Here is a 115343-nt window from a genome sequence, read left to right on the forward strand (position 1 = left end):
AATTTCAGTAAATAATATTATTATAAACGACTCTTTTTTAGTTTTTAACGAAACCCATATTCCATTTCATCGAATTTTAGAAATTAAAAATTTAAAAACAGGCGAAATACTGTATAAAAAGGTAGATATCGATGGTTTACGTTGAAGAGTACATGACAAAAAAAGTTAATTCGCTAGACCCTAGTTCAACAGTTTTGGATATTATTGAACTTGTTAAAAAAACAACTCACGACACATTTCCAGTTGTAGTTAATTCAAAGGTTAAAGGAATCATTTCAGTTCATGATATTATTGGAAAATTAGAATCCGAACAAGTAAAAGACTTAATGACCAATCGTGATGACATGATAGTTACAAAACCGAAAACAAACATAATGGATGCTGGAAGAATAATGTTTAGAACTGGTTTTTCAAAACTTCCCGTAGTTGATGAAGAAAATAATATTCTTGGAATAATTACAAATACGGATGTTATACGGTCTCAAATTGAAAAAACTACTCCTAAAAAGCTTGAAAAAATTATAAACTCCTATAAAAATCTTGGCTATGAATTAACAACCAAACGTGAAACGATTCCAATTAATGAATTAATTCCAACGCAGTCAAAAGTGTACGAGGATGAACTTTACGGGCGAGCCTATGAATTGAAAAGAGGCCTCGCAGAACCGATAATCGTGATAAAAACAAATATTGGTAGAAAATATATTCTAGTTGATGGGCATCACAGGGCAGTTGCAGCTTACCTTTCATGTATTAATGAGTTAGAGGCTCATGTTTTAGAAATTGATACTGATAAAAAGATGGGAATTGAAAAAACTGCTGAAAAACAAGGTTTAGTGTCTTTAAAAGATGTTAAAATAATTGATGAAGATAAAAGTAATTGCAGTAGCACATATAAACTTAAGTCAAGCATACTTGAGATTTAATTTAAAAATTTTTTTTAAATCCGTTAAAAAGTTAAAATAATTATCTAAATCTACTGTATTTATAAAATATCCTGCAAGTTCCTTCATCAGAAACCATGCAACTTCCAACCGGATTTAAAGGGTCACAAGTCTTTCCAAAAAGTTTGCAGTCATTTGGAAGTTTTTCCCCCCTTAATATTTCACTGCATATACAGGCCTTATTTATTACCTCTTTAATTTCTGGAATATCGATATTTTCAGAAACATCGTACTTTTTAAATTCTTCTCTTAATTTCATTCCGCCATCTTTAATCACCGGAAACCCCCTCCAAGCAACGTCTGAAGGTTCAAACACCTTATTCATAATTTTTTGTGCAATAACGTTTCCTTCTTCCTTCACTGCTCTTTTATATTCATTTTCAACTTTAGCTTCGCCCTTTACAAGCTGTTTTAGTATCATTACAAGGGAGGCCATAACATCAATTGGTTCAAACCCTGCAACAACCATCGGAGCTTTATATGTTTCACATGGCCCATAATATGGTTTTAAACCAGTAATTGTTGAAACGTGACCTGGACATATAAAACCGTTTAACTTCAATTCCGTTCCACCACTAAGTAAAAAGCCCATTACTGGCGGAGTTTGCCTATGTGAATTTAATATGTAGAAATTTTCAGGTTTTGATAGGAGTTCAGCAGCTGTTGTTGGTGCAGTAGTTTCAAAACCAATTGCAACAAAAATTACCTTTTCATCCTGCTTTTTTGCCAATTTTACTGCGTCTGGAATTCCGTAAACAATTCTAACATCCGCTCCTTCAGATTGAAGCTCCATTAGCGACTTTTTGCTTCCTGGAACCCTATACATATCACCTAAAGTTGCAATCGTGTATCCTTGTTCTGCTAAATACATTGCTTCATCAATTTCTTTTTGGGTTGTAACACATACTGGGCATCCGGGTCCTGGTACTACAGTAATATTTTCAGGTAAAACATCTCTAATTCCATATTTACAAATTGTATGTTCATGTGAACCACAAACGTGCATTATTTTTACGTCATCCAACTTTTCAGAGAGTTTCTGGATTGTTTGGATTGATTTTTTAATTAATTCCTTATCATTAATATTCATAATGTCATTATCCATTTTTTCCCTCTTAAATTACACTAAAATTACACTAATGAACTAAATGGTAAAATAATATATAAAAATATTAGAGTGGACTTTGTAAAATATCGGTTTTAAAAAAAGGATATATTATTAATAATTATATTTTAATCTATTTTGGTAATTTCTATTCTAATATATTTTTATAGAATGCGTTTAAATTATATATATCTTAAATATTATCAAAAAGGTTATAGAGGTGTTTTCATGTTCCCAGGCGGAAAAATGAATCCAAGAATGATGAAACAAATGCAAAAAATGATGAAAGATTTTGGAATGGATAGTGAAGACTTAAAAGCAGTAAAGGTTACTATCGAACTTGAAGATAAAATTATGGTATTTGATAAGCCAAAAGTCCAAGTAATGGATATGATGGGTACAAAAACGTATACTATTTCTGGAAGGTCTAAAAATACGTCGAAAACTGCGGAAAAAATAGAAGACACTGAAGTTAAGGTAGAAGTAACTGAAGAGGATATTGAAATGGTTGCAACACAATGTAACGTTTCAAAAGAGGAAGCTAAAACCGCTTTAGAAGATGTAAACGGGGATTTGGCTGAAGCAATTTTAAAACTTGGAAACTAAACCATATTAGTTTTCTATTTTATTTTTAGGCCGGTGAAAAGAATGGATATAGAAGGTTATGTAAGAAGATGTCTTAAAAAAGGCATTTCTGAAGATAAAATTATTGAAGACGGTTTTAAGCGAGTAGTTGAAATAAAGGAAACTGATGATGAATGGGCAAAACGATTTTTAGGAGCAGTTTTAGAAGAAGTTAAAACGACTGAAAAATACCATGATTCAAAGGACAATGCTTTGAAATATATATTAGACTGCCCTAATTCTGGAATTACAATGGGTAAAATGGGCGTTGGAAGTAGGGGGCAGGGGGATTTTTTTGTACACCGCGAAATTGCGAGAATTATTGAAAGTACTAAACAAAAAACCGAAGTTGATAGTACTGATCAAGACGACGCAGGAGTAGTTAGGGCAAAAGCAGAACACGTTGTAGTTGCAATTGACGGCACACACTCAAGACTCAGTGATTTTCCGTTTTTAGCAGGTTTTCACGTTGCAAGAGCTGCTTTAAGGGATGTTTATGTTATGGGTGCAGATGCAGTTGCATTAATTAGTGATATTCACCTTGCAGATGATGGGGATGTTTCAAAGATATTTGATTATACTTCGGGTATTTGCGCAGTCTCTGAAGCTGTTTCCGTTCCGCTAGTTGCAGGAAGTACATTAAGGGTTGGAGGAGACATGGTACTAGGGGATAGAATGGTAAGTGCAGTTGGTGCAATAGGTGTAATTGAAAAAGGGGAGCCTACAGCAAGAAAAAGAGCAGAGGTTGGGGACGTAATTTTAATGACAGAAGGGAGCGGTGGAGGAACCATTTCAACAACGGCACTTTACTATGGAATGTTTGACGTTATAGGGGAAACAATAAACGTTGATTTTTTAAAAGCGTGTAAAAGTTTAATTGAAAATGACCTTTTAAAATACGTTCACGTAATGACAGATGTTACAAACGGCGGTTTAAGGGGAGATGCATACGAAATATCAAATACTGCAAAAGTTTCCCTTGAAATTATTAAAGAAGATGTTTATAGCCTTATAAATCCAAAAGTGCTTAAAATGCTTGAAGAGTTAAATATTGACCCCTTAGGAGTTTCAATAGATAGTCTTTTAATAATAGCTCCAAACGAAAATTCTGCCGAAATTATGGAAAAAACTGGGGCAAAAAAAATTGGAATAGTAAAAGAAGGAAATACCAGTTATTTAATTACAAAAGAAGGAAAAACTGAACCATTAATTCCAAAGTTTAGGGAGGCTGCATATACTCCTGTTAAAAAAATCATAGGGGAACAAAAACCAGATGATTTTGAAGAAATGAAAGAAAAAGTTAAAAAAACGTGCGATATGGCAATAGAAAAGAAAAATTATATCGTAAATGATATTATTAAAAAAGATTAGAATTATGGTTTATTTATATTTAGTTCTTTTATTAATTTTCCAATTTTTGAAGGTTCTACAATATTAATATCGATATTTTTATTCTTTATGGAAATTTCAACTGTTTTTTTACTTTCAACAGACAGTTGCAGTCCAACTCCTTTTTTTTCAAGAGTATCTATTAATCCAAGTATTACATCCATATCCAAATTAAACCACCCTAATTTATTATTTTACTTCATATTCCCGTTATATATTTTTAAAGCTTCTTCAACAGATTTATCTTCAATAGTTATTGCATAAATTGCATTACACATATTTACTGCTTCATTTAATGGTTTTTGATGTATATTACGGCCAGTAGCATTTCCAAACGCTCCTGAAACATGGATTTGGTTATAAAGCTCCTTTAAAAATTCTTCAGGACTTTTACTTCCTCCACCTGCACATACTACTTTTGTTCTTCCTGAGGCCATAACTACTTCTTTAAATAATATTTCAGGATTTTCCCCTTTAGGATAATTTACCTTTACAAAATCTGCTCCAAGGCATGAAGCAACTCCTGCGGCCCCTGCAATTAAATGGGGGTCTTTTTCATTTTTAACGGCTTTTCCCCTTGGATAAACCCAGAGTACAACTACAAAGCCATTTTTATGGGCTTCGTATATTATTTTTGAAGCTTCAGAAAGCATTATTGACTCGAATTCACTTCCAAGGTATATTGTATACCCTATTCCAAGTATATTCAGTCCAGAATTCTGTTTAAACTCTAAAACATCGGCTACACTTAATAAAGCACAGCTTAAAGGGTCTTTTTGCTCAGTTTCTACGATATTAGTTTTAGAATTTAATTTAACAAGATAGTTTACACCACTGTAATCTCTTCCATAGCGAGATATTAATCCAAGCTGTGCTGCAAATACTCCGATTTTAGAATTAGCTGCAATTTTGAATAAATGCTCAGGGTCTGAATCATCTATTGAAATATTTTCGCCGTAAAAATCGTCATTAAGGTGCTCAATTTTTTGGTCTCCCGCAAAAAGCATTAATTTACCGGTATTTTTGGTAATTTCAAGGTAATTTTTTATATATTCGTCATACATGGATTTTGGGGTTTCCAAGGGAACTATTATATCCGTATTTTTTAATTTCTTAATCATGAAAATTCCCTCCCTATTTTTGAATGCTAACTATATTATCTGTTCTGGTTTAAACTTCTTTATATTTATTTTAAAAACTTAAATAAAAATTATTATATATGTTACTAACATAAGAAGGCATACATATTAAAAATGGGGTAGGTGAATAACATGTTTCGTGGGGGCGAACATGGAAATATTTTAAAATGGGAATTTATTATAGGAAAAAGTATAGATTCGAGTCCCAATTTCGATGAAAAGGGGACTGTATACGTTGGTTCAAGCGATAAATGTCTTTACGCAGTAAATCCTGATGGAACAATACACTGGTCATTTAAATCTGGTGAAGTAATAGAATGTAAACCGTTAATTGGAAAAGATGGTACAATCTATTTTGGTTCAGATAAGGTTTATGCAGTAAGTCCAAAAGGGGCTAAAAAATGGATTTTTAAAACTGAAAAAGCAATTTTGTCGGATTTTACAATATTTAACAATGTTTTATATGTATCATCTCTTGATGGTAATTTATATGCCATAAATCCTGACGGAACAGAAAAATGGAGATTTAAAACGGGAAAGTCGATTTATTCAACTCCAGTTGTATATAACGATGGTACAATCTATTTTGGTTCAAATGACGAACATTTATATGCCATAAATCCTGACGGAACAGAAAAATGGAGATTTAAAACAAATGACTCCGTAGTGTCCCAAGTTACTATTGGAAAAGATGGTACAATCTATTTTGGTTCAGATAAGGTTTATGCAGTAAATCCTGACGGAACAGAAAAATGGAACTTTTATGCGGGGTACTGGGTAGTTTCAAAACCTGCTATTTCAAATGATGAATCAATATATGTAACATCTCTTGATGGTAATTTATATGCCATAAATCCTGACGGAACAGAAAAATGGAGATTTAGTACAAAAAAGCGAATTGAATCTTCTCCCGCAATTGGAAAAGATGGTACAATCTATTTTGGTTCATATGATGGTAATTTATATGCCATAAATCCTGACGGAACTAAAAAATGGAATTTTGATACTGAAAACTGGATAGTATCTTCCCCAGTAATTGATGAAGATGGAACTATATACTTCGGTTCTAGAAACGGGAAGCTTTACGCTCTTTTAAATGGTTTATAATTATGTTATAATATCTATTTTATTAGAAATATTTCATAATTTTTTAATATTTATAAAACTAAGCTTTTTTATATGTATTTTACTTAAAGGTTTACGATTAATATTATTAAGAGTATTTGGTGGTATCATGAAAAAAGTAAAAGTATGCGCTCCTGGAACGTCTGCAAATTTAGGCCCGGGTTACGATATTTTTGGAATTGCCCTTTCAAAACCTTATGACATAGTTACTATTGAAAAAGTAGACGAATTTGGAATTAAAATCACATTAGAGGGAGAAAAAGCAGAAGAAATTCCAACAAATGTTGAAGAGAATACTGCAGGAGTAGTTGCCAAAAAAATGATTGAAGATTTTAAAATAGAATCAGGAATTCATATTCATATAGTAAAGGGAATAAAACCCGGAAGTGGCCTTGGAAGTAGTTCTGCATCGTGTGCCGGAGTTGCTTTTGGATTAAATGAACTTTTTGAACTTAAACTATCAAAATTAGACCTTGTGAAATACGCTTCTCTTGGTGAAGCTGTTGCAGCAGGTGCACCTCATGCAGATAATGTTGCTCCAGCAATATTTGGGGGATTTACCCTTACTACTAACTATGAACCTTTAGAAGTATTGCATATACCTGTAGAAATTGATGTAATTGTTGCACTACCAAATATACAAGTAAGTACAAAATCTGCAAGAGAAATTCTTCCAAAGGAGGTTCCAATGAAAAGCATGGTAAATAACGTTGGAAAAGCCGCAGGAATGATTTATGCATTATATAATAACGATTTAGACTTGTTTGGACAATACATGTCAAAAGATGCAGTAGTTGAGCCTTGTAGGGCCCAATTAATTACCGGTTATTTAGAAATAAAAGAAAAGTTAAAAGATTTAGTATACGGGGTAACGATTAGTGGTTCAGGACCTGCAATTATTGCAATACCTAAAAAAGAACACGTAATTGATATAAAAAATATATTTAAGGAAGTGTATAACTGCCCAGTTTACTATACTAGAGTTGGCCTTGGATGTTACATTGAAGAAATAGAATAACATCATAAAATCTTTATTTTTATTTTTTCCTTATTTTTATTTTTTAAAGTTAATTTAAAACCTGTAAAACCCTATTTATCTCTTCATTTTTAAATATTCGAATTTTATCTCCTTCGATAACATTTTCAAGATTATTATCATATTCATAAATCTCATAATTTAAATCATCCATTGCAATAATAACTTCTGAACTTACGGAAATTACAGTTGCAGTATCGCAGTCAGTAGCTTTTTTAATCAGTTTTACTTCTTTTTCGACATCATTCCAAGTTAAAGAGATTTTATCGCCTGATTCAATAGGGTTTAAATAAACTTTAACCTCATTAACCGAAGAAACAACATATAATTTTTTGGCATATTCTAAAATATCTCCAAGCTTAAATTCTGGAATTCTAACTGCAACAGTAATTCTATACTGGTCTTTTCCAGTATCTTTTTCAACACCAACGAGTTTTGCAGTTTCAATTGATTTTCCGCCGTATTGTGCCTTTATAGCTCCAGCAATGTTTCTAATTGCACCCATTGAACCCATTTGGTAATCTAAACCTTCTTTTTGAGATATAAATTTTGATATAAATGCCATTCTATCTTTATTTAATCTTCTTTCAGCTTCATCCCTTACAAACAAGTCGAGTTCTTTTTTTTCTTCTTCATTTAAGAATCTATTCATTGCACGGACTTGTAGCGTTCCTTCATAATAATTTGACATACATCTTGAGCATCTTGGACATTGAACCATATCTAAATAAACTGTAACTTTTTTTTCTTCTTCCCTTTCATTATCCTCACCAACAAGCTTTCCTTGAGCGAATACAACTACAGGAATTTCAACCCTTGACCGTTTTCCGCCCGGAAGCTGTTTTGGCTCTTGAACTATTATATCAACTTCAATACTCTTATTTGATTTTTTTAAATTATCCTTTGTTCCAAAATAAGCAATTTCCTCTAAAACTTCGTAAGTTTCTTTTTTTTGAGGGTCTTGCCAAAGTCTTCTTTTATATGAGCCACACATATGGCATACTTCAACATGAACCTCCTCATTTATCTCCATAAGTGGATTTACATGAGTATAGCAAATCTTACATAGTCCTTCTAAAAGTTCGTCTTCATGACCGCAACGGTAACAGAGTCCTTTCATAATAATCACCAAATAAAATTAGTCTTTAAAATAATAAAAAACTAGGGTAATGTAAAATTCAGGTTAAAAAGAAAAAGAGTTTTATAATGATTTCAATGGTTTCATTGCACCGCAAGCAGTACACTTTAAGAAGTGTATTCTTCCTTCTTTGATAATTTTTGTGTCGGGTTTTCCGCATTCTGGACACAAAACATACTCGTTTACATAGTTTTGGATTTTTTCATTTACCATTCTCCATCCAAACTTACCTTGTAGTATTAACCTGTTTCCTTCCATGTCTCCAGCAGTACCAAGTTCTTTCATTACGAATTTTGCAAACTCGTGAGTATCCCGCTCCATGAATTTTGCAATATCCTTGAAATTTTTAATAATGGTTCTATTTCCTTCCACAAAACTGTCTGCGGATGGAATTTCAAACCTTACATCACTGAATACTACTTCTGGAAGTTGTGATCTCGCTCTTTTTAATAATTCTTTGTAATCGAAGTAATCGACCATGTTTTCACCAAATTTAAGTTACAAAATAGACAATTGTAAAAAAGTAAACAATTTGTAAATGTGTTTTCTAGTCCATTATTTATATACTTGCCGTTAAATTAATATAGTTGTCCTGATACATAATGTTAAGCTAGGTTATACTAGCAGGTTAGTGACGGGTGTATTCCCGTAGGGCGTGTAGCGATTTAGCTGAACCCATAAACAGTAAAGACAAACAAAACTTAAGTGATAACATGAGCATGTATACTTATGTAAAAGAAGCATGGAAAGTACCTGCTAATTCATACGTTAAGGAATTATTGTGGGCAAGAATGCAAACATGGAGAAAAGAACCTTCAGTTGTAAGAATTGAGAGACCTACAAGAATTGATAGAGCAAGAAACTTAGGATACAAGGCAAAACAAGGAGTTGTCGTTGTAAGAGTAAGTGTTAGAAGAGGAGGTTTAAGAAAACCAAGACCACAACACTCCAAAAAACCTTCAACACTCGGTGTTAATAAAATTACAATGGCTAAATCAATCCAAAGAATTGCTGAAGAAAGAGCTGCAAAAAAATACCCTAACATGGAAGCTTTAAACTCATACTGGGTAGGGCAAGATGGAAAACAAAAATGGTACGAAGTTATCTTAATTGACCCATGCCACCCATCAATCAAAAACGACAAAACCTATGCATGGCTTTCAAATGGAAATCAGAAAGGAAGAGCAAACAGAGGTTTAACTTCTGCAGGTAAGAAGGGAAGAGGATTGATGTATAAAGGTAAGGGTGCTGAAAAAGCAAGGCCAAGTGTAAGAGCTAACGGCAAAAAGACAAAATAATTATTATTTAATAATACATAATATCTCTTTTTTATTCGTTTTAATTTTTCAATACTTTCAAAGTTATTTAAACCAGTTTTTGCAATATTTATTTTAATTGATTTTTTAATAATTAAAGAATTATTAAAATAGATATTAACTATTTAAAACTAATTTTCTTTCTTCTTCTGTAAGTTCGTACAAATCAAAGACCATTTTATCTATTTCTGAATCGGTTTTATTGATTTTATCTTGTAAATTATTTAATTCTTTTCTGTATTCTTCAAATATTTCGCTGTATTCTGGAATGTCTTTTTTAGGAATAGTTATTTTCTGTTTTTTAAGTTCTTTTACAAAGTCATTAAATTCTATTTCGTTAAATGAATCTAATTTTTTAGAAATTTCATTTAAATTTAGACTTACTTTTAGAATTTTAAAAAAATCTTTCTTTTTCTTTTGGAATTCTTTGTTTAAATTTAACATTAAATCAGCTTTTTCAATAAATGGTGCCTGCTTTTCGGGTGATATTTTTGGTATTGGAATTCTTGAAGTGACGGGATTATCAAACTGCATTGTACGAATTGCTTTTGCAAAAATAAATCGATATGCATACCAATTTATTAATTTTGAATTTAATAATAACCAAATTAATTTATTGGATACTTCGGGTTTTACAACAATTTGATTTATTGTATCAACGATTCTATAATCGCACCCCTTAGGGATACATGCCGTAATTTTTATATGATCCATTGGTTTTGTAATATGTGCAACAATTCTTTGAACTAAAACACTATTTTCATAAATAATAGATTTTTCATCATTTTCAACGTATTTTTTTCCAACTGTTCCTTTAATTCCAACAATACCGTGTCTTTGAATTTCGGCCCCGCCTAATACTCGGTAGTCGCCAGTTTCAGATATGTATTTTTGAAATAGTCCTCCCCTACTGTTACGTGAGATATCATTTAAGAAATGATCAAAACTATTCATTCTGTCCGCAATATTTAATTCTTGATTTGAAACGTTATTCAAAAAAAATCCATATTTTTCAAAAGTTGATTTATCAATGACTCCAATCTTATTTATTATAGGTTTATTCAGTACTGAAGTATGGTATGATCTAGTTTCGGAATTCTTTTTCAACTCAACAATGCATTGTTCTAATTTTACTTCGTCCCATACTTTTTTACAATCTACAATTTCAAAAATGTCTTCTTTTAAATATGAACGAATACTTTGATAATTGGATGAAAATATAAACGATTTTGGAATAATAAATCCGAGATATCCTCCATTTTTTATAGTGCCGTATGAAAATTTTAAAAAAGAGATGACAGTTTCACCACCTCCTTGAATATACTTATTTATCAGATAATTTTGTTCTACCGTACTTAATTTAGCACCATAAGGCGGGTTACCTATAACAACGTCAAAACCACCGTTTTCAATGATTTCTTTAAATTCTTCTTCCCATTTAAACGCTTTATCTCCTGCAACATTCATATCATCAATTAAAGAGTTTCCACATTTGATATTATTATCAAGTGCGGTTAATTTTTCCCCCTTTTCAACGGAATTAAGCCATAAAGAAAGTTTTGTAATTTCGACAGATTCGGCATTTAAATCTACACCGTAAAGGTTATTTCTTAAAATATCCGCTTTTAAGTTAAATAATGCAGTAGTTCCCCCCTGTAAATAAGATATAATCTTATTAACTTGATTTCCTTCTTTTACAAGATAATTTAAAGCTTGAATTAAGAAAGCTCCAGAACCACATGCAGGGTCAAGTATTTTTATATTTTTTAGAATTTCTTTATATTCTTGCCATGCTTTAAGGGAATAATTCGATTGAGTGTTAGTTCCAAGGTGAATACCATCTTTTAAACGATCTTTTTGCAACTGTTCGGTAGATACGTCGGTAAAATATTCTTTTGGTTTCCAAGTTTTAGATTTTCCGTCTTTAGTATTCTTGTTTTCTATTTTTTTAGCAATTTCTTCATTTATTTTGTTTTCAATCTCTTTTTTCCTATCTTCAAGCCAACCGCCAATAGCTTGTTCTACAATATATCTTGTTATATATTCTGGCGTATAATATACACCGTCTTTTTTTCTTTTACCTTTCGTTTTATCGAATTCTTCCCCGCTAACTGATGCCTTTATTTCTTCAAGGTCTGAAATAGACTGTTCAAATATATGTCCCAATATATTTACGTTCAAATCTCCCTCATAATCGTGAGTGGATAGCTTAACAATTTCTTTAAAAATATCATCTGAAACATTTAAACTGTCTAATTCTGCGTCTTTCTTAAATAGTCCCCCATTGTATGCAAAAATTCCGTTATTTTCATGACCTGAGTCTATGTTATCAAAGAGGAATTTATACAATTGCCAACGTGGCATTGAAAATTCAGTTTTAGCAGTTTTTTCCACCCTATCGATGATATCCGAAGGCAAAATTCCTTTACCTCTTGCAAAAAATACGAATAAAAATCTATCGAGGAGTTTTTGCGTTTTTTCGAGTAAAAATATTTCATCTTTTTCGGGATTATTGGCTTTTAACGTTTCGAATAACTTTAATCTAATGATTTTATATTCCGTATAAAACTTCTTAGTAATTGCTTCTTGATGCAATACTGTTTCAGAACACAGTTTTTCAGTTTTAGAGTCGCCAGTTTTAGAAATTAAGTTTTCAAAATTTAATAAATAGTAAAATTCCTTAAATTTATCATCATTTTTAAGTTCTGCAATGTCAAATAAATGATATTCTTCCATTCTAGTATTTACATAATTATAGAGCCTGATTTCCTTAAAGTTAGAAACTATTACCCATTTACAATTTTTTCCAGATTTTGCGGCATAATCAAAAGCCTGTTCTATCGGGGTTCTTTTGTCATCTTTCCTATTTTGTTTTAAGTCTAAATTGGTTTTTCCATCTTTTAGTTCTATTACTGCGTGAATGTCTCCTCCCCCTACTTCACTTTCAAAAAACCCTAAAGCACCATCTGCTTTTTTGCTGTCTACTTTTGTTTTTTGTTCATATTCTAAATTCCATTCTGTATTTCCTATTCTTGAAATATAGTTTAAAACCGTTCCAAAAATTTCCCCTAAAAATAAGCCCTGTAAGGCTTCCTCTTTAATAGTTTCTATCCCTTTATCTTCTATTTCAGTTATCCATTTGTTTAAAATCGTTCTTTTTTCGTTTAAATTTAAAATATCAGATAATTCAAATTTTTCTAATTTTTCTTTTAAAACATTCTTGTTAATTAGGATATGTTCCATCAAAAACCCCTCGTTAATTAGAAATTGATTTAATTTGAGTTTAAAATATGGATTAAATTATATTAAAATACAGCCGGTTAATTTTTATAACCTAGATTAATTTCTTTAAATGTTAAATTTTAAAGTACACATTTCGATGATTTTAAATTTTTTATCAATTTGAAAATTTGATGAATCCACTGAAAACTATTAAATCCTAGTTCCTTAGATTCTTTATTGTAGAGTTTTAATTTTTCTTCATTTTAGAGGTAAATTTCAGTTCTTGATAAAGTTACTGCCTACGGTATATTTTTAATATATTTTGTTTATATAGTAATGGTAAATGTCGATTTATACGGATTTAACACAAAAAGGTGTTTATGAAATGGTAAATAATGTAACAATATCTACGATTCAAAATGCGACAGAAGATGAAGAAAAGGTTTTAGATACTTTATCCTTTTTTTTACCCGAAATAATTAATGAAACTGATATTATTGCGGAAACAGTAGAAACAGAGGGCAATTTTGGAAATCCTATTGAAATACACACTATAACTGTTGAAGGAAAAAAAGCAAGACTTGTTTTTGAATACGTAATTGACCTTTTAAAAACTGATGAAAGAAATATTAATAAAATAAAAGATGACTTGGATTTAAGGATAGAAAAAAATAAACTTTATTTAAGATTCGATAAACAAAAAGCGTGTTTAGGTGAATGTAAGCTATTAGATGGCGATGACACGGTTAGAATAGTTGTAAATTTCAAAATTTTTACGCCTTCTGGAAAAGAAGAAAAAGTAAGGCAGGAAGTTTTAAAAAGACTTGAAAATAGGGGTGTATTTTAATGCACGAACTTTCCTATGCAACATCAATTTTAAATTCAATACTTGAAGTTTTAAAAGAACAGGAATCTCTTGGAAAAAAGGTCACAGGAGTTTCAGAAATTAATCTTGAAATTGGCGATTTAACCTTGATAAGTTTTGAACAGTTAAAATTTGCATTTGAAGTTATTGCTGAAAATACGCTTTGTAAAAATGCAGTTTTAAATACTGAAATGATAAAACCGAAAATTTCGTGTTTAAATTGCGGGTTTTTAGGAATTTTGGAAGTAACTGATGAATTAGAGGCAAAATGTCCAAAATGCGGAAGTATGAATGTTAGAATTAAAGGTGGAAAAGAATTCAATATTAAAAATGCAATAATCGAATTTGACGACTGATTTTATATTAAAAAAATTAAATTATTTTTTTTGGACAAATGCGTCCTTTTTAGCGCCACAAAGTGGACATTTCCAGTCGTCAGGGAGTTCAGAAAATTTTTTACCCTCTTTTTCTTCATTATACTCATAACCACAAATCGTACATTTCCATATTGCCATAAAAATCCCTCCATTTAATTAAATGTAATTTAAAATTCAAAGAAATATTGTATTTTATACCTTATATATTTACTATGTCATTAAATATCGACAAGTTTAAATACCAATTCTGACTTTTTCCCAAAAGTATTTAAAAGGCTTTTATTATCAAAATTTCTTCCTAATGCGGGCCATATTATCGAATCTAGGTGTAATGGGGGTATATTGGACTCTTTTGAAATTTTCCCCCAAAAAACTACAGGGTCTTCATCTGTAAGTTTTTTAGTGTAATTTTCAATTCTGGAGTCTTTTGGTATTTGTATTTCCATTGGATAGGGTATAAATTTATTAAAAACTATTCTTCCAGCGTATCCAAACATTTTAACGGCAAAAACTATCGTTTTAGACTCTTTTTTAGAGTTTAATTCTTTTGAAATTTTTAAGAGCAAATATTCCATATTTTGATAGTAATCTTCAAAGTTTTGAATAGTTAATCCGTTTAAAAACGGGAAAATCTTTTCAATTCGTTTTGTTTTAGTATCTAAAAGTCTTTTATTACCTTTAGACCCTCTTAAAAATTTAATATATTCTTTTAAAAGGTTTGATGGTTCAAAATCATGTTTTGACCAATAATCTGAAAATTCCTTCCACCATAGTTCGCCTGTTGTACCTAATTGGTAACTAACAAGTGAGTTTATTAAAATAAGCTTTATAAAAATTTCGTCACTTTTTATCGATTTTTTCAAATTTTTAAGTACAAAATACTGTAAATCAACGTTTTCTTCCATTTCACGTGCGAAATTTACATCAAGACTATTAAATACTTCTTTGATTTTTCTTATTTTTTCTAAATTTTCCATAATTTCAACTAAATGATTTTTATCTTAACAAATTAAGTATTTGGGAGGGATTCGTTTCAGGATTTAAGCAAGAGTCTTTTTTACAAATGTAAACAACAGGGTCTTTTGACGTTGGATATTCCTTTACAAAACTTGCTATTTTCTCAAGTTTTTTTAACCGTTCTGAATCGGAAGGTATGAATAATAGTGACATATTTGGCCGGTATACTCTATTTATTTCGTCAATAATTTCTTTAGTCGTCTTATTTTCTAAATCGCCAACAATCGATACATCAGTTGGGTCATTATCAAAATTATATGCCGAGAGCATTTGTAAATACGTAAATGGCGATTTTGAAATTTTTTCAGCAGAATTTTCAAATAATTCATATACTTTTTCATGGTATTTATCAATTCTTAAAATATGCGACAACTTTAAAAGATTTAATGCCATTATAGAAGTTCCAGACGGAATTGCGCCATCATAAATGTTTCTTACTTTAAAAATATTGTCGTTAACTTCTTTTGAAGCAAAATTAAATCCTCCGTCCTCCCAAAATAGTTCCAAAGTCTTTTCAGCAAAATCCCGGGCTTTTTTTAGGTATTCTATATTAAATGTTGCAAAATAAAGTTCAATTAATCCCCAAGTAATAAATGCATAATCATCAAGAAAACCTGGAACTTTTAACTCGTTTTCAATGTAGCTATGGTACAATTTTTCATTTATAACCATTTTTGAGAGTAAAAATGACATAGCATCTTCTGAAGCTTTGATATACTCTTCATTTTTAAAAATCCGGCCCGCTTTTGAAAGTGAAGCAATCATGAGTCCATTCCAGTCTGCAAGTATTTTATAATCTTTTGAAGGTCTCTTCCTATTTTCAAGCGCATCTAAAAGCTTTTTTCTTGCTTTTTCAAGTATTTGGTCAACTTCTTCGGGCCACATCTCCATTTCTGATGCAATTTCTTGGATTGAACGTTCCATGTAAAGAATATTGGTTCCGTTTGTAGCTTCAGTTGATTCTCCAAGGTAATTACCTTCAGGTTTGATATTATATACTTTTTTAAAAATATTATTTTCAGAATTTCTTAAAATCTGGTCTATTTCGGTAATGTTCCACGTGTAGAATTTTCCTTCAATCCCTTCACTTTCTGCATTCTCAGCAGAGTAAAAGGCTTTTTCAGGGGATTTTAATACTTTTAAAACATATTCAAATACTTCTGACACTATTTTTTTATGTTCTTCATTTCTGGTTGCACGGTAGCTTTCAAGGTATGCCATAGAAATAAGCGCTTGATCATAGAGCATTTTTTCAAAGTGCGGAAGTTTCCACATTTCGTCAACAGCATATCTGTGAAACCCGTAACTTATATGGTCATAAATTCCGCCCATTTTCATTTTATCAAGCGTTTTTATTGCCATTTCAAGTGCTTCATCGTTTCCAGTCTTTTTCCAGTACTTTATAAGAAATATTATTAAATGGGCAGTTGGAAATTTTGGAACGCCAAAACCCCCGTAATTTTTATCGTATATTTCTTTAAGCTGTAAAAATGCTTTTTCAAGTAATTTTTCATCTAATTTTCCTTTAGAAGTTGTTTTTGAAATATTTTCTAAATGAATTAATATTTCATCTGATCTTTTAACGATTTCATCATGTTTGATTGCCCATAATTCTGAAATTCCTTCTAAAAGGTCTATAATTCCGGGAGATCCAAAACGGGGCTCTTTTGAAATAAAAGTTGCTGCAAAAAATGGTTTTTTATCCGGAGTCATGATTATTGTAAGTGGCCACCCTCCACTTCCAGTCATTAGCTGACATGTTTTCAGGTATATGTCGTCAAGATCGGGCCTTTCTTCCCTATCGACCTTAATTGAGATAAAATTTTTATTTAATGTATCTGCAACATCAAAATCTTCAAAAGAATCTTTGGCCATTACATGGCACCAGTGACACGTAGAATAGCCTATGGATAAAAATATTGGTTTATTTTCTAATTTAGCTTTTTTAAAAGCTTCTTCGCCCCAAGGATACCAGTCAACGGGGTTTTTTGCGTGCTGTTTTAAATAAGGTGATTTTTCATTGATAAGACGGTTTTTAACCATATAACTCCCCCATTAAAAATTTATCAAATAAAAATCTGTTTTTAACTTGCTATATACTTAACTCTCGAAAAAAATTAAAAGAAATTATTTATTAATAAGGAGTTATTTATTAAAGAAATTATTTATTAGTCTTATCTTATACTTTTTTAGAATTGATTATTTTATCAATATTTTCAACTACAGGCTCCCTATTCCATATTGGAGTTTTATTTTTTTCGTATGCTGGTAATTTTTCTTCAAATATGGGTTTTTTACAAATATAAAATACTCCAAGAGGATATTTTTCGTTTTCAAGTGCCCTATTAAACGCTTCTTTTCTATTTTGTGGGTCGTGGTCATACATAAAATAAGTATTTTCTTGATACCATGATACCGTATTTACTTTGTTAAATGAGGGGCAGTTATGAAAAATATCCACAATTGAAAGACCTTTATGGCTAATTGCTTGTTTAATTATTTCTTTAGTTTCTTCAACATATCCCGAAAAGGTACGGGCAACAAAAGATGCATTTAAAGAGATTGCAAGTGCTATCGGGTTTAAAGGTTCTTCAAATACTCCAAAAGGCTGTGTTGGAGTTTTTGTATTTATAAGTGTGGTGGGGGAAGCTTGTCCTTTGGTAAGCCCATATATCTGGTTATTATGTATCAATACTGTAATATCGGGATTTCTTCTTATTGCATGAATTAGATGATTTCCTCCTTCTGCATACATATCTCCATCCCCTCCTTCTGCAATAACGGTAAGATTTGGATTAACTGCTTTTACCGCAGTTGCAGTTGGAATTGCTCGACCGTGAAGTGCATGAAATCCATTAACTAAGATATGGTGGGGCATTTTTCCAGCTTGCCCTATCCCCGAAATTAATGCCGTATTAGTTGGTTTTAACGATAGTTCAGATAGTGCCTTTGTAAGCGAATTTCTTATGGCAAAGTTCCCACAACCGGGGCACCATGAAATGTCTATTTTTCCAATTCTATCAAATGATTCACTATTCATTAATTATCCCCTCAAAATTTCTTCTAATTTTTTTGAAAGGTCTTCAACAGAAAAAGTTCTTCCGTCGTACTTTAATACGTTTGAATGAATGTTTATTCCAAAAAATTGTTTTAAAAGTTGTCCAAACTGTCCCGAATAATTCAATTCAACATTTATAATTTTTTCTGCATTTTTAAAATATTTTTCAGATTCTTTTGGTAACGGATAAACTTGATTGAAGTGTAAAAGTGCGGTATCCTTTAAATCTAGTTTTAAAAGTGCATCTCTTACGGGATAATACGTTGAACCCCATGTAACAATTAAATTTTTGTAGTTATCGCTTCCAAAAAATTTTGGCATTATAGAATCTTTTTCAATTAAGTTTATCTTATTATTTCGTTTTTCTGCCATTTTAGTTATGAGTTTTGGATCTTCCGTGACATCGCCAAATTCATCATGTTCGTTACCGCACAAAAGTACGATTCCATCCCCATATCCGGGAATTCCTCTTTTTGATATTGGACTATCGCTTAATCTGTACCGTTTATAATCTTTTTCGGTTTTGGTGATGTAATTTTCCTTTTTAATATGTTTAAGTTCTAAATCCGAAATATTGTAGTATGTATCTGATAAATATTGGTCAGAAAGAACAAAAACTGGAACTTGATATTTATCTGCCATATTAAATGCAAGTTGACTTGTAAAATAAGCTTCTTCAATACTTCCGGGTGCATAAATTATTCTTGGAAATTCACCCTGGCCAGAATAAAGTGCTAAATTCAAATCACCCTGTGCAGTTCTTGTTGGAAGTCCCGTTGAGGGGCCAGGCCGTTGTCCAAGATAAATAACGACTGGAGATTCAGTCATTCCAGAAAGGCTTACGGCTTCACACATCAGCGAAAAACCGCCCCCTGAAGTCGTTACAAGGCCACGTCCACCAGCATACCACGAACCAATTGCCATATTAATTGCAGATATTTCATCTTCAACCTGTTCTACAATTATTCCTAAATCTTTAGCATGGTTTGCGAGAAATACTGAAACACCTGTTGAAGGAGTCATGGGGTAAAATGATACGAAATTACACCCTGATCTTGCAAAACCTAACGCAAAAGCTTCAGTACCACTTAGCAACACTTCGTTTTTAACCTCACTATTTTTTTTAATGGTAATTTGGATATCATGATCAATTAAAATTTTTTTTCCAAGAGTATATCCTTTAAGAGCAGCTTTTAAGTTACTATCTATGACTCCCGCTCCTTTTTTTGAAAACTTTTCAGTTATGTATTTATTAAAAATTTCCAAATCTCCGTCAAAAAGGCCAAGAATAATTCCTGAACCAACAGTATTTGAAAATAATTCTCCACCAACACTTTTACTAATTTCTGTAATCGGGACATCGATAATGTTTTTATTATTTACGTATTCATCGTCAATATTTTTAATTTCGCCCAAAATTATAGTTTTTTCATCAAGTCTATCATTAAGATGGTTTAAAACACCTTTTTCAAAAGTTACAAGTAAATCTACCTTTTTAAAATACGAACGATTTTTTTTAGAGGAAACAACGATTTCAGTAGTGTTTATACCGCCTCTTACTCTAGACATATACTCTTTTGTAGCAAAAACGTTGTAACCAGATAATTTGAGCACCTTCGTTAGTGACTCTTCAATTATATGAATGCCTTGTCCTGCAGCACCGCCAAGAACTATTGAAACTTCGTTTTCAAGATTCATATTTCCCCTCCATTAAATATACATATAAATTTTGAATTTTAATATATTTATTATTGTTTGATTTAGTGATTACTATGAATGTTGAAATTTACGATGAAATGATAAGAGAACGCGGAAGAGAGTATTTTTTAAAAAATATGGTAGAATATTGTATTAAAAGAAATAATATACTTTATGGTAAAGTATATGGGGGGGAACCTTATTTTATAACGATTAATTTAAATGACATGACTGGAATATGTACTTGCCCTTACCAATATAATTGTAAACACTCCTATGCACTTTTAGAAGCTTATAAATGTAATAAATTTGAAGATGGAGATTTTTTATTTTCAAAATTGAAAGACATGGATAAAAATGAGATTTTGACTCTTTTTGAAGAGATTATTATAAAACATAAGTTATGGGATGAATTTATAGCACGTGAAAAAAATTTACTGGATACTGCAAAAAACATGCTAGTTCTTACAACAATTGAGAAAAAAAACATATTTACATTTATTTCCTTTTTAAGAAATCATTTTTTAAGAAATTCTAAAAACGAGGAACTTATACTTTTAATTCCTGAAGCGATTAAAACCATTCCAGATTCTAAAAAATTGGAAGAAATACTATTTTTAATTGTCGAAGAGATTTTTAAACGTGGAAAAATTGATAAAAACATTCTTAAAGAACTTGTTTTACTTTCAAAAAAGTATCGGGAACTATGGATGGTAAAAGACAGTATTATTGAATACGAATATTTTGAACTTTTAGAATATTAGATAATATATATTGATAGTATATATTAGATTATTTAATAAATATATTTATATAATGTTTTTAAAAATATAAACTACGACAATAAAGTCCATGCCATAATAAAAATTATATCTGAAAAATATATTAAGTTATCTAATAATAAAAAGGTGCTAAAATGGAAATAGATGTTACAGGAACAGTATGTCCAATGCCAGTTTTAAAAACAAAAAAATCTTTAGATTCAATAAATTTTGGGGAGGAATTAACAGTAACTGGGGATTACAAACCTGCTCTTCAAAATATCCGGAGATTTGTTGAAGAAAGGGGCCATACCGTAGTTTTTGCAGAGGAAAACTCAAAAGGTTTTAAAATTGTAATTAAAAAATAAGGTGGAAATTTGAAATTTACCATAGTAATTAAGGATGCCCCATATGGAAAGGAAAGAGCGTTTTCTGCGTTGAGATTTGCACTAACGGCGTTACTTGAGGGAACTGACGTTAATATATTTTTACTTGAAGATGGTATTTTTGTTGCTAAACGGGGGCAAAATCCTTTAAACGTTCCAAACTACTTAGAACTTCTTGAAAATGTGATTGAGGCAGGGGCCGTAGTAAAAGCTTGTGGGCCTTGTGGAAAAGCAAGAGGTATACTTGAAGAAGACCTCGTTTCAGGAGTTAAATTTGGCACAATGAATGATTTAACGGCTTTTGTTCGAGAATCTGATAGGAATATTACTTTTTAATTTTTTTAAATTTTCAACTTGTTTTTTCCTAAACTAACATGAAGGTTTTTATATTATTTTTTAAAAGTTAGCTTGATAGAAAAAGAGTTATTATACATAAATTTTCGAATTCTTACTAATTTTTAATTTTTTTAAAATTTTTTTAATTTTGAGTGGAAAAATAATGTTTGACAATGATAAAAAACACACTTTGGAAAAGCTTCAAAATGCAGTTGAAAATGGATACGTGGATCCTGAAATCATGTATTTTGTTGACCAGATAAACGAGCTTAAAAACTACTATACTACGAGTAGCTGTATTGGACGATGTGGAATTATCGAATTTCCAAAAGGCAAAAATCCTAAAATATACTCAAAGTGGCTTGGAAAATGGCACCACTATGCAGAATATTCTGAAATAGATGAAGCAATATCAAAAAAATCAAAAGATTTTGAAAAAATTTCGTTTGTTTTAAATTCTCCTATATTACATATTGCATCAAAGGATTTAAATTCTTCAAAAGCTCTTTTAGACCTTGCATACAATAACGGACTTAAAGGAACGTCAATAAAAGCAATTACTGGCAGAAGATTTATAGTTGAAATAATAACTACTGTAAAATTAGATGCACCGGTAGCCTACGATGGAAAAATGATAGTTGATTTTCAATATTTAAAAATATTGCTTGATGAAGGAAATCATAAGTTAAAACATGCGAGAAACTCTTTAAAACGACTTTATGATAAGTTAGATGAACTCAATCGTTGATTAAATATTAAATACTTTGAAATATATATTTTTAAATAGGTGGGTGATAATGTGCTCAGTCTAAAATTCACAGATTCAAAGGATATTTTTCCGTTTGCTTATGCAGTTCACATGCTAGTTAACAAAGCACCAGTTACTATGCGTTCAAAGGAAAATCCTGGCGTTAGAATCGAAAAAGGAAAACTTTTAGATGATATGTATGAGGGGTATGTTTTAAAACAGGCAATTGATACAGGGGAAATCTTAAGGGTAACTCCAATTGTCGGGCCTTATAAAAATGTTTCAGTTATTGTGGTGCCAATAATTGAAAATAGGGATATAACGGGTGCAATTGGCATAGTGGACTTAACTGCGGGAATTTTTGAAGAACTACATTCAATAACAAGAAGGCCTGAAATTATGAAATTCTTGCCTGATGATGCATTTCCAAAATAATACGTATTTTTCGGTGATAAATTGAAGAAAGTTTTTATATTCCCCCCAAATAGCCTTATTTTGGCAGATTTGGTTGAAAGATTTGGTCATAAGCCCCTAATGATTAATAACGCAATCGGTGAAAAAGTACGAAGTCTTGAGTTAGATACTCCACCTCTTAACATAACTGATGAAGATCCTAAAAAAGGTCTTAAATATGCGGCTATCGAGGTTCCATCCGGAGTTAGGGGTAGAATGTCATTAATAGGGCCTTTAATTGATGAAGCAGAAGCTGCCGTAGTAATGGTGCACTCTCCAATAGGCTTTGGATGTGTTGGCTGCGAAAGAACCAACGAACTTACAAAATACCTTATAAGACGAAAAGACATGCCTGTGTTAAATATTGAATATCCATCTTCCGATGAAGATGCAAAAATAATAGTTAAAAAAATAACGACATTTTTAGAAAGTTTGGAAAAATAACGACTTTTGGTGGTATATGTGGTAAAGTTAGTAAAGTTTATAGCTTTTATGCTAGTTTTTACATGTATTACGGCAATTTCTGCTGAAAGTACTTCTGATGAAGTATTTTTTGAAGATTTAAAAGATCTTGCTGAAAAGTATTCAAATGATTTAGATACTATTCCATTTTCATCTAATATTGCATCAAACGAAAGGATAAATTTGTATATTGGAACTGAAACCGGCGAACTTAACATTTTTATAGTGGTTTTTAATGGTAAAATCACGAATTTTGAAAAAGGAATGCTAAATGATGCTACATTGAATATTTACACTACAAAAAGTACAATTTTAGAAATTATGGATTCTGAAAATCCGATTTCATCTACTAAAGAAGCTTTAAAACAGGGAAAAATCAAAATGGAAGGAGTAGGATTTATAAAATCGCTAGAAATAGCAATAATAACGTTTTTAATGAATTTCTTTTAATTATAGTAACTTACTTTTTTGTTTTTGTTAACCGTTCCAAAATATATTTATAGTGTTTTACAGTAATCTGTTTTTCAGTAAACTAGTGTTGAGGAAATATGTACATAATCAAAAAATTACTATCTAAACATGGCGAAATTGATGCATGCCTTTTATGGATACTATTTACCGTCATAGCAGTATTGGTTCTTGCATTTAGCGTATACCAACTTCCAAATATGATATAATCTTATACAATCATCACATTAAAACTATTTATTAAAAATTTAAGAAAGTATTCGGGTTTTCGAGTTTAATATAATATTATTTTAACATGGAAACCGCTCTGAATTAATCCCGATTATCAAAAACCCTTTTACTTTTCTTTTCACTCCTTGGAAGTGTACCCAAATTAAGACACTCAACGTCAGGTGAAATTCCGATAAATGTTTTAAATGCTTTTATAATGGCATTTTTAATTATTTCCTTTTTATAATCGTCTAAACTAACAACTTCCACTCTAAAAATCATGGAATCTCTTCCTTCATTCCTATTAAGGATTATCTGGTATTCGCTACTTGCTCCTGAGATTTTTGAAATAACATCTTCAATCTGTCCAGGATATATGTTTACGCCTTTTATTTTTATTCTATCGTCAGCCCGCCCTAATATACGGTCTATTCTAGGATATTCTGAACCACAAGGGCATTTTTCTGGAATTATTCTTGTTAAATCTCTTGTTCGGTATCTTATGAGCGGTGCCCCTTCTTTTGTGAGCGTAGTAATTACAAGTTCTCCTAATTCGCCGTCTGGAAGATTTTCACCAGTATTTGGGTCAATTATTTCAAATAATAAGTGATCAGACCAATAGTGCATTCCAAAATGGCATTTACAGTCAATTGCAATTCCTGGGCCATATATCTCTGTAAGACCATATATATCAAAACTTTCAATTCCAAGTTCCGATTCTATTCTATTCCTCATTTTTTCGCTCCATCGTTCAGAGCCTATTACGCCAATTTTTAAGTTAATTTTATTATTTATTTCCTTTTTCTTAATTTCTTCTGCAAGTAGCAGCGCATAAGACGAAGTAGATGCTAAAACTGTTGTTTTTAAATCTATCATCATTTGGAGCTGTTTTTCAGTATTTCCTGGCCCCATTGGAATTGTCATTGCACCAAGCTTCTCTGCACCAAGTTGAAATCCTATCCCCGCAGTCCAAAGCCCGTATCCCGGAGTAATCTGCACCCTATCCTTATTTGTTACACCTGCCATTTTGTAGCATCTCATCATCATTTCAGACCATATATTAACGTCCTTTTCAGTGTAAGGGATTATTACTGGACTTCCAGTGGTTCCAGATGACGAGTGAATTCTGATTATTTTTTCTTCAGGGACTGATTGTAGTCCCAATGGGTATGCACTTCTTAATTCTTCTTTTTCAGTAAATGGGAGTTTTCTAAAATCGTCAATAGACTTAACGTCGTTTAAATTTACTCCACATTCTGCATATTTTTCTTGGTAGAATTTACTTCCCGTAGAAACGTGTTTTAAAAGTTTTTTTAATAATTCTAACGTATTTAAATTTTCATTATTCATACTTACCCTCTAAAAATTTAGAAATTTCCTCTGCACCCTTTTTTGCTGCACTTATATTTAGGGAAAGGTATTTTTCAGGAATTTCATTTTTAACGGTTTCTAAAAACTTTTCAAAACTTATTGGAATGAAATCTGCATAAAATAATGCACCAAGCATGATTACGTTTAATGATTTTGAATTCCCTAATTCCTCTGCAAATTTTGTAAAATCCATGCAAATAGTTCCATTAAAATTTTCGATAATGTATTCAATAATTTTTTCAGGTTTGTAATTATTTGATTTTGAGACTGGAAATATTCCTTTTGAATTCATTATTATTTTACCGCCTTTTTTAAGGTATTTTATATTTCTTAAAACTTCTGAAGGTTCAAATCCAACTATTACGTCTACAAAACCTTCTGGAATAAGTGAACCCTTAATTTCATTCCCAAATCTAACATGACTCACTACCGAACCTTCTCTTTGGGACATTCCAATAGTTTCAGCAGTATTTACAGTGTAACCCTCATTCATAGCGGTAACTGCAACAAGTCTTGAAGCTAAAACAATACCTTGCCCACCTACTCCACAAATCAATACATTAAAGCTCATAACAATTTCCCTCGTTAATTATGGCGTTAAAAGGACATACTGCCACACATAATCCACATGCTATACAATTAGATGTTATATTTGGAATATCTCTATCCATTACTATTGCAGGGCACCCTAGCTCTTCAAAACAGATTTTGCATCCAGTGCATTTTTCTGTATCTACCCTACATTTTAGTTTTGATTTTACCAGTGAAACACAGTTTCCTCTAAATACTACTGCGGAAGGCCCATTATATTCAATAGATTCTCTTGAAACATTTATACACTCATCCAAATTCTCGGTAGAAACTGATTTTACAAAATCCAATCCGCAACTTTTTAAAATTCCTTCAATTTCTATTAGTTTTGTATCCTCAAATCCAGCTGTTTTTCCAGTTCCCGGATGCGGTTGATGCCCAGTCATTGCAGTTGTTCTATTATCTAAAACTGCAATAGTTATATCCGACTTATTGTAAACTGCACTAATTACTGCAGGAATTCCAGAATGGAAAAATGTAGAGTCCCCTATAAATGCGACATTCTTTGAATTCTTTGAAGTTTTTGAAATACCGGATGCAACGCTTATTCCTGCACCCATGCAAATGCAAGTATCGATTAATTCAATAGGGGGAGCATTACCTAACGTATAACACCCTATATCGCCAGAAAATATTGTTTGAATACCTTTTTTTTCAAACTCTTTTGAAACTTTCTTAAAACCGTAAAATACTGTCCTATGCATACAACCTGCACATAATGTTGGCGGACGTACTGGAAGAGGCACATTTACATTTTGAGTATCAATTACATTTGAAAATTTTATTTTTTCATAATTTAAGGATTCTAATACTTTATTTATTCCATCTAGTACTAATTTAACGTTATATTCACCACAACAAGGGAAATACTTATTATATTTTCCATAAACTGGTTTATTAATTCCTAATTTTCCAATTAATTTTAAAGTCTGGTCTTCTAAATATGGATCGAGTTCTTCGACTATTAAAATGCAATCTACACTGTTTATAAACTCAAATACTTTTTTTTCCGGAAATGGGTAGGGCGTTCCTATTTTTAAAATGGAAAAATCGTGCTTATTATTTGAAATAGATTCAACCACGTAGTGATATGAAGCGCCTGATGTAATGATTCCAATTTTTCCAGTTCCCTGAATAAAGTTGAAGTTTGAATTTGAAAATTCCTCAGATAATGTATTTTGCAAGGCTTCTAATACAGGATGTCTTTCTGCCGTTAATCTTGGAAAAATTGCCCATCTTGAATCTTTAGAAAAACCAGATGTTTTAAAAGGTATTTTATTTAAATCATCAACTAATACGTCATCGCACCGGTGTGAAACCCTTGTCGTAGTTCTTAAAATTACTGGAGTTTCGTACTTTTTTGAAAGTTCAAATGCATATTTCGTCATTTTGTATGCTTCTTTTGAATCAGAAGGGTCAATTACCGGAACATTTGAAAAAAGTCCAAATGACCTAGTGTCTTGCTCGGTCTGGGATGAATGGGGCCCCGGATCATCCGTTACCAATAATACAAGAGCACCTTTTACTCCTAAATACGTTAAACTCATTAACGGGTCAGATGCAACATTTAATCCAACTTGTTTCATAGTAACAATTGTATCAGTTCCTGAGAATGATGCTCCGATTGCAGTTTCAAGGGCCACTTTTTCATTTGTAGCCCATTCTACATAGTAACCGTACTTTTTTGCATTTTTTATCAAAGTTTCCATTACTTCTGTTGAAGGAGTTCCAGGATACCCTGTAGCAAACTGTACTCCTGAGGCAATCGCTGAAAGAGCAATTGCTTCATTTCCCATTAAAAACTTGTTACTGGTCAAAAAATCCCTCTTTTTATTTTAAAACTGCTTTAAAACATAATAGTAAATCACGATAATTTAAAATTGAACTTATCTTTATTATCTATTACTAAATAGACTTTTATATATTGAGCATAATTATTAGGTTGTACCCTTTAAATTTTATTATTGATTTATTATTGATTTTGTTCTTAGTTAAATATATAAAATAAAACTGATATTTTTTATTAGCTTTTGCTTGAAAGTACTATTTTTTTAAGACATAAAAAAGCATAAATAATGAATTTCTTAATTATCAAAATACTTAATTTTTATTTAAACATGAAAAGGTGTAAAAGTATGCAAGAAAAAATAACCATGAGCGTTATTAAAGCAGATGTGGGGGGGCTTTGTGGCCACACACTTGCTCCAGAAGAGTTACTCGATGCTGCAGAGTATGTTTTAGAAAATGCACTAGATGAAATTTTAATTGATTATTATGTTACAAACTGTGGTGACGACATAGATTTGATAATGACCCACAATAAAGGAACAGATAGCGAAGAAGTACATAAACTTGCATGGGATGCATTTGAAGAAGCAACAAGCGTTGCAAAAGAATTAAAACTTTACGGTGCAGGTCAGGACTTACTTTCAAACTCTTTTTCCGGAAACATCAAAGGACTTGGCCCCGGCTGTGCTGAAATGGAATTTGTCGAAAGACCAAGTGAACCAGTTATTGTATTTTGCTGTGACAAAACTGACCCAGCAGCATTTAATTTGCCATTTTATAAAATGTTTTCAGACCCATTTAGTACTGCAGGTTTAGTTTATGACCCTTCAATGGCATCAGGGTTTAGGTATGAAGTATTGGATGTAATGGAGCACAAAAGGGTTTTCATGGACACGCCTGAGGAAACATATTCTTTACTTGCATTGATCGGAAACACCGAAAAATACGCCATAAAAAGAGTTTACAGGAGAAAAGATAACGAAATTACGGCAGTATGTTCATCAGAAAAATTGAATATGATTGCAGGAGAATACGTTGGAAAAGATGACCCTGTTGCAATTGTAAGGGCTCAAAGTGGATTTCCTGCAGTAGGGGAAATTTTAGAACCCTTTGCAAACCCACACTTAGTTGCAGGATGGATGAGAGGATGCCATTTTGGCCCTATAATGCCAGTTGCTGAAGAAGATGCAAGACCTGCAAGATTTGACGGCCCTGCAAGAGTTATGGCTTTAGGATTCCAGCTATCAAAAGGAAGACTAGTTGGACCAAATGATTTATTTGCAGACAAATCATTTGATAAGGCAAGGGAAAAAGCACTCGATATGGCAGAAATGATGAGGTCAATGGGCCCATTTATGCCTCATAGATTACCTGAAACTATGATGGAATACACGTCAGTTCCAAAAGTTTTAGCTCAATTAAAAGGAAGATTTATTGATATTGATGAAAATTGCGGATGTAAAATCGACCAGATAAGAAACAGAGGAGATATGGAATAATTTCCCTATTTTATTCTTTTTTAAAAAATTTAAAACAAAAAAGTCCTTTTAAAATTTAAAATTATAAAAACTTTTAGAATTTTAAAAATATAATTTTAAGATATATGTTAATTATATTATCTTAAATATAATTATTTTAATCGATTATTTTATCGATATACTATCTTTTAAACTATTTTAAAACTGCACCTTCATCAGCTGAAGAAACTAGTCTTGAATATCTTGAAAGGTAGCCCGTTTTAACTTTTGGTTCAGGTATTTTAAGCGATTTTAACCGATTTTCGATTTCACTGTTATTTAATTCAACATTTATTTTTTTTCCAATCATGTCGATTTTTATAGTGTCTCCATCATTAATCACTGCAATTAGTCCTCCAGCCATAGCTTCTGGAGAAATATGTCCAATACACGGCCCCCTACTTCCACCGCTGAACCTTCCATCAGTTATTAGTGCAACACTATCATCAAGACCCATTCCGCAAATTGCAGATGTTGGGGATAGCATTTCTCTCATTCCGGGGCCCCCGGATGGCCCTTCATATCTTATTACAATAACGTCGCCCGAAACAATCTTTCCACCAAGAATTGCAGAAATTGCATCGTCTTCTGAATTAAATACCTTTGCAGGGCCTTCATGTTTATACATTTTTGGATTCACTGCCCCAATTTTTACAACACAACCATTTGGCGCAATATTTCCTTTTAAAACCCTTAAACCTGCAGTTTCATGAACCGGTGCTTCAGTTTTTCTTATAACATCATAGTTTATGTATTTTACCTCTTTAGCAATTTCTAAGGTGGTTTTTCCACTAACGGTGTTTGTATCTCTAATTTTTTCTTTTAAAACATTGAATACTGCGGGAATTCCCCCTGCATTATGTAAATCAATCATGAAATGTTCTCCACCGGGCTTAATTGACGCAATATGTGGAACTTCATCGCTTAATCTATCGAAATCATCTAGTGTTATAAATTTATTTTCGATTTCATTTGCAATTGCAGGAATGTGGAGAGTTGTGTTTGTGGAACCGCCTAATGCAAGGTCTACTAAAATTGCATTTTCAAAAGCTTCTTTTGTTAAGATATCTTTTGGTTTAATGTCTTGTTTTACTAAATCTACTATTTTTGAACCACTTTTTTTAGCGATTCTAACTTTTTGAGCATCAACTGCATGTGTTGTTGCACACATTGGAAGGGAAAGTCCTAATGCTTCTGTAAGGCAAGCCATACTATTTGCAGTGTATAGCCCTGCACAACTTCCGGCACCTGAACATGCACAGTCTTCAATGCATTTTAATTCCTCTTCACTAATTTTTCCAACTTGGTACTGACCTACACCTTCAAATAGGCTGATAAGTTCGTATTTTTTTCCTTGGAATTCCCCTGGAAGCATTGGGCCACCGGTAACTACAATAAATGGAATATTTAATCTTAATGCACCCATTATCATTCCAGGAACGATTTTATCGCACGTTGGAATTAATACTAATCCATCAAACCCGTGGGCTCTTGCCATTGATTCAACTGCATCTGCGATAATTTCTCTTGAGGGTAAGGAATACTTCATGCCTTCATGACCCATTGCAATGCCATCACAAATTCCAATAGTGTTAAATTCAAAGGGGGTTCCGCCGTTTGCATAAACTCCATTTTTAACAGCTTCTGCCAATGTTCTTAAGTGAATATGGCCGGGAACTACGTCTGTAAAGCTATTTACAACTCCAATAAACGGTTTTTCCATATCTTCATCCGTATATCCGCAAGCCTTTAAAAGAGCCCGATTAGGGCTTCTAATTACTCCTTTTTTTATATTATCGCTAATCATATTTACCACCATTAACAGTCCAATTGGTATTTAATTAGATTGGATAAAAAAGTATCGTATAAATTTAATTTTTTATAAGTTCTTCAAAAAGATTTAATGAAAAATTAAATTTATTTCAATTTTTTAATAATTGCTAATGATAAATAATCTTTAAACGGTTCAAAATCAATTTCATCGATTTTTCCAAGCGATATTTTTTGACTACTACTTGTAACTCGATTTACAACGCCGACTAAAAAACTATCCTTTTTATTTTTTAAGTTTTTCAATTTTTCTTCTAAATCATTTGTTTTCATGACGATTAAAGTGTCAAATTCATCTAAATACCGTTCTAAATCTTTTCCTTGAGGCAATATTGCTAATTTTTCATCTCCTTCAACTAGGGGAATGTTTAAGGAAGCAGCTGCTGCAAAAGGTGAAGAAATTCCATTTATGACTTCAACTTCAATATTATTTTTGTTAAATATCTGCCATACATACGAAAATGTACTGTAAAGTGTTGCATCCCCAATTGTTACGACTGCAACAGTTCCTTTTTCGTTAATTATCTCCTTTGCAGCGTTTTCCCAGTGTTTTTGTAAAAATTCAATGTCCTTACTCATTGGAAACAATAATTCAACTACTTTTTTATCTTCAGGAATAATTCCTTTTATAATTTCGTATGCAACGGAAGCCTTTCCTTCCTTTGAAATTGGTACAAATATTGTTTCTACACTATTTAGTATTTTTACAGATTTTAATGTTAATAAATCCGTATCTCCTGGCCCAACGCCTATTCCATATATTTTATCAACCATAACGTTCACCTTTTTTTAAATTTTTAAAAATTTTAAAATTAAATTACTAAATTACTCTAGTAAATTATTTTTGAACCAAAATTATCAGGTTTTGAAATAATCACTGTTCCATATTTTTTAAAAGCATTCTTAACTTTTTCAGTATTTTCCTGATAAGATAGTGCTATATACGAAGGCCCAGTTCCAGAAAGGCCTGCAGTAACAGCACCTGCTTCTAAGGCATCTACGGAAATGTATGATGGGAAATTTAGTGCAGAAGAATAAAGAATACCGTTTAAAAATAATGCTTTATAATAATCTGCATTCATACACTTTTCAAATGCTAGTTCAACATAATCACTTATTAATTTCATCCTCTTTACATTCAGGTTCTTTTTAAAATTTGGCATTAATATAATAACGTCTAATTCTTCTTTAAAAACGTCTTTTTTCAGTATTTTTCTTTCTAAATTATTACAGACGGTAATTCCACCAAAATATGATGCTGTTGCATCGTCATATGCCCCAGTTATTGTTAATTGTTCTTCAAAAGAGGATTTTATTGCAAGGTCTAAAATTAACTCAGAATCTATTTTTTCGCCAAGTGCCCCAAATGTCGCAAGAACTGCTGCATTTGATGCTGCACTACTACTACTTAATCCAGATTTTAATGGAAGTTCACTACTGGTTGAAATTTTTGCAGAATAATCTACTTCAAAATGCTCCAAAACATTTTTAACGCATCTTTCAACCAAGTTTGGCTTTAAAGATGGATTATCGAGTAAAATTCCATTTATTTTACTTTTTCCATCATTTTTCAACTCTACATTTGCTTTTATTTTTAAATCAATCCCAAATGCAGAACCCTTGCCTGTTGAAATTGCGTTAATAATTGTTCCAGAACCGGGGGAAATTGCAGAGCATCTCATAATGTCACCAAAGGATAATCCAATAAATAATAACCAATATAACTAATAGAAAATAAAGTAGAATTTAAATTTAATAAGCGAAACTAACATATAAAATCAATGCTGTGTATATATTATAAGTTATATTTTACTATTATTTGGTTGTCGTGTTATTTATGAAACAGGAAGTCGTAATAACGTCAGGAAATTTAAATCAAGCACCAATGGGTGCATTTTTAAGTGATAATAATGTGTTACTCCACGTTTTTGAAGGTTCCCATACATATGAAAACTTGAAAGTCGATAAATTTTATATCTTAAACATTTGTAGCCCCTATCTGGTTGCAAAAGCAGTTTTAGACGATGATTTTGATAGTGAATTTCTAAATTTGGACGGTAAAAAAATTCCTTATTTAAAAGATGCATATAAAATACTGCTTATAGAAGTTACTGGCCGAAAATTTGTAGAATATAAAAATATTTATGGAAAATCTAAATTAATGGTTGTTAATGGGATTAATATTTCTGAAAGTGTTTTAAACGATGATTATAGTCCTTACAGCCGTGCAGAAGGGGCATTAGTCGAAATGGCAGTAATTTATTCGAGATTGGGGATTTTAAATGGTACTAAAAAGCAGGAAGCTTATTTAAATATGAAAATTTTCATGGAAATAGTTAAAAAAGTAGGTTCTACTAAACATTTAGAACTTGGAAGAAGATTTTTAACAGCTAAATTATAATATTCAGTCAAAAGTTTACCGGTGTTATAAATGGAAGAATGGGTTGAAAAATACAGGCCGAAATCTTTAAATGATGTTGCAGGACATTCTAAGACAAAAGAAGCACTTTGTTACTGGATAGAGTCATTTATAAGGGGCAATAAGCAAAAACCGGTTCTGCTTTTTGGCCCCCCTGGAAGCGGAAAAACTACAATGGCACATGCTATTGCAAATGACTATAATTTTGACGTTATTGAACTAAATGCCAGTGATAAGAGAAATAAGGATGTAATATCCCAAGTTGTTGGAACTGCAGCAACTTCAAAATCACTTACTGGAAAAAGGACACTGATAGTTTTAGACGAAGTAGATGGCCTTTCTGGAAATGATGATAGAGGAGGGGTTTCAGAAATTATAAAAGTTCTGAAAAATGCTGAAAATCCGGTAATTTTGACGGCAAATGATGTTTATAAACCTGCACTAAGTAGTTTAAGGAATTCTGTAACTATGGTGGATGCAGGTTCTGTTCACACAAATTCAATTCCCCCGGTTTTGAGAAAAATTGCATTAAAAGAAGGGTTTGAAATCGATGAAAAAGTTATTAAATTAATTTCTAGTCATGCAGGCGGAGATTTAAGGGCTGCAATCAACGACTTACAGGCCCTTTTAACTGGCGGTTCGATAGAAATTGAAGATGCAAAAAATTTACCTGATAGAGATAGTGAAAAAAGTATTTTTGATGCAATACGGATAATAATGAAAACAACGCACTACGATATTGCAACTTCCGCTACAGTTGATTTAAAAGAAGAACTGGGGACAGTTAGTGAATGGATTTCTGAGAATTTGCCAAAAGAGTATTTAAAATATGGTGACCTTGCGAAAGGTTATGATTATCTCTCAAAATCCGATGTATTTTTAGGAAGGGTCTATCGAAGGCAATATTTTGGACTATGGCGGTATGCATCGGCTTTAATGACTGCAGGAACTGCTCTTTCAAAGGAAGATAAGTATCGGGGATTTACAAGGTATTCTCCTCCGACAGTATTTACAAAATTAAGTCGTACTAAAGTTGCAAGGGAAAAATTAAAAGAAATATTAAAAAAAATAGGGATAAAAACACATACTTCTATAAAGGGTGCTAGAAGTACCCTTGATTTTTTATATGTCATATTTGAGTCAAATTTGCAAATGGCTACAGATTTAACTTTATATTATGAATTTACGAAAGAAGAAGTTGAATTTTTAACAAATAAAAAAATTTCAAAGGACATTTTTTCGATAATTGAATGTGAAAAAACAAAAAAAACAGATGACAAAAATTTAATGAAAAAAGATTTAGAAGAAGATACGTTTAAAGAAAAAACAAATGAAATAATGCCCGTAATTCCTAAGCGTCCAAAAATTTCAGATAATCAGATTTCAGAAATCCTTACTAAAGATAATAATCCAAAAGATGACGTTAAAAAAGCTTCAAAAAAACCAGAAAGTACTTCAAAAAAACAGGCAACCCTTGATAAATTTTTTTAAGCTAAAAATAATTTAATTTTTATTTTTAACTTTTTTATTCAGTATCTTAAAATCGATTACAAACACGTACTCTCGTGGAGAATATGACTTAACTATTCTTTTTTCAATAACTTCAAATTCACATTTTTCGCTAAATAATTCAATTCCCTCATCAAAATCCCCACCAACCATATAGTAATGGATTATTCCATCATCTGCAACTATTTCAAGTGCTTTATCTACAAATTCATGTGCATATTTTGGAAGGTTCATTATAACACGGCTTCCTTTAACGTTTACATTCCTTACATCGTCTAAAATTGGAATTATTTTATTTTCAAGATTATTTAACTTGATATTTTCCTTTAAAAGGGCAATTCCATCTGGGTTAATATCTATTGAATATATTTTTTCTGCACTTTTACACGCAATTGAGTATGGGCCAACTCCACAGAACATATCTACCACTATGTCGTCAGGCGTTACGAGCTCCATTATCCGTTTTCTCTCCCATCCAAGTCTTGGGGAAAAATAAACCTTAGAAACATCAACAAAAAGTTTGTAGCCGTTTTCTTTATATTTCGTTAGTGTTTTTTTCTCTCCTGAAAGGTGTTCTAAATCCCTTACTCTAAAATTTCCCTTTACATCACTTTCTCTTCTAAATACCGTTTTTACGGAAGGTATTAATCTTAAAGCAGTTTCTCCAATTTCAATTCTTAATTTCGGGTCAATATCATTAGAAATTTGTAATATGACGATATCGCCAATTATATCATAAGCATGAGCAATTAAATCGTTTTCAACTTCATTTTTAAAGTTATTTAATAAATATTCTTTAAAACTCATCTTTTTTTCAAGATCTATTTTTTCAAGTGCGTTTTCAAAAATTTCAAAACTAATGTCCTGATTTTTCAAAATACTCTTGTTAAATTCAGCAGTGGTTAGTGGAATATATAAAAATCCATCTTCTTTTTTTAATTTATATGATTTATTAAGTAAATTATTATCTAGGAGGATTTTTCGAATTATTTCTCCGTTTTTAGCATTAATTTTAATACAGAATACCACTATTTCACCGTTATTTACTTAAATTTCCAAATGGATTATAAATTACGTAAAATTCATTTAAAGACTGTTTTTTAATTTATAGTAGTGATATTCAACCGTCTTAATTGGTATTTTCGTAATTTCAGAAATTTCTTTTGGATTTTTTTGCATATATTTTTTTATAATTTCTCTTTTATTTGTTGGCCTTCCAGTAATTGGTTTTATTGATTCAATTTCTATCCCAATTTCTTTTAAAGCACCTATTATTTTTTTATTTGTTCGTTTAAACTTTGATTCGGGTAAAAGTATTGTTTTAACCTCGCACCGTTCCAAAAGTTCAATTATTAAATTTTTCGTTAGTTCTTTATTTATATAAATGGTGTCTTCTTCCGAATTTAAAAATTCGATTTTTCTAGCAAATTCTTCAAAAGACTTGCCCCTTAAATATCTCATTATATCACGTGTAAATTTATCTAAGAATGTAAAAATAGATAAAAAAGCTTTATTTATTTATTTATTTATTTATTTATTTATTTATTTATTTTAAAAGACCAAGAGCTCTGTTCGTTTTTTCAATGGATTTTATGTTATCTTCTTCCATTTCGAGCATTGCCCTAATACAATCAATGTTTTCAGGAATAACATCACTTTCTTGGTGAATTGCTTGCATTAAATAAATTTCATTATCTACTACATTAATGCTTTCTTCCCAAATTGCAATTTCATTTAAGTCGTACCTTAATCTTCCAAGGTCTCTTGAATATTCGATTATTTTTGCTGTTGAATCAATTCCTTCACTAGCTTTTACTTTTATGATTCTTGGCGTTTTTTCAATTGCATCTAAAACCGCATCTTTTGTAACTCCTGTAGTTTCAACCATTAAAGAGTGCATGTGCATAAGGGTAGTTGGAACAATTATTGCAGAAGTCATTATTTTTCCATCTAATTTTGGTATTACTGAAACGACATCTGGCCCGTGATGGGATGGAACTGTTACTGGGTCAGGAATAATAGCATTTATGGGCCCTGTTTTTATATCATTGGGGTCAGCAGCCCTTCTTACTAAAACTACTCTGGCTTTTAAAATATCAGTTATAGAATCAATTGCATAAAGTGTCCTACATAGTCCAGTAGTGTTACAAGATACTAGTCTTATGTAATCTTTTCCATAACATCTATTGTAACTCCAAAGGGAATTAAATGAGTCCTCTGCATCTTTTGCTTTTTCCCCACCTTGGATAATTGCTTTAACATTATGTTTTTTATACACGTTTTCCACGTTAGCCTTTCCAATTTTTTTTGGAGCTCCATCAACTACGATATCTGCATCTTCAATAATATCTTCAATAGTTCCTTCAATGGGAATATTGGCTTCTTCAAAAAGGTGCTTTTTTTCAGGTATTGCAGCAAATAATTTGTAACCTTTTGTAACGGCCATCCTAGCTTCAAAATCAGGTTTTGTTTTTGTAACTCCGATTACTTTCATATCATCCTGTTTAGCTACTGCATCAGCAACTCTTTTTCCGATAGAGCCATAACCATTTACTAATACTCCAACCATAAAACCACCATTTTAAATATTTTTATATTTCAAGTTACGTAATTTATTAATCATCAATTCCCCTTATTTTGAAATATATATGGTATCCAAATCTCCTAAATATATCTATATCATGATTACTTTATATATTCGTTTTGAAAAACCGTAATAGATTTTACAAAGATATATTAATAAAGTTCCATAATTCTTTTGTATCATCCATTTATCTTAATAAATTTTACGAATAATTATGGAGGATTTTTATGAAACATCTAGTTACAACGGCACTAGCTTATACGAACGGGCCTTTACACTTAGGGCATGCAAGAAGCACGTATATTCCCGCAGATATTTTTACAAGGTATTTAAGGCTTAAAAGAGAGAATGTATTTCACGTAGGGGGGACTGATAATCATGGGGTTCCAATTACCCTTAAAGCGGAGAAAGAAGGTGTAACTCCTTTAGATATTGTTGATAGATACCACAATGCAATTAAAGAAGATTTAGATAGCTTAAACGTATCTTTTGACAGTTTTGGAAGAACCCATAGTGACATCCATATTGAAACTGCCCAAGAATTTTACAAAACCCTAAAAGAAAACGGGTACATTTATGAAAAAGAAATAGAGCAATTTTACTGTGAAAAATGTAGTATGAGCCTTGCAGATAGGTATGTCGAAGGAAAATGTCCATTTTGTGAAGGTGAGGCAAGGGGCGACCACTGCGAAGTTTGTGGGAGACATTTAGAACCTACTGAGCTTTTAGAACCCTACTGTATTCACTGTAATTCAAAACCCGAAATAAAAAAATCAATACACTATTTTTTTAAATTAAGCGCAATGAAGGAAGAATTAACCGAATACATTACAAATGCAAAAGAAATGCCCGAACATGTAAAAAACATGGCTTTAAGATGGATTGAAGAGCTACACGACTGGGATGTTTCAAGAAATTTAACTTGGGGAGTTCCAATTCCTAAAAGCAATGGTCAAGTGATGTATGTTTGGATTGAAGCCCCTATTGGTTACGTTTCATTTACAAAAGAACTTGGTGAGATTTGGAAGGATTACTGGATTAGTAAGGATGTTCAATCTAAAATAACTCATTTTATAGGAAAAGATATAACTGTACATCATGCCGTATTCTGGCCAGGTATTTTAAAAGGTGTTAAAAACTATAAAATGCCAGATTCCGTTGTTAGCGGCGGCTATTTAACTTTAGAAAATAAAAAAATGAGTACGAGTAAGAATTGGGTAGTTTGGGTTAAAGATTTTGTTGAAAAATTCAGTCCGGATTATTTACGGTATTTTTTAATGGTAAATGCACCATTGAATAGGGATACTGATTTTTCATGGGATGATTTTCAGAAACGAATTAATACTGAATTAATTGATATTATCGGGAATTTTAGCCATAGGACACTCGTATTTACCGAAAGAAAGTTTGGAAAAATTCCTAATGTTCAAAAGGATACATTAAAAGAAGAAGATTTATTGTTAATTAGAAAATGTGAAAAAACCACTGAAACATTCGATAAATTAATTCGAGAGTATAATTTCAAAGATGCAATAATGGAAATCATTCTTCTTTCAAAGGAAGGAAATGCATACTTTCAAGCAATGCAACCCTGGGCAATAACTGATGAAGAACGGCTAAAAGAAGTAATGTATACCTGTTGTACCACTTTAAAATACATAGTGTACCTTTTAAGTCCATTCATGCCTGTAAAAACGGGAGAACTTCTTGATTTAATGAATGAAGAACTTGACCTTGAAATTAGAGGAAATGACCTTAAAAAACCAAAAGTCATATTTACAAAATTGGAAGAAATGGATATTTTAAAAATGAAGGAAAAACTAAACTCTGAAATAAAATTTGAAGAGAAAGTTAGCAAAAATGAAAAAACCGCTAAAAAAACAGGTGCAAAAATGGAATTAATAGATATCGAATACTTTACAAAAGTAGATTTAAGAGTTGGAAAGGTTTTAGAAGTTGAAGATGTTAAAAAATCTAAAAAACTTTATAAAATAATCGTAGATTTAGGCAATGAACAAAGACAAATAATTTCAGGCTTAAAAGGTGATTATGAAGTTGAAGAATTAATTGGAAAGAACGTAATAGTTATATGTAACCTTAAACCTGCAAAATTGTGCGGCGTAGAATCTGAAGGAATGCTTTTAGCAGCTGAAAGTGATGGCATTGTAAGCCTTTTAAATATTGACAGGGAAATTTCTCTCGGAAGTAAAATACACTAAAAACATCTTTTTATGTCTTTTTAACATATTTAATTTATTATATTTAAATAACCTTATTTTTAGAATCGTTTAAAAAGGTTTTTATTGTACTCTAAATATAATAATACCTAACGTTGTATAGAATTTTAAATCAAGCTAGGAGGGAATTTATGCTGTTTTTGAATGCAAAGTTTATAGATCTCGATTTAGGTGCAAATGCGGTTATCGTAAATGAAGAGGATTTGAAGGGAACCTCCTACTACCCTCAAGACCGGGTTTTGATAGAATCACACAGCGGTTCTGTTTTAGGAATACTTTATTCAACTAAAACTATGGTTCAAAAAGGTGAAGTTGGAATACCTGTGCGTAAAATGAAAGGTATTTCTTTAAAAGAGGGTGAAGAAGTAAATTTAAGGCATGCTGAAAAACCCGAATCAATTCAATTTATAAAGAAAAAAATGGATGGCCAAGTGCTTTCTCCAAATGAAATAAGGACAATAATTGATGAAATAGTCTCAAAAAAGCTTTCAAATATCGAACTTGCAGCATTTGTTACGTCAACATATGTAAACGGAATGAATATGGAAGAAATTGTCGAAATGACAAAAAGAATGGCTGAAACTGGGGACATGATTTCATGGGAAAAAAGTCTTGTTGTAGATATTCACAGTATCGGCGGAGTTCCTGGAAATAAGTATGCACTTCTTTCAATTCCAATTCTTGCAGCCGCAGGAATTACAATTCCAAAAACATCTTCAAGAGCAATTACGTCACCAGCAGGTACTGCTGACGTTATGGAAGTTTTAACAAATGTAGAGCTAGATGAGGAAGAATTAAAAAGAGTTGTAAAAGCAACAAACGGCTGTTTGGTATGGGGTGGAGGAGTTAACTTAGCACCTGCAGATGACATTATAATCAATGTTGAAAGACCTGTTTCAATAGATCCTCAACCACAACTTCTTGCAAGTGTAATGGCTAAAAAAGTTGCAACGGGTATTAAATACGCAGTAATAGATATTCCCGTTGGAAAAGGCGTTAAAATTAAAAATGAAGCAGAAGGTGCTAAATTAGCAAGAAAATTCATTGAATTAGGAGAATTATTAAATATCCGAGTTGAATGTGTTTTAACTTATGGGGGACAACCATTAGGACGTGCAATCGGGCCGGCATTAGAGGCAAAAGAAGCCTTGGAAGCATTAACTGATCCAAAAAGTGCACCAAAAAGTTTAATTGAAAAAGCCATATCCTTAGCAGGAATACTGCTTGAACTTGGTGGTTCAGCACAAATTGGGGATGGACAAAAGTTAGCATGGGAAATACTTGAATCAGGACGCGCACTTGAAAAATTCAACCAGATTATAGTCGAACAAGGTGGGACTCCGAAAAAACCGGAGGAAATTGAACTTGGAAAATATGTTGAAGAAGTTCGTTCCCCAATTGACGGCTACATTGTAGGGATAAATAATACTTCAATAACAAACGTTGTAAAAGAAGCTGGGGCTCCAAGGGATAAAAAAGCAGGTCTTCTTTTAAATGCAAAAATTGGAAATAAGGTAAAACGTGGTGACATATTATACACGATATATTCAGGCTCTGAAGAGAGATTAAATTCAGCAGTTAATCTTGCAAGAAGGGTTTACCCGGTAAATGTTGAAGGAATGATGATTGAAAGAATAAGTAAATTTTAAACCTTTTTATATTTTAAATTTTATATTTATTTTAAATTTTATAATTAAAATTAAATAGAAAAAGTTTCTTATAGTAAATAAACTCGTTTTACTATTATTTATTTTTACGGTGAATATATGGATATTATGCTAATGATAAAAGATTTTATATATCGCTATTATATTTACCCGATAGAGGCAAAACAAGGCTATAATTTAATTCAAACTGCTACATATGGGGTATTTCTTTTTTTTATGGTTTATTTATTTTATAAAGTATGTTTAAAATTAAAAATAACTGTCGATAGGCAATTTGCGGAAGTAACTGTATTTTATATAATACTTATAACACTTATGAGGTCACTAGTTGATGCAGGATTTTTTCCAAGATTATATTATACAGTAACACCGGGAATAGTTGTATTTGTCGGCATTTATTACATGCTTTCAATAATTATTTCAGGAACCATATTAAAAAAGAAATATTATTTACTTTCAATAATAATGGCAATCGTTCCAATTTTGTACATGTTTTTCGAGTTTTCTACTAGAATAACGCAAATTGAATCGGTCGCTTATGTCTTTGGAATTCTTAGTACAAGCTACCTTTTAGCACTATTTATTATAGAAAAAATAAAAAAAGTAAAGTTAGATAGAATTGACAAATATGCAATATTTTCACAACTTGTCGATGCTGCTGCAACTTCTGTTGGCATTGGAATATATGGTTACTGGGAACAACATCCAATTCCAAGACTACTAATGGATTATTTTGGGCCTTATTCAATAATACCTGTGAAATTAATGGTTGCCTATTTTGTACTTGATGTATTTAACAAAGAAGTTAAGGATGATAATCTAAGAAATATTTTAAAAATAACAGTAATGGCATTAGGACTTGCACCGGGTCTTAGAAATCTTTTTAGGATGATAATGGGTGTTTAAATATAAATAATGATAAAATGCTTTTTAGGTTATATTGGTGATATTTATGGAAGAAATAGTAATTAAAATGACAGAAGAAAAAATGGAGGACTACATGAAAACAAACGTTCAAGAAGGTGACCATATAGAAGTTTATTTTGGTAGATGTCACGTTGAAGGAACTGTTGACTCAAAAGAAGACGGTTTTTTTAGGGTGGATACCGATAACAAATCAATGGGGCTCATGGAATTTGATATTGGAAACATTGCAAGAGATGTTTTAGAAATCGTACACATCAATGAAGAAAAAGATAAAAAAGTAATTTTAGTTATAGAATAAAAATTTAAGATTTTTTCAAGTGATAGCGTGTTTATGGGAGCTACTACAAAGGACGGAATGGATATTGCAGATAAATCACGAGAAATTGTAAAACGTAAAATATTTGAAGTACTAAATGAAAAAATAGATTTATATTCTGATGAAGAGATGGGGTTAATTGAAAGAGTAGTTCATGCTACGGCTGACCCAGAATACGCAAAATTAATTTTATTTAACAATGGGCCCATAAAAAATTGTTTAGATGCGTTAAATAACAAAAAACCAATAATTACGGATATTTCAATGGTAAAAGCCGGAATAAGATATAATAACATAGTATGCACTATTTCAGATAAAGAAACATTTGAATATGCAAAAAAATACGGAATTACAAGGGCAGTTGCATCTATTCGGTCGCTAAAAGACGAAATTGATGGAGGAATTATTGTAATTGGGAATGCACCTACTGCACTACTTGAAGTCATACGACTATACAATGAAGAAAAAATACGGCCCAAACTAGTTTTGGGCGTACCAGTTGGTTTTGTAAAGGCATCCGAATCAAAGGAATTACTTAGAACATTAAATATACCGTCAATTTCAACAATTGGCCCAAAGGGGGGAACCCCTATTGCAGTTTCGCTCATGAATGGCATTATTGCATTAAGTAAAAATGAAAGAATTTAAAATCTAAGATTTAAAATTTAATAATTTTTAAATTATTCCATTATTCTATCATAAATAGAATCTAAATCCACGTTTATAGGGTCTTTTAAAACGTAAACTGGATATCCCTCGTTTTCATATCTTGGAATAATGTGAAAATGAACGTGGGGAACCTCTTGACCGGAAACTTTTTTATTATTATTTAAAATATTAAAGCCATCCATTTTTAAGTTTTTTAACTGTTTTACAACCTTATAAATTACTTCCATCATTTCACACGCTAGTTCTTTTGGAAGTTCGTCAAAAGTTTCAAAATGTTCTTTAGGGATTATTAGTGTATGTCCAACAGCCCTTGGAAATGCATCCATAAATGCTAAAAATTTCTCGTCTTCATAGATTATTCTTGCAGGAATATCTCCTTTAACAATACTACAAAAAATACACATGGGTACTCACCATAAATTTTTCAAAATAGCAATATGATTTAAAAAGTATAAAAATATGATTCAAAAAGTATTCAGCCTTAAATACACCTATGATATATATGATATATTAAATATGGTTTTTTATATACGGATATTTTTTAGTAACCTTTAGTAATTTTTATAGTTTAAAATTGAGAAATTGGGGGCATAATTTTCCTTTATCGTTAAAGTACCGTAAAGTTTAATAAGTTATTTCATTTATGGAATATAAGGTGAATTTATGGACGTGTTATTGAAAATAAGTTATTCGTTAGTTATAACGCTTTTACTTGCAGTATTTATATATGCTAAAAAGTACCTAGATAGCGTTGGAATAATAGGTTCTTCAATAATGGCGTTTATAATACTTTTTATAGCGGATTTAAGGTGGCTTATACTTCTTATTTCGTTTTTAGTACTTGGAAGTTTGGCAAGTAAAGCAGGATATTCTTTAAAAAATGCAATTAAAATGGCAGAGTCAAAACGTTCATTAAAAAACGTACTTGCAAATGGATTAATGGCCGTATTATTTGTTTTAGGATATTATTTTGGAATTTTAACTCAAGAAATTGCTTTAATCGGATATATTGGTTCAATTGCAGCTGCAAATTCGGATACTTTTTCTTCAGAACTGGGGATGCTTTCAAGAGAGACTCCAAGGCTGATATCCAACTTTAAAAAAGCTGAAAAAGGTACTGATGGTGCAATAACTTTTTTTGGAACTTTTGCAGGACTTATGGGTGCTTTATTAATTGGTGTAATCTCCTATGGACTTTTTAATGATTTAAACGTATTAATAATTGCAACAATTGCAGGAATGGCCGGAAATATCTCTGATAGTTATCTTGGAGCATTTTTTGAGCGTAAAAAACTTTTAAATAATGAACACGTGAATTTCATTGCAACGCTTGTCGGCGGAATTTTTTCAATCTTCCTATATTTTATATTATAACTTCAAAAATTATATGTACTTTTTACAACCCATATAATAATATAGCTATTTGAGGGATAACGTGAAAAGTTCCGACTTTTTTCATTCTTTAGAAGTTGATAAGGTTTTTTCAGACCTTGATTCCTCGCCAAACGGCATTTCAAAAAAAGATGCAGATGAAAGGCTGAATCGATTTGGAGAAAATATTATAGAAAATTACGAGAGAAGTAAACTTTCTATATTTTTAAAACAATTTATGTCTCCTGTTATCTATGTTTTAATATTTGCAGCGATTCTGGCGTTTTTTATAGGTGATACAAACGATTTTTTAATAATAATCGGGATTGTAATTATAAACAGTTTACTTGGATTTTGGCAGGAGTCAAAAGCTGAAAGTTCATTAAAAGCACTTAAAAAGCTTACCGAACAAAGAGCATTTGTTTTTCGAAATGGTGAAGTTATTGAAATCCCTTCTTCAAAAATAGTTCCAGGGGATGTTTTAATGCTATCCGAAGGAAACGTCATTTCAGCAGATTTAAGACTTTATGATACAAAAGGCATGTTAATTGATGAATCTACAATTACTGGTGAATCGATACCGGTAGAAAAAGATGGAAAAGTAATTTTGCCTGAAAAAACATTACCTTATGATTTAAAAAATATGGCATTATCTGGAACCGTAGTTGTTAGGGGTTCAGGAAAAGGAATAGTTGTAAAAACGGGTAAAAATACTTATTTGGCGTCTATCGCAGAAAAAGTAAAGGAAAAATCCCCTGAAAGTCCGCTTACAAAGGCAATAGGCCAATTTTCAAAAAAATATATAGTACTGCTTTTTATAATCCTTTTTACTGTTGGTTCATTTGGACTATATGGTGGAATTGATATACCAACAATGCTGTATATACTTGTAGCTTTAATGGTTTCAGCAATTCCTGAGGGGCTTCCAATTGTTATAACATTAGTTTTAGCAGTCGGTGCTCTTGAACTTAATAAGAACTATGTACTTGTAAGGCACCTTCCTTCCGTAGAAACATTGGGTAGTGCGACTGTTATAGCATCTGATAAAACCGGCACAATTACTACTGGGAAAATTGCTGTTTCTGAAGTGTTTCCTGAAGAATTTGATGATATAGAAGTAATATCTGCACTTGCAAACGAATCTGACGGGATTCATGGTGACCACATGGATTTAGCACTTGTTTCATGGCTAGGGATTGAAAAATATCACAAAATAAGAAAAAATAACCCTACTTTAGAAATATTTCCGTTCGATACAAAGAGTAGAATGATGGGTTCACTAAATAATGTTATTAATGGTCAAAAATTATTTATAAAAGGTTCTTACGAGTTTTTAAAAGAAAAATCGACAAACAAAAGTTTTAAAGAATTTGACCAAGCCCACGATAAAATGTCAGGTAATGGCCTTAGGGTACTTGCATTTGGTGTTGGCGAAGGGGACATAAAAAATCCAAGCACTTGGAAAATTGAAATTAAATCTTTAATAGGATTTTCTGACCCTCCAAAAGAAGGTGTTAAGGGGGCAGTTTCAACTGCAAAATCTGCAGGAATACGGGTTATAATGATAACGGGTGATAACAGCCTTACAGCAAAAAAAATAGCTACTGAAGTTGGCATATATTCTGAAGGAGATGGCTTATTAAGTGGTGTTGACATTGAAAAGCTAGATGATGAAGAATTAAAAGATGCTTTAAAGGGCGTAAGCGTAGTTTCTAGGGCATTACCCGAACATAAATACCGAATAGTAAAAGCCCTGCAAAATAGTGGGGAAATTGTTGCGGTAACTGGAGATGGGGTAAACGACGTACCTGCCTTAAAAGTTGCAGATTTGGGTATTTCAATGGGTGAAGGAACCGAAGCTGCAAAATCCGTTTCAAAAATGGTTTTAGTAGATAATAACTTATCTTTGATTGTAAAGGCAATAAAACAAGGACGATTAATTACTGAAAATATTAGAAAAGTTATATATTATCTTATTTCTGCAAATATGGGTCAAATTGTATTAATCTCTCTTTCTATAATCATGGGATTAAGTCTACCATTGTTTCCCGTTCAAATACTTTGGATAAACATGGTTACTGATGGAGTACAGGATAAAACATTCCCATTTATCAAGGAAGAATCAAATTTAATGAAAAGAAACCCATTAAGGCCCGAAAATAGGGTTTTTGATAAGGTTCAAATTTATAGGATATTTTATGCGGCAGTATCTCTTGGACTTATAAATCTTGCACTCTATTTCCATTTACTAAATATAAACTACCCTTACATGGAAATTGTAACGATTTTATTTACTTCAATGGTGGTTTCAATATGGTTTAATGGAATACAGGCACAAAAAGAACACGAACCATTCTTTAAAAATATCAAGAGAAGCATAACAATAAATCCATATATATGGGTTGGAGTTTTAATTGGAATAGTTTTACAGTTACTTGCAATATATGTATTTTCAGACTTATTTAAAACAGTTCCGCTAGATATTTTGGATTTTAGTTACGTTTTAATAACTTCAGTACTGTTTTTTATAACGCTTGAAGTTAGAAAATGGGCTGAATATTTATATAATAAGAAAAATAATCCAATCCTTTAACTTAATAAAAATAAATATTATCTTATTTTTTAAGGAATTTAAACCGTGATAAATTGAAAACTGTTGTAATTTTAGTAAATCCAAAATATGGCGGAAATTTGGGCGCAATTGCACGAAATATGATGAATTTCAATGTTTCAGAACTTAGAATTGTTGGAAATTCTGATATACTTGATAATGATGCATATATTCGTGCAGTTCACGCTAAAGATATTTTAAAAAATGCAAAATTTTATAAAAGTCTTTCAAATGCAGTTTCAGATATAGATGTTACGGTTGCAACTACCGGTGCAGTCTCAGGTGATCGGAATATAAAAAGAATTCCAATTACGCCAAGAGAATTAGCAAAAAATCAAAAAGAGAATGAAGGAACACTAGGAATTGTTTTTGGACGGGAAGATGATGGTTTAAAAAATGAAGACGTAGAGTTATGTGATATTTTGGTTTCTGTTCCAACGTCTGAAAAATACCCTATAATGAACCTTTCTCATGCAGTTTCAGTAATTCTTTATGAGATATATTATGAATCTGTTTCAAGTGATATTCCGTATAACTTACGCATGAAAAATGCATCAAAAATTGAAAAAGAAATGCTTTTAAGATTTTTTAACGAATTTGTAGATATTTCTAACGCAGTTCCGGAATATAGAAAAGAAATATGTAAAACAATATTCAAAAGAATAGTTGGAAGAGCATTTATTTCAGGAAAAGAAGCTAATTCTTTAATATGCGTATTTAAAAAAACTGACCTAAAATAATATGGAAAGTTTTTTAAATGTTGCATGCGATAATATCATATTATATACCTACAGTATCGAGGAAAGGTGAGGGGAATGAGTGTATCAGGAGCACAGGGAAAGACATTAGTTTTAAAATATGAAAATAACGAAGTAATATTTAAACTAATAGATGAAGGGGAAAAAGAGATAGATTCTGTTTCAATGGATGTCGAGACATCTGCATTATTTGTAACTCTTTTAAACCACGGCGTAGTAACTGCTGAAGAGATAAACCGGAAATTTAAAAAAGAAGGTATAAAACTTCAAAAAATACAGGATGTAGGAACGTGCTTTGCAAATGAAAGCAGGGTTTCGATTGCAATACTTCCGGCAGATGACAAAAGAACGGCATCGATTCTTGTTGGGATACACAAAGAAGAAGAACACTCTTCAATAATAATAAAACCAAAAAGAGCTGCTTATTTAGGAATCTCCCTAACAAAAATTTTAATAAATAATATGGAATAAATTAATGAAGTTAATACTTTTTAATTATTCAATTAATCTCTTTTGAAATCTTTCTTCAGCTATATCGTTTATATCAAGCGATATGGGGCTTAATCTTTCATAATCAAGTGCATAATTTTTTCCGGCAGATGTTAAAAGATGCGGATTTATAAACAAGCATTTGCTCTTGATTTTTAATGCAATATATGGGATTCCACCAAATAATTCTGAAAATTCAATTAATTTTTCGACATTTTCATTTGGAATGTAATATTTATCTTTTGACGTTGATTTACATTCTAATATGATGGTTTTACCTTTTTTTCCAGCAATTAAATCAACACCATGGCTTCCAGCACTTCGTATGACTGCAAAACCTTTTTTTTCAAGTTTTTTCTTTAATTCCCGTTCAAAAGTGGAACCTTTTTGGTATTTTTGAACCATAATTTCACAATACAGTTATTAAATTTCGCTTATAATTTTTTTAAATTTAGATACATCAATTTTTTTAGGCTTTATTTTTTCATATTGCCGTTCTAGTTCTAACTCATCTATTTTTTCAACTTCAATTGCAGAAAGAGCTCTTGAAATTCTTGTTAAAACTTTTTGTTCCGCTTCTAGCTGGTGAAAACCTTCTCTTGGGCCACCTTTCCTAAATGCCCTACACCTTCTTTTATCCCAAATTGGAAATCCCCTATCTTTACAGAATATTTTATTTTTTTCAAGGTTCCTTACAAGTTCAACAACTTTATCAACGACCTCATCGTCTGCTTCAATAAATGCACCAAAACAAGTTTCTTTTACATTCATATCGTATTCTAAAGAGTTTAAATACCTAAACAATCGTGAAGGTGAAGTTTTTGCATCTTCTGACAAGACAATTACTTTTGATTTCATAAAAACCACCAAATTTGAACTATTTAATGAAGTTAGAGTACCAGATTTCATAATTTTCTTCTACATAATATCTTATGTCTTTTGGGTTTAAGCCATTTAAGTAGGAATATGTTGAAATCCCTCCTGCACCAACGCCTTCTTTTACTGAACCTTTACAATATGCTTTTAAACCATCAATTTTTGAATTCTCGTAGCCAAATTTAGATGCAAATAATGGGACGTCGCCAATTTGCTCTATAATATTTTTTAAATCTGCATTTTTATCGTTTAATACAAATTCGGTAGTACTTATTCCTATTAACCCACTTTTAAGAATTTTTGGGTTTATTTCGTTTATAACTGCAAGAACCGAAGCCATCTGTGTTCCACCGGCAAGTAAAACCGGCTTGTTTTTTAAAACTGCGGAAATAGCCATACCTGCAACAACAGGCATCATTTTATCCCCTACTGCATTTAAAATATCAAAAACATCGTTTGATTTTGAATTTTTAATTCCACTTTCAACGACACTTAATTTTAACTCTTTAGGATTTTCAACTGAACCAGAGCTTATTTTGTCCTTTGCATCATAACCTAAACCTAAAAGAACCCCTAATGCAGTTGTAGTGCCTCCTGGAACGCTTTCTCCAACTATTAAACTTTCATAAATTGTGTTTTTTGAAAGAATCTTTCCACTTCTAAATAATTCTTTTGAATTATCCATTGCAAGACCGTACCTAATGTCTCCAGTAGGTTTTTCATCAATCGATACGTATGGAATTTTTGGTTTTACATAGCTTCCTGCATCAACCGTTAAAACAGGTAAATCAAGCAAATCGACAGCTGCTCTTGTAATTGTTGCAGGGCTTGGGCAACCTGTCGCATCTATTGGGGGATGATTTAAAGATAGACTTTTTCCAAGAGTTACAAGCTCCATGTCAGCAGCAGGCGTATAATCGATTACTGATTTATTAACTCCTGAAATTGGAACGTATTTTGTAGTTTCAATTGAAGAAATAACGCAGGAAAATAACCCCTTTGTTTTTTTAAGTTTTTCTAAAAATCCGTTTTCATTAATAGATATAACTGGCATTTTTTCACTTAGCTTCTAATTTTCACTTTTAATTTTAATTAATATTTATTAGTTTTAATTAATCTTTATTTCCAATATATTTTAAATCATGCCTCATATTTTATGTCTTTAGTCGTCATACTTTACCTTGTTTTCGATTATATTTTATCATTGTAGCTTTAAATAGTATTTTAAAAAATTCGTTTAAACTTATTTGAATATATTAATATTTTTAATAACCGAAATATTTATATACTAGAATACCCTTCCTATACTATGCTCTTGAAACACAATGTAGAGACGGGGGCCCGTGGCCTAGTCTGGATACGGCACCGGCCTTCTAAGCCGGGGATCGGGGGTTCAAATCCCTCCGGGTCCGTTTTAATAAATTTCAAGGTAAATGCTCCGGTGGTGTAGTCCGGCCAATCATGCTGGCCTTTCGAGCCAGCGACTCGGGTTCAAATCCCGGCCGGAGCACTTTTTAATTTTAGAAATATTAATCGATATATTTGATTATAATAATATATTTTATTTTTTTATATATCTTTCGACAATTATCGCATCTATTTTCGACTTTATCCTTAAAAACGTATAAATATTTAATTTAATATATAAAAATGAGAATTTATAGAAAAGCAATTTAGAGATATCAATCCAGTCTTTTTTATTACTATTATATCATTAAGCGAGGGATATCAATGGTGAAGATAACAGATACCACCTTTAGAGATGCGCACCAGTCTTTAATGGCTACAAGGCTTAGAACTGAGGACATGTTGCCAATTGCAGAGAAAATGGACCAAGTTGGGTTTTATTCTATGGAAGTTTGGGGCGGTGCAACATTTGACTCATGTATTCGATATTTAAACGAAGACCCATGGGAAAGGTTACGGGACTTGAAAAAAAAGATACCGAACACGCCATTACAGATGTTACTTCGGGGACAGAATTTAGTTGGCTATAGGCACTATCCTGATGATATTGCTGAAAAATTCATTAAAAAATCAATTGAAAATGGTATTGATATTATTCGAATATTTGATGCATTAAATGACATCAGAAATGTTGAATTTTCAATAAAGATGACTAAAAAATACGGTGCAGAGGCACAAGGTGCAATATCCTACACAACAAGCCCTGTTCACACAACTGAACAATTTATCGAGCTTGCAAAGAAATTTGAAGAATTAGGCTGTGATTCAATTTCAATTAAGGACATGGCGGGGCTTTTAAAACCTTACGATGCAAAAGAACTTATAGGTAGGTTAAAAGAGGAAATTTCAGTACCTATCGACCTACATAGCCACTGCACTGCAGGAATTGCTCCATTAACATATATGACCTCTGTAGAAGCAGGAATTGATATTTTAAATTGTGCAATGTCCCCTTTATCAATGGGCACTTCACAACCGCCTGTTGAAAGTATTGTAGAAGCTTTAAAAGGTACTAAATATGATACGGGTCTTGATTTAGTACTACTAACGGAAATTAGGGACTATTTTGATGAAATTCGCTCTAAATATAAATACTTGATAAGTTCAATTTCAGAACGAGTTGATGCAAGGATTTTAAGATACCAAGTTCCGGGAGGCATGCTCTCAAATTTAGTATCTCAATTAAAAGAACAGGGTGCACTTGACAAGTTTGAAGAAGTTTTAAATGAAATTCCAAGGGTTAGGAAAGATTTAGGTTATCCTCCCCTAGTTACTCCGACATCACAGATAGTTGGAACTCAGGCAGTAATGAATGTTTTAACCGAAGAAAGGTACAAAATCATCACCAACGAAGTTTCAAATTATTTAAAAGGATACTACGGAAAATCACCTGCACCAATTAGCAAAGACCTCTTAAAAAGGGCTCTTCAAGATGGCGAAAAGCAGATAACTTGTAGGCCTGCAGATTTACTTGAACCGGAATACGAGTTAAGGAAAAAAGAAGCTATGGATAAGAGAATAGTTTCAAAAGAAGAAGATATTCTAACCTATGCAATATACCCTCAAATTGCAGTTAAATTTTTAAGGGGGGAAGCAAAAGCAGAAGCAATTCCTCAAGAAAAAGACATTTCAAAGTTCATGGAAATTCCAAACGAGTATATAATTGAAGTAGATGGGGAAGCTTTTAACGTTAAGGTGGAGCCAGTATATGGTTCAAGAGCAAAAATTGAGAAAAAAGAAACCATAACTGCCGAAACAGAAGGTGCAGTCATATCTCCGTTTAGGGGACTCGTGACCAAATTAAATGTAAAAGTCGGATCTGAAGTTAAAGCAGGGGATTCAATTGTAGTTTTAGAAGCAATGAAGATGGAAAACCCTGTAAATGCCCAAAATGATGGAAAAGTTGAAAAAATAATTATTAATGAAGGGGAATCCGTAAATGTGGGCGATATTTTAATGATTATTAAATAACTTCAAATCGCTTTTTTTATTTTTTATAATGATAAACTAAAAGTAATTTCAGAACGAGGAATATCATGTTTAAAAAAGTACTGATAGCAAATAGAGGGGAAATTGCAGTTCGGGTAATACGTGCATGTACTGAACTTGGCATAAAAACCGTTGCAGTTTACTCGGATGCTGATGAGCATTCTTTATACCGAAGCCTCGCAGATGAATGTTACCCGATTGGTGAAGCGCCTGCATTAAAGAGTTATTTAAATATAGAAAGAATTTTGAAAGTTGCTGAAAAAGCAGGGGTAGATGCAATTCACCCCGGGTACGGATTTTTATCAGAAAACGTTAAATTTGCAGAAGCATGTGCTAAAAAAGGAATAGAGTTTATCGGACCACCAACAAATGCAATAGACGTTATGGGGAGTAAAATCAATGCCAAAAAGGCAATGAAAGATGCCGGTGTTCCAGTACTTCCTGGAAGGGAAGAGCCGATTGAAAATGAAGAAGATGCAATTTTGGTTGCAGAAGAAATCGGATATCCTGTTATTATAAAGGCATCCGCAGGTGGTGGCGGCATCGGGATGAATGTGGTTTATAATAAAGAAGAGCTCGTTGATACAATAAATTCCACAAAATCAATTGCACAGAGTGCTTTTGGTGATTCAACAGTATTTATTGAAAAATACCTTGAGAAACCAAGACATATAGAAATACAGGTTGTTGCTGACAAATTTGGGAATATTATTCATCTTGGGGACAGGGAATGCTCAATTCAAAGGAGACATCAAAAATTAATTGAAGAAGCACCTTCTCCGATAATGACTGAAGAATTAAGGGCTAAAATGGGGGAAGCTGCCATAAAAGCTGCGAAAGCAATTGATTACCACAGCGTTGGAACAGTTGAATTTTTATACAGCAATGGTGAATTCTACTTCCTTGAGATGAATACAAGAGTTCAAGTTGAACACCCGATAACTGAAGTAGTTACTGGAGTAGATATCGTAAAAGAACAGATAAAAATTGCAGCTGGGCATAAATTGACTTATACTCAAGATGAAATCACATTCAGGGGCCATGCAATTGAATGTAGAATTAATGCAGAAGATGCAATAAATGATTTTGTTCCCTCTCCCGGGAAAATAAAATATTATAGATCTCCAGGGGGCCCAGGTGTAAGGCTTGACAGCGGTGTTTTTGGCGGTGCAGAAATTCCTCCTTACTATGACTCGATGGTTGCAAAAATAATCACGTATGGATTAACAAGAAAAGAAGCAATTGAAAGAATGAGAAGAGCTCTTTCAGAGTATATCGTTCTTGGAATTATTACAAATATACCATTTCATAGGGCAGTTTTAGAAGAAGAAAATTTTTCAAAAGGTAATTTTTCAACACACTACGTTGAAGATAATTTATGTACTTTAAAACGCTCTATGATGAAGTATGCAATAGAAGCAAAGGAAGATGAAAAAATATTTAGCGACAAGGTATTTCATGATAACAAAAAAGTTATTGCACTTGCTGGGGGACTAAATGCTTACATTACCAATGTTTCAAATAAAAATTCAGATGACAACAAGAAAAAGTATTCAAATAATGACTGAATTAAAAATACCTTAAATAATAATTTATGTAAATTCTTGGATTATCGATACCTTTATATATTAATTTTCTTATCTTTATATAGTGAAAATGAGTTCGTGGTCTAGTTGGCTATGATACCGCCCTGACACGGCGGTGATCGGGAGTTCGAATCTCCCCGGACTCACCATTACTTTTTTAGAACTATATATTTATTAATTTAAATTAATATATATACACAAACGTTATTTAAATAAAAAAAGTACAAGTTTTAACATAACAAAAAAGCTGTGAAAATATGGCAGGTTTTTCCGGAGTTTATGGCGTATCCTTTCTTTCAATAGTCCTTTTACTTTCATTAACTGTGCTTTATGTATCGGTTGAATCAAACCTTGACTTATTTATTAATGCAAATGATGATCATGCAGAATATCTTTTAAAAAAATCAAGGGAAAACTTGACTGTACAAAAACAAAGTATTAATTCTACTGGATTTTTAAATATTACAGTCTTTAATTATGGCGATTTGGTTCAAGATACGTCTAAGTGGACTATAGTTTTTGATGGTATAATTTTAAATGATGTAGCCATAACTACTCAATATATTGAACCTCTTTCAAATACTAGTATATATATTGATACCCCATACAATGTAACTACAATACTCGGTAAAAGAATATTAATTGCAGGAGAATATGGCGGAACATTTATAAAAGAGCTTTATTAAATCGTTTTAAGTTTTAATTAAAAAACTAAGAATAATTTTTTATTTTGGACGTAATTCTGCATCTTTTATAAGATAATGCCCTGAAATTCCATCAAAAGTTAATTCATAATCTAAAATTTCTATTTTTTCTTTAAAAAATGGTGCATCAAAAACAAAAGTCTCTGCTTCCCCTCCTTCAAAGGCCTTATTTATCCTGTATTTTTCCATTATTTTTAATAATTCTTCAATATTGGTTTCATTAATTCTTTTTCCAAGCCATTTTTTATCAAGGCCGTATGCAGAAACACTAACAATTCTAAAATCAAAGAATTTTGAAGTATCTCTAAGAATGGTTTCCTGCTCTTTATGCCAAAGGGGCGCAAAAGATTTTATCCCAATTTCCTCACAGATGTGATCGATTCTAGTTCTTTGGTATTCACTTGCAAGGGCTCCACTTACAACACAATCTATATCAAGATTTTCAAGCTTTTTCTGTAAATCAAGAATCTCTTTTTCTTTTTCACCCTTTGTTACGACTTTTACAAGTTCTATTCCGGTACTTTCAGATACCAAATCCGTTAATTCCACGTTTGGAACGTGAAACATATAACTTTCTTTATTTTTTGACAAAACATTTACTAAATATTCAACATTCCAGCTTTGGTTTAAAGCCCAGAATAGTGCATAAGCGGAATCTTTTCCACCGGAATAAAGTGAAGCAACATTCATAATTTTTCACGAAAACTTTTTTTAAAATAAAAACTAAAAAAGTAGTTTAAATATTTATTCTAATTTAAGGTCAAATATAACCCAACCTGAACTAATTCTACCATTTTTAAAAAGTATTCGTTTAGATTTTGAATCTTCCACCACATTTTCAAAAAGCCAGTAACCTTGAACTTTATCAAGGGCCGGAATTTTTGAAATCCCACTTAGGGTACCGCCTGATGTGAATTTGTAAATTGCACCACTTTCATCGGTAATGTAAATATCTGAAGGAGTAAAGTCTTTTGCTTGGCCGTATTTATTTTCAACTTCAAGGTCAACCCTAAATACCGTTTTTTTGGTTTTACCGTATGTTGTATAATATCCACTTCGTAAAACAGTTATTTTTACATCATCTAATGTATCATGATCGATTCCTAATACAGAATTTTTAATATATTCTTCTTCGGAAATACTTAAAAGTTCTTCTTCAGAATAATAAGGAATATTTACGGGCCTAGTGTCTTTACTTATTGTTTTTCCTTCTTTTGAAGTAAATATAACTTCAGCATATCCTTTATCCGTCATACCTTTTGAAATATCCTCTTTAAAAACTTCAAGGACGTATCTACTACTTTCGCCTACATTTTTAAAGTCTATTAAAAATTCATTTTCATAAATTTTATTATTATTGTCATCATATATTTTTAACTTTGCATTACCGTTTGGGGAAATAATATTTCTATTAGAATCCGCAAATACGAGTGTAAACTTTAAAGAATTGCCAGTTTCTGCAGCATAAAATGTTTGAATGTATTCTACATTTTCTAAAACGCCATTAGCCTTTTCAATTTCCTTTTGAATATTTTCTCCAGAATCATTATTTAAGTCAATGCAACCAGATAGAATTAATACTATAGATATATAGAATAATCCTTTAAACAATTTTTTTAACATATTTAACCTCTAAAAAATCTATAAAATAAGTTTGGATTTTAAATTATAAATAAGATATACAAAAACTCTTTGAGATATTAAAAAAAGATATTTCTAATATTTAATTTAATTTAATTTAATTTACAGGTAAAAAACCATTATTTTCAATGATTTTTTGACCATTTGGCCCTAAAATATATTCAATAAAGTTTTGAACACTGTTTTCAGGTTTTCCATTTGTAAGAATATTCAATGGCCTATATATTTTATAAATTCCTTCTTTTACGTTTTCCTGAGTAGGCTCTACTCCGTTAAACATAAGTGTTTTAACGGAATCGTCAACATAACCTATTGAAATATAGCCTATACCATTTTTATCCAACGAAATTTTTGACTTCATTTCGCCATTTGATGAAACCATTAGTGACCTTGGAGAGATATTTCCTTTTAAAAGCCCTTCATTTAAGAAAGTTTCATGAGTTCCACTTTCTTCTTCCCTAGTATAGATATTTATCGGGTTATTACCTCCCCCAATTTCGTTCCAATTTGTAATTTCCCCAGAATATATTTTTTGAAGTTCTTTTGTCGTTAAGTCAGATACGGGATTTTCTTTATGGGTTATTATTGCAATCCCATCTAAACCTATTTTATAAACCACCATATTTGGATATTTTTCTTTTTCCTCAGATTTTAAATCTCTTCCGGCCATTCCAATTGTTAGGCGCCCTTCACCAGTTTCTTTTATTCCAAAACCAGAACCTCCACCTGTAACTTCAACCTGCACGTTTCTATTTTCATGCATGTATTCTTTTGAAATATCTTTCATTATTGGAATTAATGCAGTTCCACCAGCAGTTTTAATTGAAACAGTTTCTCCAGAACTTTCAGTAGATATACAACCACTTAAACATAATGTTGAAATTATGAGTAGTGATATGATTAAATTATAGAATTTCAAATTACCACCTTAAAAACTAAAAAATAAATTGAGTTTATGTATTTAAATCATTTCTAAAAATGCTTCAAGCCTTGTTTTTATCTGTTCTTTATCGCTTTCAGAATAATCGGTTTCTATTCTTACTATTGGTATACCCACTTCTTTTAATTTTTTCTCGACTAATGCTCCTTCAATATTAAAAGTATGACAGTTTTGAAGAGTATAGTATATTACGCCATCTGCTTTCTGTTCATCTACTAATTCCTTGAGTCTTTTAATTCTATCTTCATTACTATAGGTGCAAGCACAAGGAATTTTAAAATATCGGCTAGATAAATCTTCAATTGAGTATCCTTCAACATAATTTTCAAACTGCCTAGTTCCGGTACATGATTCTTCTCCAACGACTACTCCACCGATATTTTCGACTATTTCTGGAATTTTGGTGTTTCCAGCAACCATTGGGCATCCTGCAATTAATATTCTTTTTCCAGAGTAACCTTCATTATTTTCAACTCTTTCTTCGAGTTCATTAATTAAATTTTCAATAATTCCAGTAATCGTATTTATATCTAAAAGATAAGACATTTGGAATAATTTTAAAGCGTCAGTTCCCTTTATAGGGCTTATTTTATTTCTCCTAAGTTCATAAACCTTATAAAACAATTCTCTTAACTTATTTACTTTATCAATGGCTTCTTTTAACTTTTCTTCAGTAATTTTGTTCCCTGTTTCTTCTTCAATTAGTTCTTTTAAATCCCTTACTTCTTCCAACCATAATTTAGCAGATCTTTCATCTCTAAAATGTGGCAATTGCATAACATGCAGTTTTACCATTTCAGACATGTGTTCAAACATTTTTTTCTTTCCATCACAAGTAGTTTCTCCAATAATAATGTCAGAAGCTTCAATGTATGGGCAGGCTTTGTCTTTTTTAAATCCATATGATGATTTGATTAAAGGGCAAATATTTCTCGGTAAATCTTCTTCTGCTGAAGGAATTGTCACTTCTTTCCCACCACAAAGTCCAACCGGAATTGCATCAGCTGCTAAAATTAATTCAGTAGGTACAAATGTACAAAACAATCCGAATACCTTTTTTCCATCATTTTTTTGACCGTATAATTCATCCCTTCTTTTTGAAAATGCATTATTTAATTCATCAATCGACTTTAAACCATCCATATTTTCCACCAGAAATTTTAAATAGTACTTATATATTAGATTTTCTAATGTGTGGATAATTTCCACGAAAAAAACCTTAATTATAAAAATGATTTATATAATATAAATATTTTTATTAGTATATCTAATATATAACAAAATATTTAAAAAAATAATATTATATATTATAATATATTATTAAATAAAAAATTCTTTAAATTAAAAAATAACATTATTAATTAACTGCAATTTTAAGTAACTGCAATTTTAAAAAACAAAATTAATTCAAAAGATTAAAAAATTAAGGCAGGTAAGATAATTATGGTAAGTAAAATACCAACGTATGTACCATAAAAAAATTTAAGGAATTTAAAAAAATTTAATTTAAACGGTATTTTTTTATTTTACGGAAAATAATGGCAAAACTGTTTTTTTATAGGTTTCATTTAAAACTTCTGCAAATCCCGTATATATTGCAGAAGAACCACATATTATGCCCACTACTCCAGCAATAGTTGTTATCTGTGAACTGCCTGTAATGTCCCCTGCTGCAAGCAGGAAGAATAATAATGTAAGACTCCCAAATACGAATTGTAATGCCCGATTTGCTTTAAATGTTCCAAAAAACATTCCTAATGTAAAAATACCCCACATTGCTAAATAAAATGCCATTTCAGTTGGACTAGATGGATTTGCAATTCCTAATTTCGGCATTACCAATATTCCAACAAGGCTGAGCCAGAACAGCCCGTATGATGTAAATGCTAATGTTCCAAACGTATTTCCTTTTTTCCATTCCATTATTCCCACAATAACTTGAGAAAGTCCCCCATAGAAGATGCCCATCGCAAGAATCATAGACCCTATATCAAATAAACCAACATTATGTAAGTTTAATAGTACCGTAGTAATTCCAAAGCCCATAAGTCCTAAAGGAGCAGGGTTTGCAGTAGTATCTCTTATTGCGGTATTTTGTTCTTGCATAGTTTTACCTCAATTATCATGATTAATCATTATAAATACTGATATATATAACTATAGCATTTAAAAATTATTGTAAAAATAAACTGTTTATATTAATTTTTAAGTTATAACTAATCTATAATTTAAATAAATTTAAATGGGATTAATCAAAGTTAACAAAAAAATTTAATGGTTTTTAAAAAATAGTTTCAAAAATATTATATATTTTAAAAATATTTAACTTAAAGCTAAAAGACATGCTCCAACACAACAAACTATTTGCGGTTCTTTTGGTATTAAAAGTTTCTTTTCCAATTTTGCCTCCAAAACTTTTATTAAAACACTGTTTTTTGCAACTCCTCCACTAAATACTATATTTTCAAGTTTCATTCTTTTTACCATTGGAATTATTCTATTTGAAATGCTATCATATACGCCCATTATAATCTCTTCTTTAGGCGTTTTTTTAGATAACAGTGAAATTATTTCAGTTTCTGCAAACACTGCACACATTGATGATATTTTTGAATGGTTTTTGGAGCTATACTCATTTATATCTTTATCTAAATTTAAAATATCAATGCATTTTTCTAAAAATTTGCCGGTTCCAGCAGCACACTTATCCGAAAGTATAAAATCAACAACTTGGCCATCTTTTAGTTTTAAAACTTTACTATCTTGCCCCCCAATATCTATTAACCCTTCTGCTTCTTTGAAAAAATAGTTTGCACCTTTTCCAAGTGCAATTACCTCTGGAACCACTTTTTCTACAAATGAGATTTTATGTCTACCGTAACCTGTTGCAACAGTTTTTTCAACATTTCTTCCTTTTTTGAATTCTTCAATCATATTTAAAAGTTCATTTTCATCAACAACTACCCCTAAATTTTTTATTTCGTAATCTACAATATTGTTATTATCCATTAATACAAACTTAGTGGTAGTTGAGCCAATGTCAATTCCTAAAATCATGTTTACACCAAAATTAACTAAATAAATGTATAACGAGTTAAAGTTTATTAATTACGATAACGATATAACTAAAAAACTTCAAGTAATAGAAAAAACTTTCGAATTTTAAAATTAATGATTAATTGATAAAATGATAACTGAAAACATATTTTTTATAATGAATATTATTGGCCTTTTAGCATTTGCAGTCGTAGGCTCATTAAAGGGAATTAAAAAAGGTCTGGACTTACTTGGAATAACGGTTCTTGGAATAATGACTGCATTAGGTGGCGGTATTACTAGAGATTTACTTGTAAACACAATTCCATATGCATTAATGTATCCAAATGATATAATCGTTTCATTAATTGGAGTATGGCTTGCAATAGTTGTTTTTAAAGTTTTTAATGAAGATATAAGTAATAAATACATAATTCAGATTCCCGACGCAATAGGGCTCTCTGCTTTTACCACTACAGGTGCAATGATTGCATTTAATTTTGAAGTTTCTTTTTTTGGAGTAATAATTCTTGCAACTCTTACGGGGGTTGGAGGAGGAATAATTAGCGACATATTATTACAAAAAACACCTTCCGCACTAACGGAGGATTTTTATGCGAGTTGTTCAATAATTGGTGCAGTTTCATTTTACCTCTGCATTTTATCAAATGTAAACTTTGAAATAAGTGCAGTTATCTGCAGCATCATAGTTTTAATGGTAAGAATTGTTGCAATACTTTGTAAATGGAGTCTTCCAAAATTTTATAGCGAAAAATAATATTATAACATAAGAAATATGCTCCACATATAGTCTTTAAATTTTAGAAATATAAATTTAAAAAAATTAAAATATTCTAAAAATTATTTATTTAATTATTCTGGCTTTTCCATTAATTTACACTTATTTAAAATTTTTCCGTCTCCTGCATGAGGTTTTCTTGAAACAGCATCAGTTGCTTTTTCTAATTCTCGTGCCTCGTCAACCATTTTAGCAGCATATCTTATGGTTTCATGAGCTGACGCAACTATTGGGATGTATTTTTCCATTTCTTTTGTCATGAAACATCCTTTAACGTCGATATCGGCTGTTTTTTCAGCCATTACAAATGCAGCCATTGCTTTTGCCTTTGCGTAAGGGTTTGCAAAGTCCATTGCATCAACTGCTTTTTGTTCGGTGATTACAATTTTTGGTAATGATATTTCTTTTCCTTCTTCAACTGCAAATACCATTTCGTCTATTGCATTTTGAACAACTCTTAAAGCACCGGTTCCTGCTAAAACTCTGATTACATCAGCGTTAAACATTGCCATTTCAACAGGATCTAAGAACTGCCTTCTAGCACCAATCATAGGGTCGCATTTAATTAAAACGTATCCAAGTCCTTGTTCAGCCATTGCATCTTTATCTTTAATACCTGGTGCATCACCAATAATAACTGATGGAATTCCTGAAGCAGCTAAGATTTCTCTAGCTTTTTTAGGGCCTGGTGCAGCAGGATTTGGGCCGATATATACGATAAAGTCAGGTTTTTCTTCAACCATTTTCTTACTAACTTCTTCAACTTGGTCAGGGTTCATTTTAGCTCCGCTACCTAAAACCCTAACGTCAATGTCGTTTCTGTCTGCTCTTTCGTCTAAACAAAGATCGATTATTGGAGACATTCCTATATTACCACATTTTAAAATACCTATTTTTACAACCATTATATCACCGAAAGATATTATTTCCTTTCTGAAATATTTCTGAAGTTAGCCACTTATATTGATTGTTATTTGAAAACTTTATTACCCCAATTAACTTATGTAATTTATAAAACTGTAACTCTATTTTCAACATTCGAAGTTATTTTCTCTAACTACTAAAAAACGTAAAATACAGTTATAAAAACAAGATATAAATACAAAAAGATACAAATTCATACCTATAATTTAGCCAAATATCATTTTAAAACTCGATAAAGAGGGGTCTTATGGACGATTTTGAAAAAATAATAAATTCATTAAGTGATAAGGAAGTAATACTTAGAGTTGACTTAAAACAAAATGTAAAAGTTATAAATTTTAAAATAGGTTCAATGGATATTGTTGGTGAAATTGGAGTCAGTTTCAGGTCAATAATGCCTGAAAAAGTCTCTGAAGAAATTTCTGAAAAAATAATCGAAGTATCCGATGAAGTATCCGATGCAGCAGAAAAAGTAGAGCAGAAGTTAAAATTTTAAAATGAAATTAAATAATTATTTTATTTTTATATTATGTCTTTTTACAGGTTTTTGAGTTTTTGCTCTTTTTAAGTCTATTTTTAACCATTTTCCTATGCAGTTCACTTCCGCAAACATCACACTCGCTATCAGGATAATTTATGGGATACATCGCTTTACATCCCTTACAGAGTTTTTTCCAAATAAAATCGTTTTTAGACCCTTCAGCTATGATATTTTTATATTTAACATTTAACTTTTTTGAAACGTTCTGTATTCCATAGTCATCGGTATATAATATGCCTTCAAGTTCGATTGCAAGTGCTAATATCTCAATATCATTTTTAGATAATGTATCGCCAGTATTTAATGTCATTTTAGATACATTTTCAATATTTTCTATTTTTGGGTCTAATATTTTTAATTTTCCATAATCTAGTGCTGATTTAATAATTTCTTCCTTTGAAACTACTTCTAAAACGATTCCGTTTGTTGTATAGTGTATTCCCTCTTCAATTGAAGGGTTGTAGCCGTGAATAAATGCTGAAGCATCGAGTATTTTTATCAAAAAACCACCGGGGTAATTCACATATATATTATTACTGTATCTTTATTATAGCTTTATTTATTTAAAACTCCGGTGTAAAGATGTCTAAAAAAATAAACACGAAAAATAAAAAACAAGACGATGAATTTTTTGTTTTGAATTTAAACCAATTTAGGATGATAACAGGTTATGAATTATCTAACAATGATTTAATATTGGAAATAAACAAAAATTATGAAGTAATAGTTCCAATTGAATACAATGTATCTTTTAAAGATGGAAAACTAATTTTTGAAGACTTTATCGGCGAAAAATCAGATTCAGTAAGGGCTTTAGCAAACTCCCTAAAATCTGGAATTTTAAATAAAATGTCCCAAAGTATTGTTGAAGGCCTTACAAACAATGTAACAAATCGTAGAACGTACTATATCAATGAAGGAATTCCTTTAATTGGGCATACTGCATTTGGGCTGATTGATAGGGGTACAAATGTAATTCAGATAAGGGGTTTAAGTGGTTGTAATATTAATTGTCCATTCTGTTCTGTTGATGAGGGAAATCATTCAAAGTCAAGAAAAAATGATTATTACGTGGATATGGATTATTTAGTTTCAGAATACAAAAAAATAGCGGATTTTAAAGGGAATACAAAATTAGAAGCACACCTTGACGGGCAAGGTGAACCTTCACTATATTATCCCCTTTTAGAACTTGTTCAGGAACTTAATGAAATAAATGGGCCTAAAAAAGGAATAGTTTCAATCCAATCAAATGGTGTTAACTTAAATGAAAAACTAATAGATGATTTAGCAGATTCTGGCCTACACCGGATAAACATGTCCATAAATGCAATTGATGAAAAACTTTCAAAAGGGCTTTCGGGTAAAAAGGATTACGATATAAATAAAATTTTGGAAATTTCAGAATATATTAAAAATTCCAAAATTCACCTTCTAATTGCTCCAATTTTACTTCCAAACTATAATGACACAGAATTCAAAAAAGTATTGGATTATGCAGTAAATTTACAGCAAAAAATACCCCAAAATACGATAAACCCGATAAACAACAAAAAAAATCCAATTCTTGGTGCACAACTTTGTTTAACATATCAATTTGGCAGAAAAGTTCCGAAAATGAAAACATGGGACTTTAATAAATTTTACGGCCTTTTGGCAAACTATGAAAAAGAATATTCTTCAAATGGAATAAATGTTAATTTAAAAGTTCCATTAAATGAATACTTTGGAAGTCATGTAAGAACGAGGTTACCATGTCCTTTTAAGGTAAATGACGTAATTTCTGCAACTGTGTTAATGGATGGACGGGTAAATGGGGAAATAATTGCCAGTTCAATGGATAGAATAATTCAGGTAATTAATTGTAAACTGGAAACATGTAAGATTATTGGAAAAAGAATAAATGTAAAGGTACTGCGTACAAAAGACAATATAATTGTTGGAACTCTTGTAAAATAAATTAAAAAAGCTCTCAGAAACCCTGTATTCATCATTTTTTAATTCTAAGATGATTTATTGTGTAAATTCTCTTTAAATTAAATCAGCAGGGATGACAGTCATCATCGAGCGTTTTATATATTAATATAATATATATTTCAGTATTCACGTCATCCGATATAGTCTTACGTATTTAGTATATAAATAATGGCAATATGCAAAAAACCACACACTGAATTTAAGAAAAAATAATTTATTGAATAAAACGTTTTTCTCAAAAAATAAATTTTAAGAATTTTAAAAATTCAAAAAAGGATATAGATTTTTTACTTATTTTTTCTGGGTAATACATGTTTTTGTTAATATTATTATGTCAAATGTCGTATACGGGGGTAGGGGGGTTTAAGATATAATGGTTTAACAGGTAACTAATATTCCATATTACTTACTATTGAATTATATATTGATTCTACGCTAGAGTACTTTTAAGACGATTCCTCGTCAATTACTATTTTGTTAAATGACCTATATAAAGTTTATTATGTTGAGTAATAATAGATATAATTATTGCAATATCTTAATAAGTTTACAACTTATGTCGATTATAAATTTGTCTATAAAATTAGATAATTAATCATTTATAAATTAAAAAATATCTATAAAAAAAGAAATTGATGTTCAATGTATTTAGGGCACTGTTACAGTATGGGGGAATATGGCAATTTCTTGCCAATTAATAAGATAAAACCTACCGTATATAAAATTTTTTATGTGGTAGCATAATAAACATTAAAATTTAGATTAAGCTTTATAAAATTTTTAAAATCTTTTAAAAATGTAACGTTTTACAAATTTATTAAAAAAGAAAAAAATGTTAACGTAAGGTAATACACGTATACGGTTAAAAATGTGCAATGCCTTACGCAGAACAGATAAATTGCTTATTTGGGGCTATTATGTTATATACCTTGAGTACTTTCAAGGCAAAAAATATACTGTGTTTATTGTATTTAATGGTTACGGGTACTATAAAAATTTCCACGTATCAGGTAATATTCTTTAGATTTTTAAAAATAATTTTAAAAAATACCAAATTACTATTTAAAAATATTCAATATTTATTTATATTTTAATGATATTTCGCCTACCAGAGGTTTCCTTCAAGGTGGCTTTTTATCTTGTCGGTTGTGGCATTATAAATTCTACAAATACGAACTTTAATGATTTTACCCATAATTTCTTTGGATTCTATAATAATTGGTACATGCATCTTTTTTAAATAATTCATAAATTCTAAAAAATCCGGCTCGGATTCAAAAAATAGTTCAAAACATTCTTTTGAAGTGATTCCTTCTGAAACATCCTTTATCGTTTGAATCATTGGAAGAAAAATCGATTTTCCAAGTTTTTCTGCCCTATTTAATTCTTCTTCTTTACTTTCGGACATTTCAAAGGATTGGTATCCTTCCCTAACAATTCTACTAAACATGAAATCGATTCCAATATCATAAGTATATTTAAATGCTATTGAAAGGTCATTACATTGCGTGTGTTGAGTGGTATATTTTAAAGGTTCCATTAGCATTTCAGGGTCTTTTAAAATTACGCCTTCTTTTTTATTTTCATTTAGTGTGTTTAATATTTCCCATAATTTAGAAATATCTTTTTTATCGATTATTATTGGTTTTACGTGTGGAATTTCATATTTTTTAAATAGCTCTTCTTTTTTAGATATTGAATAAGGTATATTTGTTTCACGTTCTCGAATATCGAAAATATAAAATCCTAAATTTTCATAATCTTTTTCTGCTTCAATGTAATATTGGTTTACATAAGGGTTATTTAGTCCTATCATTTCTCCACAAAGCATTAAATTGGGATAATCATCTAAAAAAGTGGTTTTAAGGTATTTTTTAACTTTTTTAGTTGTAAACGGGCATATTTTCCCACCACGAGTTACTGCAAGTATTTCATCTTCAAATTTTATAATTCTTATATTATATCCATCTAATTTTTCTTCAATTGCAATTTTTTTATCAAAATATTTGTCTAAAGACGCTTTAAGCATCATTGCTCTTTTTATTTTAGGATAACCGCAAAAATAGTCAAAATTATCGTTTAAAAAAACAATAGTGCCCCTTTCAATATGCCTTAACTTCTTTTTAAAACAGAGGTATTTTTTGTCATTGTATTCGTATTTTGTAATTATTTTACGTTCAAATCCCTTTTCAAGGTCATTTGGATTTAAATTCAGCCTTTTTGAAATTTTTTGAACTATTTCTTTAAATTCTTTATTATTAGTTTTTGAAAAAAGTCCATTCATAAAAATCACATGAGTTTTTTTATACGCTTTGAAAGTTTACTGCAAACAAGCATATTGTTTGGGTTTGATCTCTTACAATAAAAATTTTCACTTTGCGCCTTACTTAAAAGTTTTAAAAATTCTTTTGGATTATCCAAATCAAACTCAGGAATTTCTAAAAATGCATTTCCAACTTCCCAAAAAAAGTGTGCATCACTTCCAACACCTTTTACAATGTTGTAACTTTTTGCATAGGTTTTTGCATCTTCATTCGGTTTTTGTTCTATACATCTGCTGTTATATATTTCAACAATATCTACTTTTTTTATAAATTCAGAACTATCTAAAAGCCCAAACTTACATAAGGACCTTTTTCTTTGCCAGTCAAATGGATGGGGAATATAAATAAGCCCGCCTTGTTCTTTTACCTTATCAAACGCTTCAAAAATATCTTTTTCTTTAATTTCTTCATTTAAAAAAATTCCGCAGAATTCTCCTTTTGACGTTGAAATTTCTTCGCCAGGAATTCCAAAGTCCGTTTTAGTCATTACATCATGGTCAGTAATTATTGGTAAAATTCCTTTTTTCAAACACGTTTTTTTTAAAATGTTTAAAAAGTTCATTGAACACCTTGAGCTGTGTGTGTGAACGTGCATGTCAATTTTTATCATTTGGGGGTCACCAAAAAATTATTAGCTTAAATACATTATTTAAAAATTCTTTAAAAATCATTTAAATATTATTTAAAAATTATTTCATAGCATTTTGCTATTTTTTAATTATTTACTCTATTTAATAACTAATTAGTTGAATTTTTCCGTAATTTTGCATGCTTTTTTGTAAGTAGTATTAATAAACGCTTCTCGTAATTTATATGTTTTGTTTTCAAGTAGTATTTTTCCATCAACAATTACTGTATCCACATCGTTTCCATTTGCACAATAAACGATATTAGATTTTATATTATTTATTGGAATAAAATGTGGGGAATTTAAATCTAATAAAACAATATCATTGTTTTTAAAACCTATGCTTTCGCTGTTAATACCCATTTTTAAAGCTGTATCAATATTTAGGACAGTTGGATCCCACCTGTGGGATTTATGGAGTAAAGATGCTGTTTTCATTTCTCGAATAATATCTAAGTTATTATTACTTGCAGGGCCATCCGTTCCAAGCGAAATGTTTGCACCATTGTTTAAAAGTTCCATTGCAGGCATTACTCCGCCACTTGCAAGTTTCATATTACTTGTTGGACAGTGGAGTATTTTCACATTATTTTTTGAAAGTTTTTTTGCTTCATCTTTTGTAATCCAGACGCAGTGTGCAGCATTTAATTTTTCGTTTAAAACACCTATTTTTTCAAGGTAGTCAATTGGTCGCATATTTATCTTATTTTCTAGTTCCACAACTTCATATCGAGTTTCAGAAACATGGGTATGTAAATTTATGTTATTTTCAATTGAAATTTCCTTACATTCAATATATGTTTCTTCTGAACAAGTATATGGTGCATGAGGTGCGATTCCGGGCAATATATTTTTTTCATTAATATTATTTTTTACAAACTTTTTTGCAGAATTTAAAAGTCTATCAAGATTTTTTTCGTCAGGCGTTCCAAAATCCATTATTGGGTATGAAACCTGTGCTTTTAATCCTACTTCCTTTGTAGCCGTTACAATTTCTTCTGAAAAAAAGTACATTTCGTTAAACGTGGTAACTCCAAAACGAAGCATCTCAAGACAACCTATTAATGAACCGGTGTACACATCTTCCTTAGTTAATTTTGCTTCATTAGGCCATATTTTTTTATTTAGCCAGTCATTTAATGCCATATCATCAGAAATTCCCCTAAGTAATGTCATTGGAATATGGGTGTGTGCATTGTATAATCCGGGAATAGCACACTTTCTTTTGCCATCTATTATTTTAATGTCTGATTTATTTAGGTTTTTTTTCTCTATAAGTGATTTTCCAAAAGTTATATTGACGTTACTTTCATTAGCTATACTTTCGTCAGCCATACTTTCTTTTAAATTATTTTTTTTTAAATTAATTTCTTCATCTTTTAATATTTTTGTTTTCTGCTCAATTAAAATGTCGCAGTTTTGATGAATATTTAAATTACCGTCAATGTAATAGGATACATTTTTTATTAATATATTTTTAAGCCCATTTTCCATTATATTCAACCCGTTTTGAATTACTTTTTGTTACTTATTTTTCGTTATTTTTGATTTTTATTTAGTTTTGATAACTTTTTATAAATTTTTGTATGAAATATATAATTAAAATTATTTCATAAATAAGTGCAAAGTGGTCTGTTTTTTTGAATTTTTTAATTCATCCTTTGAGATACTCAAAGCTTCCATTATCCTTATTACGGGGGGTAAAATCTGGTTTTCAATATAATAATTTGTATCGTAACTTTTAGCGTTTTCTATTAACTCTGCTCTTTCACTAATTGAATTTTTCCCATCTGTTATAATATAGCTTATAACGTCTCCAACATTTATCCGGTTGCCTGCCTTTGCAATTTTTTTTGCAACTTCAACGTGTGGGGCAGTCGTTTTATAATCTTCAATTCGCTTTGTAAGTTGGGTATGTATTAAAAGGTCTTCTTTATCTACGTTTCCTTTTTTTAATTCATCAATTGTTTTTTGAATTATATTTTTTGCAGAATCAATATTTCCATGTTTTAAAAGCTCATCAAGTACATTTTTTTGGGTTTTTTTAGAAATATTTGACCAATCACGCCGTACAACTTCAAGGCCTTTTATAGTTACCTTTTCATTTTCATCAATAAGCGCATATTTCTTTTTAGTTACAAATATGCCCCTTTTAAAATGGCCCTCAAATTCAAGTTCCATTTCTCCAGGAAGTTTATCGTTTATCGTTTTTAAAAATTCTTTAGTTTTTTCTAAAAGTTTTTCTTTACTTATTATTCCATTTTTTGAGTTCCATTTTGAATAAAAACCATCAGTATCTGCATAAATTACATTAAATCCAAAATTTTCCGCTTCTTCAATAGTTTTCTGTATGTATGACCGTCCAAGATGTGTTGTTACTTCCGCACAGTCTTTTGAATACCAGCGTGCCATTGGAAATGCTAGGTAGCCGTAATGTGAATTTGCAAGAACTTTAATGGATTTTTGTTCATAATCAAGTATCTTATATTCTTCGTCAAATTCGTTTTTAAGTGCTTTTTCTTTTAAAATTTCTTTTATCTTTTTTCGCCTATTTATTAAATCCATTAGTGTTTTTGGAACTATTCCAGTCTGTTTTTTACAGAAAGTATGGCCTAAAACTTTTTCAGCTTCTTTAAAATTACAACAGTCGCAATTTATAGTTTCAGGGCTTATGTTATGGCTCATTATTATCGAAGGATAAAGGCTTAAAAAGTCCATCGAAATTATATCTTCATGTATTCCTTTTAAAGGCTCTTTTACATAGCCTCCTTCATATGAACTCCTTATACGCTTTTGATATTCATTTCCAGAGGGTTTATTTGGGGATACAACGCCTAATTTATACGAATTTTTTAAAAGAAGATATTCTACCATTTGGCTACTGCTCATACGGTTTATATCAAAAAGTGATTGGTTTACGACCCTTGAAAACATTACTTCAAGAGGTAAAAACTGTTCCCCAATCTTTCTAGTGTAGTACGCATCTTGAAAAGAATATTCTACAAGGGTTTCATCACAACTATCCCACATTTTTGGGATATTTTCATGCCCAACATCTACTTTTTTAATTCCAAAAAGTTCTTCAGTTACATTTTCAAGTCTATATCTTGCAATACTTAATAATCGCCTTGCAATCGGGTATAAGTCGATATGAACTCTTCCTGGGATATAACTTTTTGAATTTATGCCCCCTTTTGTAATTTTTATCTTTTCGCCATTTTTTCCAAGTTTTAAATCTAGTCCAAAAGTTTCAGCACGCCCTTTAAGGTATGGAAAATCAAAATTATCCCCGTTATATGTGTAAATTACATCATAACTACTTAAAACTTCTATAATTCTCTTTATAAGTTCTTTTTCATCTTTTACTACTTCTAACTTATCGTGATTAAATTTTTTTGTGGATATTACTAAATTTTCATCTTTTGAACTGAAACTAGCCATTATTATCGGGTCTTTTTTTGAACTTGGCTCTTTTTCACAATAAACTTCAATATCGAAAGAAACAGCTTTTAAATTAGGTATTTTGTTATTGATTGATAAATTATTTTTAAAATCCCAGTTTGTTGTTGGAATAATTTCATTGTCAATTAAATATCTTTTTGTAAATGGAATATCGTATTCATAAAGCTTTTCAAATCCCATTAGTATTTCACGGATTGTTTTTACGTTTGTTGGATATTTCACGGTTATTTTTGATAATTTCTTTTTTTTATATTTCTCATCAAAAACGATTTTTTCAACTATATCAATACTTTCAATCATTTTTAAAGGTTCTTTTGGTTCATTAACTGTCTTAAAATTACTATTTTTCTTACTATTTTCCTTATTATTTTCTTTATTATTTTCTTTATTATTTTCTTTATTATTTTCGAGTTCATTTGCTTCAAAATCTTTTAAATAATTTAAAATTTTTTCCTTATCACTTGAATTTAAGTAAAAATAAGGCTTAAAATTTTTTTCTTTTACTGTCTGATTCAAAAAATAAAGATAAATACATAAATCATCTGAATTATAATCAATATCAACCAAACTTTCCATTAAAACACCAAAGTTACACGAATTATATTTAGAATATAAGATAAATAATTAGGATAGTAATTAAGATATTAGTTAAATTTATATGTTTATTGGCTTATATTTGTGAGTTAAATTCATTTTTTATTTGTTGGTTAAAAACTAAGGATAGTAACTTAGAGTTTTTACAGCATTATATTTTATTGTTATAGTGGTGACAAAATGAAATTAAAAGGCAAAGCACACGTATTTTCAGATGATGTCGATACCGATGCTATAATTCCAGGAGCATATCTAAGAACTACTGATGTTTATGAACTTGCATCGCACTGTATGGCGGGGATTGATGAGAATTTTCCTAAAAAAGTAAATTTGGGGGATTTTATTGTTGCAGGTGAAAATTTTGGCTGTGGAAGTTCAAGGGAACAGGCTCCAATTTCGATAAAATATCTTGGAATAAGTGCAATAATTGCGGAAAGTTTTGCAAGAATTTTTTATCGAAATTCTATAAACTTAGGTGTAATTCCAATTGAATGCAAAAACATTTCAAAACACGTTAAAACAGGGGATTTAATAGAATTAGACCTTGAAAACAAAAAAATCATTTTAAAAGACATTGTTTTAGAATGCACGGTTCCAACTGGAAAGGCAAAAGAAATAATTGATTTAGGCGGGCTTATAAATTATGCAAAAGCGCAAATGGGCTAAAATATTCTTATAAAATCTATTAATAATCTAAATAATGTATTGAAATAACTAAATTTTTAAATTAAACATGTTAAGCAATTTAATTTTAATTAGAGGTGTTAAATGTCTAGACTAGGAATTTTAGACCATGATAGGTGTCAACCAAGACGGTGCTCAATGGAATGTTTAAAGTACTGTCCCGGAGTTAGAATGGAAGAAGAAACTATTGTAATTGATGAAGATAGTGGAAAACCGATAATTTCAGAAGAATTATGCAGTGGATGCGGGATATGTACAAAAAGATGTCCCTTTCAGGCAATAAAAATTATCGGGCTTCCAAAGGAATTAAGTGATGAAAAAATAGTTCATTCCTATGGGAAAAATCGGTTTAGATTATATGGCCTTATAACTCCAAGAGATGGAGTAACTGGTCTTTTAGGGCCAAATGGGGTTGGTAAATCAACAATTATAAAGATATTAAGTGGAGAGTTAATTCCTAACTTGAACAATCTTTCAAAAGCCCCTGATTTTTCAAAAGTGCTTGATTATTTTTCCGGAACTGAACTTCAAAATTATTTTGAAAAATTAAGGCAAAAAGGAATAAAACCAATACATAAGCCACAGTATATCGATATTTTACCAAAAGTCGTTAAAGGGAATGTTAGTGAACTTTTAAAACGGGTTGATGAAACAGGAAACTTTGAAAAAATTGTAAAAGCCCTTGAAATTGAAAACGTTTTGGATAGAAGTTTTGACCAGCTTTCAGGAGGGGAATTACAAAGAGTTGCAATTGCTGCTGCTGCTTTAAGAGAAGGGGACATTTATTACTTTGATGAACCGACATCATGGCTCGATGTAAAACAGAGGTTTAGTGCTGCAAAAGTAATCCGTGAAATTGCTGAAAAAAAGAAAGTTGTTTTAGTAGAACACGATTTAATTGTTTTAGATTATTTATCTGACTATATCCATATATTATATGGTGTTCCGGCAGCTTACGGGGTTTCAACTCATCCAAGGGGGACAAGAGTTGGGATAAACACTTACTTGGATGGATTTTTAAAAGAAGAAAATATACGAGTTAGAAAAACTCCTATTATATTTGAAAATAGGCCTCCACAAGATAATTCAAATAGGCCGATACTTTTAGACTATACGGATATTAAAAAAACACAAGGAAACTTTAGTTTAAGTGTTTCAGGCGGCCAAATTTACCAAGGGGAAGTTGTTGGAATTTTAGGGCCAAATGGTATTGGAAAAACTACTTTTGTAAAAACACTTTCAGGAATAACCAATCCTGACTTTGGGGAAATAGTTGGAGATATTAAAGTAGCGTATAAACCTCAATATATTGGAACGGATTATTTAGGAACTGTTGAAGAATTATTATCTGAAATTACAAATATAAATTCTTCATTTTATAAATCCGAAATTATAAAACCGCTTTCACTAGAAAATCTGCTTGAATCAGAGGTAAAAGATTTGTCAGGAGGGGAATTACAAAGAGTTGCAATTGCAACGTGCTTAAGTCATGATGCTGATTTATACTTAATTGATGAGCCATCGGCATTTTTAGATGTTGAACAGCGTTTAACAACATCAAGAGTAATTAGAAGAATGGCAGATGAAAAAGATGCAGCAATGTTTGTAGTTGACCACGATATATTATTCCAAGACTATATTTCTGATAGGTTTATAGTATTTAGTGGTGTTTCTGGGATAAATGGAACAGGTTCAGCACCTTTGAAAAAACGTGAAGGTGCAAATAAATTTTTAAAAGAAATGAATATTACATTTAGACGAGATTTAGATACTAAAAGGCCGAGAATTAATAAGGAAGGAAGTCAAAGAGATACATATCAAAGAGAAATTGGCGAATACTATTATATTGATGAATAAAAAAACTAAAAATTCTTTAACTTATTTTTTACAATAAAATGAACTAGGTTAAGTCTAACGTACGATAAAATTATTAAACATATGAATCTATAAATATAATTTATAAATCGTTATTCTTGTAATTAACGATTAATTTATCCTTTAAAATTATTTAAAACTTTTTTAAATGCTTTTTAAATTTTAAAATCCTTTAAATTAGTTGTAACTAGTTGCAACTTTTTAATTCATAAATTAGATGAATAATTTCATTTAATTTTAAAAAATAGCTTTAAATTTCAAATTAAATACTCTGAAACTATTTTTACGACCGTTTCAAATGGTAAGGTATATATAGTAACGGCGACAAGGGGTATTTGTGAAAAAATTAAAACATCATAAACAGGTGAACTAATATGGCTATGAGCATGAAAAAAATCGGTGCTATTGCTGTAGGCGGTGCAATGGTTGCATCCGCTTTAGCAACTGGTGCTTTAGCTGCTGAAAAAGTTGGAGATGTAGATGCATTTGCTGCTAACGCAGTAACAAATGGAAACGTAAACGTAGATATTGTAGTAGGTTCAAACGCTGCTGCAAAAGACGTTGTTTCAGCTGCAAACATCGCTGCAAAAGTAGGCTCATTAATGTTTAAAGAAGGTTCCGCAACTGACGGTAACGCAAAAGTTACTGTAAGTGCAAGTTCAAAATCTGACAATATTAAAAATATCTGGGATGCAGGTAATGCTTTCGCTGCTACAAATGAAGTATTTTTATTTGCTGCTGCTGACGATGACTATACAGGTACCGCTGCAGGAACTGGTGTTCCTAACTACTTACTCGGTAAAACATTCATGGACTACACAGTTCCTCCTGCTGCACAGGTTATTGATTTAGAAGACTTACAAACATTAGCTGCAGTAAGTGACGCTGATCCTTCAGGATGGGATATATTTGGAACAAATAAAGACTTCGAAGCTGCAGAAGCTGTTGCAGCAGTAATTAGGACCCAACAACCTGCTGCCGCCCTATTTAACACCGGTGCAGACTTACAGGTAAGTGAAGACGAAGCATTCTATATGTCATTAGCATTCGAAGAAGACAAATACGGTAGTGCACTTGCTGATTATGCAAGACTCTTCCCAGGTATGAGAATTCCATTCTTAGGCCAGGAAATGGTTGTAGTAAAACTTGATACCGATGATGACTTAGTTATCTTAGGTAAAGAAGTATACGATGGAGTAGTTAAACAAAGAGGTGACAACTACGATTTAGGAAACGGTTACGCTGTAAAAGTAAACAACGTTTTAACACAAGGTGCAGCTTACAAAGCAGATGTTCAACTTTTAAAAGATGGAAAAGTTGTAGCTTCAAAATTCGATACAATTGATGGTAACGGTAACCAAATTACAATAGTTTACAAAGACATCGGTATCGTTGTAAACGATGCATGGGAAGACATTGGTGGAAACTACGGTTTCGCTGAAATGGTTATTACAAAAGATGTAGTAACATTAGAACTTGGTGAAGAATACATAAATGATTGGGAAGCATACGCAGTAAGGGCTACAGCAGCTGGATTAATTGAATCAGACAGTGCAACAAGCACCGCTGCAGTTCCAGTTGTAGGTATTGCTTTAAAATACGTTGGAGACGACGTAGATAAAATTAGAAAAGACAAAACATTCTCAATTGCAAACTATGCAAAATTAGACTTTGATGAAGACAGTGGCGATATGGCTGTTCAATTCTTAATGGATGATGCAAAAGATGTAACATTAAGCATTGGTCAAAAAGTTTCAGTATTAAATGCTGAAATTAAATTAAATGAATTAATGGCTGATGCTAAACAATCAGTTCCAATGACTGCACCAATTGCAAAATTAGACGCTGAAGCTTCATTAAGTGCTGCTAACAAAGATTTAATCTTAGTTGGTGGACCAGTTGTAAACACACTCGCAAAAGAATTAGCTGACAAAGGCTTAATTGCAATTGACAACGCTTCCCCTGCAACCTTAGCTGTAGCTAAAGGCGCTGCAAACGGAAAAGATGTATTAGTTGTAGCTGGTGGAGACAGAGATAAAACTGCTGCTGCTGCTACTGCTTTAATTGCAATGTTATAATTCAAACTTTCAAAATTTTAAAAAAAGAATCTTTGATTCTTTTTAAATTTTTTTAAGAAGTTTGAATAAAACATGAAATTAAGTGTGTGGGTATTTAACCCACTTTTTCTTTTTTAGAATATAATATTTATAAATTTAAATTAATCGATTATTTTTTAAATAAGTTTAATAAAAATAATGTTTTTAAAGAAAGGGCTACGCCCCTTTCAACCCTAGCGGGATAACAAGTTATCCCACTGGTAAAGTTTTAAGTTTTACAAAAAAATAGCGAGGAGAAGTTCCAAACGAAAGGGCTACGCCCCTTTCAACCCTAGCGGGATAACAAGTTATCCCACTGGTAAAGTTTTAAGTTTTACAAAAAAATAGCGAGGAGAAGTTCCAAACGAAAGGGCTACGCCCCTTTCAACCCTAGCGGGATAACAAGTTATCCCACTGGTAAAGTTTTAAGTTTTACAAAAAAATAGCGAGGAGAAGTTCCAAACGAAAGGGCTACGCCCCTTTCAACCCTAGCGGGATAACAAGTTATCCCACTGGTAAAGTTTTAAGTTTTACAAAAAAATAGCGAGGAGAAGATTCAAACGAAAGGGCTACGCCCCTTTCAACCCTAGCGGGATAACAAGTTATCCCACTGGTAAAGTTTTAAGTTTTACAAAAAAATAGCGAGGAGAAGATTCAAACGAAAGGGCTACGCCCCTTTCAACCCTAGCGGGATAACAAGTTATCCCACTGGTAAAGTTTTAAGTTTTACAAAAAAATAGCGAGGAGAAGTTCCAAACGAAAGGGCTACGCCCCTTTCAACCCTAGCGGGATAACAAGTTATCCCACTGGTAAAGTTTTAAGTTTTACAAAAAAATAGCGAGGAGAAGTTCCAAACGAAAGGGCTACGCCCCTTTCAACCCTAGCGGGATAACAAGTTATCCCACTGGTAAAGTTTTAAGTTTTACAAAAAAATAGCGAGGAGAAGTTCCAAACGAAAGGGCTACGCCCCTTTCAACCCTAGCGGGATAACAAGTTATCCCACTGGTAAAGTTTTAAGTTTTACAAAAAAATAGCGAGGAGAAGTTCCAAACGAAAGGGCTACGCCCCTTTCAACCCTAGCGGGATAACAAGTTATCCCACTGGTAAAGTTTTAAGTTTTACAAAAAAATAGCGAGGAGAAGTTCCAAACGAAAGGGCTACGCCCCTTTCAACCCTAGCGGGATAACAAGTTATCCCACTGGTAAAGTTTTAAGTTTTACAAAAAAATAGCGAGGAGAAGTTCCAAACGAAAGGGCTACGCCCCTTTCAACCCTAGCGGGATAACAAGTTATCCCACTGGTAAAGTTTTAAGTTTTACAAAAAAATAGCGAGGAGAAGATTTGAACTTCTGGTCTCCGGGTTATGAGCCCGGCGGGATAGGCCTGGCTACCCTACCTCGCTTCAATAAATTTTGGATAAAAAATTATTCCAAAATGAATTTTTAAAATAGCTTGAAAAAAAGTTTTCTTCAAAGTTGCTATAATAAATTTAGTAATTTAATTAAAAATAGCGAGGAGAAGATTTGAACTTCTGGTCTCCGGGTTATGAGCCCGGCGGGATAGGCCTGGCTACCCTACCTCGCTTCGCTGATTTGCCAACACATAAACATATGGATGATAGTATTTAAACTTATGGGTAAATATTTAAAAAATTTAGGTTATTTAGAAAAATATCTGGTATGCATAAACACCAATAACTAAAAGCATCATTATGAAAAATATCTGCTGACTTTTAATCATTTTTTTTCTTTTTTTGATAAACTCTTCCTTACATTTTTCAGAACAAAGTGATTCTTCAGGAGGGATTGAAAGTCCACAATTTATGCAGTGTTTATGTTTTTCCATTTTTTTCACCAAACTATATTTTAATATTTTTTAAGGTATGATAATAGTTCCATCATGCCCTCCAAGAACAGACTTTAAAATTTCATCAGGAGTTCCTTTTACAACAATTGTTTTTAATTTTGCCCTATCAATGATTTTTGATGCAAGAGAATCTACAACGCTTGAAGAGCCTGCACTAATCGAATTTGAACCAGTAATTTCAATCAATTCTTTTGTAGTCATCTTTTCAAGCTTTTTAGCATCGTTATTTGTTCTAGGGTCTTTAGTATAAACTCCATCAACATTTGTTGCAATAACAAGTAAATCGGCATTTGTAAATTCTGCTAAAGTTGCAGAAACTGCATCGGTTGTGTGAGCTGGGTGCGTTCCACCCATTACAAGTATTTTTCCTAAATTTAAAATCATTTCCGCATCTTTAAAATTTGTTGGAACAAAGTTTACCGAATATTTTGAAAGTGCAGAGATTAACAGCATTGCATTCATTCTAGTTGCCATAATGCCTATTTCATCACAAACTGACTCATTTGTAAATTCCCTTGAAACTTTTATGTATTCCCTTGCAGTATTTCCGCCCCCGACAACAATGGAAACGTTATGCCCCATATCCTTTAATTTTTTAAATACTTGTGCATAACTTTTGATATTTTCAGCAGATGCTCCATCTTTTGGCATCAAAACAGATCCCCCAAGTGCAAAAACAATATCCATGAAGTAACCTCTAAAATTTGTAATTTTTAAAATAACTTGAAAAATTTTAAACTTGAATAATTTTCCAAAATACTATACTTACTAATTATATAAAGGTTTACGTGAAAATTAAAATTTGAAAAAAAGTACTTTTCTAAAAAATATCAAATGGGAAAAAGGTAAACAATAGATAATTATAACTAATATAACGTTATCTGACAATTTTTGCCAGTAAAATTGAAAAGTTAATTATAATTTATCTAAATTACATTTTTAAAGCCATTTTGATGTCTTCAACCTTAACGGTTTTTCTTCCAGCGTGCTTTGATAAGTCAGCTGCTTCTTTAGCGATGTCCATTGCGATTTCTTCTAATGCCTCAACAAACATTTTTGCTGCATCTTCACTTACTCTTTCAGCACCTGCCTTTTTCAATATTCTTACTACTGGTGCAACTGGTAGTTCTGCCATAAAATCACCTCAATCTTTTACAAATTTAATTTTGGAAAACTAAATATATAAATCTTTCGGAAAAAACCGCTATCACTAAGCCTATAGTACTATGGAATCATTTGTAATGTTAAAATTAGAATGTAATTTATATTAGCTTATCTATATAATTATTAAGAATCCAAAAATCTTAAAATGAAATTAAGGTCTAGGTGGTACTATCAAACATAAAAATATTCTTGAATGGACAGTTTTTTTAGTTGTCTTTCTTTTAGTATGGACACATGTAAATGTGATTGTATCTGACAGTATGGTTCCAGTAATGACTAGGGGCGACTTTGTAGTGGTTGAAAATAGAATGTTCGAGTTTGAAACCGGTGATATAGAAATAGGAGATATTATAGTTTATTCTGCCCACTGGACAAATGCAAACGAAAACAATGTAATAAATCAAGGTTTAACAATAAATGGGAGAGAATTGGACTATTATGAAGAGAGTAAAAAGAGCGGAATTATATATACGCTTCCAGTAATTTCAAGATACTCAAAGACAACCCCTGTAATTCATAGGGTTATCGATATATGGGATGATAACCAAGGTAACCGTTATTTTATTACTAAAGGAGATAATAACCCAACATATGATCCAGAACTTATAAGGGAAAGCCAGGTAAGGCAAAGAGTAATTATAATAAACGAAAATCCATTTGTAATTCCATATCTAGGACACATTTCACTAATCTTAAAGGAAAATGTCTACTGGTTTTTGATAATATTTTTAGTCTGGAGTTATTATGACTACCAAAAAGAAAAAAAGAAAAAAAAAGGAAAAGAAGAATTAAATTAATTCTTTAAAATATTTTAATAATGAAGGTGCTTTTTTAACGATTTTTATTGCAAGCTTTCCAACATCAACTTCCTCTAAATTTTCAGGAATTGAATCAGCAATTGCATTTAACTCATTATCATTTAATTTTTGAAGTATGGTTTTGTATTTTAAGTCATTCATAAGGAATTTATAGTGTTTTTCTTTCCAGCGTGTTTCATACTGACTTAAAAACTCCTCAGAATAATTTTTAGAAGAGATACTTTTTGCACAAACTTCCCCTGCAATTAAACCGCAATCCATTGCAAGTGAAATTCCACCCCCAGTTAATGGACTAACATGTCCTGCTGCATCTCCAACAACAATTAAATTATCTTTAAATGTTTTTTTAATAGGGCCGCCAACAGGGTCACCCCCAACTTTAAATTCAACTGGAACTGCATTTTTTAACCTCCCTTCTAAAAGAGGGTTACTTAAAAAGTCATCTAAATATTCAATAGCTTTTTTACTTCCTTCAATTATTCCTATTCCAACATTTACTGTATCGCCTTTTGGAAACAGCCAAATGTACCCCTTTGGGCAAATTTCACCAAAATAAAACTCCATCATGTTGTTATCTAAGAGCTTTACATTTGTCATTTCGTATTCTGCACATGAACACACTTCATTATGGTTCTTTTTTGATTTTAAACCAGCATATTCTGAAATTGTACTTTCTACGCCGTCAGCAGCAATTACGAGTTTTGTTTTTACAGTATATTCCTTTCCAAGATGGTTTACAAATACGTTATATCCTTCTTCTGTTTTTTCAAGGCCTGTAACTCTACTTTTAACTGCAATTTTCGTGCCTTCCTTAGCACTCCTTATTGCAAGGAATTTATCAAATATTTTTCTTTCAACTACATAACCGTCTGTTTTTCCGCCTTTTACAGTTATTTTTTTCCCGTTTGGTGCAACTAAATAAGCACCTTTAATATACGACCTTATAAATTCGGAACTTGGATTGATTCCAAAAGACTCAATTCTTGGAATTGCTTCTGCACATCTAACCGGCGTTCCAATTTCCTGTGCTTTTTCAATTAGAAGTGTTTTAGCCCCGTTTTTTGATGCATTATATGATGACATGGAACCAGCAGGCCCCGCACCAACTACAACTACATCATAACTCTCTTCTAAAGCCCTCATGTTACTCCTCCAGCGCATTTAGTGGGCACACTACGGCACACAGTTTACAGTTGTTACATTTTTCGTCGTAAATAATAATCTTATTTTCAATTAATTCAATTGCCATGCTTTTGCATACGCCAACACAAGCTCCACAGTAGCCACATTTGTTGTAATCTACATTCATAGTATCACTTTTAACATTGTAATTACTATTAAGGTTAAAACCCCAAAATAAAATATCTTTATTAGTTTGTGGTAGTCGTCCTATTTAAAACCTTATTTTTGAGTTTCCCTTAAACCTTGGAATCATTGCCATTGTAACTGCTTCAACACACAAACCTTCTCTAGTAATATTATCGTCAGTTAAATATCCAATAAGCCCATTTTTTTTACCGGCATCTTTAAAACCATATAATTCAAAGATTGCATCACTACATTCAAAACCTTCATCTATTTTTTTAATAACTTCGTTTGGAATCTGAAAACCTTGGGAAGTTCCAACAGTATAGTTTAAGCCGTCATAAATAACACAAACGTGAATATCCAGTTTTTTTTCAAAAATTTCTATAACTCCAGCTTCTATCCCTATTCCAAAAACGGAATTTACACTTTCAAAAGCGGCTTTTGCCCGGTTATATGCTCCTTTAAACGTTTCTTCAAATCCTAACGGTTGATTTGATACTAAACTTGGAACATCAATTTTAGATATTAAAACTTGTCCGATAGTTTTTGTCAATGCGTTTTCAGTTGCACGTACCTTTACCGGATTAACACTTCCTAAAGAAACAACTCTTAATTTGTGTCCTGCAGGCCCCCCCCTAACACTTCTCGCATTTTCTAAACAAGCTTCATCTCCGCAAAGCAAACTTCCAAAACGGTATTCCCTTGCGGGCTTACCGCAAATATCGCAAAATTTAGATTCAAACATTAAATCACCAGAAAACTCGATATATAAAAAAATAAGATTAATATATAAAATAAAATCAGCTAAACGGCTATTAGACGTTTTATAAATATTTATAAAACATAGTTAAAGTAAGTTTTTATTTTAAAAGCATTTCTTTTGCAGCAGACACTCCACCGTCTGCATTTATTCCAAGTTCTTCAAATGCAAGTTCAATTGCAGCAAGAGTTCCTAAAACATGGTATTCTTTCGCTGAACCCATATGGCCTACTCTGAAAATCTTTCCAGTTAAGTCCGCTTGACCGCCAGCAACTCTTATGTTATATTTTTCTGCAAGTAATCCCCTAAATTTCTTGTCATCTACACCTTCTGGATACTTTGCAGATGTTACCGTAACTGACCGTGCCTTTTCTTTTGCAAATAATTCCATTCCCATAGCTTCTAAACCTGCTCTGGTAGCTTTTGCAAGTTTTTCATGTCTTTCAAATCTCTTTTCAAGGCCTTCTTCTAAAACCATTTCAAGAGCTTCGTTTAACCCGTAAGTTAATGAAACAGATGGGGTATAGGGTGTTTCTTTATTTTTATCCCATGATTTTTTGTACGCTTTTAAATCCAAGTAGAACGATTTTGTTTCTGTTTTATTAACTACTTCAAAAGCTTTTTCACTTACTGAAATTGCAGAAAGTCCGGGGGGTGCTGCAATACACTTTTGTGAGCCAGTTACACAGATGTCTATATTGAATTTATCAACGTGAACATAGTCCCCACCAAGTGAAGAAATGGTGTCTACAATGTATAGGGCGTTATAGTCTTTTACGACGTTTCCAATTTCTTCAATAGGGTTTTTAGCACCGCTTGAAGTTTCGTTATGAACTATTGTTACAGCTTTAATATCTTCATTTTCATCTAAAATTTCTTTTACTGCATTAGGGTCAGCTAAATCTCCCCATTCGTTTTCAAGCTTTATTGCATCAGCCTTATAAACTGATGAAATTTTATAAAACCTATCTCCAAAAGCACCGTTTACAATGTTTAATACTTTATCGCCCTTATCAACAGTGTTTGCAATTGCCATATCCATTACAGCAGTTCCTGAACCTGTAACGATGTATGATTCGTTCTTAGTTTGAAATACCTGCTTCATTTTGTCAACAGTATCTTCCGTAAGTTCCCCAAAATCTTTTGTTCTATGGCCTATAATTGGTAATGCCATTACGTTTAATACCCTGGTCGGAACGACAGTTGGGCCAGGAATCATCAAAAGCTTTTCAGTATCCATCTGTTTCATGAAATCCCTCTATAATAATGTTTTAATCATAATCAATTATATCGACGGAATTTGATATATATTTCTATTATATATACATTGTTCTTACAGGAGTTTTTAATTCTAAATTAATTCTTTCATTCTTTCAATTCTTTTTTCAATTAATTTTTTGGTTCCAATATCGCTTCTAAAGAATATTTCGCCTTCAAAGTTTATTATTGCGTCTTGAGCGATTTTTTCAGCATCCTCAATTCTTTCAGAAATTCCAGTAACCGCTGCACTTCTAGAGCCAGTTATGACTAATTTTCCATTTTCTTCATTAACTGATGCATAAAACAAAATTGCACCTGCCTTTTCAATTTCGTTACTGTTTACCAAAATTTCTTTATTTTTTACAGGGCATATCGGGTAGCCATTTGGAACCACGTATTTACAAACAGTTGCTTTATTTTCAAATTCTATGTTAATATTATCAAGATTTCCATTAGATATCCCAAAACAAACGTCTAAAAAGTCTGTTTTTAATATCGGAAGTAAATTCATAGCCTCAGGGTCTCCAAATCTTGCATTATATTCTATAATTTTAGGCCCGTCTTTAGTAAGCATGAATTGGCCGTATAAAAACCCATTATATGGTCCAACTTCTGCCTTAATTGCATTTACTGTTTCTTTCATTATCTCTTTAGCTTCATCTAATTTATCATCTGGTAAAAATGGCAATTTATGGTTAGAACATGAATAAGAACCCATTCCACCAGTTATTGGCCCTTCATCGTTATTGTATGCATGAGGATGGTCTTGAACTGCGGGCATAAATACTATATTTTCACCATCAACAAATCCGTGGAGCGTAAATTCAACTCCAACAAGTTTTTCTTCGACAATGATTTTTCCGCCACCAATACTTTTTTCAAAAACTTCTTTTGCATAGAGCTTTGCATCGTCATTATTTTTTAACTGCTCACCAACAACTTTTACGCCTTTGCCACCCGTTAATCCTGCTGGTTTTACAACAACGTCTTTTCCTAAACCAGTCATTTCATCAATGAATTTTTCTAGATTTTCTCCATATTCGTTGAAAGCTGCGTATTTTAGTGACCCTTTAATATTATATTTTTTAAATAAATTTCTCATGAACTCTTTACTGGTTTCAATCTGTGCAGGAAGTTTTTTTGGACCGACTGTTGGAATCCCCATTTCCGTTAATAAATCAGCAGCGCCAACTCCTAATGGTGCTTCAGGGCCGATTATTGCAAGTTCAGGCCTTATTTTTTCTGCAAATTCCTTTATTTTATCAATATCTGTTTCATTGTTAAATGATACTTCTTTTGACAATCCATAAATTCCCGGATTTTTATTTTTCATTAATGTATATAGTTCTACACTTCTATTTTTTTTTAAAGCCATTGCAATAGCGTGTTCCCGTGCTCCACCGCCAATAAGTAAAACTTTCATACTATCACCAAAGTAAACCTTTTTAAATTCCATCTTTAAAAATTTTTTAAATACGATTTTTTCGTGTTAAATTTATTTAAATAACGATATATTATCAAATAATCATCACTAGTTCTATTTTAACAATAAGTATTGCGGTTTATTATTGAACTAATGCTTAAAATAAAAGAGTAATTAGTTATAAATATTTATCACTATTAAAAAATGATTTATATTTCTGAAACTTCGTCCAAATCAATTTCTTGGTATTCTTTTGATACCGTATTTAATATCCCGATTGAAGATTTTCCAGTTAGGTATCCACAGCATTCTCCAGGGTTTATTACTAAAATACCGTTTACTTCATCAAAAAAGCTTTCGTGAGTATGTCCATGAATTACAACATCGTATTCTTTGGACTTTATCACTGATTCAAGAATTGGCCCATGAGTTCCATGAAGTACAAAAAATCTTAAACTATCAATTTCAAAACTCAAATAGTTTTCAAGTTCGTTATCTTGGTCTATCTCTTTTAGCCATTCCTTTAAAAGGACTTTTTCGCCGTCATTGTTTCCATAAACGCTTATTATTTTAGAATTTAATTTTTTAAATTCTTTTATTACAAAAAGGGATACAAAATCCCCACAATGAATAACTAGATCAACTTTTTCATTGTTAAATACTCCAATCGCCTTTTTTATATTTTTAAGGTGATCGTGAGTATCCGAAATTATTCCAAGTTTCATAAAAAACCACCATTATAAACGATATTAAACAACAAAATAAATTAAGCAAATATAATATAAAAATCAGATATTTAAACTTAAACCTTTAATAACAAAAACCATGCCTTTAGTAGTGTAGTTTTCAGGGTGCATTTTAGAGTCAAAACCAAATGAATCAACGGTTTTTTTAGTTATTGGGCCAATTGAAACGACTTCCTGTTTTTTTAAAACCTCTAAAAAGCTTAAATCAACATGTTTGAAAAAATTCCTTGCAGTAAGGCTACTTGTAAATGTTAATACTATTTTTCTGCCGGATTTGTTTTCGTTGGCAGTTATCTTTTTTAAATCATCTATTTTTTTATCAATGTCGTTTGGTTCTTCAGAAGAGTATACAAAAACAAGTTCTGCGTTTAATCCTTCCTTTAATACATCCCTTGTTGAAGGCGTTGTCGGAATTAAAACTTTTTCATGACTTTTAACTTCTTTTTTAAGTGCTAAAAGAAGATTTTCAGCAGTATATAAGTTTGGAATAATATCTGCATCTTTTCCAAAAATGTTTTTAAATTCTTTTGCAGTTTCTATCCCGATTACGCCTATTTTTTTTGAAGTTACCTTTTTAACATCCTCTAAACTTAGATTTTTAAGAAGGCCTTCAACACCTCTAGGACTTGTAAATACAATCCAAGAATAATCGTCGATTTTTAAATTTATGTTTTTAAATACCAAGTCAAGAGTAGGTATTAATATGGGCTCAAATCCTTCTTTTTTAAGTATTTCTCCAAAATTACTTCCTTTTTCAATTGGACGGGTGATTACAACTTTCATAGTTTCACAATGCTTAAATATCTATTTTTAACTACTAATGCATTTTTAATCATTTTTAATCATTTTTAATAATGTTATATAATTATGTTATCTATTCTTTTTATCTATAATTTTAAATTTTTTTCATTGCAAGATCCCTTAGATATGCCCTTAATTTTTCTATGTTTTCCTCAAAATACTCCATATCTTCTAAATCCTTAAGAATTTCTTCTCCAATATATATTCCAGCCGAAACTTTATCTAATACAAGTTTACTATTATTAACGTCGTATTTTGCATATAAAATTTTCAATTCTTCTTCCATTTCGGTTAATTCTTCTTTAAATACTCTTTCCATTGAGTTTATAATTGTTTTATCATCAACGGCAATTATATTATTAATATCTTTCATACTATCATCCGGTGCGCTTTTAACGTCAAATTACATCTATTATTTTAATTATAAAAAACTTTTTTTACGAATTTAGATAATATTTTAAATCAATTAAACCATTTTTGGTTATACTGTTAAACTAAAATTTCCATTTAAATCAATGCATATAATATCCAATCATGGAAAACTATATATTTCTTAAAATGATATTTTTTATTGAAGATTTAGCGTTAATTTAATCTTTTTTTATTGTAATATCTATACACTTACTAGAGGTGGTATTTTGTTAAAAAACATGGATAATTCATTTGATATCTACGAAATAAAGGCAAGACAAGTTTTAGATTCAAGAGGTAATCCAACAATTGAGGCAGAAGTACTGACTGCTGGAAGGGGTTATGGCCATGCAATAGTTCCAAGTGGGGCCTCAACAGGAACTTTTGAAGCAGTTGAATTAAGGGATTTAGGCAAAAAATACGGTGGAAAAGGCGTATTAAATGCAGTAGGCAATGTTAACGAAATAATTGCACCTGAATTAATCGGTGAAGATTCAAGAAACCAGCGATTAATTGATAACATCATGATTAACCTTGATGGGACTGAAAATAAGGCAAATCTTGGTGCAAATGCAATTTTAGCAGTTTCAATGGCAGTTGCAAGGGCTGCGGCAGATACATCATCATTACCGTTATATAAATATCTTGGAGGGTGTAATTCTTATATAATGCCTGTTCCAATGATGAATGTTTTAAATGGTGGTAAGCATGCAGGAAACGCTCTTGATTTTCAGGAGTTTATGATAATGCCAATAGGTGCAGATTCATTTTCAGATGCGGTTAGAATGTGTGCTGAGACATACCAGTCATTAAAAAAGGTAATTTCTGAAAAATACGGAAAAGATGCAGTAAATATTGGGGATGAAGGTGGATTTGCCCCTCCTGTAAAAACAATTGATGAAGCTTTTTCAGTTCTTTTAGAGGGCGTTAAAAGGGCAGGATATGAAAATGAAATAGTATTTACGTTAGATAGCGCTGCAAGCGAATTTTACGATGAAAAAACTAATTCATACGTAGTTTTAGGCGAATCACTTTCAACAGATAAATTAATTGAAATTTATAAAGATATGGTTTCAAAATACCCCATTGTTTCAATTGAAGACCCCTTATTTGAGGGAGATTTTGAAGGATTTAAAGAAATTACAAAAGAATTAAAAGGAATTCAAATTATTGGTGACGATATATTTGTAACAAATACAAATAGGCTTAAAAAAGGAATCGAAATGAATGCAGCAAATGCATTATTATTAAAGGTAAACCAGATTGGGACAATTTCCGAATCAATTGATGCGGCAAATTTAGCATCAAGAAATGGATATGGCGTAATCGTTTCACATAGGAGTGGTGAAACGGAAGATTCAATAATTTCGGATTTAACTGTTGCATTAAATTCTGGCCAGATTAAAACTGGAGCCCCTGCAAGGGGGGAACGAACTGCAAAATATAACCAGTTAATTAGAATTGAAGAAGAACTTCAAATATCAAAATACGCTGGAAAAAACTTTAAAATTCCATTTTAACTAAATTTTTAAATTCTTGGCCTTTAAGTTTATAATTATTTTACCATATTTATTTTTTTATTTTTTTAATAAACTTACTTAGTCATACAAAAATTTAAATTATGATTTTAAAATTATGATTTTAAAACCTGTGGTTTTAAGTAAAGGATAAAAATAAAAGATGTATATTATTTTAAAATCATTATATTTCATGCTAATACTAATGTTAAATTAATGTTAAATCCTCGCTAATAATATTCATGTTAATTTTATTAACCGGTGGTCTATAATGGAAATTACTCACGATTACAAAGTAAAACTCTTTGAAGAAATGAATTTTGAGAGAAAACAATGTTCAGAATGCAAACAGTGGTTTTGGACATTAGATAAAGAAAGAATAACTTGTGGGGATAGTCCTTGCGATAAATATTCTTTTATTGGAAACCCGATTACAACTAAAAAGTATACTTATAATGAGATGGTAAAAGAATTTACAAACTTTTTTGATGAACGTGGGCATAGTCCAGTTAAACGGTCACCTGTTATTGCAAAAAGATGGCGGGACGATATTTTACTAACAATTGCATCAATTGCAGTATTTCAGCCGTGGGTTACAAATGGATTGGTAAAGCCAGTTAAAAACCCGCTTGTAATTACCCAACCCTGTATAAGACTAAATGACATTGATAACGTTGGAAGAACCGGAAGACACTTAACCTGCTTTACAATGGGGGCACACCATGCCTTTAATTCAAAAGATGAGTATAAATATTGGACTGATAAAACCGTTGAGCTCTGTTTTGAATTAATGCAGAAATTAGGGATAGATGGACATACAATTACATTTATTGAAAGTTGGTGGGAAGGCGGTGGAAACGCTGGTCCGTGCTACGAAGTTATTACGCACGGCGTAGAACTTGCAACACTTGTATTTATGCAGTATAAAAAAGTTGGAAATAATTATGAGGAAATTCCCTTAAAAATAGTAGATACGGGATACGGGATTGAAAGATTTGCATGGGCATCACAAGGAACCCCTACTGTTTACGAAGCACTATTTTCGGATATTATTGAAAAATTAAAGAAGAATGCAAATATTCCAATTGTAGACGAAAAAATTATGGCAGAAAGTGCAACTTTAGCAGGATTAATGGATATTGAAAATGTCGGGGATTTAAAAGCACTCAGGCAAAAAGTTGCAGAAAAAATTGGAATGGACGTAAATGAACTTGATAGGCTAATAAGTCCTCTTGAATACATTTATGCAATTTCTGACCATACAAGATGTCTTTCATTCATGTTTGGTGATGGAATTGTTCCTTCAAACGTAAAAGAAGGGTATTTGGCAAGATTAGTTTTGAGAAAAACGCTAAGATACATGGAAAAGGTTGGAATTTCCTATTCAATAAAAGAAATTATTTTAATGCAACTTGAAAGTATGAAAGAAGTATATCCTGAACTTATAGGTATGAAAGACTATATTATGGACGTACTTGATTCAGAAGAGAAAAAATACATTCAAACAGTAAACAAAGGTAGGGGCATTGTTGAAAGAATGACAAAATTAAAGTCAGAAATTACCCTTAATGACTTAATCAATTTATATGATAGTAACGGCCTTCCTCCAGAAATTGTAAAAGACATTATAGATGAGATAAATAAAACAAGTAAGACAAAGATTTCAATACATGTTCCAGACAATTTCTACACCATTGTTGCAGAAAGACATGAAGAAGAAAAAGCTGAAGAAGTTGCTATATTAAAACATGAACTTCCAGAACTTGATTTACCAAAAACAGAGCTTTTATTCTTTAAAAATACAATGCAGTCAGAATTTGAAGCTAAGGTATTAAAAATTGTCGATAAGTATATCATTCTTGATAGAACCGTATTTTATGCAGAAGGTGGCGGTCAAAAATACGACATCGGACAGATAAGTGGCGTTGATGTTGTTGACGTTCAGAAAAAGAATGGAATAGTATTCCATAAAGTATTAGATATTTCTAAATTTAAAGAAGGAAATCTTGTAAAAGGGGAATTAAACTTTGAAAATAGACTTAAATTAATGCGAAACCATACTGCAACCCACGTAATAAATGCAGCTTTAAAACAGGTTCTTGGAAAACACGTATGGCAAACTGGTTCAAATGTAGATACTGAAAAAGGAAGACTTGATGTTACCCATTATGAAAGAATATCAAGAAAAGAAATAAAGGAAATAGAAAAAATTGCAAACGAAATAGTCCTTTTAGGAAAACCTGTAACTTGCAAATTCATGGATAGGAACGATGCAGAACAAGAATATGGCTTTAAAATTTATCAGGGCGGCGTAGTTCCTGGCGATACCTTAAGAATAGTTGAAATTGATGGAATTGATGTTGAAGCTTGTGGTGGAACACACGTTACCAACACATCTGAAATTGGATACATTAAAGTTTTAAAAACTGAAAGAATTCAAGACGGAGTCGAAAGGCTTGAATATTCTACTGGAATGGGTTCAATTTTTGAGATTGCAGCTTTAGAAGATATTTTACTGGATTCAGCAGAAGTTTTAGGCGTTCCAATTGAAAATCTTCCAAAAACTGCTAAACGATTTTTTGAAGAATGGAAGGAACAAAAAAAGGTAATTGAAGAACTTCAGAAAAAAGTTGGTGAACTTTTAAAGTATGAACTTTTAGAAAAATTCGAAAAAGTCGGTAATTTAGAAATTTTAGTTGAAAAAGTTAGTGGAACTTCAAACGAATTGATGGCAATTGCAGACAATCTTGCAACGAATGGTAAAATTGTTATTTTAATGAACGATACCGACTATATTTTGTGCAAAAAAGGAGAAAATGTCGAAATAAGCATGAAAGAATTAATTCAAAAAATTGGAAAAGGTGGCGGAAAAGAAAATCTTGCCCAAGGAAAGTATTCAACATCCAAAGAACAAATCAGGGAAAAAGCGTTTGAACTTTTAAAACAATAAAAGACTCTTTTTCTATTTTTTAATAATTTAGGTGCTAAAATGTTTATACCCTCACACATTACAGGCTTTTTCAAAGTAACTAGGCATGAAAATTTACTAAAAACCGGATCAACTGGTGCTGGAATCACATTAAACAAAGGAGTGACCACAAAACTTATTAATGGTTCTGGAAACGTCTATTTTAACGACGAAAAAATAGATTTATGTCCTTCAAACGACGTTATAAAATATTTGGATTTAAAAGGAAAATTAAAACATGATATTTTATATAATTCTGATTTTCCTTTGGGCTGCGGCATGGGAACATCGGGTTGTTGCGCACTTGGTTCTGCACATGAACTTAAAAATGCGTACGACTTGAAATTTACTGAAAATAATGAACTATTAACTGAATTAGAACTTTTAAAAATTTCACATAAATCCGAAGTTAGATGTAATACTGGACTTGGGGACGTTATTGCACAGCATACAAAAGGCTTTGTAATTCGAAAAGGCCCAGGTTTTCCAATAAATGTTGAAAGCATAAAAATTAATAATTTAAATGACTATTATGTTTTAGTAGATATATTTGGAAAAAAAGAAACTGATACGATAATAAATAATTCTGAATGGGTGGAAAAAATAAACGCTACATCGGATGAATTACTTGGAAAATTGTTAAATAAACCAACACTTGAAAATTTTATGGAACTTTCATATTACTTTGCAAAAAATACTGGACTTGCATCTGATGAAGTATTGGAATTATGTAGTGATTTAAAATTTACGGTTGGCGCATCTCAGGCAATGCTTGGAAATGCACTTTTTTGCATATGTAAAAAAGAAGAATTAAACGACGCTTTATCGATACTTTCAAAACCAGTAGTGTGTAAAATTTACTGCTAAAGGGTGTAATTATGATGTCAACAGTTAAAGTGCTTATATTAATGGCAGGTTTAACAGGGATGATTTATGGAATATGTTATATATTAGGAATCCATCCACTCCTTGCAATAATTTTTGCATTAGTACCAAACTTTATAAGTTATTTTTACAGTGATAAAATAGTTTTAATGAGTTATGGTGCAAAAACGCTCAATGAAAATGAAGCTTTAGAACTTCAAAGGATAGTCGAACGAATTTCAGAAAGAGCAAATATAAAAAAGCCAAAAGTTGCAATAATTAATAATAATACTCCAAATGCTTTTGCAACCGGAAGAAGTCCAAAGCACGGGGTAGTTGCAGTTACAACTGGACTCTTAAATATTTTGAATGAACAGGAACTTGAAGGAGTTTTGGCCCACGAAATTGGCCACATTAAGCATAGGGACGTTCTTATTGGCACAATAGTTGCTACAATGGCAGGGGCAATAGTATATATTGCAAACATACTTAAGTGGGGAATGATTTTTGGATACGGCAGGGATGACGATGCAAACCCATTACAAATTGTCGCATCATTATTATTCATGATTTTGGCACCTATTTCTGCAATGGTAATCCAATTTGCAATTTCAAGGCAGAATGAATATACTGCAGATGAAAGCGGTGCAAGATATTCAAACCCAATATATCTTGCAAATGCATTAACAAAACTTGAAAAGGGCGTAAGGCATAATCCTTTAAAAAATGGAAATCCTGCAACAGCACACATGTTTATCATAAATCCTTTTAAATCAGATAACCTCATGCGGTTATTTTCAACTCACCCTTCAACCGAAGAAAGAGTTAAAAGATTAATGGAAATGGCCAGCAACCCTAAATATTTAAGATAGGCGATTTTTATGCAGCTTGGGCTTACATTAATTGCAGAAAACCGGGTTGGGATATTATACAGGCTTACCGGAATAATTTCAGAATTAAATGCAAATATAGTATACACTCAACAGTTTTTAATGGGGGAAAATGAAGGCCTGATTTACATGGAACTTGAGAATGTATCTGATGAAGGGATTCTTTTAGACAAAATAAAAAAACTTGAATTTGTAGAAAGCGTTCAAACTCATAAAACACTTCGAAAAATATTTGGAAAACGGGTGATTATCTTTGGCGGTGGAGCACAAGTTGCACAAGTTGCAATGGGTGCAATAAGTGAAGCAGATAGGCACAATATTCGTGGTGAAAGGATAAGCGTTGACACAATGCCCGTAGTGGGTGAAGAAAACCTTAAAGATGCAATTTTAGCACTTAAATCTCTTCCAAGGGCAGGAGTTTTAGTTTTAGCAGGTTCTTTAATGGGGGGGGAGGTAACAAAAGCAGTTTACCGTTTAAAAAAAGATACGGGCCTTCCAGTAATATGTTTAAATATGTTTGGAAGTGTTCCAAAAGTTGCAGATTTAGTTGTAACTGACCCTATTCAAGCAGGAGTTTTAGCGGTAATGGCTATTGCAGATACTGCAAAATTTGACATCAATAAAGTTCTTGGCCGAACAATTTAGTTAAATTAATATTTAATAATTTGAAATTATTTTTAAACTATTCCAAGTATTTAAGGGGGATTATATGCTAAAAACCGTTGTAGGAAGTTACCCAGTAGTTAAAGGAAAACCTGAGTCTATATCTGACAAAGTTAAGAATTTTTTTGGAAAATATGATGAATACGAATTTTCAATAAAAAAAGCACTAGATGATCAGTTAAATGTGGGAATAGATGTATTAAGTGACGGTCAGATTCGGGGCGACATGGTAGAAATTTTCGTGAATAATATGTACGGTTTTGAAGGAAGAAGGGTAGTTTCAAGGGTTGAATTTGTAAAACCAATCACGTTAAATGATATAAAATATTCTTTAAGATATATTTCTTCAAAAAATAGTAAAAAAGGAATAAAAGGAATAATAACTGGCCCTTCAACACTTGCATCGTCGTTAAGAATTGAAAATTACTATTCCGACAACAAAGATGAAGATTTAATTTATGATTTAGCAAGAGCACTAAATAAAGAAGCACTTTCTATTCAAAATCATGTAAAAATGATACAGATTGATGAACCAATTTTATCAACTGGAATGTATGACTTAGAGATTGGAAAAAAAGCAGTCGATATATTAACTGATGGGATAAACGTTCCAACGGCAATGCATGTCTGCGGAAATGTCGTCAAGATATTTGATGAATTAAACCAATTTAATGTGGATATTCTTGACCATGAATTTGCATCGTGTAAACAGAATCTTGAAATATTGGCTAAAATTGAAAAAAAAGTAGGGTTTGGATGCATAAATACGAAACTTAAGTCGGTTGATACTGTTGATGAAGTAAAAGAATTAATACTCGAAGGAATAGAAATATATGCTAACAATAATAACAAATTCGGAACTTTAAATGATTCTATTATTATAGATCCGGATTGTGGTATGAGATTGCTCCCATTAGATGTTGCACGTGCTAAGCTGGGCAATATGGTTTTAGCAGCCTCTGAAATTGAGAAAGAAATTCATTAGGGGTTTTGGAGATACCATGGCTAAACTGGATTCAAAAATATATAAAATATTTTTAATTTTAATTTTGGCTGTTTCTTTTTTAAATACAGCTAACGCATACCGATTTGAAGAGTATTCAGTTTACTATTCAATAGATAAAAACAACGTTTTTTCTGAAACAATAAACATAAAAATTTACAATAACGATTCTAAAGAAATAAAGGATATACGATATAATATTCCTCAACAAACGTCAAATTTGATAATTAATTCTTCAAATGGCGTTGATTCATACTCTATTACCTCAGACGAATCAACGGGCATTACTGAAATATTTGTACGGTTTGAAAAACCGATAACTCCTGGAAACACCGGAACGCTTTCATTAAGTTTTAGCGGGAGAATTAATGATATAAATGATAAAAGGCAGGTTTACATAATAGTTCCGGCACTTGATTCCAAGTTTAAGCTGACTGTCGAACTTCCAGAAGGGGCGACAATTGTTTCTCCAGTAAAGGATGTTTTAAGCATAAGTCCACGGGATTATACAATTTCTACTGATGGTAAAAGTATATTTATATTATGGGAAAAACAAATGTTTAGTTCTGAAAGGTATTTTGAAGCAACAATAAATTATATGCTTACTGCAGTACCTCCTGAGCCCGAAAAAGTAGATAATGAAAATTTGTATCGTGCAATAATTTTAGTTTTAGCAGTACTCTTAACTTCACTGATATTTTTCGTATATAGGAATTATAACAAGTTAAAAATGATACATGAGCTACAAAATGAAATAAATGGTTTAAATAGGGGACTTGAAATCTCTGGACTTAATCTTCAAAATAAAGATAGAGAAATTAGGAGACTCGAAGAATTAAATAATCACCTTACAAAAGAACTTGAACACTTCAAAAATACATTTGAAGATCAAGATTCTAAAATAAACTCATTAAAAGAGCAATTATCATTATTTGAGAGACAAAAAGAAACTTATGAAAATCTAAAGTCCGAATATTCCAAACTACAAAACGAAGTTAGTGAATTAACTAACTATAAAAAACTTTCAAATGAATTAAAGAAAAAAATTGATGAATTAATGGAAATTTTAGGTGAAAAAGAAGAATATATTTCAGAACTGGTTGATAGAATTGGAAACTATGAATCTCAAAAAAATGAAACATTGATGAACATATTAATTGACGAAGAAAGAGAATTAATTGAATTAATCAAAGAACATGGTTCAATATCTCAAAAAGAAATAGTGGATATAACAGGCCTTACAAAGCCAAAGGTTTCAAGAATGATTTCTGACCTTGAACAAAGAGGGATTGTTAAAAAGGTTAAAATTGGAAGAATTAATAAAATAGCTCTTTCAAAGGAACTTGGAAACGATAATTAGTAATAAAAGCTTTAAAAATCTAAATATATTACTATAATGCTAATTTTTTTAATAGATATTAGTTAACGGTGATTTTATGGCAAATCTCGTTTTTTTAAGGCATGGGGAAAGCATATGGAATAAAATGAATATTTTTACCGGCTGGGTTGATGTGCCACTAAGTAAAGGTGGGGTAAAAGAAGCTAAAATTGCTGGAAAATTACTTAAAAGTTACAAATTTGACGTTGCTTATTCTTCAGAACTTATACGTGCATTAAACACGTTAATATTAGTAATGCAGGAAAATAAAGCTTCAAATTTTATTAAAATTAACCATGACAGTGTAAAAATGAAAGAATGGGGAAAAGTATATGGGGCTGAAAGTATAAATTATACTCCAGTATATAAATCGTGGGAATTAAATGAGAGATACTATGGAAAGCTTCAAGGTTTGAATAAAGAACGGGCAAAGGAAATTTATGGAAAAGATGACGTATTTTTGTGGAGAAGAAGCTATGAAACTGCCCCTCCTAACGGCGAATCTTTAAAAGACACTTATGAGCGAACAGTACCTTATTTAAAAAGATATATATTACCAACCTTGACATATGGAAAAGATGTCATAGTTACAGCGCATGGAAATAGTTTGCGTTCAATTATTGCATATCTTGAAAAACTTAATAGTGAAGAGGTATTAAAGCTTGAAATTCCAACTGGGGTTCCTTTAGTCTATAATCTAGATGAAAAAGGTCTAAAAAGATTAGGATACTTAAATAAAAAAGGATTTGATAACGAATTAATTTAACTTTTGAAGATCGGGTGAACATTATGCGAATACTTATTTCCGTATGTGGCGAAGGATTTGGGCACACTACTAGATGTATTGCTATTGGAAAAGAGCTTTTAAAAAAGCACGATGTAAGATATGCAGCATATGGGAAGAGCAAGGACTTCATTGAAATGTCTGGAGGAGTTGTTTTTGAAACGTACCCTGAAATAAAGCTTTCTGGAAAAGACGGTAAGTTTGATGTGACAAAGAGTATATTTAATAGTGATTATCATCCTGCAAGGGCAATAAAAAAGGAATTAGATATTATACGGACTTATGAACCGGATTTAATAATTTCAGACTGCAAATATAGTTCTGTCATTGCATCAAAAATTGCAAAAAAGCCCTATTATATTATTACAAATCAAAATTACACGAAAACGGATAAAAAAGAGAAATACATTGTTTATCCGGTAATGAGCGTTTTAAACGTGATACATAACTCCGCTGAAAAAGTCATAATTCCTGATTTACCATGTCCTTATACGATCTGTGAATACAATTTAAAAATGCTGGAAAACCTTGCATTTATTGGCCCACTCATACGATATGACGTAAACCCTGAAGAAATTAATGATGAAGGCTATATTTTAAGTGTTATAGGTGGCTTTGAATATAGATTTAAAATTTTAGAGCTTTTAAATAAACTTTCTAATAAAAAAGGGATTAAAATAAAGATGGTATGCGGAAGCTATGATGTAGCGAAAAAACTTGAAGCTGTAAAATCCGAAAATGTTGAGATAATCCCAATGACAACTGAAATGGATAAACTTATAAAAGACTGCTCATTTTTAGTATGTCATGGAGGACATTCTACTTTAATGGAAGCAGTATGTTTTGGAAAGCCGATAATTACGATTCCAGATATGGGTCATCCAGAACAGGAAAATAATGCGAAAAAAATAAACGACTTAGAATGTGGAATAGCACTATCTTATAAAAATCTTGAAAGTGAACTTGAAAATGCAATAGAAAAGGTTAGTTCAAATCCCAAGTATCTTAAAAATGCAAAAAAACTTCAAAAGTCTTATTTAAATCATAAAGGAACGGATAAGATACTAAATATTGTAGAAAATGGACTTTAATGTGAAAATTATGAAAATAACTATTCTTTCAGGTGGAACGGGTACTCCAAAACTTATTCAGGGATTTAAAAAAATAATTCCAAACAAAGATATTTCTGTAATTGTAAATACTGGTGAAGATACGTATATAGGAGACCTTTACCTTTCTCCAGATATTGATACGGTTATTTATACGTTTTCTGATATAATAAACGATGAAACGTGGTATGGTTTAAAAGAAGATACTTTTTTCTGCCATGAACAGCTAAAAAATTACGGTTTTAACGAAGTTTTAAAAATCGGTGATAGGGATAGGGCCCTAAAAATGCATAAAACAGCTCTTTTAAAAAAGGGGATTCCTTTATCAGAGATTGTTGAATTAGAAAAAAGTTCATTAAATATAACGTCAAAAATATACCCTATGTCAAACGATTTAGTTCAATCAAAGATTTTAATTGAGGAAAATGGAGAAAAATTACTTTTAAAATTTCATGATTTTTGGATATTTAGAAAAGGGAATGCAAACGTTTTAGACGTTTTTTATGAAAATTCAAACTATGCAAAACCAGCAGACGGGGTTTTAAGGGCAATTGAAGAAAGTGACTTTGTAGTTATCGGCCCATCGAATCCTATTACCTCTATTGGGCCAATTTTAAGTATTAAGGAAATAAAAGAAGCGTTAAAAGAAAAAATTGTTTTTGCAGTGTCCCCAATTATTGGTGAAAATCCTGTAAGTGGGCCTACTGGAACTTTAATGTCTGCCAAAGGGTATAGTGTTGATGTAACGGGAATTTATGGGTATTACAAAGATATTGTCAATGTCATGGTAATAGATAGTAAAGATATTAATAAAAAGAAAGAAATAGAATGTGATGTTTTATGTATCGATACAATAATGAAAACTATCGAGGATAAGGTAAATCTTTCAAAAAATATAGTTGAATATTATAAATCTAAATGTACATATTAATATTTTTATTAAGCAACATATTTATTATATATTAGATTAACGTCATGTTTGTTGTTTCGTAGACTGAAAGGTTAGCGGATAATAAAGGAGATATAATGATTCAAATAACCGTTGTACAAATTGATAATTACGGCCCATGGACAGTTACCCCCAATCCAAGAAGGGAAAGCGATTTGCAAGCACTCCAATCGAGACTATACTGCGACATGAATTTGCAGTTTGGCGCACATAAAGGTCTTGCATTTTACACGAGATTCGACAATATTATTGCGATAACGAATGGAATAGACCTTGAAACCCATAGAAGAATACAAAATAGTATAAAAAATAGGTACCCCTTTACGGTAAGTATGGCGATAGCTTCAGCAGAAACCCCGTATGATGCACAAAAACTGGCTACCGAAAAATTACAGGAGTATGGCAGTGCTCAAGATGAAGTAAGAAAAGAAGTCTTAGATATTGCTAACGAATTTGTTTCAAATGGGTACGTTCAGTTAGCACATGTTGATATAAATGATATAACTGGCACATTAACTGATCTTGAAACTGCATATGATACTTACCTTTCAGTTCAGATGACTAAACTTAAATTAATGGAAGAATTGAAGAAATACAATTCAATGGGCTTTTTTATTGGGGGGGACAACTTTATGTGTCCTTGTAATGGCATGAATGAAAAAGATTTCCAGTGCATGTTTGAAGATATAATGGAATCATCAGGAATAGAGCTTAAAGCAGGAATTGGAATTGGAAAAACCGCAGAAGATGCTTCAAATCTTGCAGATATCGGACTTGAAATAATTCGGGAAGGAAAAACTGATCTTCAAGTATATAAGTTGAAACAGGCAACTGGGGAAACTAAAAGTTCACCTTATAATTACATGTGTCCTATCTAAAATTACTCTTTTTTCAGGGATTTTATGAAAAATTTAAACAAAATTTATAAGCTAGATAAAAAAATAGTTCTTGCACCAATGGCGGGAATTACTGATGGTGATTTTTGTAAAAATTATACTGATTTATTTGGAATTACTTGCATTGGAGCATTTAACCTTGATTCAAAAACCGATATTGCGAGTAAATCTATTTTAAAACGTGGAAGAAAGGAATTTATTTACGATTTAGAAGATTTAAGTGAAAAAATAGTTCTTGAAATTAAAAAAGCAAAGGAATCAAAATCACTAGTTTCAGTAAATGTGCGTTTTGATGACTTTTTAGCCGCCAAAAAAACACTCGTTCAAATTTCAAAATATGCTGATATCATTGAAATAAACTGCCACTGCAGACAGGAAGAGATTACAAACTTAAATTTAGGCCAAAATCTTTTAAAATTAGAGAATAATCTAAAATTAAAAGAAATTTTAACACAAATTGACAATTTAAATTTAAAAACCCCTATTTTTTTAAAAATAAGGGCAAATTTTGTAAATTTTGAAGAATTAACGGATTCATTAAATAATGTTAAAGACTACTTTGAGGGAATTCATATAGATTGTTTTAATCCAAAAAAAAATTATCCTGATTTAGACTACTTAAAAAAAGTTTGGGAAAACTTTAATGAAAAAATAATAATTGGAAATAATTCTGTAAATTCTATTGAAAGTGCTAAAAAAATGATTGAATATTGTGATTTTGTATCGGTTGCAAGAAGCGTAATTTCAAAAAATATTGAATGGATTTATGAATTTAATAAGTTAATGTCTGAAACTAAAAAATAGCAGAGTCTTAACTAGCAAAGTTTTGAAATTGCCCGAATTATATCTCCATCAGAAATTATTCCAACAAGCTTATTTTCGTTATTTACAACTGGTAATTGGTTTATTATTTCCTTACCATTTCCAAAAAGATCCATTTTTTTTAAAGCATCAACAAGCGATTCTTCAGAATTTACTGTAACAACGTTTTTTGTCATAACGTCTTTTATGGTTGTCTCTAAGGTGTATTCATCAATTATTAAGTTGTAGCCTATATCAGTAGTTGTTACAATACCTATTGTTTCGTTTTTTTCGTTTACAACAGGCAAGCAGCTAACCTTATTTTTTAAGAGGGCTTCAAAAGCTTCAACAACACCTGCGTCTGGTGAAACGGAAAACACATCACCTGTCATTATATCTTTAACAATTATTTCTTTGAGTTTGTTCATTTTATTCTCCTGTTGCCTTTAATAAATCCCAAAAGGTATTTAAATTAAATACTCATTTGTATATTAGATTTTAAATTTATTAAATGAACTATCGATTTTAAATCGAAAGCCTTATATATGTGTACCTTTTTCGAGGTATTTAAATTAATATTTTTAAAGGATAACTATGGAACGGGCAAAGCTTTCTCATAAAAATAAGGTTGCAAAAGGAATAGAGCTCTTTAGTACAATTGTACTGGATGAAGAAAATTACGACACATTTATCTGGACAAAAGAAATATTATCCGAAAAAGAAGTTCTAACTTGGAAAAAAACGATAGAAAACGAAATAATAATTGGAAAAAATATTTACAATATGGCAAGGCTTTCGAGGATTTCGGACGATTTTGAACTTATGAATTTAGCTTTAAAACATGGTGTAAATTGTTTTGATTCTTCAAACCCGAATAAATTTGAAGAAGTAAAAGAATATGCCAAAATTGGCCTTAACACCGTTAATGCAAAAATTCTAACGATAATGGGAACAAGTAGGCAATCTGGAAAATTTACTACTTGTATGGTATTAAAACGGGAACTTGAAAAAAAATTTAATATTGGGATTATTGGAACTGAACCCCAATCATTACTTTGTGGAATTGATGAAATGATAATTCCTCAAACAATAGAAACGTGTCATTCTGCATCTACCATATTTGGAGCTGTAAAAAAACTAGACTTGGAAAAAAAAGACTTAATTATCGTTTCTAGCCAGACCGGAATTTTTTCCGATAATTTAGAAGTTGGAACTGGGCGGGGCGGCGGATTAATAAGTATTACTGTTTTATTTGGTTCAAAACCGGATTTTACAATATTGGCATCAGATACTGATAATTTAGAAGTTATAAAAAAGAACATATCTGCAATAGAGCTTTTAAGCGGAAAACCAGTAATTGGAATTACCCTAAACCTAAAAAATAGGGAAAGTGAAAATTTAAAGAACTCAATTAAAAAATTGGAAAATGAGTTTAACCTTCCAGTATCTGACGTTTTAAAAGGAATAAATTTGGAAAAATTAATCGATTCAATAGTTACTAACATGGAAAGTTAACTAATGTAACTAAACATATCAAACTTAAATTATTAAAGTCTAAATTTATTAACTTTAAATAAATTTAAATAAAATTAATTTAAAAGCTGTTTTTCAAATTTTGAGAAAATTTTTTTGAGATTGCAATAAGTCCTAAAATTGGGGGGGCACCTACTGCATTAGGGATAACTGATGCATCACAAACATACAAGTTTTTAATTTCGGTTTCCAAGTTTTTATCAACAACTTTATCTAATGCACACGTGCCTCCTGGGTGAGACCCCCTTGGAATAGTAGAGTAAATATTTTCAAGCCCTAAATCGTAGAGATATTTTGAAGCTTTTATAACTCCTTCAGAGAGTTTTTGCGTATCATTCATTGTCATTTCTTTTATTACTGAATTTTCAAGAACTTCTCCGCTATTATCATCATTTATTTTGACCATAAGTCCAAAAACGTCTTTTTTATCAACTTTTTGAAATTTTGATATTCTACCGTACAAAAGTTCAGAGTAGTGAGGAGCAATTATGAAATCCTGATATTTTTTATGAACAATCATTTGTACGTCTGAATTTAAGTTACAGTCTTTTAAAATTCCTCCAACGGTTACAAACGTGTCTACAAATAAATTTTTCCCAACATGTTCATTTTTTGAGATTGTTTTTAAAATTCTAGGTGAATTAACTCCGCCTGCGGAAATTACAACTTTTTTAGATTCAAAGACTTTTATTTCCCCTGTTTTTTTATTAAGTCCAATTATTGAAAATACGTCCCCAACTTTTGATATTCTTAAAACTTCAATGTCTTTTAAAATGTCCCCTTTTAAATGCCTCATTTTTACCTGATTTTCAAAAGTTTTTAATATATTAAAAGGCGTCCACTTTGAGCTACATGGGACATGGGCACAAAGTCCGCATCGACTACACGTACTTTCGTCTATGAATTTTGGAGTCATTGAAAAATTCATTTCAAGGAGTTTTTTCAAATTTTCATTTAAAGAATCTTCAAAAATAACTGATACATTTAATTCACGTTCTATCTCATCGTAAATTTTATCCTTTTTTGATATTTTAAATTCCGGTAAATCTATTCTAACTGCATTTCCAACGGAAAACATTCCTGCACCGCCAAAAGAACTTGCATGAATAATTTCAACGTTTTTTCCTTCTGAAATATATTCTGGACTGTTTCCTTTTTCAATTAACCGTATTTTTTTTTCAGGAAATGATTTTTTTAATTCATTAAAAATCGTACTTCCGCAAATTCCTGACCCGATTATAATCACATCGTCCATATTTTCACCTAACTTCAAATGGCTTTAACCGATAATTATAAATCATAATATAAAATACTCATAGGATAGTTTATTTAAGACGTTTAGTAATTTAATTTTTTACATACTGTTTATGAAAATATTTTTATGGTGACCAATATGATTATAATCCCCGGCCCAAACTCGCAGAATATTTCTAAAGAAATATCAAAGCTTACAAATTCAGAACTTGCAAGGGTAGAAACAAAGCAATTTCCAGATGGTGAGCTATACGTTAGGATTCATAGTGATGTAACTGGAAAAGATGCAGTTATTATTGATACTCAAAACATGCAAAATGATTCAATAGTTAGGGCAATATTACTTTGTGAGGCTTTAAGGGAGGAAGGTGTAAATAGTATAACCTTAGTTTTACCGTATTTAGCATATGCTAGGCAGGACAAAAAATTCAACTACGGTGAACCAGTAAGCATAAAATCACTTGCAAAGGTTTATTCTAGTATTTGTGATAGAATTATTACGATAAATCCCCATGAATCCCATATAAAAGAGTTTTTTACTGTTCCGTTTATAAGTGGAAATGCAATTCCTAAACTGGCAGAGCATGCAGGTGTAAAATTGGAAAAACCACTGGTTTTATCTCCAGATAAAGGTGCCGTTGAATTAGCAAAAAGTGCTGCTGAAGTTTTAAACTGCGAATATGATTATCTTGAAAAAACGAGGCTTTCACCAACTGAAATAAAAATTGCACCAAAAAATTTAGATGTTAATGGAAAAGACGTTTTAATAGTAGATGATATTATTTCAACAGGCGGAACAATGGCAACTGCAATTTCAATGCTTATAGAACAAGGTGCAAGATGTGTAATTGCAGCTTGTGTTCATCCCGTATTAATTGGAGATGCAATAAATAAACTACACGTTGGAGGGGCTTTTGAAGTAGTTGGAACAAATACGTACCCTTCTGAAGTTTCAAAGGTTTGTGTATCTACTATTATTGCAGATATTTTGAATAAACAATAAATTTAAAAATTTTAACTATTTTTAATATTCAAATAAATTTAAAAATGAAAAATACACTTTAACTGATAAACTTAATTTATCGAATTTCCCAGTATAATGCATCCAAAAGTACTGCTACAGGATACTCCATATTTACTGAAAGTTCAGATGCATATTTTATCGTTTCAAATGCTTCTTCAGGAGTTTTTGGACAATAGTATGGAATTTCAACGGTTTCAAGGAGTTTTTTCGTCCATTGGCCCATCGGAATTTGTGCCGAAATTTTTTCCTTTAAATCTCCCCTATGACTTATTATGAATACCATCGGAATTTTGTAAACCTTTAAAAGGGAGCCTATCGCATTTATCGAATTTCCAAGACCTGAATTTTGCATTAAAATTGCAGTTTTTTTACCTGCAAGGTATGCTCCCGCACAAACTCCAATCCCTTCTTCTTCACGAGTTACAGGTATATGCTGAATATTTTTATCTTCATCAAGATAATTTAAAACATCTTTTAAATTTGCACAAGGCACACTAGTTACGAAATCTATCTTTGATTCTACTAGTCCATTAAATACGGCTTTACTTGGGCCCATAACATTCCACCTATCCAATTTATGTATGAAATATTTAAATAATAATGGTGATTGATTTGAAAATTTATATTGAAGGATACGGCTGTACTTTAAATACTGCCGATACCGAAATAATAAAAAATTCAATTAAGGAATTTCAAAATTTTGAAATAACAACTGATTTAAATGATTCTGATATTATTGTGGTAAATACCTGTATTGTGCGGCAAGAAACAGAGCACCGGATGATTTCACGAATAGAGTATTTCAAATCATTGAATAAAAAAGTTGTTGTAGCAGGATGCATGGCAAAAGCCCTTCCCAAAAAAATTGAATATTTTTCTGACTGCATGGTGCTTCCAAGGGAGGCCCAAAACTCTGGAAACATCCTATTTAAGAAATTTATCGAAAACAAAGAAAAAACAAATTTTGAAAACAATTTAAGTGAAAAACTAAATAAATTAAGTTCTAAAGGTTTAATTTCTCCAATGCCTATTTCAGAAGGATGTCTTGGAAACTGTAGTTATTGTATTGTAAAAAAAGCAAGGGGAACTTTAGAATCATACGACCGCAAATTAATTGTAAAAAAGGCGATGGAATTTATAAATTCCGGTACAAAATGTCTTCTTATAACCGCACAGGATACTGCATGTTATGGATATGATAATAACGATAATCTTTCAAATTTGATAGATGATATTTCGGAAATTCCAGAAAAATTTGCAATGAGAATTGGAATGATGCATGCTAAATTTGCAGAGCCAATTCTTGATGAATTAGTAGAATCTTTTAAATCCGAAAAAGTAGTGAAATTTTTACATCTTCCAATTCAAAGTGGGGATAATCAAGTTTTAAAAGATATGGGTAGAAATTATACTGTAGATGAGTTTATTTCAGTATTAAACGAGTTTAAAAGAAAGATTAAAGATTTAAATTTTACAACCGATGTTATAGTTGGTTTTCCAAGTGAAACTGAAGATGCATTTAATAACACTCTTGAAGTCTTGAAAAAAATAAAACCTGATTTTACCCACGGTGCAAAATATTCTCAAAGAAAGTACACTAAAGCCGCACTTTTAAAACAGGTAGATACAAAAATTAGGAAGGAACGGTCTGAAATATTAAACGAACTTCGACGAGATTTGAGTTATGGGAATAACAAGCGACATATCGGCCAAACTTTTGAAATACTTGTAACAAAAAATAACATGGGAGTTACTGAAAATTCTAAAAACGTGATTTTTAAAGATAATGCAAAAATTGGGGAATTTAGAAAAGTAAAAATATCGGATGCAAATACTTTTGGACTTTTGGGTAAACTATTAGAATAACTCTTTTTATTTTTAATTTTTTAATAATCAATGCAATTTTAAACTTTTTTTCCAAAAACTATAAATATTGTTAAAATTTTATACGGAATATTAATTCCTTATTATTTAAAAAAAACAGGAATTATTTGTCCACATTTAATCTAAATATTTGGATATTAAACGATACTATCCCAGAGGCCAACAATGAGATCAGTAAATAGTATTAAAACTAAATAAAACTTCAATGTTTTAAAGAATGTTCAAGAAATTGCCCTAATTTCTGAAAAGCTTGCATCAGCCGCAGAAAAGTTAGAAGTTTCTACAGAAGAACAAAACTGTGCAGTTGGTGAAATAGATAATGTTTCAGAAGTAATTTCAAAAGTTTCTAGATCAATATCTGATAAAATCATGCAGTTTAGAATTTAAGGAAACTTTTTCATCATATTTTTAAAATATTTTATAAAAAGATAAACGATGGCCGATATATTAGTTATTATATTAGTTATTATTTTATTAAAGTTCCATTACTTAATATTTATAGTAACATTATTCTGGCTATTTTATGTAATTTAAGTAATATTAACGATATTAAAAAATTTTTACGTTAAAATGAACTACCTACATAACAATAAACATAAAAACAATATATAGTTAAAACGAGACATAATACCTTGGGAGATTATATAAGGTGACACAATGGCATTCGGTACAAAAAAAATTGGAACCAAACTTTTATTATTTTCAATAATAAGTGTTATAATCCCAATTGCAATACTTGGACTTGTTTCAATCAACACAATAACTGTAAACATGGAAGATCAGTCCAGTAACACATTGGATTCAAACATAAAAACCGCTGAATTAGTAATTGATTCAAGAATTACAGAATTAAAAACTATCGCAGAATATGCATCTTTTAGTCGCGATATGAGATATAACCTCAACGAAAAAAATGTACAAAATCTTGAAATTTACGCAGAAACACTAAAAAGTGCATCAAATGCAGATGTGGTGTTATTTACAGATAATAATGGTAAAACAATTGCATCTTCATCTGGAAGCAATATATTTTTAGATGCTACTGTTTTAAAAGTTTCAAAATCTGCTTCAAAATCTGGTTTTGAAATTATACCAAATGAAGAGGCTTCAAAATTTAGTGACTCTACAATTAGTGGTGTAAATAAAGCACTTACAATTACTGTTGCATATCCAGTATATGATGGTTCAGGAACAATTGGAAATGTAGTTTTTGTAGATGTTATTAATAATGACCATTTCATAGTAGATTTGGTCAAAAAGACAACTGGTGATGAATCAACTATATTTTTAGATAAATACAGAATTTCAACGAGTGTAGTTTCAAACGGCCAAAGGGCAGTTGGAACAACTGCTTCAGACGGAGTATATAACGAAGTTGTAAGGCAAGGTAATGATTATAGTGGAACTGCAGTTGTTGTGGGTCAAAACTTCTTAACTAGATATGAATCACTAAAAGATTCTAATGGAAATACTATTGGAATGCTCTTTGTTGGAACTCCTGAAGCACCTTTTGTATCGTTAGTCAACAGTGCAAGACTTAATACAATAGTAATTGCAATTATAGGTCTTTTAATTGCAATTGGAATTTCTTTAGTATCCTCAAAAAGTATAACAAAGCCAATTAAAAAGCTTGAAGAAGGTACAGAAAAATTCGGAAATGGGGATTATGATCACGTAATAGATGTTAAAAGTGGCGATGAATTAGAGGATTTAGCAAATTCATTTAATAAAATGGCCGAAAATATCAAAGAATTATATAATACTCTTGATATGGATAAGGTAAAACTTGCAGGAACCTTAAAAGAAATATCCAATGTAATGGGAAAACTTTCTGAAGGGGACTTTTCAGTAAGGGCCGATGAAAATAAAGAACAAAATGGCCTTCAAAAGACAATAAACCATGCAATAAAGAATGTTTCAATAATGGTAAATAGTTTAAAATCGGAAATACAAAGATTAAATAGTGAACTTGGCGAAGTAAACGATGGATTAAAACGCGCTAAAGAAACATCTGAACAGGTAACTGATGCTGCAAATCAGGTTGCAACTGCTGCTGCAGACCAATCTGCAAAATTACAGGATATTGCAGATGAACTTGAAAAAACTGCAGGTGCTGCAGAAAAAGTATATGAAGATGCTGAAAAAAGCGTTAATTCATCGATTGAAGTAAAAGAAAACTCCGATATAGGGGTTAAAAAAGTAGAAAATGCAATTTCAACAATGCAAGAAATCACAAATGTAATTGAAAATTTAGGAAAAGCAATACAAGAACTTGGGGATGAATCTAAAAAAATCAACGAAGTTACAACATTGATTAAGGACGTTGCAGAACAAACTGGACTTTTAGCACTAAATGCTTCAATTGAAGCAGCAAGGGCGGGAGAAGCTGGAAAAGGTTTCGCAGTTGTTGCAAGTGAAATTAAGTCGTTAGCAGAAGAAATTAAAAAGTCTGTAAATGATATTAATAGGACAATTAAAGGGATTAACAGTAAAATCGACACAACAATCGATTTAGGGCTTTCTGGAAAAGATGAAGTTGATAAAGGAGTTATTGCAATAGATGAAGTAAATAGTGCATTCTTAAAAATAAAAGAAAGTGTTGAATTATCATCAAAAATGATAACTCAAATTAAAGAAAATGCAAAAGATGCATCAAACAGCACACAGTCTGCACTGAAAAATGTTCAAGATATTGCATCAATTTCAGAAGAATTCGCAGCAACCGCAGAAGAATTAACTGCATCTTCTGAAGAACAAAATAGTGTTGTAGAAGAAATTGGAAATTCTGCTGAAAAGATGATGAATATTTCAAAAAATCTTTCAAAAGACGCTGAAAAATTCAAAATAGAATAAATTCCTATTTTTTTATTTTAATTTTATTTTACTTTTAAAAAAGATTTTTAACCCGATAAAAAATTAAAAATTTAAAAGAGTTACGGTTATCTAAATATTGGCTGTACTGAACACTTCATTGGAAGTGGAAGTGGCCTATTGGGTGATCCTTTAATTTCAGAAGTTACTTTTTCAATCAGTTCTCCAACAGTTAAAGATTCTTTTTTGGGCTGTTTTATTGAAGATTCTTCTCTTAATGTAACAGTTAACTTTTTACTTTCCATTTCATTATCTCCAATTACAACGACGTAATTTACCCAATCTGTTCCTGCATTTCTTATTTTTTTACCCATGCTGTCTTCCCTATCGTCAAAGTCTGTCCTGATACCGGATTCTCTTAATTTATTCACTACTTCAAGAGCAAATTCTTCATTTCTTTCGGAAACTGGAATAACTCTTGCCTGAATTGGGGTTAACCATGTAGGAAGTGCAGGTGGTTTATCTTCTAAAGTTTTAATATACGCATTTTCCAAAAGGCCGCATAACACTCTTTCAATACTTCCTGTTGGGGAACAGTGTAGTATTATTGGGTGAATTGTTTTGTCGCCATCATGAACCGTAATTCCAAATCTTTGTGCACTCTCAACGTCAATTTGAACGGTTGGATTTTCAATTGGCCTACCGAAACTATCAACAACTGCCATATCAACTTTTCCGACCCAATAATGCTTTCTACCCGGTAAAATTTCTAGAATTGCATCTTTTCCGTATTTTAGTTTATATTCTTTCGCCATTTTGAAGAACCATTCTTTATTTTCTTCAAAGAACTCATTTGTAAATCTAAATATGATAGAGTATGGGGTTTTAAAGTCATCTCCTGTTTTTAATCCCATCCAAAACTGGTTTTCAAATGCTTCCATGGCCTGATTCATGTCGATACATACCGTATGCATGTCAGGCATTGTAAATCCTCTTAGTCTTTTTAGACCAACTAACTCCCCCCTCTGTTCGTACCTAAAACTGTATGTTGAAAGTTCATACAATTTTAAAGGAAGATGTTTTGGAAGAAGGTACATGTCTTTTTTCATCATGAACTGTCCAAAACATGCCGCAAATCTTAACATTAAGTCCTTATTTCCTTGCCTAAACCGGTATTGTCTTTCTCCAAATTTATCTGCATGTTCCCTAATTGCATTATTTTGAAGGTCGTACATAACAGGTGTTTCAACAGGCATTCCGCCATTTTCTACAACAAGGTTATAAACGTAATCAGAGAGCAAATCTCTTATTAATTTTCCTTTAGGATACCATCTAAAGTGACCCGCATCAGAACTAGGTTCATAATCACAAATTTCTTTTTCTTTAATGTATTTTACATGAGGGGGTTCCCCATTTTCTTTTCCTTCTTCTTTAATATCGAGTTCGTGTTTTAAAAGTGCTAAAAGTCCTTTATCTTTTAGTTTAGAGAGTAATTCATCATTTACTTCGGTAAGTTCTGAATTTTCCCCATTTATTATGTAAAATTTTGAAACAACCTTTTCCTTTTTCTCCTTTTCAATCCTTTCAGTACCGATCTTTCTTGAAAGTTCACTTAATGGATGGCCTTTACAGCTAATTTTAAATGATTTATACCATCCAAATGGGGCCCTAAGTACTTCAAAAGAGCTTGAAAGTTCCTTTTCAATTCCTTTTAAAATTTCTTTTGCAGTTTCTGGGGATCCTAAATCACTTGAAAGGTGCGCATAAGGATAAACTACAATGTTTTTAACATTCAAGTTTCCAGCAGTTTTTATTATTTCAAAAACTGCATTTTTAATTACTGCAACAGGGTCAGACTCGTCTTCCTTTTCAACGGCAATAAAAACGGTTAAACATTCATCCATTTTTCCGTTTAAAATTTCTGCATCCTCTGCAATTTTGGTTTTTTCTTTAGCAGTAAATTCCAAATAATCAGAATGTATAAGTAGTGTTTTCATTATTTCCCTCTATATTTAATTCTTGTATTAAACTCTTTTATCAAACTATATCGAATTAAAAATTACATAAATTCTACATAAATATATATGTTTAATAAGGATACACAATATAAAAAATTAATTACTATTTGAATTTTGGCATATCTTTTTTAAACAGATGTTTATTTTTATTTATTGAAAGTATGGTGACTTTTATGGGCAATTCTAATGAATTAATATGTATCGGGCTTGAAGGGACTGCTGAAAAGACGGGAGTTGGAGTTATTACTTCAAATGGGGAAGTTTTATTTAATAAAACTGTGATATATACGCCTAAAATACAGGGAATTCATCCAAGGGAGGCTGCAGATCACCACGCAGAAACTTTTATTAAATTATTAAATGAAGTTTCAGGAGTAATTCCTCTTGATAAAATTGATTTAGTTTCATTTTCACAAGGTCCCGGTTTAGGGCCAAGTTTGAGGGTTACTGCAACAACAGGCAGGGCATTAGCTCTTTCTCTAAAAAAACCAATAATCGGAGTTAACCACTGCGTTTCACACGTTGAAATAGGTAAACTTAAAACAGATGCATTAGACCCCCTAACACTTTATGTAAGTGGGGGAAACACCCAAGTTTTAGCATATACGGGTAAAAAATATCGTGTAATAGGGGAAACACTCGATATTGCAATAGGTAACTGTCTTGATCAGTTTGCAAGATACTGCAATCTTTCACATCCCGGTGGAGTTTTTGTTGAACAATACGCCAAAGAAGGAAAAAAATTTTTAAAACTTCCTTATACGGTAAAAGGAATGGACATTTCATTTTCAGGCTTATTAACGGCTTCAATGAAAAAATATGATTCAAATGAAAAAATTGAAGATGTATGTTATTCATTACAGGAAACGGCATTTTCAATGCTTACTGAAATTACTGAAAGGGCCCTTTCACACACTAATAAGCCAGAAATAATGCTTGTTGGAGGAGTTGCTGCAAACGACCGTTTGAAAGAAATGTTAGAAATAATGTGCAATGAACAAAATGTTGATTTTTACGTTCCAGAAAAGCAATTTTGTGGAGATAACGGTGCAATGATTGCATGGCTTGGAATACTACAATATATTAATGGAAAAAGAATGGATATTTTGGATACAAAAACAATTCCCCATTTTAGGACCGATATGGTTGACGTAAACTGGGTCGTTAAATCTACTGAAAATGAATTAGATATTCTAAATAAAAAAAGGCAAATACCACGGCATTTGATTGGAAAAGGTGCAGAAGCAGACATTTTAAAAGGAAGATACCTTGAATGGGAATCTATCACTAAAGAAAGGATTAAAAAAGGATACCGCACAGCGGAACTTGATGAAATGATAAGAACGAGAAGAACTGTAAAGGAAGCAAGATTTTTATCAATTATCAAGGATTTTAGTGTAAATTCACCTCATATCTTTGATATTGATATAGAAAACAAAAAAATTACAATGGAATATATTCATGGAAAACTTTTAAAAGACTTAATTGAGGAAGGTAATTTAGAATTTTGTAAAAGTATTGGAGAACTTATTGGAAAAATGCACGAAGGAAAAATTATACATAACGATTTAACTACGTCTAATTTTATAGTTAATACTGATGCATACATGATTGATTTTGGACTTGGAAAGTATTCTGATTTAATTGAAGATAAAGCAATAGATTTGATAGTTTTAAAAAAATCAATAATGAGTATTCATTACGATAAATTTGGGGAAATATGGGATAAAATCATCGAAGGATATTCTAAATACGGCCACTCAGAGCTGGTTTTACAGTATATAAAAGAGGTAGAAAAAAGGGGAAGATATTTATAATTTAATAAAATTGCTAAAATAATACTTTTAAAATACATTTTAATTTTAGAAATTTTAATTTTCATTTAAATATTGTCACAAAGTTAATTTATCAGTTAATTTTTAATTAGTTTCTTAGGTACCAATATATATGTTAAAACCTAATTTAACATAGTTTTAAATGTTTTTAAATGCCTAGAACTTTCCTACTTTACGTAAAGTAGGATTATAAAAAAAGGTGAATACAATGCTTATAATTCCCGCAGTTGATATGAAAAATAAAAAGTGCGTGCAACTTATACAGGGAAATCCTGATAAAAAACACGTGGAACTTGATAATCCTCCTGAAATTGCAAAAAAATGGGTTGAACAAGGTGCTGAAATGCTTCATCTTGTTGACCTCGATGGTGCAATAAATGGAAAGCGTGTAAACGACGAATTTATTGAAGAAATAATCAAAAATTCAGGAGTTCCCGTTCAAATTGGTGGGGGGATAAGGAGCGTTTCAGATGCACTTTATTTTATTGAAAAGGGTGCAGAAAAAGTGATACTTGGAACAGTTGCAATTCAAAATCCTAAAATCGTTCGTGAAATCTCCAGTATTGTGGGAAAGGAAAAAGTAACAGTTGCACTCGATGCAAAAGACGGTAAAGTATTAATAAAAGGTTGGACTGAAAAAACGGACTATAGTCCAGTTCAAATTGGAAAAATACTTGAAAATATGGGTGCAGGAAGTATTTTATTTACAAATGTAGATAGTGAAGGACTACTTGAAGGTATTAATGTTTTACCAACAAAAGAACTTGTTGATAATCTAAACATTCCAATAATTGCCTCAGGCGGAGTTACAACCGTTGAAGACCTCTTAAAATTTAAAGAAATCGGAGTTTATGCAGTTGTAGTTGGTTCAGCACTTTATAAAGATATGATAAACTTAAAAGATGCAATTTTAGCATCGAAATAGTAGCGTCAAAAATAATATAATATTCTGGTGATTCAATGGAAAAATCTGGTAAAATAACAACGGTGGGCCACATTGCACTTGACTATATCTTTAACGTTCCTAAATTTCCTGAATTAAATACTTCAATACAAATTCCAACCGCCAAAAAATACTACGGCGGAGCTGCATGTAATGTTGCAGCGGAAGTTTCAAATCTTGGAATACTTTCTGAAATAATTTCATGTGTTGGAACTGACTTTGAGATATCGGGCTATAATGATTATCTAAAAAATTTAGGCGTTTTAACCAAAAATGTTTTCATTTCTAACGAAGAAGAAACTCCAAAAGCGTGGATTTTCACTGATCCAGAAAATAATCAGATAACTTACTTTTTATGGGGGGCTGCAAAACACTATCCTGAAATTTCTGTTCCAAATTTTGATTCAGACATTGTTCACCTTGCAACTGGGGATCCAAAATATAATGTAAAATGTGCAGAAAAAGCGAGTTCAAAAGGAATACTTGTTTCCTTTGACCCCGGACAGGATTTAACTCTTTATTCCAAGGAAGACTTGGAAAAAATAATCAAAAATGTTGATTTTTTGTTTATGAATAACCACGAACATAAAAGAATACTTGATTTATTGAATATCTCTGAAAAGGATCTTATTAGGCGTGTAAAGGTTTTAATTGTTACCTACGGAAAACAGGGTAGTATTATTTATTCAAAAGATACTAAGATAAAAATTCCTGCAATTTTAACTGTGTCAAAAGACCCTACCGGAGCAGGTGATAGCTATAGGGCAGGATTTTTAGCAGCATATTTAAAAGGCCATGATTTAGAAAAATGTGGGCTTTTTGGCTCATGTGTGGCCTCATTTGTAGTTGAAAAAGTGGGGTGCCAAACAAACATGCCTTCGTGGAATCAAGTAATTGATAGACTAAAAGAAAATAATTTCGAATAAAATTCCTTTTTTATACATTTTAGATATTTTATTCATTTTAACGGTTTTAAAAACCTTTTATCT

General features: G+C 31.3%; 110 protein-coding genes and 5 tRNA genes (1 of these 115 running past the window's edge). 61 read left to right on the forward strand and 54 right to left on the reverse strand.

The annotated features are described in order from the left end of the window. Together MEVAN_RS06700 and MEVAN_RS06705 are read left to right on the forward strand one after the other, a co-directional pair. Nucleotides 1-145 carry the 3' portion of a DUF504 domain-containing protein gene (locus tag MEVAN_RS06700; RefSeq protein WP_012066110.1) on the forward strand. It extends 104 nt beyond the left edge of the window, so the window shows 145 of its 249 coding nt (coding positions 105-249); its start codon lies beyond the left edge, outside the window; its stop codon occupies nt 143-145. Next, nucleotides 132-926: a CBS domain-containing ParB/RepB/Spo0J family partition protein gene (locus MEVAN_RS06705; RefSeq protein ID WP_012066111.1), complete on the forward strand. Its 795-nt coding sequence runs from the start codon at nt 132-134 to the stop codon at nt 924-926. The genes MEVAN_RS06700 and MEVAN_RS06705 overlap by 14 nt, the downstream gene beginning before the upstream one ends. 40 nt (nt 927-966) lie before the next feature. Here MEVAN_RS06705 and hypD read toward each other — a convergent pair whose 3' ends face one another. After that, nucleotides 967-2049 (reverse strand): hydrogenase formation protein HypD, encoded by a 1083-nt coding sequence (hypD, locus tag MEVAN_RS06710; RefSeq protein WP_012066112.1) that lies wholly within the window; start codon nt 2047-2049, stop codon nt 967-969. Between the two features lie 228 nt (nt 2050-2277). Here hypD and MEVAN_RS06715 point away from each other — a divergent pair, with 228 nt between their 5' ends. Together MEVAN_RS06715 and MEVAN_RS06720 are read left to right on the forward strand one after the other, a co-directional pair. After that, the gene (locus MEVAN_RS06715; RefSeq protein ID WP_012066113.1) at nt 2278-2655 is read left to right on the forward strand and encodes a nascent polypeptide-associated complex protein; all 378 of its coding nucleotides are present in this window, start codon (nt 2278-2280) and stop codon (nt 2653-2655) included. Nucleotides 2656-2697: 42 nt separating this feature from the next. Beyond that, entirely contained in the window at nt 2698-4044 is a 1347-nt protein-coding gene (locus MEVAN_RS06720) for an AIR synthase-related protein (protein ID WP_012066114.1), read from the forward strand. Nucleotides 4045-4046: 2 nt separating this feature from the next. Here MEVAN_RS06720 and MEVAN_RS06725 read toward each other — a convergent pair whose 3' ends face one another. Both MEVAN_RS06725 and MEVAN_RS06730 read right to left on the reverse strand, forming a co-directional pair. Beyond that, nucleotides 4047-4232 carry a hypothetical protein gene (locus tag MEVAN_RS06725; protein WP_012066115.1) on the reverse strand — a complete coding sequence of 62 codons (186 nt, stop codon included), beginning with the start codon at nt 4230-4232 and terminating at the stop codon, nt 4047-4049. A gap of 24 nt (nt 4233-4256) precedes the next feature. After that, a complete protein-coding gene (locus MEVAN_RS06730) occupies nt 4257-5183 on the reverse strand; it encodes a beta/alpha barrel domain-containing protein (RefSeq protein ID WP_012066116.1) in 927 nt (308 codons plus the stop codon). 150 nt (nt 5184-5333) lie between these two features. Between MEVAN_RS06730 and MEVAN_RS06735 the strand changes: the two genes are divergently transcribed. Both MEVAN_RS06735 and MEVAN_RS06740 read left to right on the forward strand, forming a co-directional pair. Next, nucleotides 5334-6308: an outer membrane protein assembly factor BamB family protein gene (locus tag MEVAN_RS06735; protein ID WP_012066117.1), complete on the forward strand. Its 975-nt coding sequence runs from the start codon at nt 5334-5336 to the stop codon at nt 6306-6308. A 127-nt stretch (nt 6309-6435) separates the two neighbouring features. Beyond that, nucleotides 6436-7344, forward strand: a complete 909-nt coding sequence (locus MEVAN_RS06740; protein ID WP_012066118.1) for a homoserine kinase — start codon at nt 6436-6438, stop codon at nt 7342-7344. A gap of 49 nt (nt 7345-7393) precedes the next feature. Here MEVAN_RS06740 and MEVAN_RS06745 read toward each other — a convergent pair whose 3' ends face one another. Together MEVAN_RS06745 and MEVAN_RS06750 are read right to left on the reverse strand one after the other, a co-directional pair. Next, nucleotides 7394-8482, reverse strand: a complete 1089-nt coding sequence (locus MEVAN_RS06745) for a 60S ribosomal export protein NMD3 (protein ID WP_012066119.1) — start codon at nt 8480-8482, stop codon at nt 7394-7396. Nucleotides 8483-8563: 81 nt separating this feature from the next. After that, nucleotides 8564-8980 carry a translation initiation factor IF-2 subunit beta gene (locus MEVAN_RS06750; protein ID WP_012066120.1) on the reverse strand — a complete coding sequence of 139 codons (417 nt, stop codon included), beginning with the start codon at nt 8978-8980 and terminating at the stop codon, nt 8564-8566. Between the two features lie 233 nt (nt 8981-9213). Here MEVAN_RS06750 and MEVAN_RS06755 point away from each other — a divergent pair, with 233 nt between their 5' ends. Further along, nucleotides 9214-9798, forward strand: coding sequence for a 50S ribosomal protein L15e (locus tag MEVAN_RS06755; RefSeq protein ID WP_048059170.1), 585 nt, complete (start codon nt 9214-9216; stop codon nt 9796-9798). A gap of 135 nt (nt 9799-9933) precedes the next feature. Here the strand turns inward: MEVAN_RS06755 and MEVAN_RS06760 are convergent, their stop codons facing one another. Further along, complete coding sequence (locus MEVAN_RS06760; RefSeq protein WP_012066122.1) at nt 9934-13059, reverse strand: Eco57I restriction-modification methylase domain-containing protein; 3126 nt, start codon at nt 13057-13059, stop codon at nt 9934-9936. A 364-nt stretch (nt 13060-13423) separates the two neighbouring features. On the opposite strand from MEVAN_RS06760, the gene MEVAN_RS06765 reads away from it, so the two are divergent. Then, nucleotides 13424-13885 (forward strand): RNA-binding domain-containing protein, encoded by a 462-nt coding sequence (locus MEVAN_RS06765; protein WP_048059171.1) that lies wholly within the window; start codon nt 13424-13426, stop codon nt 13883-13885. Next, nucleotides 13885-14259, forward strand: a complete 375-nt coding sequence (gene hypA / locus MEVAN_RS06770; protein ID WP_012066124.1) for a hydrogenase maturation nickel metallochaperone HypA — start codon at nt 13885-13887, stop codon at nt 14257-14259. The genes MEVAN_RS06765 and hypA overlap by 1 nt, the downstream gene beginning before the upstream one ends. Nucleotides 14260-14280: 21 nt before the next feature. On the opposite strand, the gene MEVAN_RS06775 is transcribed toward hypA, so the two are convergent. The 5 genes from MEVAN_RS06775 to MEVAN_RS06795 all read right to left on the reverse strand — a co-directional run bounded on the left by MEVAN_RS06775 (nt 14281) and on the right by MEVAN_RS06795 (nt 20053). Then, entirely contained in the window at nt 14281-14418 is a 138-nt protein-coding gene (locus MEVAN_RS06775) for a rubredoxin (protein WP_012066125.1), read from the reverse strand. Between the two features lie 80 nt (nt 14419-14498). Next, nucleotides 14499-15257 carry an N-glycosylase/DNA lyase gene (locus tag MEVAN_RS06780; RefSeq protein WP_012066126.1) on the reverse strand — a complete coding sequence of 253 codons (759 nt, stop codon included), beginning with the start codon at nt 15255-15257 and terminating at the stop codon, nt 14499-14501. Nucleotides 15258-15276: 19 nt separating this feature from the next. Continuing rightward, nucleotides 15277-17340, reverse strand: coding sequence for a thioredoxin domain-containing protein (locus tag MEVAN_RS06785; RefSeq protein WP_012066127.1), 2064 nt, complete (start codon nt 17338-17340; stop codon nt 15277-15279). Nucleotides 17341-17476: 136 nt separating this feature from the next. Further along, nucleotides 17477-18337 (reverse strand): thiamine pyrophosphate-dependent enzyme, encoded by an 861-nt coding sequence (locus MEVAN_RS06790; protein WP_012066128.1) that lies wholly within the window; start codon nt 18335-18337, stop codon nt 17477-17479. Nucleotides 18338-18340: 3 nt separating this feature from the next. Further along, nucleotides 18341-20053, reverse strand: a complete 1713-nt coding sequence (locus tag MEVAN_RS06795; RefSeq protein ID WP_012066129.1) for a 2-oxoacid:acceptor oxidoreductase subunit alpha — start codon at nt 20051-20053, stop codon at nt 18341-18343. A gap of 74 nt (nt 20054-20127) precedes the next feature. Between MEVAN_RS06795 and MEVAN_RS06800 the strand changes: the two genes are divergently transcribed. From MEVAN_RS06800 to MEVAN_RS09070, 8 genes are all read left to right on the forward strand, one after another. Next, entirely contained in the window at nt 20128-20817 is a 690-nt protein-coding gene (locus tag MEVAN_RS06800; RefSeq protein WP_012066130.1) for an SWIM zinc finger family protein, read from the forward strand. A gap of 152 nt (nt 20818-20969) precedes the next feature. Continuing rightward, nucleotides 20970-21182: a sulfurtransferase TusA family protein gene (locus MEVAN_RS06805; protein ID WP_012066131.1), complete on the forward strand. Its 213-nt coding sequence runs from the start codon at nt 20970-20972 to the stop codon at nt 21180-21182. A 9-nt stretch (nt 21183-21191) separates the two neighbouring features. Then, the gene (locus MEVAN_RS06810) at nt 21192-21536 is read left to right on the forward strand and encodes a DsrE/DsrF/TusD sulfur relay family protein (RefSeq protein ID WP_012066132.1); all 345 of its coding nucleotides are present in this window, start codon (nt 21192-21194) and stop codon (nt 21534-21536) included. 163 nt (nt 21537-21699) lie between these two features. Then, nucleotides 21700-22284, forward strand: a complete 585-nt coding sequence (gene taw3 / locus MEVAN_RS06815) for a tRNA(Phe) 7-((3-amino-3-carboxypropyl)-4-demethylwyosine(37)-N(4))-methyltransferase Taw3 (protein WP_012066133.1) — start codon at nt 21700-21702, stop codon at nt 22282-22284. 51 nt (nt 22285-22335) lie between these two features. Next, complete coding sequence (locus tag MEVAN_RS06820; protein WP_012066134.1) at nt 22336-22719, forward strand: DUF2111 domain-containing protein; 384 nt, start codon at nt 22336-22338, stop codon at nt 22717-22719. 21 nt (nt 22720-22740) lie between these two features. After that, the gene (locus tag MEVAN_RS06825; protein WP_012066135.1) at nt 22741-23181 is read left to right on the forward strand and encodes a methanogenesis marker 5 protein; all 441 of its coding nucleotides are present in this window, start codon (nt 22741-22743) and stop codon (nt 23179-23181) included. 18 nt (nt 23182-23199) lie between these two features. After that, the gene (locus MEVAN_RS06830; protein ID WP_012066136.1) at nt 23200-23649 is read left to right on the forward strand and encodes a hypothetical protein; all 450 of its coding nucleotides are present in this window, start codon (nt 23200-23202) and stop codon (nt 23647-23649) included. 98 nt (nt 23650-23747) lie between these two features. Further along, complete coding sequence (locus tag MEVAN_RS09070) at nt 23748-23876, forward strand: hypothetical protein (RefSeq protein ID WP_269479006.1); 129 nt, start codon at nt 23748-23750, stop codon at nt 23874-23876. 103 nt (nt 23877-23979) lie between these two features. Here MEVAN_RS09070 and MEVAN_RS06835 read toward each other — a convergent pair whose 3' ends face one another. Genes MEVAN_RS06835 through iorA form a run of 3 tightly spaced genes read right to left on the reverse strand, consistent with a single transcriptional unit; the run spans nt 23980 to nt 27656 of the window. Then, nucleotides 23980-25227 (reverse strand): phenylacetate--CoA ligase family protein, encoded by a 1248-nt coding sequence (locus MEVAN_RS06835; protein ID WP_012066137.1) that lies wholly within the window; start codon nt 25225-25227, stop codon nt 23980-23982. Then, nucleotides 25220-25819 (reverse strand): indolepyruvate oxidoreductase subunit beta, encoded by a 600-nt coding sequence (locus tag MEVAN_RS06840; protein WP_012066138.1) that lies wholly within the window; start codon nt 25817-25819, stop codon nt 25220-25222. The genes MEVAN_RS06835 and MEVAN_RS06840 overlap by 8 nt, the downstream gene beginning before the upstream one ends. Further along, entirely contained in the window at nt 25809-27656 is a 1848-nt protein-coding gene (iorA, locus tag MEVAN_RS06845; protein ID WP_012066139.1) for an indolepyruvate ferredoxin oxidoreductase subunit alpha, read from the reverse strand. The genes MEVAN_RS06840 and iorA overlap by 11 nt, the downstream gene beginning before the upstream one ends. Before the next feature lie 318 nt (nt 27657-27974). On the opposite strand from iorA, the gene fbp reads away from it, so the two are divergent. Then, on the forward strand, nt 27975-29126 hold the full coding sequence (gene fbp, locus MEVAN_RS06850) for a fructose-1,6-bisphosphate aldolase/phosphatase (RefSeq protein ID WP_012066140.1): 1152 nt from the start codon (nt 27975-27977) through the stop codon (nt 29124-29126). Between the two features lie 172 nt (nt 29127-29298). Here the strand turns inward: fbp and ilvD are convergent, their stop codons facing one another. The 3 genes from ilvD to MEVAN_RS06865 form a co-directional block, all read right to left on the reverse strand. Then, nucleotides 29299-30951, reverse strand: a complete 1653-nt coding sequence (ilvD, locus tag MEVAN_RS06855; RefSeq protein ID WP_012066141.1) for a dihydroxy-acid dehydratase — start codon at nt 30949-30951, stop codon at nt 29299-29301. Nucleotides 30952-31061: 110 nt separating this feature from the next. After that, nucleotides 31062-31748 (reverse strand): precorrin-2 C(20)-methyltransferase, encoded by a 687-nt coding sequence (gene cobI, locus MEVAN_RS06860; protein WP_012066142.1) that lies wholly within the window; start codon nt 31746-31748, stop codon nt 31062-31064. 56 nt (nt 31749-31804) lie between these two features. After that, a complete protein-coding gene (locus tag MEVAN_RS06865) occupies nt 31805-32656 on the reverse strand; it encodes a shikimate kinase (protein ID WP_012066143.1) in 852 nt (283 codons plus the stop codon). A 155-nt stretch (nt 32657-32811) separates the two neighbouring features. Between MEVAN_RS06865 and MEVAN_RS06870 the strand changes: the two genes are divergently transcribed. Together MEVAN_RS06870 and MEVAN_RS06875 are read left to right on the forward strand one after the other, a co-directional pair. After that, the gene (locus tag MEVAN_RS06870) at nt 32812-33375 is read left to right on the forward strand and encodes a DUF447 domain-containing protein (protein WP_012066144.1); all 564 of its coding nucleotides are present in this window, start codon (nt 32812-32814) and stop codon (nt 33373-33375) included. A gap of 30 nt (nt 33376-33405) precedes the next feature. After that, nucleotides 33406-34884 (forward strand): replication factor C large subunit, encoded by a 1479-nt coding sequence (locus tag MEVAN_RS06875; RefSeq protein ID WP_012066145.1) that lies wholly within the window; start codon nt 33406-33408, stop codon nt 34882-34884. A 12-nt stretch (nt 34885-34896) separates the two neighbouring features. Here the strand turns inward: MEVAN_RS06875 and trm5b are convergent, their stop codons facing one another. The 3 genes from trm5b to MEVAN_RS06890 all read right to left on the reverse strand — a co-directional run bounded on the left by trm5b (nt 34897) and on the right by MEVAN_RS06890 (nt 37471). Beyond that, a complete protein-coding gene (gene trm5b / locus MEVAN_RS06880; RefSeq protein ID WP_012066146.1) occupies nt 34897-35931 on the reverse strand; it encodes a tRNA (guanine(37)-N1)-methyltransferase Trm5b in 1035 nt (344 codons plus the stop codon). A gap of 57 nt (nt 35932-35988) precedes the next feature. Beyond that, a complete protein-coding gene (locus MEVAN_RS06885; RefSeq protein WP_012066147.1) occupies nt 35989-36363 on the reverse strand; it encodes a hypothetical protein in 375 nt (124 codons plus the stop codon). 85 nt (nt 36364-36448) lie between these two features. Then, the gene (locus MEVAN_RS06890) at nt 36449-37471 is read right to left on the reverse strand and encodes a type II glyceraldehyde-3-phosphate dehydrogenase (protein WP_012066148.1); all 1023 of its coding nucleotides are present in this window, start codon (nt 37469-37471) and stop codon (nt 36449-36451) included. 242 nt (nt 37472-37713) lie between these two features. On the opposite strand from MEVAN_RS06890, the gene metG reads away from it, so the two are divergent. The 5 genes from metG (at nt 37714) to MEVAN_RS06915 (ending at nt 43281) form a co-directional block, all read left to right on the forward strand. Then, nucleotides 37714-39705: a methionine--tRNA ligase gene (metG, locus tag MEVAN_RS06895; RefSeq protein ID WP_012066149.1), complete on the forward strand. Its 1992-nt coding sequence runs from the start codon at nt 37714-37716 to the stop codon at nt 39703-39705. A 149-nt stretch (nt 39706-39854) separates the two neighbouring features. Then, nucleotides 39855-41372 (forward strand): AMP phosphorylase, encoded by a 1518-nt coding sequence (locus MEVAN_RS06900; protein WP_012066150.1) that lies wholly within the window; start codon nt 39855-39857, stop codon nt 41370-41372. A 117-nt stretch (nt 41373-41489) separates the two neighbouring features. After that, nucleotides 41490-42296, forward strand: a complete 807-nt coding sequence (locus MEVAN_RS06905) for a DUF63 family protein (RefSeq protein ID WP_012066151.1) — start codon at nt 41490-41492, stop codon at nt 42294-42296. Nucleotides 42297-42342: 46 nt separating this feature from the next. Then, nucleotides 42343-42615, forward strand: coding sequence for a DUF2097 domain-containing protein (locus MEVAN_RS06910; protein ID WP_012066152.1), 273 nt, complete (start codon nt 42343-42345; stop codon nt 42613-42615). A 33-nt stretch (nt 42616-42648) separates the two neighbouring features. Further along, nucleotides 42649-43281, forward strand: coding sequence for a cobalt-precorrin-8 methylmutase (locus MEVAN_RS06915; RefSeq protein WP_012066153.1), 633 nt, complete (start codon nt 42649-42651; stop codon nt 43279-43281). Nucleotides 43282-43313: 32 nt separating this feature from the next. Here MEVAN_RS06915 and MEVAN_RS06920 read toward each other — a convergent pair whose 3' ends face one another. Next, nucleotides 43314-43706 (reverse strand): HIT family protein, encoded by a 393-nt coding sequence (locus MEVAN_RS06920; protein ID WP_012066154.1) that lies wholly within the window; start codon nt 43704-43706, stop codon nt 43314-43316. Between the two features lie 259 nt (nt 43707-43965). On the opposite strand from MEVAN_RS06920, the gene MEVAN_RS06925 reads away from it, so the two are divergent. From MEVAN_RS06925 to MEVAN_RS06940, 4 genes are all read left to right on the forward strand, one after another. Continuing rightward, entirely contained in the window at nt 43966-44676 is a 711-nt protein-coding gene (locus MEVAN_RS06925; protein ID WP_012066155.1) for a TIGR00297 family protein, read from the forward strand. 61 nt (nt 44677-44737) lie between these two features. Continuing rightward, the gene (locus tag MEVAN_RS06930; RefSeq protein WP_012066156.1) at nt 44738-47266 is read left to right on the forward strand and encodes a cation-translocating P-type ATPase; all 2529 of its coding nucleotides are present in this window, start codon (nt 44738-44740) and stop codon (nt 47264-47266) included. Nucleotides 47267-47319: 53 nt separating this feature from the next. Next, on the forward strand, nt 47320-48024 hold the full coding sequence (locus tag MEVAN_RS06935; protein WP_012066157.1) for an RNA methyltransferase: 705 nt from the start codon (nt 47320-47322) through the stop codon (nt 48022-48024). A gap of 75 nt (nt 48025-48099) precedes the next feature. Beyond that, nucleotides 48100-48513, forward strand: coding sequence for a hypothetical protein (locus tag MEVAN_RS06940; protein WP_012066158.1), 414 nt, complete (start codon nt 48100-48102; stop codon nt 48511-48513). A 24-nt stretch (nt 48514-48537) separates the two neighbouring features. On the opposite strand, the gene hjc is transcribed toward MEVAN_RS06940, so the two are convergent. The 3 genes from hjc to cobT are packed head-to-tail and all read right to left on the reverse strand — an operon-like array spanning nt 48538 to nt 50461. Continuing rightward, nucleotides 48538-48936 carry a Holliday junction resolvase Hjc gene (gene hjc, locus MEVAN_RS06945; protein ID WP_012066159.1) on the reverse strand — a complete coding sequence of 133 codons (399 nt, stop codon included), beginning with the start codon at nt 48934-48936 and terminating at the stop codon, nt 48538-48540. A gap of 18 nt (nt 48937-48954) precedes the next feature. Continuing rightward, nucleotides 48955-49389 carry a methanogenesis marker 6 protein gene (locus MEVAN_RS06950; RefSeq protein WP_012066160.1) on the reverse strand — a complete coding sequence of 145 codons (435 nt, stop codon included), beginning with the start codon at nt 49387-49389 and terminating at the stop codon, nt 48955-48957. Between the two features lie 19 nt (nt 49390-49408). Continuing rightward, nucleotides 49409-50461, reverse strand: coding sequence for a nicotinate mononucleotide-dependent phosphoribosyltransferase CobT (cobT, locus tag MEVAN_RS06955; RefSeq protein ID WP_012066161.1), 1053 nt, complete (start codon nt 50459-50461; stop codon nt 49409-49411). A gap of 283 nt (nt 50462-50744) precedes the next feature. On the opposite strand from cobT, the gene MEVAN_RS06960 reads away from it, so the two are divergent. The 6 genes from MEVAN_RS06960 (at nt 50745) to MEVAN_RS06985 (ending at nt 55135) form a co-directional block, all read left to right on the forward strand. Next, nucleotides 50745-50819, forward strand: a tRNA-Arg gene (locus MEVAN_RS06960). A gap of 23 nt (nt 50820-50842) precedes the next feature. After that, nucleotides 50843-50917: transfer RNA gene (locus tag MEVAN_RS06965), tRNA-Glu, on the forward strand. 221 nt (nt 50918-51138) lie between these two features. After that, nucleotides 51139-52845 (forward strand): sodium-extruding oxaloacetate decarboxylase subunit alpha, encoded by a 1707-nt coding sequence (oadA, locus tag MEVAN_RS06970; protein ID WP_012066162.1) that lies wholly within the window; start codon nt 51139-51141, stop codon nt 52843-52845. Between the two features lie 65 nt (nt 52846-52910). Next, on the forward strand, nt 52911-54431 hold the full coding sequence (locus tag MEVAN_RS06975) for an acetyl-CoA carboxylase biotin carboxylase subunit (protein WP_012066163.1): 1521 nt from the start codon (nt 52911-52913) through the stop codon (nt 54429-54431). A gap of 90 nt (nt 54432-54521) precedes the next feature. After that, nucleotides 54522-54598, forward strand: a tRNA-Val gene (locus MEVAN_RS06980). 108 nt (nt 54599-54706) lie between these two features. Continuing rightward, entirely contained in the window at nt 54707-55135 is a 429-nt protein-coding gene (locus tag MEVAN_RS06985) for a flagella protein F (RefSeq protein WP_012066164.1), read from the forward strand. A gap of 39 nt (nt 55136-55174) precedes the next feature. On the opposite strand, the gene MEVAN_RS06990 is transcribed toward MEVAN_RS06985, so the two are convergent. From MEVAN_RS06990 to MEVAN_RS07015, 6 genes are all read right to left on the reverse strand, one after another. Next, nucleotides 55175-55843: a diphthine--ammonia ligase gene (locus MEVAN_RS06990; protein WP_012066165.1), complete on the reverse strand. Its 669-nt coding sequence runs from the start codon at nt 55841-55843 to the stop codon at nt 55175-55177. Nucleotides 55844-55897: 54 nt separating this feature from the next. Continuing rightward, nucleotides 55898-56776, reverse strand: coding sequence for a hypothetical protein (locus MEVAN_RS06995; RefSeq protein ID WP_012066166.1), 879 nt, complete (start codon nt 56774-56776; stop codon nt 55898-55900). A 115-nt stretch (nt 56777-56891) separates the two neighbouring features. Next, nucleotides 56892-57713, reverse strand: coding sequence for a phosphate ABC transporter substrate-binding protein (locus MEVAN_RS07000; protein ID WP_012066167.1), 822 nt, complete (start codon nt 57711-57713; stop codon nt 56892-56894). A 42-nt stretch (nt 57714-57755) separates the two neighbouring features. After that, nucleotides 57756-58877, reverse strand: coding sequence for a double-cubane-cluster-containing anaerobic reductase (locus tag MEVAN_RS07005; protein WP_012066168.1), 1122 nt, complete (start codon nt 58875-58877; stop codon nt 57756-57758). Between the two features lie 378 nt (nt 58878-59255). Then, nucleotides 59256-59840, reverse strand: a complete 585-nt coding sequence (locus MEVAN_RS07010) for an acetate uptake transporter (RefSeq protein WP_012066169.1) — start codon at nt 59838-59840, stop codon at nt 59256-59258. Nucleotides 59841-60056: 216 nt separating this feature from the next. Further along, nucleotides 60057-60791, reverse strand: coding sequence for an acyl-CoA dehydratase activase (locus tag MEVAN_RS07015; RefSeq protein WP_012066170.1), 735 nt, complete (start codon nt 60789-60791; stop codon nt 60057-60059). Nucleotides 60792-60921: 130 nt separating this feature from the next. Between MEVAN_RS07015 and MEVAN_RS07020 the strand changes: the two genes are divergently transcribed. Then, nucleotides 60922-61548 carry a trimeric intracellular cation channel family protein gene (locus MEVAN_RS07020; RefSeq protein ID WP_012066171.1) on the forward strand — a complete coding sequence of 209 codons (627 nt, stop codon included), beginning with the start codon at nt 60922-60924 and terminating at the stop codon, nt 61546-61548. 95 nt (nt 61549-61643) lie between these two features. Here the strand turns inward: MEVAN_RS07020 and MEVAN_RS07025 are convergent, their stop codons facing one another. Continuing rightward, nucleotides 61644-62474 (reverse strand): F420-dependent methylenetetrahydromethanopterin dehydrogenase, encoded by an 831-nt coding sequence (locus MEVAN_RS07025; protein WP_012066172.1) that lies wholly within the window; start codon nt 62472-62474, stop codon nt 61644-61646. 266 nt (nt 62475-62740) lie between these two features. Here MEVAN_RS07025 and MEVAN_RS07030 point away from each other — a divergent pair, with 266 nt between their 5' ends. Continuing rightward, a complete protein-coding gene (locus MEVAN_RS07030; RefSeq protein WP_012066173.1) occupies nt 62741-62989 on the forward strand; it encodes a hypothetical protein in 249 nt (82 codons plus the stop codon). Nucleotides 62990-63020: 31 nt separating this feature from the next. Here MEVAN_RS07030 and MEVAN_RS07035 read toward each other — a convergent pair whose 3' ends face one another. Continuing rightward, nucleotides 63021-63536 carry a type II toxin-antitoxin system VapC family toxin gene (locus MEVAN_RS07035; RefSeq protein ID WP_012066174.1) on the reverse strand — a complete coding sequence of 172 codons (516 nt, stop codon included), beginning with the start codon at nt 63534-63536 and terminating at the stop codon, nt 63021-63023. Nucleotides 63537-63616: 80 nt separating this feature from the next. Here MEVAN_RS07035 and MEVAN_RS07040 point away from each other — a divergent pair, with 80 nt between their 5' ends. Further along, complete coding sequence (locus MEVAN_RS07040; protein ID WP_012066175.1) at nt 63617-64993, forward strand: radical SAM protein; 1377 nt, start codon at nt 63617-63619, stop codon at nt 64991-64993. A gap of 1123 nt (nt 64994-66116) precedes the next feature. Here the strand turns inward: MEVAN_RS07040 and MEVAN_RS07045 are convergent. The 4 genes from MEVAN_RS07045 to MEVAN_RS07060 all read right to left on the reverse strand — a co-directional run bounded on the left by MEVAN_RS07045 (nt 66117) and on the right by MEVAN_RS07060 (nt 72001). After that, a complete protein-coding gene (locus MEVAN_RS07045; RefSeq protein ID WP_012066176.1) occupies nt 66117-67295 on the reverse strand; it encodes an RNA ligase in 1179 nt (392 codons plus the stop codon). A gap of 5 nt (nt 67296-67300) precedes the next feature. After that, nucleotides 67301-67945 carry a PHP-associated domain-containing protein gene (locus MEVAN_RS07050; RefSeq protein WP_012066177.1) on the reverse strand — a complete coding sequence of 215 codons (645 nt, stop codon included), beginning with the start codon at nt 67943-67945 and terminating at the stop codon, nt 67301-67303. A 132-nt stretch (nt 67946-68077) separates the two neighbouring features. Then, complete coding sequence (locus MEVAN_RS07055; protein ID WP_012066178.1) at nt 68078-69457, reverse strand: amidohydrolase; 1380 nt, start codon at nt 69455-69457, stop codon at nt 68078-68080. Between the two features lie 111 nt (nt 69458-69568). Beyond that, nucleotides 69569-72001: a DNA-directed DNA polymerase gene (locus MEVAN_RS07060; protein WP_012066179.1), complete on the reverse strand. Its 2433-nt coding sequence runs from the start codon at nt 71999-72001 to the stop codon at nt 69569-69571. A 198-nt stretch (nt 72002-72199) separates the two neighbouring features. Between MEVAN_RS07060 and hacB the strand changes: the two genes are divergently transcribed. From hacB to slmv1, 3 genes are all read left to right on the forward strand, one after another. Further along, the gene (gene hacB, locus MEVAN_RS07065; RefSeq protein ID WP_012066180.1) at nt 72200-72685 is read left to right on the forward strand and encodes a homoaconitase small subunit; all 486 of its coding nucleotides are present in this window, start codon (nt 72200-72202) and stop codon (nt 72683-72685) included. Nucleotides 72686-72787: 102 nt separating this feature from the next. Next, complete coding sequence (locus MEVAN_RS07070; RefSeq protein WP_012066181.1) at nt 72788-74560, forward strand: ribosome biogenesis/translation initiation ATPase RLI; 1773 nt, start codon at nt 72788-72790, stop codon at nt 74558-74560. A gap of 392 nt (nt 74561-74952) precedes the next feature. Beyond that, entirely contained in the window at nt 74953-76656 is a 1704-nt protein-coding gene (gene slmv1, locus MEVAN_RS07075) for an S-layer protein Slmv1 (RefSeq protein ID WP_012066182.1), read from the forward strand. Between the two features lie 1343 nt (nt 76657-77999). Here slmv1 and MEVAN_RS07080 read toward each other — a convergent pair. The 5 genes from MEVAN_RS07080 to MEVAN_RS07100 all read right to left on the reverse strand — a co-directional run bounded on the left by MEVAN_RS07080 (nt 78000) and on the right by MEVAN_RS07100 (nt 79674). Further along, nucleotides 78000-78075 (reverse strand) — tRNA-Met (locus MEVAN_RS07080). Nucleotides 78076-78181: 106 nt separating this feature from the next. Beyond that, nucleotides 78182-78257: transfer RNA gene (locus MEVAN_RS07085), tRNA-Met, on the reverse strand. A gap of 78 nt (nt 78258-78335) precedes the next feature. Beyond that, nucleotides 78336-78518, reverse strand: coding sequence for a DUF2116 family Zn-ribbon domain-containing protein (locus MEVAN_RS07090; RefSeq protein WP_012066183.1), 183 nt, complete (start codon nt 78516-78518; stop codon nt 78336-78338). 30 nt (nt 78519-78548) lie between these two features. Beyond that, complete coding sequence (pyrH, locus tag MEVAN_RS07095) at nt 78549-79226, reverse strand: UMP kinase (protein ID WP_012066184.1); 678 nt, start codon at nt 79224-79226, stop codon at nt 78549-78551. A gap of 244 nt (nt 79227-79470) precedes the next feature. After that, nucleotides 79471-79674 (reverse strand): histone family protein, encoded by a 204-nt coding sequence (locus MEVAN_RS07100; RefSeq protein WP_011170330.1) that lies wholly within the window; start codon nt 79672-79674, stop codon nt 79471-79473. Between the two features lie 271 nt (nt 79675-79945). On the opposite strand from MEVAN_RS07100, the gene MEVAN_RS07105 reads away from it, so the two are divergent. Next, nucleotides 79946-80500, forward strand: a complete 555-nt coding sequence (locus MEVAN_RS07105) for a S24/S26 family peptidase (protein WP_012066185.1) — start codon at nt 79946-79948, stop codon at nt 80498-80500. On the opposite strand, the gene MEVAN_RS07110 is transcribed toward MEVAN_RS07105, so the two are convergent. From MEVAN_RS07110 to MEVAN_RS07145, 8 genes are all read right to left on the reverse strand, one after another. After that, a complete protein-coding gene (locus MEVAN_RS07110; protein ID WP_012066186.1) occupies nt 80492-81664 on the reverse strand; it encodes an NAD(P)/FAD-dependent oxidoreductase in 1173 nt (390 codons plus the stop codon). The genes MEVAN_RS07105 and MEVAN_RS07110 overlap by 9 nt on opposite strands. A 1-nt stretch (nt 81665) precedes the next feature. Further along, entirely contained in the window at nt 81666-81830 is a 165-nt protein-coding gene (locus tag MEVAN_RS07115; protein ID WP_012066187.1) for a 4Fe-4S binding protein, read from the reverse strand. 84 nt (nt 81831-81914) lie between these two features. Next, nucleotides 81915-82574 carry an inosine/xanthosine triphosphatase gene (gene yjjX, locus MEVAN_RS07120; RefSeq protein ID WP_012066188.1) on the reverse strand — a complete coding sequence of 220 codons (660 nt, stop codon included), beginning with the start codon at nt 82572-82574 and terminating at the stop codon, nt 81915-81917. 115 nt (nt 82575-82689) lie between these two features. After that, the gene (locus MEVAN_RS07125) at nt 82690-83838 is read right to left on the reverse strand and encodes a pyridoxal-phosphate-dependent aminotransferase family protein (protein WP_012066189.1); all 1149 of its coding nucleotides are present in this window, start codon (nt 83836-83838) and stop codon (nt 82690-82692) included. A gap of 102 nt (nt 83839-83940) precedes the next feature. Beyond that, nucleotides 83941-85272 (reverse strand): phosphoribosylamine--glycine ligase, encoded by a 1332-nt coding sequence (gene purD / locus MEVAN_RS07130; RefSeq protein ID WP_012066190.1) that lies wholly within the window; start codon nt 85270-85272, stop codon nt 83941-83943. A gap of 209 nt (nt 85273-85481) precedes the next feature. Further along, nucleotides 85482-85997: a metallophosphoesterase gene (locus MEVAN_RS07135; protein ID WP_012066191.1), complete on the reverse strand. Its 516-nt coding sequence runs from the start codon at nt 85995-85997 to the stop codon at nt 85482-85484. A 63-nt stretch (nt 85998-86060) separates the two neighbouring features. After that, on the reverse strand, nt 86061-86801 hold the full coding sequence (locus MEVAN_RS07140; RefSeq protein WP_012066192.1) for a uroporphyrinogen-III synthase: 741 nt from the start codon (nt 86799-86801) through the stop codon (nt 86061-86063). A 112-nt stretch (nt 86802-86913) separates the two neighbouring features. Further along, nucleotides 86914-87192 (reverse strand): hypothetical protein, encoded by a 279-nt coding sequence (locus MEVAN_RS07145; RefSeq protein WP_012066193.1) that lies wholly within the window; start codon nt 87190-87192, stop codon nt 86914-86916. Between the two features lie 265 nt (nt 87193-87457). Between MEVAN_RS07145 and eno the strand changes: the two genes are divergently transcribed. From eno to MEVAN_RS07205, 12 genes are all read left to right on the forward strand, one after another. Further along, on the forward strand, nt 87458-88750 hold the full coding sequence (gene eno / locus MEVAN_RS07150) for a phosphopyruvate hydratase (RefSeq protein WP_012066194.1): 1293 nt from the start codon (nt 87458-87460) through the stop codon (nt 88748-88750). Nucleotides 88751-89018: 268 nt separating this feature from the next. Next, nucleotides 89019-91697, forward strand: a complete 2679-nt coding sequence (gene alaS / locus MEVAN_RS07155) for an alanine--tRNA ligase (RefSeq protein ID WP_012066195.1) — start codon at nt 89019-89021, stop codon at nt 91695-91697. Nucleotides 91698-91736: 39 nt separating this feature from the next. Further along, nucleotides 91737-92582: a pantoate kinase gene (locus MEVAN_RS07160; RefSeq protein WP_012066196.1), complete on the forward strand. Its 846-nt coding sequence runs from the start codon at nt 91737-91739 to the stop codon at nt 92580-92582. Nucleotides 92583-92593: 11 nt separating this feature from the next. Further along, the gene (locus MEVAN_RS07165) at nt 92594-93451 is read left to right on the forward strand and encodes a zinc metalloprotease HtpX (RefSeq protein WP_012066197.1); all 858 of its coding nucleotides are present in this window, start codon (nt 92594-92596) and stop codon (nt 93449-93451) included. Nucleotides 93452-93460: 9 nt separating this feature from the next. Then, nucleotides 93461-94114: a DUF5612 domain-containing protein gene (locus tag MEVAN_RS07170; RefSeq protein ID WP_012066198.1), complete on the forward strand. Its 654-nt coding sequence runs from the start codon at nt 93461-93463 to the stop codon at nt 94112-94114. Between the two features lie 64 nt (nt 94115-94178). Continuing rightward, nucleotides 94179-95117, forward strand: a complete 939-nt coding sequence (locus MEVAN_RS07175) for a methionine synthase (RefSeq protein ID WP_012066199.1) — start codon at nt 94179-94181, stop codon at nt 95115-95117. A 16-nt stretch (nt 95118-95133) separates the two neighbouring features. After that, entirely contained in the window at nt 95134-96495 is a 1362-nt protein-coding gene (locus MEVAN_RS07180) for a DUF7343 domain-containing protein (protein ID WP_012066200.1), read from the forward strand. Between the two features lie 76 nt (nt 96496-96571). After that, nucleotides 96572-97279 (forward strand): 2,3-bisphosphoglycerate-dependent phosphoglycerate mutase, encoded by a 708-nt coding sequence (locus tag MEVAN_RS07185; protein ID WP_012066201.1) that lies wholly within the window; start codon nt 96572-96574, stop codon nt 97277-97279. 23 nt (nt 97280-97302) lie between these two features. Continuing rightward, entirely contained in the window at nt 97303-98388 is a 1086-nt protein-coding gene (locus MEVAN_RS07190; protein WP_012066202.1) for an MJ1255/VC2487 family glycosyltransferase, read from the forward strand. A 10-nt stretch (nt 98389-98398) separates the two neighbouring features. After that, nucleotides 98399-99337, forward strand: a complete 939-nt coding sequence (cofD, locus tag MEVAN_RS07195; RefSeq protein WP_012066203.1) for a 2-phospho-L-lactate transferase — start codon at nt 98399-98401, stop codon at nt 99335-99337. Between the two features lie 95 nt (nt 99338-99432). Further along, nucleotides 99433-100233 carry a GTP cyclohydrolase III gene (locus tag MEVAN_RS07200; RefSeq protein WP_012066204.1) on the forward strand — a complete coding sequence of 267 codons (801 nt, stop codon included), beginning with the start codon at nt 99433-99435 and terminating at the stop codon, nt 100231-100233. Between the two features lie 24 nt (nt 100234-100257). Further along, entirely contained in the window at nt 100258-101055 is a 798-nt protein-coding gene (locus MEVAN_RS07205; protein WP_012066205.1) for an MJ0144 family RNA dihydrouridine synthase-like protein, read from the forward strand. Between the two features lie 11 nt (nt 101056-101066). On the opposite strand, the gene MEVAN_RS07210 is transcribed toward MEVAN_RS07205, so the two are convergent. After that, nucleotides 101067-101480 carry a CBS domain-containing protein gene (locus tag MEVAN_RS07210; protein WP_012066206.1) on the reverse strand — a complete coding sequence of 138 codons (414 nt, stop codon included), beginning with the start codon at nt 101478-101480 and terminating at the stop codon, nt 101067-101069. A 166-nt stretch (nt 101481-101646) separates the two neighbouring features. On the opposite strand from MEVAN_RS07210, the gene MEVAN_RS07215 reads away from it, so the two are divergent. Next, the gene (locus MEVAN_RS07215) at nt 101647-102567 is read left to right on the forward strand and encodes a DUF1611 domain-containing protein (protein WP_012066207.1); all 921 of its coding nucleotides are present in this window, start codon (nt 101647-101649) and stop codon (nt 102565-102567) included. Nucleotides 102568-102646: 79 nt separating this feature from the next. Here the strand turns inward: MEVAN_RS07215 and MEVAN_RS07220 are convergent, their stop codons facing one another. Beyond that, nucleotides 102647-103840 (reverse strand): GMC oxidoreductase, encoded by a 1194-nt coding sequence (locus tag MEVAN_RS07220; protein WP_012066208.1) that lies wholly within the window; start codon nt 103838-103840, stop codon nt 102647-102649. Between the two features lie 138 nt (nt 103841-103978). Between MEVAN_RS07220 and MEVAN_RS07225 the strand changes: the two genes are divergently transcribed. Then, on the forward strand, nt 103979-104842 hold the full coding sequence (locus MEVAN_RS07225) for a ribose-phosphate diphosphokinase (protein WP_012066209.1): 864 nt from the start codon (nt 103979-103981) through the stop codon (nt 104840-104842). Between the two features lie 76 nt (nt 104843-104918). Here the strand turns inward: MEVAN_RS07225 and comD are convergent, their stop codons facing one another. Next, nucleotides 104919-105419, reverse strand: coding sequence for a sulfopyruvate decarboxylase subunit alpha (gene comD / locus MEVAN_RS07230; protein ID WP_012066210.1), 501 nt, complete (start codon nt 105417-105419; stop codon nt 104919-104921). 56 nt (nt 105420-105475) lie between these two features. On the opposite strand from comD, the gene MEVAN_RS07235 reads away from it, so the two are divergent. Continuing rightward, a complete protein-coding gene (locus tag MEVAN_RS07235) occupies nt 105476-106729 on the forward strand; it encodes a tRNA (N(6)-L-threonylcarbamoyladenosine(37)-C(2))-methylthiotransferase (RefSeq protein ID WP_048059173.1) in 1254 nt (417 codons plus the stop codon). Between the two features lie 239 nt (nt 106730-106968). Here the strand turns inward: MEVAN_RS07235 and MEVAN_RS08935 are convergent, their stop codons facing one another. Then, a complete protein-coding gene (locus MEVAN_RS08935; RefSeq protein WP_156769207.1) occupies nt 106969-107118 on the reverse strand; it encodes a hypothetical protein in 150 nt (49 codons plus the stop codon). 286 nt (nt 107119-107404) lie between these two features. Between MEVAN_RS08935 and MEVAN_RS07240 the strand changes: the two genes are divergently transcribed. Next, nucleotides 107405-109600, forward strand: a complete 2196-nt coding sequence (locus MEVAN_RS07240; protein ID WP_012066212.1) for a methyl-accepting chemotaxis protein — start codon at nt 107405-107407, stop codon at nt 109598-109600. Between the two features lie 86 nt (nt 109601-109686). Here the strand turns inward: MEVAN_RS07240 and MEVAN_RS07245 are convergent, their stop codons facing one another. Beyond that, the gene (locus tag MEVAN_RS07245) at nt 109687-111555 is read right to left on the reverse strand and encodes a threonine--tRNA ligase (protein WP_012066213.1); all 1869 of its coding nucleotides are present in this window, start codon (nt 111553-111555) and stop codon (nt 109687-109689) included. Nucleotides 111556-111749: 194 nt separating this feature from the next. On the opposite strand from MEVAN_RS07245, the gene MEVAN_RS07250 reads away from it, so the two are divergent. The 3 genes from MEVAN_RS07250 to MEVAN_RS07260 all read left to right on the forward strand — a co-directional run bounded on the left by MEVAN_RS07250 (nt 111750) and on the right by MEVAN_RS07260 (nt 115280). Beyond that, entirely contained in the window at nt 111750-113393 is a 1644-nt protein-coding gene (locus MEVAN_RS07250) for a bifunctional N(6)-L-threonylcarbamoyladenine synthase/serine/threonine protein kinase (RefSeq protein ID WP_012066214.1), read from the forward strand. Between the two features lie 226 nt (nt 113394-113619). Then, the gene (gene hisA / locus MEVAN_RS07255; protein ID WP_012066215.1) at nt 113620-114336 is read left to right on the forward strand and encodes a 1-(5-phosphoribosyl)-5-[(5-phosphoribosylamino)methylideneamino]imidazole-4-carboxamide isomerase; all 717 of its coding nucleotides are present in this window, start codon (nt 113620-113622) and stop codon (nt 114334-114336) included. Nucleotides 114337-114371: 35 nt separating this feature from the next. Continuing rightward, nucleotides 114372-115280 carry a carbohydrate kinase family protein gene (locus MEVAN_RS07260; protein ID WP_012066216.1) on the forward strand — a complete coding sequence of 303 codons (909 nt, stop codon included), beginning with the start codon at nt 114372-114374 and terminating at the stop codon, nt 115278-115280. Nucleotides 115281-115343 lie beyond the last annotated feature (63 nt).

The organism is Methanococcus vannielii SB (assembly GCF_000017165.1).
GTDB classification, from domain to species: domain Archaea; phylum AGJL01; class Methanococci; order Methanococcales; family Methanococcaceae; genus Methanococcus; species Methanococcus vannielii.

Coding starts and splice junctions, on each gene's coding strand:
- MEVAN_RS07025 (WP_012066172.1), bottom strand. CDS start 62,474: ATGGTTGTAAAAATAGGTATTTTAAAATGTGGTAATATAGGAATGTCT.
- MEVAN_RS07190 (WP_012066202.1), top strand. CDS start 97,303: ATGCGAATACTTATTTCCGTATGTGGCGAAGGATTTGGGCACACTACT.
- MEVAN_RS06790 (WP_012066128.1), bottom strand. CDS start 18,337: ATGAATAGTGAATCATTTGATAGAATTGGAAAAATAGACATTTCATGG.
- MEVAN_RS06745 (WP_012066119.1), bottom strand. CDS start 8,482: ATGAAAGGACTCTGTTACCGTTGCGGTCATGAAGACGAACTTTTAGAA.
- MEVAN_RS08935 (WP_156769207.1), bottom strand. CDS start 107,118: ATGATTTTATCAGATATTGATCTAGAAACTTTTGAAATTACTTCTGAA.
- MEVAN_RS06835 (WP_012066137.1), bottom strand. CDS start 25,227: ATGAATAATGAAAATTTAAATACGTTAGAATTATTAAAAAAACTTTTA.
- MEVAN_RS07160 (WP_012066196.1), top strand. CDS start 91,737: ATGTTTATACCCTCACACATTACAGGCTTTTTCAAAGTAACTAGGCAT.
- cobT (WP_012066161.1), bottom strand. CDS start 50,461: ATGCCAGTTATATCTATTAATGAAAACGGATTTTTAGAAAAACTTAAA.
- MEVAN_RS06715 (WP_012066113.1), top strand. CDS start 2,278: ATGTTCCCAGGCGGAAAAATGAATCCAAGAATGATGAAACAAATGCAA.
- MEVAN_RS07240 (WP_012066212.1), top strand. CDS start 107,405: ATGGCATTCGGTACAAAAAAAATTGGAACCAAACTTTTATTATTTTCA.
- MEVAN_RS07210 (WP_012066206.1), bottom strand. CDS start 101,480: ATGAACAAACTCAAAGAAATAATTGTTAAAGATATAATGACAGGTGAT.
- MEVAN_RS06760 (WP_012066122.1), bottom strand. CDS start 13,059: ATGGAACATATCCTAATTAACAAGAATGTTTTAAAAGAAAAATTAGAA.
- MEVAN_RS06765 (WP_048059171.1), top strand. CDS start 13,424: ATGGTAAATAATGTAACAATATCTACGATTCAAAATGCGACAGAAGAT.
- MEVAN_RS07020 (WP_012066171.1), top strand. CDS start 60,922: ATGATAACTGAAAACATATTTTTTATAATGAATATTATTGGCCTTTTA.
- MEVAN_RS07045 (WP_012066176.1), bottom strand. CDS start 67,295: ATGAATGGACTTTTTTCAAAAACTAATAATAAAGAATTTAAAGAAATA.
- slmv1 (WP_012066182.1), top strand. CDS start 74,953: ATGGCTATGAGCATGAAAAAAATCGGTGCTATTGCTGTAGGCGGTGCA.
- MEVAN_RS06920 (WP_012066154.1), bottom strand. CDS start 43,706: ATGTGTATTTTTTGTAGTATTGTTAAAGGAGATATTCCTGCAAGAATA.
- MEVAN_RS06750 (WP_012066120.1), bottom strand. CDS start 8,980: ATGGTCGATTACTTCGATTACAAAGAATTATTAAAAAGAGCGAGATCA.
- MEVAN_RS09070 (WP_269479006.1), top strand. CDS start 23,748: ATGTACATAATCAAAAAATTACTATCTAAACATGGCGAAATTGATGCA.
- MEVAN_RS06890 (WP_012066148.1), bottom strand. CDS start 37,471: ATGGTTGGAGTATTAGTAAATGGTTATGGCTCTATCGGAAAAAGAGTT.
- MEVAN_RS06915 (WP_012066153.1), top strand. CDS start 42,649: ATGGGAGCTACTACAAAGGACGGAATGGATATTGCAGATAAATCACGA.
- MEVAN_RS07170 (WP_012066198.1), top strand. CDS start 93,461: ATGCAGCTTGGGCTTACATTAATTGCAGAAAACCGGGTTGGGATATTA.
- MEVAN_RS07040 (WP_012066175.1), top strand. CDS start 63,617: ATGTCTAAAAAAATAAACACGAAAAATAAAAAACAAGACGATGAATTT.
- MEVAN_RS07060 (WP_012066179.1), bottom strand. CDS start 72,001: ATGGAAAGTTTGGTTGATATTGATTATAATTCAGATGATTTATGTATT.
- MEVAN_RS07180 (WP_012066200.1), top strand. CDS start 95,134: ATGGCTAAACTGGATTCAAAAATATATAAAATATTTTTAATTTTAATT.
- hypA (WP_012066124.1), top strand. CDS start 13,885: ATGCACGAACTTTCCTATGCAACATCAATTTTAAATTCAATACTTGAA.
- taw3 (WP_012066133.1), top strand. CDS start 21,700: ATGTTTGACAATGATAAAAAACACACTTTGGAAAAGCTTCAAAATGCA.
- MEVAN_RS07110 (WP_012066186.1), bottom strand. CDS start 81,664: ATGAGGGCTTTAGAAGAGAGTTATGATGTAGTTGTAGTTGGTGCGGGG.
- MEVAN_RS07135 (WP_012066191.1), bottom strand. CDS start 85,997: ATGAAACTTGGAATAATTTCGGATACTCACGATCACCTTAAAAATATA.
- MEVAN_RS07175 (WP_012066199.1), top strand. CDS start 94,179: ATGCTAAAAACCGTTGTAGGAAGTTACCCAGTAGTTAAAGGAAAACCT.
- MEVAN_RS06940 (WP_012066158.1), top strand. CDS start 48,100: ATGAGTGTATCAGGAGCACAGGGAAAGACATTAGTTTTAAAATATGAA.
- MEVAN_RS06785 (WP_012066127.1), bottom strand. CDS start 17,340: ATGGTTAAAAACCGTCTTATCAATGAAAAATCACCTTATTTAAAACAG.
- fbp (WP_012066140.1), top strand. CDS start 27,975: ATGCAAGAAAAAATAACCATGAGCGTTATTAAAGCAGATGTGGGGGGG.
- MEVAN_RS06865 (WP_012066143.1), bottom strand. CDS start 32,656: ATGAGATGCTCTGCAATTTCCCCCGGTTCTGGAACAATTATTAACGCA.
- MEVAN_RS06875 (WP_012066145.1), top strand. CDS start 33,406: ATGGAAGAATGGGTTGAAAAATACAGGCCGAAATCTTTAAATGATGTT.
- MEVAN_RS06985 (WP_012066164.1), top strand. CDS start 54,707: ATGGCAGGTTTTTCCGGAGTTTATGGCGTATCCTTTCTTTCAATAGTC.
- MEVAN_RS07010 (WP_012066169.1), bottom strand. CDS start 59,840: ATGCAAGAACAAAATACCGCAATAAGAGATACTACTGCAAACCCTGCT.
- MEVAN_RS06905 (WP_012066151.1), top strand. CDS start 41,490: ATGGATATTATGCTAATGATAAAAGATTTTATATATCGCTATTATATT.
- MEVAN_RS06775 (WP_012066125.1), bottom strand. CDS start 14,418: ATGGCAATATGGAAATGTACGATTTGTGGTTATGAGTATAATGAAGAA.
- MEVAN_RS06730 (WP_012066116.1), bottom strand. CDS start 5,183: ATGATTAAGAAATTAAAAAATACGGATATAATAGTTCCCTTGGAAACC.
- MEVAN_RS07015 (WP_012066170.1), bottom strand. CDS start 60,791: ATGATTTTAGGAATTGACATTGGCTCAACTACCACTAAGTTTGTATTA.
- MEVAN_RS06795 (WP_012066129.1), bottom strand. CDS start 20,053: ATGAATCTTGAAAACGAAGTTTCAATAGTTCTTGGCGGTGCTGCAGGA.
- MEVAN_RS06990 (WP_012066165.1), bottom strand. CDS start 55,843: ATGAATGTTGCTTCACTTTATTCCGGTGGAAAAGATTCCGCTTATGCA.
- MEVAN_RS06740 (WP_012066118.1), top strand. CDS start 6,436: ATGAAAAAAGTAAAAGTATGCGCTCCTGGAACGTCTGCAAATTTAGGC.
- MEVAN_RS07140 (WP_012066192.1), bottom strand. CDS start 86,801: ATGAAAGTTGTAATCACCCGTCCAATTGAAAAAGGAAGTAATTTTGGA.
- MEVAN_RS07090 (WP_012066183.1), bottom strand. CDS start 78,518: ATGGAAAAACATAAACACTGCATAAATTGTGGACTTTCAATCCCTCCT.
- MEVAN_RS07200 (WP_012066204.1), top strand. CDS start 99,433: ATGATTCAAATAACCGTTGTACAAATTGATAATTACGGCCCATGGACA.
- MEVAN_RS07050 (WP_012066177.1), bottom strand. CDS start 67,945: ATGATAAAAATTGACATGCACGTTCACACACACAGCTCAAGGTGTTCA.
- MEVAN_RS07225 (WP_012066209.1), top strand. CDS start 103,979: ATGATTATAATCCCCGGCCCAAACTCGCAGAATATTTCTAAAGAAATA.
- yjjX (WP_012066188.1), bottom strand. CDS start 82,574: ATGTTTGAATCTAAATTTTGCGATATTTGCGGTAAGCCCGCAAGGGAA.
- MEVAN_RS06755 (WP_048059170.1), top strand. CDS start 9,214: ATGAGCATGTATACTTATGTAAAAGAAGCATGGAAAGTACCTGCTAAT.
- pyrH (WP_012066184.1), bottom strand. CDS start 79,226: ATGGATATTGTTTTTGCACTTGGGGGATCTGTTTTGATGCCAAAAGAT.
- purD (WP_012066190.1), bottom strand. CDS start 85,272: ATGAAAGTTTTACTTATTGGCGGTGGAGCACGGGAACACGCTATTGCA.
- MEVAN_RS07250 (WP_012066214.1), top strand. CDS start 111,750: ATGGGCAATTCTAATGAATTAATATGTATCGGGCTTGAAGGGACTGCT.
- MEVAN_RS06910 (WP_012066152.1), top strand. CDS start 42,343: ATGGAAGAAATAGTAATTAAAATGACAGAAGAAAAAATGGAGGACTAC.
- MEVAN_RS06805 (WP_012066131.1), top strand. CDS start 20,970: ATGGAAATAGATGTTACAGGAACAGTATGTCCAATGCCAGTTTTAAAA.
- hacB (WP_012066180.1), top strand. CDS start 72,200: ATGAAATTAAAAGGCAAAGCACACGTATTTTCAGATGATGTCGATACC.
- hypD (WP_012066112.1), bottom strand. CDS start 2,049: ATGGATAATGACATTATGAATATTAATGATAAGGAATTAATTAAAAAA.
- MEVAN_RS06720 (WP_012066114.1), top strand. CDS start 2,698: ATGGATATAGAAGGTTATGTAAGAAGATGTCTTAAAAAAGGCATTTCT.
- MEVAN_RS07100 (WP_011170330.1), bottom strand. CDS start 79,674: ATGGCAGAACTACCAGTTGCACCAGTAGTAAGAATATTGAAAAAGGCA.
- MEVAN_RS06735 (WP_012066117.1), top strand. CDS start 5,334: ATGTTTCGTGGGGGCGAACATGGAAATATTTTAAAATGGGAATTTATT.
- ilvD (WP_012066141.1), bottom strand. CDS start 30,951: ATGATTAGCGATAATATAAAAAAAGGAGTAATTAGAAGCCCTAATCGG.
- MEVAN_RS06925 (WP_012066155.1), top strand. CDS start 43,966: ATGGACGTGTTATTGAAAATAAGTTATTCGTTAGTTATAACGCTTTTA.
- MEVAN_RS06800 (WP_012066130.1), top strand. CDS start 20,128: ATGAATGTTGAAATTTACGATGAAATGATAAGAGAACGCGGAAGAGAG.
- MEVAN_RS07215 (WP_012066207.1), top strand. CDS start 101,647: ATGGAACGGGCAAAGCTTTCTCATAAAAATAAGGTTGCAAAAGGAATA.
- MEVAN_RS06840 (WP_012066138.1), bottom strand. CDS start 25,819: ATGAGCTTTAATGTATTGATTTGTGGAGTAGGTGGGCAAGGTATTGTT.
- MEVAN_RS06885 (WP_012066147.1), bottom strand. CDS start 36,363: ATGAGATATTTAAGGGGCAAGTCTTTTGAAGAATTTGCTAGAAAAATC.
- hjc (WP_012066159.1), bottom strand. CDS start 48,936: ATGGTTCAAAAATACCAAAAAGGTTCCACTTTTGAACGGGAATTAAAG.
- MEVAN_RS07055 (WP_012066178.1), bottom strand. CDS start 69,457: ATGGAAAATGGGCTTAAAAATATATTAATAAAAAATGTATCCTATTAC.
- oadA (WP_012066162.1), top strand. CDS start 51,139: ATGGTGAAGATAACAGATACCACCTTTAGAGATGCGCACCAGTCTTTA.
- metG (WP_012066149.1), top strand. CDS start 37,714: ATGAAACATCTAGTTACAACGGCACTAGCTTATACGAACGGGCCTTTA.
- MEVAN_RS06950 (WP_012066160.1), bottom strand. CDS start 49,389: ATGAAATCAAAAGTAATTGTCTTGTCAGAAGATGCAAAAACTTCACCT.
- MEVAN_RS07005 (WP_012066168.1), bottom strand. CDS start 58,877: ATGGATGGTTTAAAGTCGATTGATGAATTAAATAATGCATTTTCAAAA.
- MEVAN_RS06995 (WP_012066166.1), bottom strand. CDS start 56,776: ATGTTAAAAAAATTGTTTAAAGGATTATTCTATATATCTATAGTATTA.
- MEVAN_RS07260 (WP_012066216.1), top strand. CDS start 114,372: ATGGAAAAATCTGGTAAAATAACAACGGTGGGCCACATTGCACTTGAC.
- cobI (WP_012066142.1), bottom strand. CDS start 31,748: ATGGTTGATAAAATATATGGAATAGGCGTTGGGCCAGGAGATACGGAT.
- MEVAN_RS07145 (WP_012066193.1), bottom strand. CDS start 87,192: ATGAAAGATATTAATAATATAATTGCCGTTGATGATAAAACAATTATA.
- MEVAN_RS06975 (WP_012066163.1), top strand. CDS start 52,911: ATGTTTAAAAAAGTACTGATAGCAAATAGAGGGGAAATTGCAGTTCGG.
- MEVAN_RS06780 (WP_012066126.1), bottom strand. CDS start 15,257: ATGGAAAATTTAGAAAAAATAAGAAAAATCAAAGAAGTATTTAATAGT.
- MEVAN_RS07205 (WP_012066205.1), top strand. CDS start 100,258: ATGAAAAATTTAAACAAAATTTATAAGCTAGATAAAAAAATAGTTCTT.
- MEVAN_RS07245 (WP_012066213.1), bottom strand. CDS start 111,555: ATGAAAACACTACTTATACATTCTGATTATTTGGAATTTACTGCTAAA.
- cofD (WP_012066203.1), top strand. CDS start 98,399: ATGAAAATAACTATTCTTTCAGGTGGAACGGGTACTCCAAAACTTATT.
- hisA (WP_012066215.1), top strand. CDS start 113,620: ATGCTTATAATTCCCGCAGTTGATATGAAAAATAAAAAGTGCGTGCAA.
- MEVAN_RS07220 (WP_012066208.1), bottom strand. CDS start 103,840: ATGGACGATGTGATTATAATCGGGTCAGGAATTTGCGGAAGTACGATT.
- MEVAN_RS07125 (WP_012066189.1), bottom strand. CDS start 83,838: ATGAAACAGATGGATACTGAAAAGCTTTTGATGATTCCTGGCCCAACT.
- MEVAN_RS07070 (WP_012066181.1), top strand. CDS start 72,788: ATGTCTAGACTAGGAATTTTAGACCATGATAGGTGTCAACCAAGACGG.
- MEVAN_RS06870 (WP_012066144.1), top strand. CDS start 32,812: ATGAAACAGGAAGTCGTAATAACGTCAGGAAATTTAAATCAAGCACCA.
- MEVAN_RS07165 (WP_012066197.1), top strand. CDS start 92,594: ATGATGTCAACAGTTAAAGTGCTTATATTAATGGCAGGTTTAACAGGG.
- comD (WP_012066210.1), bottom strand. CDS start 105,419: ATGGGCCCAAGTAAAGCCGTATTTAATGGACTAGTAGAATCAAAGATA.
- alaS (WP_012066195.1), top strand. CDS start 89,019: ATGGAAATTACTCACGATTACAAAGTAAAACTCTTTGAAGAAATGAAT.
- MEVAN_RS07115 (WP_012066187.1), bottom strand. CDS start 81,830: ATGAATGTAGATTACAACAAATGTGGCTACTGTGGAGCTTGTGTTGGC.
- MEVAN_RS07030 (WP_012066173.1), top strand. CDS start 62,741: ATGGACGATTTTGAAAAAATAATAAATTCATTAAGTGATAAGGAAGTA.
- MEVAN_RS07185 (WP_012066201.1), top strand. CDS start 96,572: ATGGCAAATCTCGTTTTTTTAAGGCATGGGGAAAGCATATGGAATAAA.
- MEVAN_RS06900 (WP_012066150.1), top strand. CDS start 39,855: ATGCTGTTTTTGAATGCAAAGTTTATAGATCTCGATTTAGGTGCAAAT.
- MEVAN_RS06705 (WP_012066111.1), top strand. CDS start 132: ATGGTTTACGTTGAAGAGTACATGACAAAAAAAGTTAATTCGCTAGAC.